This window comes from Sphingomonas edaphi (assembly GCF_003583725.1).
In the GTDB taxonomy this organism is placed as follows: Bacteria; Pseudomonadota; Alphaproteobacteria; order Sphingomonadales; family Sphingomonadaceae; genus Sphingomicrobium; species Sphingomicrobium edaphi.
In genome coordinates this window covers 1-112760 of the sequence record NZ_QXTF01000001.1, presented here as the reverse complement: position 1 = coordinate 112760, position 112760 = coordinate 1, and the positions used below count along the sequence as shown (strand labels likewise).

General features: G+C 60.4%; 111 protein-coding genes and 5 tRNA genes (1 of these 116 running past the window's edge). 46 read left to right on the top strand and 70 right to left on the bottom strand.

Annotated elements, in window-relative coordinates; all coding sequences use genetic code 11:
* Positions 1-1949, bottom strand: partial view of a potassium transporter Kup gene (locus tag D3M59_RS00560; RefSeq protein WP_119530508.1) — the 5' portion only. Its footprint begins 1 nt before the window's first position; the window shows 1949 of its 1950 coding nt (coding positions 1-1949); the start codon lies at positions 1947-1949; the stop codon is cut by the window's left edge — 2 of its three bases fall inside, at positions 1-2.
* Positions 1950-2074: 125 nt separating this feature from the next.
* Between D3M59_RS00560 and ald the strand changes: the two genes are divergently transcribed.
* Positions 2075-3175: an alanine dehydrogenase gene (gene ald / locus D3M59_RS00555; protein ID WP_119530506.1), complete on the top strand. Its 1101-nt coding sequence runs from the start codon at positions 2075-2077 to the stop codon at positions 3173-3175.
* On the opposite strand, the gene D3M59_RS00550 is transcribed toward ald, so the two are convergent.
* The 9 genes from D3M59_RS00550 to D3M59_RS00515 form a co-directional block, all read right to left on the bottom strand.
* On the bottom strand, positions 3160-3804 hold the full coding sequence (locus tag D3M59_RS00550) for a tetratricopeptide repeat protein (RefSeq protein ID WP_158581909.1): 645 nt from the start codon (positions 3802-3804) through the stop codon (positions 3160-3162). The two genes, ald and D3M59_RS00550, sit on opposite strands and share 16 nt — an antisense overlap.
* Entirely contained in the window at positions 3804-4208 is a 405-nt protein-coding gene (locus tag D3M59_RS00545) for a cytochrome c-type biogenesis protein (RefSeq protein WP_119530500.1), read from the bottom strand. Before D3M59_RS00545 ends, D3M59_RS00550 begins: the two co-directional genes overlap by 1 nt.
* Positions 4205-4732, bottom strand: a complete 528-nt coding sequence (locus tag D3M59_RS00540) for a DsbE family thiol:disulfide interchange protein (protein ID WP_119530497.1) — start codon at positions 4730-4732, stop codon at positions 4205-4207. The genes D3M59_RS00545 and D3M59_RS00540 overlap by 4 nt, the downstream gene beginning before the upstream one ends.
* Positions 4729-6651 (bottom strand): heme lyase CcmF/NrfE family subunit, encoded by a 1923-nt coding sequence (locus tag D3M59_RS00535; RefSeq protein WP_119530495.1) that lies wholly within the window; start codon positions 6649-6651, stop codon positions 4729-4731. The genes D3M59_RS00540 and D3M59_RS00535 overlap by 4 nt, the downstream gene beginning before the upstream one ends.
* The gene (gene ccmE / locus D3M59_RS00530; protein WP_199662388.1) at positions 6648-7067 is read right to left on the bottom strand and encodes a cytochrome c maturation protein CcmE; all 420 of its coding nucleotides are present in this window, start codon (positions 7065-7067) and stop codon (positions 6648-6650) included. The genes D3M59_RS00535 and ccmE overlap by 4 nt, the downstream gene beginning before the upstream one ends.
* Before the next feature lie 2 nt (positions 7068-7069).
* Positions 7070-7201 carry a hypothetical protein gene (locus D3M59_RS12295; protein WP_267896907.1) on the bottom strand — a complete coding sequence of 44 codons (132 nt, stop codon included), beginning with the start codon at positions 7199-7201 and terminating at the stop codon, positions 7070-7072.
* A complete protein-coding gene (gene ccmC / locus D3M59_RS00525; protein WP_119530490.1) occupies positions 7198-7917 on the bottom strand; it encodes a heme ABC transporter permease CcmC in 720 nt (239 codons plus the stop codon). Before ccmC ends, D3M59_RS12295 begins: the two co-directional genes overlap by 4 nt.
* Before the next feature lie 44 nt (positions 7918-7961).
* Positions 7962-9011, bottom strand: a complete 1050-nt coding sequence (locus tag D3M59_RS00520) for a Leu/Phe/Val dehydrogenase (protein ID WP_119530487.1) — start codon at positions 9009-9011, stop codon at positions 7962-7964.
* A gap of 34 nt (positions 9012-9045) precedes the next feature.
* Positions 9046-9122: transfer RNA gene (locus tag D3M59_RS00515), tRNA-His, on the bottom strand.
* An 81-nt stretch (positions 9123-9203) separates the two neighbouring features.
* Here D3M59_RS00515 and D3M59_RS00510 point away from each other — a divergent pair.
* Together D3M59_RS00510 and D3M59_RS00505 are read left to right on the top strand one after the other, a co-directional pair.
* On the top strand, positions 9204-9641 hold the full coding sequence (locus D3M59_RS00510; protein WP_119530485.1) for an HIT family protein: 438 nt from the start codon (positions 9204-9206) through the stop codon (positions 9639-9641).
* A 77-nt stretch (positions 9642-9718) separates the two neighbouring features.
* Positions 9719-10435: a Crp/Fnr family transcriptional regulator gene (locus D3M59_RS00505; protein ID WP_119530482.1), complete on the top strand. Its 717-nt coding sequence runs from the start codon at positions 9719-9721 to the stop codon at positions 10433-10435.
* 49 nt (positions 10436-10484) lie between these two features.
* Here the strand turns inward: D3M59_RS00505 and D3M59_RS00500 are convergent.
* The 12 genes from D3M59_RS00500 to D3M59_RS00445 all read right to left on the bottom strand — a co-directional run bounded on the left by D3M59_RS00500 (position 10485) and on the right by D3M59_RS00445 (position 24202).
* Positions 10485-10559 (bottom strand) — tRNA-Val (locus tag D3M59_RS00500).
* A gap of 72 nt (positions 10560-10631) precedes the next feature.
* A complete protein-coding gene (locus D3M59_RS00495; protein ID WP_119530479.1) occupies positions 10632-10904 on the bottom strand; it encodes an HU family DNA-binding protein in 273 nt (90 codons plus the stop codon).
* An 89-nt stretch (positions 10905-10993) separates the two neighbouring features.
* A complete protein-coding gene (gene lon, locus D3M59_RS00490) occupies positions 10994-13393 on the bottom strand; it encodes an endopeptidase La (RefSeq protein ID WP_119530476.1) in 2400 nt (799 codons plus the stop codon).
* Positions 13394-13419: 26 nt separating this feature from the next.
* A complete protein-coding gene (locus D3M59_RS00485; RefSeq protein WP_147416671.1) occupies positions 13420-13950 on the bottom strand; it encodes a hypothetical protein in 531 nt (176 codons plus the stop codon).
* Between the two features lie 3 nt (positions 13951-13953).
* Positions 13954-15234 carry an ATP-dependent Clp protease ATP-binding subunit ClpX gene (gene clpX, locus D3M59_RS00480; RefSeq protein ID WP_119530471.1) on the bottom strand — a complete coding sequence of 427 codons (1281 nt, stop codon included), beginning with the start codon at positions 15232-15234 and terminating at the stop codon, positions 13954-13956.
* 160 nt (positions 15235-15394) lie between these two features.
* The gene (locus D3M59_RS00475) at positions 15395-16411 is read right to left on the bottom strand and encodes an inorganic phosphate transporter (RefSeq protein WP_119530468.1); all 1017 of its coding nucleotides are present in this window, start codon (positions 16409-16411) and stop codon (positions 15395-15397) included.
* Between the two features lie 15 nt (positions 16412-16426).
* Positions 16427-17551 carry a DUF47 family protein gene (locus D3M59_RS00470; RefSeq protein WP_199662386.1) on the bottom strand — a complete coding sequence of 375 codons (1125 nt, stop codon included), beginning with the start codon at positions 17549-17551 and terminating at the stop codon, positions 16427-16429.
* 100 nt (positions 17552-17651) lie between these two features.
* Entirely contained in the window at positions 17652-18305 is a 654-nt protein-coding gene (clpP, locus tag D3M59_RS00465; RefSeq protein ID WP_119530465.1) for an ATP-dependent Clp endopeptidase proteolytic subunit ClpP, read from the bottom strand.
* Between the two features lie 146 nt (positions 18306-18451).
* A complete protein-coding gene (locus D3M59_RS00460; protein WP_119530463.1) occupies positions 18452-21322 on the bottom strand; it encodes a TonB-dependent receptor in 2871 nt (956 codons plus the stop codon).
* A 120-nt stretch (positions 21323-21442) separates the two neighbouring features.
* A complete protein-coding gene (locus D3M59_RS00455) occupies positions 21443-22378 on the bottom strand; it encodes a glycosyltransferase family 2 protein (RefSeq protein WP_233543085.1) in 936 nt (311 codons plus the stop codon).
* Positions 22379-22473: 95 nt separating this feature from the next.
* Positions 22474-24030 (bottom strand): trigger factor, encoded by a 1557-nt coding sequence (gene tig, locus D3M59_RS00450; RefSeq protein WP_119530460.1) that lies wholly within the window; start codon positions 24028-24030, stop codon positions 22474-22476.
* 87 nt (positions 24031-24117) lie between these two features.
* A tRNA-Leu gene (locus D3M59_RS00445) sits at positions 24118-24202 on the bottom strand.
* 117 nt (positions 24203-24319) lie between these two features.
* On the opposite strand from D3M59_RS00445, the gene D3M59_RS11995 reads away from it, so the two are divergent.
* Positions 24320-24490, top strand: coding sequence for a hypothetical protein (locus D3M59_RS11995; protein WP_158581908.1), 171 nt, complete (start codon positions 24320-24322; stop codon positions 24488-24490).
* A gap of 119 nt (positions 24491-24609) precedes the next feature.
* Here the strand turns inward: D3M59_RS11995 and D3M59_RS00440 are convergent, their stop codons facing one another.
* From D3M59_RS00440 to D3M59_RS00405, 8 genes are all read right to left on the bottom strand, one after another.
* Positions 24610-25239 (bottom strand): hypothetical protein, encoded by a 630-nt coding sequence (locus D3M59_RS00440; RefSeq protein ID WP_119530457.1) that lies wholly within the window; start codon positions 25237-25239, stop codon positions 24610-24612.
* Positions 25240-25250: 11 nt separating this feature from the next.
* A complete protein-coding gene (locus D3M59_RS00435; RefSeq protein WP_119530454.1) occupies positions 25251-26474 on the bottom strand; it encodes a M48 family metalloprotease in 1224 nt (407 codons plus the stop codon).
* Positions 26471-27244 (bottom strand): hypothetical protein, encoded by a 774-nt coding sequence (locus tag D3M59_RS00430; protein ID WP_147416670.1) that lies wholly within the window; start codon positions 27242-27244, stop codon positions 26471-26473. Before D3M59_RS00430 ends, D3M59_RS00435 begins: the two co-directional genes overlap by 4 nt.
* A gap of 77 nt (positions 27245-27321) precedes the next feature.
* Positions 27322-28947, bottom strand: a complete 1626-nt coding sequence (locus D3M59_RS00425) for an alkaline phosphatase family protein (RefSeq protein WP_119530450.1) — start codon at positions 28945-28947, stop codon at positions 27322-27324.
* Between the two features lie 23 nt (positions 28948-28970).
* Positions 28971-30434: an Asp-tRNA(Asn)/Glu-tRNA(Gln) amidotransferase subunit GatB gene (gene gatB, locus D3M59_RS00420; RefSeq protein WP_119532779.1), complete on the bottom strand. Its 1464-nt coding sequence runs from the start codon at positions 30432-30434 to the stop codon at positions 28971-28973.
* On the bottom strand, positions 30431-31912 hold the full coding sequence (gene gatA / locus D3M59_RS00415; RefSeq protein ID WP_119530448.1) for an Asp-tRNA(Asn)/Glu-tRNA(Gln) amidotransferase subunit GatA: 1482 nt from the start codon (positions 31910-31912) through the stop codon (positions 30431-30433). The genes gatB and gatA overlap by 4 nt, the downstream gene beginning before the upstream one ends.
* The gene (gene gatC, locus D3M59_RS00410; protein WP_119530446.1) at positions 31912-32199 is read right to left on the bottom strand and encodes an Asp-tRNA(Asn)/Glu-tRNA(Gln) amidotransferase subunit GatC; all 288 of its coding nucleotides are present in this window, start codon (positions 32197-32199) and stop codon (positions 31912-31914) included. The genes gatA and gatC overlap by 1 nt, the downstream gene beginning before the upstream one ends.
* 32 nt (positions 32200-32231) lie before the next feature.
* Positions 32232-33971 carry a DUF4153 domain-containing protein gene (locus D3M59_RS00405; RefSeq protein ID WP_119530444.1) on the bottom strand — a complete coding sequence of 580 codons (1740 nt, stop codon included), beginning with the start codon at positions 33969-33971 and terminating at the stop codon, positions 32232-32234.
* Positions 33972-34220: 249 nt separating this feature from the next.
* Between D3M59_RS00405 and D3M59_RS00400 the strand changes: the two genes are divergently transcribed.
* Genes D3M59_RS00400 through D3M59_RS00385 form a run of 5 tightly spaced genes read left to right on the top strand, consistent with a single transcriptional unit; the run spans position 34221 to position 37232 of the window.
* Complete coding sequence (locus D3M59_RS00400) at positions 34221-34424, top strand: cold-shock protein (protein WP_119530442.1); 204 nt, start codon at positions 34221-34223, stop codon at positions 34422-34424.
* A gap of 56 nt (positions 34425-34480) precedes the next feature.
* A complete protein-coding gene (locus D3M59_RS11925; RefSeq protein ID WP_147416668.1) occupies positions 34481-34687 on the top strand; it encodes a hypothetical protein in 207 nt (68 codons plus the stop codon).
* A gap of 59 nt (positions 34688-34746) precedes the next feature.
* Positions 34747-35856, top strand: coding sequence for a DUF3089 domain-containing protein (locus D3M59_RS00395; protein ID WP_119530440.1), 1110 nt, complete (start codon positions 34747-34749; stop codon positions 35854-35856).
* Positions 35853-36323 carry a Holliday junction resolvase RuvX gene (gene ruvX / locus D3M59_RS00390; RefSeq protein WP_119532777.1) on the top strand — a complete coding sequence of 157 codons (471 nt, stop codon included), beginning with the start codon at positions 35853-35855 and terminating at the stop codon, positions 36321-36323. Before D3M59_RS00395 ends, ruvX begins: the two co-directional genes overlap by 4 nt.
* Before the next feature lie 12 nt (positions 36324-36335).
* Complete coding sequence (locus D3M59_RS00385; RefSeq protein WP_119530438.1) at positions 36336-37232, top strand: aspartate carbamoyltransferase catalytic subunit; 897 nt, start codon at positions 36336-36338, stop codon at positions 37230-37232.
* Between the two features lie 3 nt (positions 37233-37235).
* Here the strand turns inward: D3M59_RS00385 and D3M59_RS00380 are convergent, their stop codons facing one another.
* From D3M59_RS00380 to D3M59_RS00370, 3 genes are read right to left on the bottom strand one after another with little or no spacing between them, the layout of a single operon-like run.
* Positions 37236-38630 (bottom strand): SPOR domain-containing protein, encoded by a 1395-nt coding sequence (locus D3M59_RS00380; protein ID WP_158581907.1) that lies wholly within the window; start codon positions 38628-38630, stop codon positions 37236-37238.
* A 25-nt stretch (positions 38631-38655) separates the two neighbouring features.
* Positions 38656-39330 (bottom strand): hypothetical protein, encoded by a 675-nt coding sequence (locus D3M59_RS00375; protein ID WP_119530434.1) that lies wholly within the window; start codon positions 39328-39330, stop codon positions 38656-38658.
* A gap of 12 nt (positions 39331-39342) precedes the next feature.
* Positions 39343-40068: a ParA family protein gene (locus D3M59_RS00370; RefSeq protein WP_119530432.1), complete on the bottom strand. Its 726-nt coding sequence runs from the start codon at positions 40066-40068 to the stop codon at positions 39343-39345.
* Between the two features lie 141 nt (positions 40069-40209).
* Here D3M59_RS00370 and D3M59_RS00365 point away from each other — a divergent pair, with 141 nt between their 5' ends.
* A complete protein-coding gene (locus tag D3M59_RS00365; RefSeq protein ID WP_119530430.1) occupies positions 40210-41112 on the top strand; it encodes an SPOR domain-containing protein in 903 nt (300 codons plus the stop codon).
* Here the strand turns inward: D3M59_RS00365 and serB are convergent.
* Positions 41109-41975, bottom strand: a complete 867-nt coding sequence (gene serB, locus D3M59_RS00360; protein WP_199662321.1) for a phosphoserine phosphatase SerB — start codon at positions 41973-41975, stop codon at positions 41109-41111. The two genes, D3M59_RS00365 and serB, sit on opposite strands and share 4 nt — an antisense overlap.
* Between serB and miaA the strand changes: the two genes are divergently transcribed.
* Entirely contained in the window at positions 41968-42897 is a 930-nt protein-coding gene (miaA, locus tag D3M59_RS00355; RefSeq protein WP_119530426.1) for a tRNA (adenosine(37)-N6)-dimethylallyltransferase MiaA, read from the top strand. The two genes, serB and miaA, sit on opposite strands and share 8 nt — an antisense overlap.
* A 9-nt stretch (positions 42898-42906) precedes the next feature.
* Positions 42907-43872 carry a ketol-acid reductoisomerase gene (gene ilvC, locus D3M59_RS00350; protein WP_119530424.1) on the top strand — a complete coding sequence of 322 codons (966 nt, stop codon included), beginning with the start codon at positions 42907-42909 and terminating at the stop codon, positions 43870-43872.
* Here the strand turns inward: ilvC and D3M59_RS11990 are convergent.
* The 4 genes from D3M59_RS11990 to mutL form a co-directional block, all read right to left on the bottom strand.
* Complete coding sequence (locus D3M59_RS11990) at positions 43869-44042, bottom strand: hypothetical protein (protein ID WP_158581906.1); 174 nt, start codon at positions 44040-44042, stop codon at positions 43869-43871. The genes ilvC and D3M59_RS11990 overlap by 4 nt on opposite strands.
* Before the next feature lie 115 nt (positions 44043-44157).
* Positions 44158-44724, bottom strand: a complete 567-nt coding sequence (locus D3M59_RS00340; protein ID WP_119530420.1) for a porin family protein — start codon at positions 44722-44724, stop codon at positions 44158-44160.
* Between the two features lie 260 nt (positions 44725-44984).
* Positions 44985-45539, bottom strand: coding sequence for a porin family protein (locus D3M59_RS00335; protein ID WP_119532775.1), 555 nt, complete (start codon positions 45537-45539; stop codon positions 44985-44987).
* Between the two features lie 256 nt (positions 45540-45795).
* The gene (mutL, locus tag D3M59_RS00330; RefSeq protein ID WP_119530418.1) at positions 45796-47568 is read right to left on the bottom strand and encodes a DNA mismatch repair endonuclease MutL; all 1773 of its coding nucleotides are present in this window, start codon (positions 47566-47568) and stop codon (positions 45796-45798) included.
* Positions 47569-47720: 152 nt separating this feature from the next.
* Between mutL and D3M59_RS00325 the strand changes: the two genes are divergently transcribed.
* The 6 genes from D3M59_RS00325 to D3M59_RS00300 all read left to right on the top strand — a co-directional run bounded on the left by D3M59_RS00325 (position 47721) and on the right by D3M59_RS00300 (position 53383).
* Positions 47721-48764 (top strand): rod shape-determining protein, encoded by a 1044-nt coding sequence (locus D3M59_RS00325; protein ID WP_119530416.1) that lies wholly within the window; start codon positions 47721-47723, stop codon positions 48762-48764.
* Positions 48765-48772: 8 nt separating this feature from the next.
* Complete coding sequence (mreC, locus tag D3M59_RS00320; RefSeq protein WP_119530414.1) at positions 48773-49657, top strand: rod shape-determining protein MreC; 885 nt, start codon at positions 48773-48775, stop codon at positions 49655-49657.
* On the top strand, positions 49657-50184 hold the full coding sequence (gene mreD / locus D3M59_RS00315) for a rod shape-determining protein MreD (RefSeq protein WP_119530413.1): 528 nt from the start codon (positions 49657-49659) through the stop codon (positions 50182-50184). The genes mreC and mreD overlap by 1 nt, the downstream gene beginning before the upstream one ends.
* A complete protein-coding gene (gene mrdA, locus D3M59_RS00310) occupies positions 50181-52100 on the top strand; it encodes a penicillin-binding protein 2 (RefSeq protein WP_119532773.1) in 1920 nt (639 codons plus the stop codon). Before mreD ends, mrdA begins: the two co-directional genes overlap by 4 nt.
* Positions 52097-53209, top strand: coding sequence for a rod shape-determining protein RodA (gene rodA / locus D3M59_RS00305; RefSeq protein WP_119530411.1), 1113 nt, complete (start codon positions 52097-52099; stop codon positions 53207-53209). Before mrdA ends, rodA begins: the two co-directional genes overlap by 4 nt.
* Before the next feature lie 98 nt (positions 53210-53307).
* Positions 53308-53383, top strand: a tRNA-Lys gene (locus tag D3M59_RS00300).
* A 16-nt stretch (positions 53384-53399) separates the two neighbouring features.
* On the opposite strand, the gene D3M59_RS00295 is transcribed toward D3M59_RS00300, so the two are convergent.
* From D3M59_RS00295 to acs, 3 genes are all read right to left on the bottom strand, one after another.
* Positions 53400-55676 (bottom strand): AfsR/SARP family transcriptional regulator, encoded by a 2277-nt coding sequence (locus tag D3M59_RS00295; protein ID WP_147416667.1) that lies wholly within the window; start codon positions 55674-55676, stop codon positions 53400-53402.
* 147 nt (positions 55677-55823) lie between these two features.
* On the bottom strand, positions 55824-56180 hold the full coding sequence (locus tag D3M59_RS00290) for a UrcA family protein (RefSeq protein WP_119530407.1): 357 nt from the start codon (positions 56178-56180) through the stop codon (positions 55824-55826).
* Between the two features lie 134 nt (positions 56181-56314).
* On the bottom strand, positions 56315-58249 hold the full coding sequence (gene acs, locus D3M59_RS00285; protein ID WP_119530405.1) for an acetate--CoA ligase: 1935 nt from the start codon (positions 58247-58249) through the stop codon (positions 56315-56317).
* 93 nt (positions 58250-58342) lie between these two features.
* Between acs and D3M59_RS00280 the strand changes: the two genes are divergently transcribed.
* Both D3M59_RS00280 and D3M59_RS00275 read left to right on the top strand, forming a co-directional pair.
* A complete protein-coding gene (locus tag D3M59_RS00280) occupies positions 58343-59344 on the top strand; it encodes a GDP-mannose 4,6-dehydratase (RefSeq protein WP_119532771.1) in 1002 nt (333 codons plus the stop codon).
* 8 nt (positions 59345-59352) lie between these two features.
* The gene (locus D3M59_RS00275; RefSeq protein WP_119530403.1) at positions 59353-60306 is read left to right on the top strand and encodes an NAD(P)H-dependent flavin oxidoreductase; all 954 of its coding nucleotides are present in this window, start codon (positions 59353-59355) and stop codon (positions 60304-60306) included.
* Here the strand turns inward: D3M59_RS00275 and D3M59_RS00270 are convergent.
* From D3M59_RS00270 to D3M59_RS00255, 4 genes are all read right to left on the bottom strand, one after another.
* The gene (locus D3M59_RS00270) at positions 60303-60734 is read right to left on the bottom strand and encodes an acyl-CoA thioesterase (RefSeq protein ID WP_119530401.1); all 432 of its coding nucleotides are present in this window, start codon (positions 60732-60734) and stop codon (positions 60303-60305) included. The two genes, D3M59_RS00275 and D3M59_RS00270, sit on opposite strands and share 4 nt — an antisense overlap.
* Entirely contained in the window at positions 60731-61876 is a 1146-nt protein-coding gene (locus D3M59_RS00265) for an iron-containing alcohol dehydrogenase (RefSeq protein WP_119530399.1), read from the bottom strand. The genes D3M59_RS00270 and D3M59_RS00265 overlap by 4 nt, the downstream gene beginning before the upstream one ends.
* Positions 61877-61897: 21 nt before the next feature.
* A complete protein-coding gene (locus D3M59_RS00260; RefSeq protein ID WP_119530397.1) occupies positions 61898-62389 on the bottom strand; it encodes a DUF1465 family protein in 492 nt (163 codons plus the stop codon).
* A 99-nt stretch (positions 62390-62488) separates the two neighbouring features.
* Complete coding sequence (locus D3M59_RS00255; protein WP_119530395.1) at positions 62489-62686, bottom strand: YdcH family protein; 198 nt, start codon at positions 62684-62686, stop codon at positions 62489-62491.
* A gap of 165 nt (positions 62687-62851) precedes the next feature.
* Here D3M59_RS00255 and D3M59_RS00250 point away from each other — a divergent pair, with 165 nt between their 5' ends.
* Complete coding sequence (locus D3M59_RS00250; RefSeq protein WP_119530393.1) at positions 62852-63007, top strand: YdcH family protein; 156 nt, start codon at positions 62852-62854, stop codon at positions 63005-63007.
* Positions 63008-63076: 69 nt separating this feature from the next.
* On the opposite strand, the gene dksA is transcribed toward D3M59_RS00250, so the two are convergent.
* Positions 63077-63541, bottom strand: a complete 465-nt coding sequence (gene dksA, locus D3M59_RS00245; RefSeq protein WP_119530391.1) for an RNA polymerase-binding protein DksA — start codon at positions 63539-63541, stop codon at positions 63077-63079.
* Between the two features lie 242 nt (positions 63542-63783).
* On the opposite strand from dksA, the gene surE reads away from it, so the two are divergent.
* The gene (gene surE, locus D3M59_RS00240; protein ID WP_119530389.1) at positions 63784-64548 is read left to right on the top strand and encodes a 5'/3'-nucleotidase SurE; all 765 of its coding nucleotides are present in this window, start codon (positions 63784-63786) and stop codon (positions 64546-64548) included.
* Between the two features lie 77 nt (positions 64549-64625).
* Here surE and D3M59_RS00235 read toward each other — a convergent pair whose 3' ends face one another.
* A complete protein-coding gene (locus D3M59_RS00235) occupies positions 64626-65243 on the bottom strand; it encodes a response regulator (protein WP_119530387.1) in 618 nt (205 codons plus the stop codon).
* On the bottom strand, positions 65240-66862 hold the full coding sequence (locus D3M59_RS00230) for a sensor histidine kinase (RefSeq protein WP_119530385.1): 1623 nt from the start codon (positions 66860-66862) through the stop codon (positions 65240-65242). Before D3M59_RS00230 ends, D3M59_RS00235 begins: the two co-directional genes overlap by 4 nt.
* Before the next feature lie 353 nt (positions 66863-67215).
* Between D3M59_RS00230 and D3M59_RS00225 the strand changes: the two genes are divergently transcribed.
* The 4 genes from D3M59_RS00225 (at position 67216) to D3M59_RS00210 (ending at position 70436) form a co-directional block, all read left to right on the top strand.
* On the top strand, positions 67216-67509 hold the full coding sequence (locus tag D3M59_RS00225) for a PspC domain-containing protein (RefSeq protein WP_119530383.1): 294 nt from the start codon (positions 67216-67218) through the stop codon (positions 67507-67509).
* Positions 67510-67699: 190 nt separating this feature from the next.
* The gene (locus D3M59_RS00220) at positions 67700-68368 is read left to right on the top strand and encodes a DUF6975 family protein (protein WP_119530381.1); all 669 of its coding nucleotides are present in this window, start codon (positions 67700-67702) and stop codon (positions 68366-68368) included.
* A 52-nt stretch (positions 68369-68420) separates the two neighbouring features.
* Entirely contained in the window at positions 68421-69263 is an 843-nt protein-coding gene (locus D3M59_RS00215) for an AAA family ATPase (protein ID WP_119530379.1), read from the top strand.
* 3 nt (positions 69264-69266) lie between these two features.
* Entirely contained in the window at positions 69267-70436 is a 1170-nt protein-coding gene (locus tag D3M59_RS00210) for a cystathionine beta-lyase (protein ID WP_119530377.1), read from the top strand.
* A 116-nt stretch (positions 70437-70552) separates the two neighbouring features.
* Here D3M59_RS00210 and D3M59_RS00205 read toward each other — a convergent pair whose 3' ends face one another.
* Positions 70553-71950 carry a methyl-accepting chemotaxis protein gene (locus D3M59_RS00205; RefSeq protein ID WP_119530375.1) on the bottom strand — a complete coding sequence of 466 codons (1398 nt, stop codon included), beginning with the start codon at positions 71948-71950 and terminating at the stop codon, positions 70553-70555.
* 113 nt (positions 71951-72063) lie between these two features.
* Between D3M59_RS00205 and D3M59_RS00200 the strand changes: the two genes are divergently transcribed.
* Together D3M59_RS00200 and D3M59_RS00195 are read left to right on the top strand one after the other, a co-directional pair.
* On the top strand, positions 72064-73242 hold the full coding sequence (locus D3M59_RS00200; protein ID WP_119532769.1) for a vWA domain-containing protein: 1179 nt from the start codon (positions 72064-72066) through the stop codon (positions 73240-73242).
* Positions 73239-74426 (top strand): sulfotransferase family protein, encoded by a 1188-nt coding sequence (locus D3M59_RS00195; RefSeq protein ID WP_119530373.1) that lies wholly within the window; start codon positions 73239-73241, stop codon positions 74424-74426. Before D3M59_RS00200 ends, D3M59_RS00195 begins: the two co-directional genes overlap by 4 nt.
* Here D3M59_RS00195 and D3M59_RS00190 read toward each other — a convergent pair.
* Both D3M59_RS00190 and D3M59_RS00185 read right to left on the bottom strand, forming a co-directional pair.
* Positions 74395-75594, bottom strand: a complete 1200-nt coding sequence (locus tag D3M59_RS00190) for an exo-beta-N-acetylmuramidase NamZ family protein (RefSeq protein ID WP_119530371.1) — start codon at positions 75592-75594, stop codon at positions 74395-74397. The genes D3M59_RS00195 and D3M59_RS00190 overlap by 32 nt on opposite strands.
* Positions 75591-76112 carry a DOMON-like domain-containing protein gene (locus D3M59_RS00185; protein ID WP_119530369.1) on the bottom strand — a complete coding sequence of 174 codons (522 nt, stop codon included), beginning with the start codon at positions 76110-76112 and terminating at the stop codon, positions 75591-75593. Before D3M59_RS00185 ends, D3M59_RS00190 begins: the two co-directional genes overlap by 4 nt.
* 81 nt (positions 76113-76193) lie before the next feature.
* Between D3M59_RS00185 and tyrS the strand changes: the two genes are divergently transcribed.
* Positions 76194-77417 carry a tyrosine--tRNA ligase gene (gene tyrS, locus D3M59_RS00180; RefSeq protein WP_119532767.1) on the top strand — a complete coding sequence of 408 codons (1224 nt, stop codon included), beginning with the start codon at positions 76194-76196 and terminating at the stop codon, positions 77415-77417.
* Here the strand turns inward: tyrS and recG are convergent.
* The gene (gene recG / locus D3M59_RS00175; protein WP_119532765.1) at positions 77414-79471 is read right to left on the bottom strand and encodes an ATP-dependent DNA helicase RecG; all 2058 of its coding nucleotides are present in this window, start codon (positions 79469-79471) and stop codon (positions 77414-77416) included. The genes tyrS and recG overlap by 4 nt on opposite strands.
* Before the next feature lie 102 nt (positions 79472-79573).
* Here recG and D3M59_RS00170 point away from each other — a divergent pair, with 102 nt between their 5' ends.
* On the top strand, positions 79574-79834 hold the full coding sequence (locus D3M59_RS00170) for a succinate dehydrogenase assembly factor 2 (RefSeq protein WP_119530367.1): 261 nt from the start codon (positions 79574-79576) through the stop codon (positions 79832-79834).
* Positions 79831-83331: a transcription-repair coupling factor gene (mfd, locus tag D3M59_RS00165; RefSeq protein ID WP_233543084.1), complete on the top strand. Its 3501-nt coding sequence runs from the start codon at positions 79831-79833 to the stop codon at positions 83329-83331. The genes D3M59_RS00170 and mfd overlap by 4 nt, the downstream gene beginning before the upstream one ends.
* On the opposite strand, the gene D3M59_RS00160 is transcribed toward mfd, so the two are convergent.
* The gene (locus tag D3M59_RS00160) at positions 83328-84092 is read right to left on the bottom strand and encodes an EAL domain-containing protein (RefSeq protein WP_158581905.1); all 765 of its coding nucleotides are present in this window, start codon (positions 84090-84092) and stop codon (positions 83328-83330) included. The genes mfd and D3M59_RS00160 overlap by 4 nt on opposite strands.
* A gap of 160 nt (positions 84093-84252) precedes the next feature.
* Between D3M59_RS00160 and D3M59_RS00155 the strand changes: the two genes are divergently transcribed.
* The 7 genes from D3M59_RS00155 to D3M59_RS00125 all read left to right on the top strand — a co-directional run bounded on the left by D3M59_RS00155 (position 84253) and on the right by D3M59_RS00125 (position 89295).
* A complete protein-coding gene (locus D3M59_RS00155) occupies positions 84253-85080 on the top strand; it encodes an NAD kinase (RefSeq protein ID WP_119532763.1) in 828 nt (275 codons plus the stop codon).
* Positions 85081-85135: 55 nt separating this feature from the next.
* Positions 85136-85210: transfer RNA gene (locus tag D3M59_RS00150), tRNA-Asn, on the top strand.
* 141 nt (positions 85211-85351) lie between these two features.
* Positions 85352-86197 carry a HupA family protein gene (locus tag D3M59_RS00145; RefSeq protein ID WP_147416666.1) on the top strand — a complete coding sequence of 282 codons (846 nt, stop codon included), beginning with the start codon at positions 85352-85354 and terminating at the stop codon, positions 86195-86197.
* Positions 86198-86339: 142 nt separating this feature from the next.
* Positions 86340-86837: a PilZ domain-containing protein gene (locus D3M59_RS12400; protein ID WP_147416665.1), complete on the top strand. Its 498-nt coding sequence runs from the start codon at positions 86340-86342 to the stop codon at positions 86835-86837.
* A gap of 84 nt (positions 86838-86921) precedes the next feature.
* Positions 86922-88193, top strand: a complete 1272-nt coding sequence (locus D3M59_RS00135; protein WP_119530357.1) for a SulP family inorganic anion transporter — start codon at positions 86922-86924, stop codon at positions 88191-88193.
* Positions 88194-88294: 101 nt separating this feature from the next.
* A complete protein-coding gene (locus D3M59_RS00130) occupies positions 88295-88711 on the top strand; it encodes an ester cyclase (protein WP_119530355.1) in 417 nt (138 codons plus the stop codon).
* Entirely contained in the window at positions 88711-89295 is a 585-nt protein-coding gene (locus tag D3M59_RS00125) for a TetR/AcrR family transcriptional regulator (RefSeq protein WP_119530353.1), read from the top strand. The genes D3M59_RS00130 and D3M59_RS00125 overlap by 1 nt, the downstream gene beginning before the upstream one ends.
* A 133-nt stretch (positions 89296-89428) precedes the next feature.
* On the opposite strand, the gene D3M59_RS00120 is transcribed toward D3M59_RS00125, so the two are convergent.
* Entirely contained in the window at positions 89429-89929 is a 501-nt protein-coding gene (locus D3M59_RS00120) for a pyridoxamine 5'-phosphate oxidase family protein (protein WP_119530351.1), read from the bottom strand.
* 246 nt (positions 89930-90175) lie between these two features.
* Between D3M59_RS00120 and D3M59_RS00115 the strand changes: the two genes are divergently transcribed.
* The 3 genes from D3M59_RS00115 to D3M59_RS00110 all read left to right on the top strand — a co-directional run bounded on the left by D3M59_RS00115 (position 90176) and on the right by D3M59_RS00110 (position 91697).
* The gene (locus D3M59_RS00115; RefSeq protein WP_147416664.1) at positions 90176-90577 is read left to right on the top strand and encodes a c-type cytochrome; all 402 of its coding nucleotides are present in this window, start codon (positions 90176-90178) and stop codon (positions 90575-90577) included.
* Positions 90578-90802: 225 nt separating this feature from the next.
* Complete coding sequence (locus tag D3M59_RS11985; RefSeq protein WP_158581903.1) at positions 90803-90970, top strand: hypothetical protein; 168 nt, start codon at positions 90803-90805, stop codon at positions 90968-90970.
* 94 nt (positions 90971-91064) lie between these two features.
* Entirely contained in the window at positions 91065-91697 is a 633-nt protein-coding gene (locus D3M59_RS00110; protein WP_119530347.1) for a YfgM family protein, read from the top strand.
* 35 nt (positions 91698-91732) lie between these two features.
* On the opposite strand, the gene D3M59_RS00105 is transcribed toward D3M59_RS00110, so the two are convergent.
* The 4 genes from D3M59_RS00105 to otsB are packed head-to-tail and all read right to left on the bottom strand — an operon-like array spanning position 91733 to position 96018.
* The gene (locus tag D3M59_RS00105) at positions 91733-92101 is read right to left on the bottom strand and encodes a YidH family protein (RefSeq protein WP_119530345.1); all 369 of its coding nucleotides are present in this window, start codon (positions 92099-92101) and stop codon (positions 91733-91735) included.
* Positions 92085-93503: an alpha,alpha-trehalose-phosphate synthase (UDP-forming) gene (locus tag D3M59_RS00100; protein WP_119530343.1), complete on the bottom strand. Its 1419-nt coding sequence runs from the start codon at positions 93501-93503 to the stop codon at positions 92085-92087. The genes D3M59_RS00105 and D3M59_RS00100 overlap by 17 nt, the downstream gene beginning before the upstream one ends.
* Positions 93500-95281, bottom strand: a complete 1782-nt coding sequence (locus D3M59_RS00095; protein WP_119530341.1) for a glycoside hydrolase family 15 protein — start codon at positions 95279-95281, stop codon at positions 93500-93502. Before D3M59_RS00095 ends, D3M59_RS00100 begins: the two co-directional genes overlap by 4 nt.
* Complete coding sequence (gene otsB, locus D3M59_RS00090; protein ID WP_119530339.1) at positions 95278-96018, bottom strand: trehalose-phosphatase; 741 nt, start codon at positions 96016-96018, stop codon at positions 95278-95280. Before otsB ends, D3M59_RS00095 begins: the two co-directional genes overlap by 4 nt.
* Before the next feature lie 245 nt (positions 96019-96263).
* Between otsB and D3M59_RS00085 the strand changes: the two genes are divergently transcribed.
* Positions 96264-96614: a YbaN family protein gene (locus D3M59_RS00085; protein WP_119530337.1), complete on the top strand. Its 351-nt coding sequence runs from the start codon at positions 96264-96266 to the stop codon at positions 96612-96614.
* A gap of 280 nt (positions 96615-96894) precedes the next feature.
* On the opposite strand, the gene D3M59_RS00080 is transcribed toward D3M59_RS00085, so the two are convergent.
* The 3 genes from D3M59_RS00080 to D3M59_RS00070 all read right to left on the bottom strand — a co-directional run bounded on the left by D3M59_RS00080 (position 96895) and on the right by D3M59_RS00070 (position 98371).
* A complete protein-coding gene (locus tag D3M59_RS00080; protein ID WP_119530335.1) occupies positions 96895-97155 on the bottom strand; it encodes a hypothetical protein in 261 nt (86 codons plus the stop codon).
* Positions 97156-97275: 120 nt separating this feature from the next.
* Positions 97276-97977, bottom strand: a complete 702-nt coding sequence (locus tag D3M59_RS00075; protein WP_233543083.1) for an RES family NAD+ phosphorylase — start codon at positions 97975-97977, stop codon at positions 97276-97278.
* A 1-nt stretch (position 97978) separates the two neighbouring features.
* The gene (locus D3M59_RS00070) at positions 97979-98371 is read right to left on the bottom strand and encodes an antitoxin Xre/MbcA/ParS toxin-binding domain-containing protein (protein ID WP_119530334.1); all 393 of its coding nucleotides are present in this window, start codon (positions 98369-98371) and stop codon (positions 97979-97981) included.
* A gap of 207 nt (positions 98372-98578) precedes the next feature.
* Here D3M59_RS00070 and D3M59_RS00065 point away from each other — a divergent pair, with 207 nt between their 5' ends.
* Positions 98579-99346: a VIT1/CCC1 transporter family protein gene (locus tag D3M59_RS00065; protein WP_119530332.1), complete on the top strand. Its 768-nt coding sequence runs from the start codon at positions 98579-98581 to the stop codon at positions 99344-99346.
* A 385-nt stretch (positions 99347-99731) separates the two neighbouring features.
* Here D3M59_RS00065 and D3M59_RS00060 read toward each other — a convergent pair whose 3' ends face one another.
* The 7 genes from D3M59_RS00060 to D3M59_RS00030 all read right to left on the bottom strand — a co-directional run bounded on the left by D3M59_RS00060 (position 99732) and on the right by D3M59_RS00030 (position 105276).
* On the bottom strand, positions 99732-101414 hold the full coding sequence (locus D3M59_RS00060) for a SulP family inorganic anion transporter (RefSeq protein WP_233543082.1): 1683 nt from the start codon (positions 101412-101414) through the stop codon (positions 99732-99734).
* A 69-nt stretch (positions 101415-101483) separates the two neighbouring features.
* On the bottom strand, positions 101484-102710 hold the full coding sequence (locus D3M59_RS00055) for an NAD(P)/FAD-dependent oxidoreductase (RefSeq protein WP_119530328.1): 1227 nt from the start codon (positions 102708-102710) through the stop codon (positions 101484-101486).
* Positions 102703-103128, bottom strand: a complete 426-nt coding sequence (locus tag D3M59_RS00050; protein ID WP_158581902.1) for a TIGR01244 family sulfur transferase — start codon at positions 103126-103128, stop codon at positions 102703-102705. The genes D3M59_RS00055 and D3M59_RS00050 overlap by 8 nt, the downstream gene beginning before the upstream one ends.
* Positions 103125-103577, bottom strand: coding sequence for a YeeE/YedE family protein (locus tag D3M59_RS00045; RefSeq protein WP_119530326.1), 453 nt, complete (start codon positions 103575-103577; stop codon positions 103125-103127). The genes D3M59_RS00050 and D3M59_RS00045 overlap by 4 nt, the downstream gene beginning before the upstream one ends.
* Positions 103574-104014, bottom strand: a complete 441-nt coding sequence (locus D3M59_RS00040; protein ID WP_119530324.1) for a YeeE/YedE family protein — start codon at positions 104012-104014, stop codon at positions 103574-103576. Before D3M59_RS00040 ends, D3M59_RS00045 begins: the two co-directional genes overlap by 4 nt.
* The gene (locus D3M59_RS00035; protein WP_119532757.1) at positions 104014-104940 is read right to left on the bottom strand and encodes an MBL fold metallo-hydrolase; all 927 of its coding nucleotides are present in this window, start codon (positions 104938-104940) and stop codon (positions 104014-104016) included. The genes D3M59_RS00040 and D3M59_RS00035 overlap by 1 nt, the downstream gene beginning before the upstream one ends.
* Positions 104941-104946: 6 nt before the next feature.
* Positions 104947-105276, bottom strand: a complete 330-nt coding sequence (locus D3M59_RS00030; RefSeq protein ID WP_119530322.1) for an ArsR/SmtB family transcription factor — start codon at positions 105274-105276, stop codon at positions 104947-104949.
* A gap of 98 nt (positions 105277-105374) precedes the next feature.
* Here D3M59_RS00030 and D3M59_RS00025 point away from each other — a divergent pair, with 98 nt between their 5' ends.
* The gene (locus D3M59_RS00025; RefSeq protein ID WP_199662319.1) at positions 105375-106613 is read left to right on the top strand and encodes an MFS transporter; all 1239 of its coding nucleotides are present in this window, start codon (positions 105375-105377) and stop codon (positions 106611-106613) included.
* A 130-nt stretch (positions 106614-106743) separates the two neighbouring features.
* On the opposite strand, the gene D3M59_RS00020 is transcribed toward D3M59_RS00025, so the two are convergent.
* Positions 106744-107922, bottom strand: coding sequence for a sensor domain-containing diguanylate cyclase (locus D3M59_RS00020; RefSeq protein WP_158581901.1), 1179 nt, complete (start codon positions 107920-107922; stop codon positions 106744-106746).
* Between the two features lie 675 nt (positions 107923-108597).
* Here D3M59_RS00020 and D3M59_RS00015 point away from each other — a divergent pair.
* The gene (locus tag D3M59_RS00015; RefSeq protein WP_233543081.1) at positions 108598-108876 is read left to right on the top strand and encodes a DUF1294 domain-containing protein; all 279 of its coding nucleotides are present in this window, start codon (positions 108598-108600) and stop codon (positions 108874-108876) included.
* 142 nt (positions 108877-109018) lie between these two features.
* Positions 109019-110026, top strand: a complete 1008-nt coding sequence (locus tag D3M59_RS00010; protein WP_119530316.1) for an LLM class flavin-dependent oxidoreductase — start codon at positions 109019-109021, stop codon at positions 110024-110026.
* A 13-nt stretch (positions 110027-110039) separates the two neighbouring features.
* Here D3M59_RS00010 and D3M59_RS00005 read toward each other — a convergent pair.
* Positions 110040-112760: beta strand repeat-containing protein (locus D3M59_RS00005; RefSeq protein WP_199662317.1), on the bottom strand; the 2721-nt coding region annotated here is incomplete at its 5' end.

Below are 112760 nucleotides of genomic sequence, written 5' to 3'. Positions count from 1 at the left end.
CAAATTTCGACCTGCGATCCTAGTTCGACCACGCGGTTCGTGGGCAACTTGAAGAATTCCATCGCGCTTTCCGCGTTACGGAGCATCCAGGAGAACAGCTTTTCGCGCCAAATTGCCATTCCGGGCCGGGCCGACGCGATCAACGTCTGCCGCGCCAGGAAGAAGCTGGTGTCCATCATCTTGCAGACCGTACCGATTCCCTTGACCTTCGCCAGCGCTGCCGGAACGTCGATTTCCTCCATGAAGCCGTATCGCAGGATGACACGGAAAAAGCCCGAACCGTAATCCTTCGTCTCGATCCGGCGATCGCCGATGACGAACGGCACGTCCTCGATCCGGACGGTCAGCAACATCACCCGCTCGTGCAGCACCTTGTTGTGCTTCAGGTTATGCAGCAGCGCGTGCGGGACGCCGGTCATGGACGTCGTCATGAACACGGCAGTGCCTGGTACGCGGGTAGCGCTCGACGCGGCGGACTTGATGAACACCTCGATCGGCAGGCTCGCCTCGGCCATCCGGTCGATCATCAGCTTGCGGCCTTTGGCCCAGGTGGTGAGCAGCGTGAAGGCGATGGCACCGATCAGCAATGGGAACCAGCCACCGTCCGGCACCTTCAACAGGTTCGCGCCGAAATAGAGGATGTCGATCGTGAAGAAGATGAAGAGCAGCGGAATTGCCTTCCAAGCGGGCCATTTCCACAAGCTGAAGAGGACAACCGAAATCAATACGCCGTCGATAAGCATCGCGCCTGTCACCGCGATGCCATAGGCGGCCGCGAGGTTGGACGACGAGCCGAACATCACGACCAGCAGGATGACCATCACCATCAGGGCCCAGTTGACCACCGGGATGTAGATCTGTCCTGCCGCATGCTCGCTAGTGTGAGTGATCCGCAGGCGCGGGATAAAGCCCAGCTGGATCGCCTGCTGCGTGACCGAAAATGCGCCCGAGATGACCGCCTGGCTGGCGATGATGGTTGCCAGTGTCGCCAGAATGACAAGCGGGAGACGGAGCGTTTCCGGTGCAAGAAAGAAGAATGGGTTCTTGACCGTCTCGAGTGCTTCGGCGGGGGTTTGCGATAGCAACATCGCTCCCTGCCCCATGTAATTGATCAGCAGCGCGGGCATGACAAAGAACAGCCAGCTGAACTTGATCGGACGTCGGCCAAAGTGGCCCATGTCGGCGTAAAGCGCCTCCGCGCCGGTTACGGCTAGCACCACGCTGCCCATGGCGATGAAGGCGGGAAGCGGCTCGGCGAAGTAGAACTTGAAGGCATTAAGCGGGTTGAGCATCTCCAAGAACACCGCCGGATGCTTCACGATATGCACGCCGCCGAGCACGGCCAGCGTCGCAAAGTAAACCAACATGATCGGACCGAACAGCAAGCCAACTTTGGCGGTCCCGCGCGACTGGATGGCGAACAGGCCGACGAGGATCCCGATAGCGGTTGGCACGACGTAGGGTGCGAAACCGGCCTGAACCGTGGTGAGACCTTCTACTGCCGAAAGAACGGAGATGGCCGGCGTGATCATGCTGTCGCCGTAGAAAAGCGCCGTCGCGAAGACGCCGAGCATCACGATGCCCATCGTCCACTTCTTTTTTTCGCCTTGGGCAGCGGAACGGTTGATCAGCGCCAGCAGGGCTAGGCTGCCGCCTTCCCCTTTATTGTCGGCCCGCATGATGATGGTGACATATTTCAGTGCCACTATGATTAGCATCGACCAGAAGATCAGGCTGAGCACACCGTAGATGTGCAGCGCATCGGGGCGGAGCGTGTGATGACCCGCAAACGTCTCGCGGAAAGCATAGATCGGGGACGTGCCGATGTCGCCGAACACGATCCCGATCGCGCCGACCATGAGCTTCGACAACGACCCGTGCGCATGCCCATGGGGCGGTTGCTGGCCATCAACAGGGATTTCGGCACTTCCCGCGGCGGAAACATTCATTCTTGCAACACCCTTACGGCGCTCTCCGGCGCGGCGGGCCGCCCTAGCACCGGCAAAAAGGCGCTGCAATCGCGCGACTGCCGGTCTATAGGGCCGCCACTTTCCCAATTTGGAGCGAACGTATCATGCGCGTCGGAGTGCCGAAGGAAATCAAGAATCACGAGTATCGAGTCGGCCTGACGCCCGCTTCGGTGGCGGAACTGGTCGCCCATGGTCACGAGCTGTTTGTCGAAACGAACGCCGGCATGGGCATCGATTTTTCCGATAAGGCCTATGAGAAGGCCGGAGCAACGATCCTGCCAACCGCCGCCGATGTCTTCGAAAAGGCGGAGATGATCGTAAAGGTGAAGGAACCGCAGGCGAGCGAAATCGCCATGCTGCGGCCCCACCACCTCCTGTTCACTTACCTTCATCTGGCGCCAGATCCCGATCAGACTATGGGTCTGATGAAGTCGGGCGCGACGTGCATCGCTTATGAAACCGTCACGTCGAACTCCGGCGCTCTCCCGCTCCTCAAACCGATGAGCGAAGTTGCAGGCCGAATGTCGATCCAGGTCGGCGCGCACTACCTTGAAAAGGAACAGGGCGGACGCGGCGTCCTGCTCGGCGGCGTACCGGGCGTGGCCCCCGCTAAGGTAGCAATCCTCGGTGGCGGCGTTGCTGGAATTAACGCAGCGCAAATGGCCACCGGCCAGCGCGCCGATGTGACCATCTACGACATAAACAACGACCGTCTGGCCGAGCTCGACATGCACTTTGGTAGCCAGATCAAAACTGCTTTTGCGTCGAAGGCGGCGATCGCGCAGGCCGTGCAGGAAGCCGAACTCGTCATCGGTGCGGTACTCGTTCCAGGCGCCGCGGCCCCGAAACTGGTCACGCGCGAAATGCTGAAGACGATGAAGCGCGGCAGCGTTCTCGTCGATATTGCCATCGACCAGGGCGGCTGCTTCGAAACGTCGAAGGCAACGACCCATGACGACCCCGTTTACGAGGTCGACGGTGTTATCCACTATTGCGTGGCCAATATGCCGGGCGCGGTCGCCCGTACCTCAACGTTTGCGCTCAATAATGCGACGCTTCCGTTTGCGCTGAAGCTGGCGAACCTCGGCGCGGAGAAGGCGATGGCTGCCGATCCGCACCTGGCGAATGGCCTCAACGTGTCGGGCGGCAAGATTCGCAACCAGCCAGTCGCGGAAGCGCTCGGACTTCCCTACGAACCCGCCTGATTTGACTTGGGGGGCGCTGTCATTGACGGCGCCCCCTGCTCTACCAGCAGCAATCCGTTTTCGACGATCGGCCGCCAGCTGACATTCGCGGGCGCATTGGCCAAGACTTCACGCCAGATTCGTACGGCTTCGGCCGAGTTGCCGGACCTGGCTTCTGCTAGTCCTAGGAAGAAGAGCGGTGCGGGATGGCCAGGCGCCAGTTCGGCCGATCGCGCAAAAGCGAAGCGCGCCCCCGGGCTGAGCGTTCGACTATGGTCAGCAAGCGCGTTGCCGAGGCCCAGCCACAGCTTATAGTCACCTGGATGACGCTTTACCTGCGTCTGCAACAGCTTCGCCGCGTCCTCCGTGCGGCCTCGTGACGCGAGCGCGTCGGCAATATTGAGCCACGTGTCGGCATAGTCGAACTGCCCGGTCAGCGCGTGCCGCGCCCCGGTCAGTGGCATGGGGGCTGCTCGCTCGGCTGCCGCACGCGGGCTGCCGCCAAGGTCCGGTCTCCCCTGCAGCGCATAGCCTGCGCAGCCGAACAGGATAGCCGCGGCCGATAGGGTCAGCACGGGTCCTCGAACTTTGAGTAGCCAAAGAAGCGCCACCAGCAAGGCAGCCAGCAGCACAAGCCAGACAAAGCCCATCAGTCGCGCCTCCGGAAACGATGGCGCAGCAAATAGGCGCCGGCAGCAATCAGGAGGATCGGCGCAGCCCATAGCGGCCAGGTCATCGGTTCTACCGGAGGGCGGTAGCTCACCCAATCGCCATAGCGCTGGACTAGCCAGTCACGGACTTCATCCGGCCGTTCGCCCGCTGCAATTCTTTGCCGGACCAAGGCTCGCATGTCGCCAGCCATTTCGGCGTCGCTGTCTGCAATCGACTGACCTTGGCATACGAGGCAGCGCAGTTCCTCCATTAAGGCCTTTGCGGCTTTTTCCTGTCGCGGATCGGCAAGCTGCTCGTTGGCATATCGGGCGGGAGGCAGATCACTGTCCGCGCGCGCCGGCCCCGCCATCATAAGGAGCAGTATGAGCGCCCGGTACTTCATCGAGCTTGCTCCCAGCGCTGACGAAGCTCGGCGAGATCCGATGCCTCGATCGGGCCCATATGCTGGTATCGGATGATGCCGCGGCCATCGACGATGAATGTTTCAGGTACGCCCGACGATCCCAATGCCAGCTGTACCTGGCTTTCAGGATCGCTTCCAATTCGTTCGAACGGGTTGCCATGGCGCTTGAGGAAGTTCGCGACGTCTACAGGCTTGTCCCGCACCGCGATGGCATCAATCGGCACGCCCTGGCGCTGTAGTTCAAGTAGTAAGGGCGCCTCCGCAATGCACGGCACGCACCAGCTTGCGAAGACATTGACCAAGCGCGGCTTTCCGCTGGCGAAGTCGCGCGAAGACAGCCCTTTCACGCCTTCTACTGCCGACTGCAATTCGAAAGGCGGCAGCGGCTGCCCGGTTAAACGCGATGGTATTTTTTCGTCGTTGGGCACTGCCAAACGCCAGCTTACCGCTCCGACAAACAGAAGTAGGACTAGCAGCGGGATGAAACGGGAGGCGCTCTTCATGCGAACGCGTCCTCTCCCCGGCGACGCGGTCTCCGCTCACGGAAGAATCGGCCAATCAGCGCCAGCGCGCCACCAAGCGCGATAAGGCAGCCCCCGAACCAGATTAGCGTCACGAAGGGTTTCCACCACAGCCGCAACTGCCAGCGCCCTTCCCCATCCTGTTCGCCAAGGACTGCGTAAATTTGCCCGTTCCAACTGGTGTCGATCGCCGCTTCGTTCGTCGTTGTTGGTGGCTCGGCAAAGAATCGGCTTTGCGGATTGAGAACCACAACGCCTGATCCCCGCGATGCCCTCAATTCTGCCTCCAGTGCAGTCCAATTGGGGCCCGCTACGGGCGTAATGTCACGAAACTCCACGAGCCAAGGACCCACTTCGATCTTGTCGCCCGGACGGGCGGCCGCGAGTCGTTCGCGAGTGAATGCGCTATCTGACGCCATTCCGATCATCGAGACCGCAACGCCAAGGTGAGCGAGGCACATTCCCCACACAGCAAGCGGGGTCCGGCGAAGCGAACGGTTCAGGAGCGGCTGGAGGCTGGCGGGCACCAGTGTGGCCCCCAGTGTCAGGCCAAGGCGCGGAAGCAGGCCGATGCCGGGCGCCAACACGATCGTTGCCATAAGGACGCCGCTGCCGACAACCAGCCCGGGCGCTATCCGTGGCAGAACCGGCGCCGCATCCCTCCGCCACCGAAGTTGGGGCGCGATCACCATCAACGCAGCAAGCAGGAGCGCTAAAGGACTTGCGACAGCATCGAAGTAAGGCGGCCCAACCGACAGCTTTTCGCCTGACAGCGCTTCCGCCAATAACGGATAAAGGGTGCCGACGAACACAATGCCGAGGATTACCGAAAGCAGCAGGTTGTTCGCGACAAGTCCGCCTTCGCGGCTCACGGGTTCAAACGGTGCGCCTTCCTTCACTGTCGCGATACGGAATGCGAACAAGGTGAGCGCGCCGCCGATGTAGATCGTCAGCAGGGCAAGGATGAAGCTACCTCTCGTGGGGTCGACCGCGAACGAGTGTACTGATGTCAGGATTCCCGAGCGTACCAGAAACGTTCCGACCATCGACATCGAAAAGGCTACGAGCGCCAGCATCATTGTCCAGGCACGAAGGCCGCCGCGCGCCGCCAGCACATTCACACTATGCAATAGAGCAGTTGCAGCGAGCCATGGCATCAGCGAGGCATTTTCCACGGGGTCCCAGAACCACCAGCCGCCCCAGCCCAGCTCATAATAAGCCCAGTAGCTACCAGCGGTGATGCCAAGCGTCAGCATGACCCAGGCGGCCAAGACCCACGGGCGCATCGCGCGGGCGATCGCCGGTCCCACATTGCGGCGGACAAGGCCACCAACTGCGATACTAAACGCAACCGACAGGCCGACATAGCCGAGGTAGAGAGTCGGCGGGTGGAAAGCGAGGCCCGGATCCTGGAGCAGCGGATTAAGACCACGTCCGTCTACCGGCGCAGGACTAAGGCGCTCGAACGGGTTGGATGCGAACAGCAGAAAGGCGAAGAAGCCAAGAGCGAGCATCGCCTGGGCGCCCAAGGTCGCCCCGAGAGTGCGTCGGTCGAGCCGACGCTCGAATAAGGCCAGAATCGCTCCGGCGAGCGCCAGGACCATGACCCACAGCAGCATGGATCCTTCATGATTTCCCCAAGTGCCGGAGAACTTATAGAGCCACGGTTTCTGGCTGTGGCTGTTCTCCGCCACGAGAAGGACGCTCATGTCACTCCTCAGGAAGAGCAGAACCAGGCTGGCGAATGCCAGCACCGTCAATATGCCCTGCCCGATCGCAACGGCCCGAATGCTGGACAATTGCCTGCCGGGCGTTCCGCCTAGACCGGCAGCGAGCCCCAGTTGCAAAGCCGCGAGCGCCGCCGCAAGCCAAAGGCTGGCCAGTCCGGCTTCCGCAATCACCGAGCGGCGACTTCGTTGGCCATTTGCGGCGGCATATAACGCTCGTCATGCTTTGCCAGGATGTGGTCGGCGACAAATAGCCCGCTTGGCTGCAAACGGCCTTCGGCAACCACGCCACTACCCTCTCGAAAAAGGTCGGGGGTGATCCCCCGGTATGCGACCGGCGTCACAGCCTTGCCGTCGCTGACGTCAAACCGGATCGAAACGCCGTCACGCTCGCGGACCAGCGAGCCTTCGACGACCATTCCCCCCAACCGCATAGCGGTGTCAGGCTCTGCCTTTCCGGCAGCAATGTCGGACGGCGTCACGAAATATGCCGCGCGATCTTGCAGCCCCCACATCGCGAGCAGGACGGCGCCAAGCACGGCCGCAACTGCGAGAGTGACCAGCACAAGGCGCTGATGCTTTGGCCGCACCATCATCGCCGGCGCCTTACGGCATCTGCAGCGCGTTCTGCTCGCCGCATCGTGACAAAGGCGAAGGCGAGCAACCCGGCGACGCCCAGCCCGACGACGGCATATGCCGCGATGACGAAGGACCACTGGTTCATTCGGCTGCGCTCCGGCGAAGACGAGCCTCGAGCTTTGTGCGGGCAAGGTCTGCCCGCATCAACATCAACGAGACCGCGGCAAAGACCGCCGTGAAACCCAGCATGGTCAGCGGCAACGGCCAAAGGATTTCCGGCGCAATCGTCGATCCTCCGGCGACGCTGATTGACTGCCCTTGGTGAAGCGTGCGCCACCACAGCACCGAATAATGGATGATCGGCAGGTTGATCGCTCCGACCAACCCGAAAATTGCGGCCATGCGCCCCTCGCCGCCTCGCTCACGCTCCGCCGAGGCCAGAGCGATGTATCCGAGATAGAGGAAAAAAAGGATCAGCATTGACGTTAGCCGGCCGTCCCATTCCCACCAGGTTCCCCAAGTCGGCCGACCCCAAATGGAACCGGTGGCAAGGCATAGAGCGGCAAAGGTCGCGCCGGCCGGTGCCAGTGCGCGCCCCGCCACTGCTGCCAATGGATGGCGCCAGACGATTTGGCTGATCGACGCGGCGGCTATCGATGCCCAACCCGCCATGCCGAGCCAGGCGGACGGAACGTGAATGTAAAGGATGCGGACCGTCTCGCCCTGCAGATAATCGGGGGGAGTGAAAACCAAGCCCCCGATCACGCCGGCAAGCAACAGCACCAGGCCAATGCCCAGCAGCCAGCCAGTAGCGGGCCGGGCAATCTTCAGGAAACGGGCTGGGTTGGCGTAACCGTGCATGGCGAATGGCCAATGGCCCTAGCGAACCCCTGCCCGCGCTTCAATCAGCCGCGGCCAATCAGTTTTTGCGCCATGGCGTCGGCGACGGCAGCAGGATCGCGGCCGCTGCTCGCGCTTTCAGTCCAAATCTGCTCGAGACGACCCGGAATCGCTTCGATGCGCGAACGGACCAGCTCCGGCCCTCCGTCGTTCAGATACTCGGTCGACACGTTGATGATGCCGCCGGCATTGATGACGTAGTCGGGGGCGTAGAGAATTCCTCGTGCGTGAAGGCGGGCGCCGTCGCCGGGCGCAGCAAGCTGGTTGTTCGCACCGCCCGCAACGATCGGAGTGCGGAGCGCGGCGATCGATTCCTCTGTGAGGATCGCGCCAAGCGCGCACGGGCTGACGACGTCGGCCTCCAATGACAGGACATCCGCCGGCGAAACAATGGTGCCGCCCGTTTCCGCGGCAAGTTTCTCAACCCGCCCGACGTCAACGTCGGCAATCGAGAGCCTCGCGCCCTCCTGGGCCGCCAACCGCGCAACGCCGCCAGCAACGCTGCCGGCGCCCTGCATGGCAATGTGCAGGCCGTTGAGGCTGTCCTTGCCCAAGGCGCGCTTCACAGCCGCCTTGATGCCGAGAAACACGCCGAGCGACGTGTGCGGGCCTGGGTCGCCGCCGACCTCTCCCCCTTCGACCGGCAAGCCGGCGATATATTTTGTCTCGGTGGAGATCTTCGTAATGTCGGCGACCGAGATCCCGACGTCTTCGGCGGTCACATATTTGCCGCCCAGTGATTGCACCGCGCGGCCGAAGGCTGACAGCATCTCTGGCGACTTAGTCCGGTCTTTATCGGCGAGGATGACGGCCTTTCCGCCACCCAAAGGCAGTCCAGCCATAGCGTTCTTGTAGCTCATCCCCCGCGACAGTCGCAGCGCGTCTGTCAGAGCGTCCGCGTCATCGGCGTAATGCCAAAAGCGCGTGCCGCCGGCGGCAGGCCCGAGATGGGTCGAATGCATCGCGATGATGGCGCGCAGCCCGCTCTTTTCGTCGGTAACGAAATGCAGCGCTTCATGCGCGTCGAAATCGGGGTAGCCCCAAGGGGTGTTCATGGATCGCCTAACTGCCTGTCTGGCTAAGGAAAAATGGGGCGACCGACGGGACTTGAACCCGCGACCCTCGGTACCACAAACCGATGCTCTAACCAACTGAGCTACGATCGCCACAAAACGCCTTGATGGGGCGCGGTGGCTCCTTAAGGTTGCCGGTCCAGCTTGGCAAGCGACCCGAACACAAGGTGCCCCATGTCGAATGAAACGATGGCGAAATTCGGATACCCGAACACGCTGGTCAGGGAATATGAGCATTGGGTCGTTCTACTCCGCCCGCAACAAGTGACATTGGGCTCGCTGGTATTGGCCGCCAAGAGCGACGCAACTGCATTCGGCCAATTGCCTCCTGGGGCCCACACAGAGTTGTCGACAATCACCGCAGACATCGAAGCCATGCTTACTCGCGAGATTTCGTACGAGCGCATCAACTATCTAATGTTGATGATGGTCGACCCGCATGTTCACTTCCACGTCTTCCCCCGCTACGAAACGCGGCGTACGTTCGCCGGAGAAGAATTCGTCGACGCTGGCTGGCCTGGGCCGCCTGATCTCAAGTCCGGCCGAGAATTGCGACCGGCAGTATTCGAACAATTACGTAGCCAACTCTCCGTTAACGCGAATCAGGGTTAATAACCTTGGTTTGTGGACTGGATTAATTGCTTGCGGAACCGGCGAGCGGGGCGCATTCCGGTTACGGGGAGAATGGAATGACGATTCGACGGACACGCCCATCGGGCGATTCCGGCGTGAGCCTGCGCGACCGCCTCATCCAGGCTGGACTGGAAGAGCAGTACGCGGACATGCTGGTGCAAATGCCTCACAAAGTTGTACAGGTTGAACCGCGACGGCCGTTTCGCGAGCCCGGAGTGGCCCGAGACGAAGTGATGTTCGTCCGGTCCGGCATTTTATCGAAATTCAAGACTGATGGCAGCGGCCGGAGACAGATCGTCGCCCTACGCTTTCCGGGTGACGGAATCCTGCCGCGGGAAGGCGCGGCGGACTACGGCATCCAGGCGATCGTTAAAAGCGAAGTGATGGTCGGCCGGGCGGAAGACTTCAACGAACTGGTCGAGGAGAATCCAGAACTGGCTCGCTTCTTCTGGAAGCTGATTCAGCGTCACAATTCCATCGGCTATGAATGGCTGGTCAATACCGGTCGCCGCGATTCCACCGCTCGTGTCGCCCACCTGCTATGCGAGACTGCAGAACGGAGCGGTATCGACGTTCGTCACGACGCAATGGTGAACCCGTTCACCCAGCAACAGATTGCTGACATCACTGGACAGACTTCGGTCAACGTGAACCGGGTGTTTGCTGACCTCGAACGGCAAGGCCTCATTAAGCGTCGTGGACGTGAAATCCAGTTTACAGACTGGAGTGAACTTCGCCGGGTGGCCAGCTTCCAGCCGGGGTACCTGCAATAAGGAAAGTGCCTTGAACGAGCGGTCCGTAGTGACCTGCTCGTTCCAGGCATGGTGGGCGCGACAGGGATTGAACCTGTGACCCCACCCGTGTGAAGGGTGTGCTCTACCGCTGAGCTACGCGCCCATGCCTGAACGGTCGGGCGCCATTAGGCGAGCGCATCGACCCTGTCCAGCCTGTTGCCGGACCTTTCAAATCTTATTGAACTGCGTCCTTCAGCACCTTGCCAGGACGAAATTTGGGCTGCGAGGTCGCCTTGATCTGCATCGGTTCCCCGGTGCGCGGATTGCGGCCCGTGGAAGCTTTGCGGCGCGTCACGGAGAAATTTCCGAAACCCACCAGCCGAACTTCGTCACCACGCTTCAAGGTCGACGTAATGACCTCCAGCATGGTCTCAACCGCGCGGCTTGCGTCGTTTCGCGAAAGTCCGGCGCGATCGGCAACATGGCCGATGAGTTCCTGCTTATTCATTCTCCAAAGCTCCCGATTGAGCGCCGCGGGGACTCGCGGTCATGGAAGGTCAACATTTAAGGCAAGTTCCCGCCCGTAAGTCAAAACAGTTAGTGGCGGACTGTCGCGCCCTCACCCCCGACTGGCGGATGAACTATCGGATCAGTGGCCTGTTCATCGGCATCGGTCCATTCGATTGGGCACATCGGTTGCGCGAGAGCACGCGCGAGAACCTCGTCGACATGGGCAACCGGAATGATTTCCAGTGCTTCCTTCACGGATGCCGGAATCTCGGCCAGGTCCTTTTCGTTATCGGCCGGGATTAGCACCGTCTCGATTCCGCCGCGCAGCGCAGCAAGGAGCTTTTCCTTCAGTCCACCAATCGGCAGAACCCGTCCACGAAGAGTAACTTCACCCGTCATCGCGACATCCCGTCGAACCGGAATACCCGTCAGCGTCGAGATCATCGCCGTGACCATGCCAATGCCGGCGGACGGTCCGTCCTTAGGCACTGCGCCTTCGGGCAAGTGGACGTGAATGTCCTTCCGGGCGAAGATTGACGGCTTCACGCCATAGCTGGGCGAGCGGGCCTTCACGAAGCTCATCGCGGTAGCGATGGATTCGGTCATGACTTCGCCAAGCTTGCCGGTGGTCTTGATTTGACCCTTGCCGGGCACCGTCACCGCTTCGATCGTCAGCAGTTCACCGCCAACCTCGGTCCAAGCAAGCCCAGTAACCGCGCCAATCTGGTCTTCTTCCTCGCCAACGCCATAGCGATAGCGACGAACGCCGAGGAATTCACCGGCATTTTCAGCGGTTAGAGAGACTTTTTCAGTTTTATTCTCAAGAATTTGGCGGAGCGATTTACGCGCGACCTTGGCCAGTTCCCGCTCAAGCGTGCGAACACCCGCCTCCCGCGTAAAATGGCGAATGACAGCGCGGAGTCCGTCGTCGGTAAACTCCAACTCACCATCTTTCAGGCCGTGCGCTTCAATCTGCTTCGGAATGAGATGGCGCTTAGCGATCTCGACCTTCTCGTCTTCCGTATACCCCTCAAGCCGGATGATCTCCATTCGATCAAGCAGCGGTTGCGGCATGTCGAGGGAGTTCGCCGTCGTGACAAACATGACGTCGGACAGGTCGTAGTCGAGCTCCAGGTAATGGTCCTGGAACTTGCTGTTTTGTTCAGGGTCGAGGACTTCAAGCAGCGCCGAAGCTGGGTCGCCTCGAAAATCCTGTCCGAGCTTGTCGATTTCGTCGAGCAGGAACAGCGGATTGCTCGTTCCTGCCTTCTTCAGGTTGGAGATGATCTTGCCAGGCAGCGAGCCGATGTAGGTTCGGCGATGTCCCCGAATTTCCGCTTCATCCCGAACGCCGCCCAGTGACTGGCGCACAAACTCGCGACCCGTCGCCTTGGCAATGGAGCGCCCAAGCGAGGTCTTGCCGACGCCCGGCGGTCCGACAAGGCACAGGATCGGCCCCTTCAGCCGGTTGGTGCGGGCTTGCACCGCCAGATATTCGACGATCCGATCTTTGACCTTCTCGAGACCGTAATGGTCTTCGTCCAGCACCGCCTGCGCTTCGGCAATGTCCCGCTTCAGGCGCGACTTTTTCCCCCATGGGAGGCCGAGCAGGACATCGAGGTAATTGCGGGCAACAGTGGCTTCGGCACTCATAGGTGCCATGGCGCGAAGCTTCTTCAACTCGGCGTTCGCCCGGGTGCGCGCTTCCTTGCTAAGGCGTGTCTTGCGAATCTTAGCGGCCAACTCGTTGAGCTCGTCGCCGCCCTCTTCTCCCTCGCCCAGCTCGCGCTGGATCGCCTTAAGCTGCTCGTTGAGATAATATTCGCGCTGCGTCTTCTCCATCTGGCGCTTTACGCGACTGCGGATCTTCTTTTCGACCTGCAGGACACCCAGTTCGCCTTCCATGAAGGCAAACACCATCTCCAACCGACGTGCGGGATTGAGTTCTCCCAACAACGCCTGCTTGTCGCTGACTTTGATCGACAAGTTGGACGCCACCGCGTCGGCCAGAATCGACGGCTCTTCGATTTCTCCGAGCTGCATCGAAGTTTCCGCCGGCAGCCTTTTGTTGAGCTTGGCGTAGTTTTCGAACTGGTCGATTACCGACCGCATGAGCGCCTGCGCCTCGGTCGCGTCGGCCTCTTCCTCGTCGACTAGCTCGACTTCGGCCTTCTGGTAGCCGTCGCCTTCGAGAAGGCTCACCAGCCGCGCGCGCTTTGCGCCTTCCACAAGTACGCGGACCGTTCCGTCGGGGAGCTTTAGCAACTGCATTGCCGTGGCAATAACGCCTAGGTCATAGACGGCATCGCGGTCGGGATCATCCTCGCCCGGATCGAGCTGTGCGACCAGGAAGAGTTCCTTGTCCTCGGCCATCGCGGCCTCGAGCGCGGCAACGGATTTTTCCCGGCCGACGAACAGCGGGACGATGCGATGCGGAAAAACGACGATGTCGCGAAGGGGCAAAACGGGAAGCGTACGAATTGTCATACCCGTTATATGGGCAGCGGTGGCGCCTAGCGCAACGCCGGACTGACGTATCCTGCTAGCATCAACGCCGGTCCAAGGTTCTGTAGCGCGTGCGTGGCGGTCACGACTCCGACCGCAATCCAGAACCCGCGTTGGCGCCAGACGACAAATAGCGTCGAGAAAATGAGGAAGGGCCACCAAATGGCGAAGCCCCAGCTCAGCGCGCCTAGCGAATGCGCAACGCCCCAAAGGAGCGCGCTAGTTATGACGGCAGCTGCCGGCTTCAGGAAGCGTTGCAGCAGCACCAGGATGCCGCCCATGATTAGTGTTTCGAGGAGTGGCGAAAACACGACCAGCAGGAAAATGGCGTACATGCCGCTCAGCCCAGCAAAATCGGGCTTAGCCATGTCCGGGGCGACGCTGCTGATGATGAGAGCCAGCACGATGCTGCCGGCCAGGCTGAGGAGCCAGCCGGTCAGGATCGCCAACCAGGCCCGGCGCGGTTCGCGCACCGGAGCTGGGAGGAATCTTAGAAAACTATCGTCGAGGAGCCGGGCGGGCGCGGTGACGCTCGCCACCGGTTAAGCCGCGTCGCCGCCAGAAGATGCCGTCTTGTCCTTTTTGGCATAGACGCGGACCGGGTCCTTGCGACCGTCGATCACGTCCTTGTCGACATGCACTTCGTCGACGCCTTCCATGGATGGCAGGTCGAACATGGTATCGAGCAAGATGCCTTCGAGGATCGACCGGAGGCCACGGGCGCCGGTCTTTCGCTCGATCGCCTTCTTGGCGACTGCGTGCAGTGCCTCGTCGGAGAATTCCAGCTCCACATCCTCCATGTCGAACAGCTTCTGGTACTGTTTCACCAAGGCATTCTTCGGCTCGATTAAAATCTTGACCAGCGCTTCCTCGTCAAGGTCTTCCAGCGTGGCGATGACTGGCAGTCGGCCGATGAACTCGGGAATCAGGCCGAATTTCAGCAGATCTTCCGGCTCCGTTGATTTCAGCGTTTCGCCCGTGCGCTTTTCCTCCGGCGCGGCGACATAAGCGCCGAAACCGATCGATTTGCCCTGTAGGCGGTCGCCGATGATCTTCTCGAGGCCCGCGAAAGCGCCGCCGCAAATGAACAGGATATTGGTCGTGTCGACCTGCAGGAATTCCTGCTGTGGATGCTTGCGGCCACCCTGCGGCGGAACCGAGGCAGTTGTGCCTTCCATGAGCTTCAGTAGAGCCTGCTGCACGCCCTCGCCTGACACGTCGCGGGTGATCGAGGGATTGTCCGACTTGCGCGAAATCTTGTCGATTTCGTCAATGTAAACGATCCCGCGTTGGGCCTTTTCGACATTATAGTCGCTGGCCTGCAGCAGCTTCAGGATGATGTTCTCGACGTCCTCGCCGACATAGCCGGCCTCGGTCAGCGTCGTCGCATCGGCCATGGTGAAAGGTACATCGAGGATGCGCGCCAACGTCTGAGCTAGCAGAGTCTTGCCGCAGCCGGTCGGGCCGATCAGCAGGATATTGGATTTGGCGAGCTCGACGTCGGCGCCCGTCTTGGCGCCGTGGTTGAGTCGCTTGTAATGGTTGTGGACAGCCACCGACAGGACGCGCTTCGCCCGAGATTGGCCAATGACATAATCGTCAAGAACCTTGAAGATCTCCGAAGGAGTCGGAACGCCGTCGCGAGTCTTGACCAGCGCGGACTTGGTCTCTTCGCGAATAATGTCGTTGCAGAGCTCGACACACTCGTCGCAGATGAAGACGGTCGGGCCCGCAATCAGCTTGCGTACCTCATGCTGCGACTTGCCGCAGAAGCTGCAGTAAAGCGTGCTCTTGCTATCGCCGCCGCCGGAAAGCTTAGTCATTTAGGTCCCTTGTCCTCGTCACTCAGCCGCACCGCGGCCGGCCGGTCATGCTAAACCGGTTTATCGCACAATCAAACTGGCAGATGCGTTAACGCGCGTCCCCGCCCCAAGTACCTGTCCCAGATATGGAATGTCGCAACCGTCCCGGCAAGGGGAAAGGTCAGGCGAACAAGGTCGTTAGCCAGTAGAAGAAGGCTGCGACGAGCCCGGACGCAGGAATGGTGATGAGCCACGCCATGACGACATTCTGCGCTACTCCCCACCGGACCGCCGACGCGCGGCGGGCCACGCCGGCACCTATGATGCTTCCGGTGATGGTATGCGTCGTCGAAACAGGAATGCCCATCGCGCTCGCGGAAAACAGGATTGCGGATCCACCGAGCGACGCCGAGAAGCCCTGGTGCTGCGACAGCTTGGTGATGCGGCTGCCCATCGTCTCGATGATCCGCCAACCGCCCATCAATGTGCCAAGACCGATGGCAATATAGCAACTGATCGCGACCCAGTGAGGCACTTCGAAGTCGCCGGTGAGGTAACCGGTCGAATAGAGGAGAACAGTGATGATCCCCATCGTTTTCTGAGCATCGTTCAGGCCGTGGCTTAGCGAATAGGCAGCTGACGAAACCAGGTGGAGCGACCGAAAGGTCCGTTCGGCCTTTTTGGCACTGGATCGGGCAAGCAGCCAACTCGACCCAAGCATGATCGACATCGCCAATAGCATGCCAAGGGTCGGCGAAAGGACAATCGCGACCAATGTCTTGTTAAGACCGGTCCATTGCACGCCCGTAAGGCCCGCATGGGCGACGCCTGCTCCAACGATGCCACCCACTAATGCGTGACTGGACGAGGACGGAATGCCCTTGAGCCAAGTGACCACGTTCCAGAACATGGCGCCGACTAGCGCGCCGAAGACAACCGATGGTGTAACCAAGTCTTTATCGATCAGCCCCTTGCCGATGGTATCCGCGACTGCATGCAATTGCGGCCAGGCCAGCGTCAGGAAATAGGCCGCAAAATTGAAAAAGGCGGCGAAGGCGACGGCCTGAACCGGGCCCAGCAGTTTGGTCGCCACCACCGTCGCGATCGAATTGGCCGCGTCGTGCAGGCCATTCAGGAAGTCGAACGCGAGCGCCAAGATGATCAGCCCGACGAGTAGCGGCAGTGCAAGTTCATGCATGGCGAGCGCCGTAGCCTAGCTGTGGTCGATCACGATGCCGTCGATGACGTTCGCGACGTCCTCGAATGCATCGACGATCCGCTCGAGATGCTTGAAGATCTCGCGCTGCACGATGAACTGGATGGCGTCTCCGTTCCGATGCGCCTGAAACGCCTTTTTCAGACCCGCAGAATGGATTTCGTCGGCATGGCCCTCCATCCGCACCAAACGCTCGGTGAGCTCGTGCAGGCGGCCGCCATTCGCACCGACCTCGCGAAGCAACGGCATCGCTTCCGCTACCAGGCGGGCACAGTCGACGATGATTGCCGCCATGTCCTTCATTTCCTGGTCGAAATCCCGGACCTCATAGAGCTGGATTGCAGACGCAGCAGCCTGCATTTCGTCGATCGCGTCGTCCATCGAACCGATCAGCGCGGTAATCGCGCTGCGATCGAACGGCGTCAGGAAGGTCTCACGGACGGTTTTGAGTACCTCACGAATGATCTGGTCGGCATCATGCTCGCGTTCAAAGACCTCGCGGGCATTCTCGGCTATGGCAGGGCCACCCTGCACCAACCTACCCGTGGCATCGGCAGCCGCGACCAATGCTACAGCGTGCGCTTCGAACAGTTCGAAGAAGCCACCGGTCTTCGGCAGCAAGCGTTGGAACCAGGCGAACATAGGACCTACCTTCGATTTTTGGGCAACGGCATGAAGTACGCCCGTTCGGCGTGCCGCCTTGTTGAATTCACTGGCACCGAATGACCGGATAAGATCGCGCAGGTCTGGCTCGTCGACGGCATTTGCAGCCTCTGCCAATGGAAACCAGCGGCGCTCGCGCTGCTTTCGTTCTTTCCAGTCGTCGAGTTCCTGGCTGACCGCGAGCGGAAATACGTCGACGTCGGCCATGAGCGACGCGCCACTCCCCTTTCGCTTGCGATAGCGGAAGCTGCCAATCGGCGTCGGGCAAACGGCCCCGCGAACACCGGCTTCTTCTTCGGCCTCCAGTGCAGCAGCTGCGTGCGGCGCGATGTTGCTGCCGAAATTGCCCTTGGGGATCACCCAGCGTTTCGATTCGCGGGATGTCACGAGCAGAATCTGCACCGGAGCATCGAGCTCCTGGCCAAGGTTACGATAAGGCAAGGCGGCAATTTGTCGGATGGTTCGGGCTTTCCTTGGACGGCAAGAAAATCCCCGCCGCGAACATCGCGACGGGGACTAGTGCGGCACCTTGCGGACCGCAAGAAAAATGACAGTTTGGTTACGCCGGAGTGATGTCGGCGGCACCCGTCGTGTCGCCCTCGCTCGCGTCGGGTCGGCGGTCGAAAACTTCGTCGATCAGGCCGTATGCCTTCGCTTCGTCGGCCTCCAGGAACTTGTCGCGGTCCATTGCCTTCTCGATCTCTTCGATCGGCTGACCAGTGTATTTGGCATAAAGCGAATTTAGACGGGTCCGCATCCGAAGGATTTCGCGGGCCTGAATTTCAATGTCCGACGCCATTCCCTGCGCACCGCCCGACGGCTGATGGATCATGATCCGGCTGTTGGTAAGCGCGACCCGCATGCCAGGCTCGCCGGCCGCGAGCAGGAAGCTGCCCATCGAGGCGGCTTGGCCAATGCAGACCGTGCCCACCTTCGGACGGATGTACTGCATCGTGTCATGTATCGCGAGGCCGGCCGTCACCACGCCGCCCGGCGAGTTGATGTACATGAAGATGTCCTTCTTCGGGTTTTCGGACTCGAGGAAGAGAAGCTGGGCGGTGATGAGCGAGGCCATATGGTCCTCGATAGGGCCGGTGATGAAGACGATCCGTTCGCGAAGCAGCCGCGAGTAGATGTCGAAGCTGCGTTCGCCGCGGTTCGATTGCTCGATAACGATGGGAACGAGACCGGAAACGATGTCCTGATGATCCATAGGAAACGGGTAATCCTTGCGTTGCGTCCCACCCTACATCGTCAGGTTCGCGCCAATGTTCAAGCGCCGCGGGCCGGTTCTATGGAAAAGGGCGACCAGCGCATGGCTGGCCGCCCTTCCCCCGTTCGGCGGTAATCAGGACCGCCTTACATCTTCACGGTCGCACGGGCGTAGAGGTAGCGGCCCGGGACGTCGTAGGTGCCAGGATCGTAGTTGTTCAGGCCGCAGGTGACGCAGCCCGGCGGATCCTTGTCGAACAGGTTGTTCACGCCCAGCGCGAAGCCGAAATTGTCGGCGAACGCAGGAGCGGTGAACCGCAGCTGCACGTCGGTGTAGAATCGCGAGTTCAACTTGTTATCGGCCTGCGACTCCCGGACGCTCTTGATATAGCGGCCAGTCAGCGTGAGCCCGACATTCTGTCCTGCCCAATCGATGATGCCGATCGCCTTGTGCTTCGGGAAGGCCTGGTCGGGGCTGCCCTGCTCGGTGCCTTCCCGGCTGATCTTGGCCGTTCCGTCCGCAGTCGGGACGATGACGTCATAGTTGAACAGGAAAGTGTTATTCAGCGTCAGCCCAAGCGTTCCCCAGCTCGCCGGTGCGGTGCGATAGGCGATGTTGAGGTCCAGTCCTTCGGTGTTGATGCCGTTGACGTTGTCGAGAATGCCGGAGATCTGGGCGATCTGCCCGGTGGCCGTACGCGTCACCGCGGCGCAGGCAATCGGGTCGAGGGTGGCTACGCAGCGGGCGAGGATGTCGCCGGCCGCAGCAAATATCGCATCCTTGATCTTGATGTTGTAGTAGTTCGCCTCAATCGAGAAGCGCGGCAGGAAGCCCGGGCTGTAGACTGCGCCGAAGTTCCAACCCTTCGACTTTTCGGGTTTCAAATTCTCGTTGCCGCTGGTCAGCACCGACAGCTGCGGGTTGTTTTGCTGGTAGCCAACCGGCACGCCAAGAGTAGCGCAGTTGGTCGCAATCTGACCCGTCGGATTCTGGTCGGCCGAGCAAGGATCGTTCAATTCCTGATCGAAGCGAGACGGCGTTCCGAACAGTTCGCCAATGGTCGGCGCGCGGAACCCCTCCGAATAAGAGCCCCGAAGCCGCAGATCCGAGACCGGCTTCCAGTTGATGCCGCCCTTGAACGTCGCGGTCGAGCCCGACCGACTGTAATCGGAGTAGCGGGCTGCGCCGTTCAGCTCTAGCAGCTCGAAGAACGGCCGGTCGGCGAGCAGCGGGGCATTCACTTCCCCATAGAACTCATCGACGTTGTAGCCGCCTCTCGTCGGAAGCGCAGGAATGTCCGATCCCAGGCCTGCTGCGACCGTGGGATCCGGATCGAACCGGCCCTTATAGTCGCGATGTTCATATCCGAGCGCGATGCCAAGATCGCCCCCCGGAAGCGTCGCGATGCTGCCCGACACGTTGGCGCTGAAGCCCCACAGCTTCTGCTGGCTGCGGTCTCTTTGCGTGAAACTGACGAAGTCCAGCATTTCCTGCGTGATCGAGCCCGCACCGCCGAAGATGTTGAAGGGCACGCAGGCGCCGGTGCAGTCGGCGTCGGGGCCAAGTGCAAGCGCCAGGTTAGCGGCGTTGATATTGCCCAACACCGTCTGCTTTGCCTTGTTGCGGCCGTAGAGACCGTTGACGTCCCAGAACCATTCGCGGCCCATCAAGCCGAACTTACCGTCCAGCGTAGCGGTGCCGTACAAAGTCTTCACTGTCTGGTTGTACCGGCGCGGACCGCCTTCGACGACGCGGCGACCGATAAAGGCATAGTTGGCAGTGTTGCCATTGGGCGTGCCGTCGAGGTTGAACCCGGACTCCAGCGTCACGCCGAACGGATTAAACTGGTTGGTACTATCGATCGAAATTCGATCAAGCAGGTTCCCGTTGCCTGCATCAGGGCCGACGAACAGTGGCAGCGGCGCTGCCTGGTTCTTCGACTTGCGGCGATTCCAGACCAGCTTCGCACGAAGGTTTAAGTCTGCGCCGAGCTCCTGCTTCACATTGGCGAACGCCCCCATGCGCTCAAGCGGGGTCAGGATGAAGTTGTACGGCGCGAAGTTGAATCGGTCTGCATTGGTGAAGGCACGGTAGTCCGCGGGCGTCGGCGTCACGCCTGGCGGCAGCGCATTGATCAGCGTGATGTCTTCTCGAGGATCAACCGACGGGAAAACGATCACCCGTCCGTTCAGCGTACCGGAACTGCAGCCGCCTGCCGGATCGTCGCAGGTGGTCAGAAACGGGTTTGGAAAACGCGAAATGGCGCGATCACGTGAGCTGATTGGGCTCTGCTTCACATAGTTGCCGCCGACGACAATTTGAGTGGCGCCATCGCCGCCATTGCCCCAGCTCAGTTGGTAATTTTGCGAGAAGCCGTCGCCGTCGTCGTATCCGCCCAGTTGCGCCGATGCGATCAGTCCCTTCTGCCGGGTCTTGGTGATGATGTTGACTACGCCCGCGATGGCGTCGGAGCCATAAATCGCGGACGCGCCGTCCTGCAGGACCTCGACGCGCTCGATCATGCTTTCCGGGATGGCGTTGAGATCGACCGAGCCGGGGACGCCGCTCGCGGAGCTTGCATTGACGAACCTCAGGCCGTCGACGAGCACCAGCGTCCGCTTGGAACCCAGGTACCGAAGATCGATCTCGGCCGCGCCGGCGCCGACCCCGCCGCCGTCAGGCGGATTGCCGAAGTTGCCGGAGTTGTTGAACTTGCCGTTAAGGCCGCCGCCCGCACTGGGAAGGCGCTGCAGGACGTCATTGACCGAATTCAGGCCGGTCTTGGCGATATCCTCCTGGTCCACGAAGGTGATGGGCTGTTCCTGGCTTAGCGGGTCGCGGCGGATGCGCGATCCGGTAACGACAATCTCGCCGCCGGATGTCGGTTCGCTCGCGGTGCTAGACGGGGTTTCGGCAGCTTCGGGCGGCGGCAAGTTGCTTTGTGCCGCTGCCGCGCTTCCGATGACCAACGCAAGAACGCCTGCTCCTGACCGGAGCGCATGTCCAAAACGGCCCATCAATTATCTCCCTGTTAAGCGAAGACCAATTAAAGTCTTTCACTGCAACGGAAGAGTAACAAACAAGTGCGTTCGTCGAACAGCATTGTTCGTCGGTTCGACGAACGATTGGGTGATTAGTTACTTTTCTGCCACAGGCGCTGGATGGGCAAGATAAGCAAGGCGGCGAACTTCGCGGCGCCCGCGGGTTACGGTGTCCAGAATCAATCCTGCGAAAAAGCACAGCACCCCAATGATCGACAGGCCGGTTGCGAGGATCGCGGTCGGGAAACGCGGCACGAGCCCAGTGTCGAGATAGGTGATCACCAACGGGATCGCGAGGATGATCGCTGTGAGCCAGAAGAGCGCGCCGATGCTCCCATAGAACAGCACGGGCCGCTCGACCCGATAGAGGGTGCCGATGGTCTTCAGAATGCGCCAACCGTCGCGATAGGTAGAAAGCTTGGACGCTGAACCTTCGGGCCGTGCGCCATATGCCGTTTCGACCTCGCCGACTGGCATCCGCAGTTCGAGCGCATGGACGCTCATTTCGGTCTCAATCTCGAACCCGGCAGACAGGACCGGGAAGCTTTTCACGAACCGGCGCGAAAACACCCGGTAACCGGAAAAGATGTCGGTGAAGCTGCGCCCGAACAAGCTCGAAAGCAATCCGGTGAACAGTCGGTTGCCCAGCACGTGACCGCCACGATAGGCCTCGGCGACCTCGTGCTGGCGGGTTCCGACAACCATGTCATACTGCTCGTCCACCAGCATACGCACCATCTCGGGCGCGGCCTTGGGATCGTAAGTCAGGTCGCCATCCGCCATGACGTAAACATCGGCGTCCACATCGGCGAACATCCGCCGAACGACGTTGCCCTTGCCCTGTTGACGCTCGGTGCGGACGACCGCGCCTGCAGCACGGGCCAACTCCGCCGTCCGGTCGCGGCTATTATTGTCGTAAACGTAGATCGTCGCGCCAGGCAGGGAGGCGCGGAAGCCGGCGATCGTCTGCGTAATCGCCGCTTCCTCGTTATAGCAAGGAAGCACGACGGCGATGCGCAGGCTGTCATTCACGGCTGTTCCCCCACCCCTGCGGTCCAGGCGCTCTGAAGCGCCACCCCTCTTCACTTACGAAGAAGGGCGGCGCTTCGGCAAGCTTGGCTTAAGGCTTACTTCGCCTTCTTGGCGGGAGCTTTCTTCGGCTCGGCCTTCTTGGCTTCAGTCTTTTCAGCCTTCGGAGCAGCAGCCTTCTTGGCGGGTGCCTTTTCAGCCTTGGCCGGTTCGGCCTTCTTAGGCTCCGCATTGGCCTTCTTCGCGGCCGGCTTCTTGGCAGCAGTCTTCTTGGCTGGCTTGGCTTCCGCATGGTCGTGGCCGCAGCCCGGACCGTGGACGTGGCCTTCTTCGCTCTCAAGGTCAGCTTCAAGCTCGCTGCGCGTCACGCTACGCTCGCTGATTTCGGCTTTGCCGAACAGAAAATCGACGACCTTGTCTTCGTACAGCGGGGCGCGCAGTTGGGCTGCGGCCATTGGGTTCTGCTGAACGTAACGCACAAAGGCCTCGCGGTCCTTCGGCTGATACTGCGCTGCGGCCTGACCGATCAGGCGGTTCATTTCCTGCTGGGTCACGTCGATGCCGTTAGCGGCGCCGATTTCCGACAGGAGCAGGCCAAGGCGAACGCGGCGGACCGCGATGTTCCGATACTCTTCGGCGTCGCCTTCGATTTCCTTGAGCGCGGCTTCCGGATCGGCCTCGTGGCTCGCTTCGTGGCGAAGCTGGGCCATGATGTTGTCATACTCGGCGTCGACCATCGACGGCGGTACCTCGAAGTCATGGTCGGCGGCGAGCTGGTCGAGCAGGCGCCGCTTCATGTGGGTGCGCGTCAGGCCGTTCAGTTCCTGCTGCTGCTGGTCGCGGAGCAGGCCCTTGAGCTGCTCAAGGTCGTTAAGGCCGAGCTGCTTGGCGAACTCGTCGTCCAACTTGGTCTCGCCCGCGGTCTTCACCGCCGTCACCTTGATGTCGAAAGTCGCCGGCTGACCCTTCAGGTTTTCGGCGCCGTAATCGGCCGGGAAGGTGACGTTGAGCTGCTTTTCGTCACCGGCTTTGAGACCAACCATCTGGTCCTCGAAGCCCGGGATCAACTGGCCCGAACCCAAGACGACGGCCATGCCTTCGCCCGTGCCGCCATCGAACGCGACGCCGTCGACTTTGCCGACAAAGTCAATAACGACCTGATCACCTTCGGCTGCCTTGTAGCCCTTCTTCGCGTCTTCATAGCGAGCCTGCGACGCGGCGAGCTGCTTCAGCTGCTCGTCGACCGCCTTCTCGTCGGTCTCGACAGTCAGGCGCTCGAGCTTCAGGCTGTCGATCTTCGGGGCGGGAACGTCAGGCAGGGTTTCCAGGCGAACCCGGACTTCGGCGTCCTTGCCGGTCTCATAGCCCTCGTCCAGCTCAACTTCCGGCTGCATCGCCGGGCGAATCTTCTTCTCCGCCATCAGCTGCTGCACGCTGTCCTGCACTGCAGTGTTCAGCGCGTCACGCATCAACGCCTCGCCGTGCATCTTGCGGATCAGGTTCGGCGGCACCTTGCCGGGACGGAAGCCAGGCATGCGCACCGTCGGCGCAATGCGCTTGATCTCGCCGTCGACGCGCGCGTCGATGTCCTTGGCCGGAATAGTGAGGGTGTAGGCCCGCTTCAGGCCTTCGTTTTCCGTCTCGACGGTCTTCATGGTCACAGCTTCGGTCCTGCTTTCAAAAACTTTTCTAGGCGCTCATTCCGCATGTCGCCTGCCGGTTGGACAGGCTCCATGACGGAATGGTGCGGGCGAAGGGACTCGAACCCCCACATCTTGCGATACTGGAACCTAAATCCAGCGCGTCTACCAATTCCGCCACGCCCGCGCGGACGCCATTCAAGGTGCGCGGCCTATACCAAGGATCGGCGCGGGAGCAAGAGCGACGGGATGAGCAACTTCGGCAGCGCGGCGAGGTTATGTCATTCGAAGGAGAATTAAGTCGATGCAGCAGGATCCGAACCCCACTGCCCCGCCGCCCGAAACGCCGGCCCATCCCAGCGAACCGGCCCCGCCAAGTCAGCCCGCCCAGCCAACCATCCCGCCCGCCGAAGCGCCCAGCCTTCCCGGGGATGTCGATATTCCTGCGCCGGGTGCGCCAGAGCCGGGCAGCTAAGTATGGCAAGCCGCCCGCCCCGTCCGGGCACAACGCCGCCGACCGAGGAGCCAGGGCAAGTACCGCCGCTGCCCGGCGAGCCCGAGCCGCCACCTCCGCCTGATCCGGTCCTGCGCTAGTTAGCGAATCCTGCGCGCCGACCGGACGATCGCCTCGAAGTCGGGCAGCGAGGCATCAAAGTAATGAGATTTGGTCGCGTCCAGGAGGACCAGATATAGTCGGCCGTTGATGATCGCACCCACCGCCCGGCCGCGGCGGCGCACTTCGTCTCCGTCCAAATGTTCGAAGTCATATTGGAAGCCGCTCGCACCGAGATATGAGCGCGGGACCAAGCTCGTCGTTTTGAAATCGACCGTTCCGCCGCGAACCCTGAACAGGCTTTCGATCATCGCGGCGACTTCCGGGGCGGTCATGTTCGACCGGAATTTCGGCACTTGTCGGTCATCCCGGCTGCGCTGCCTCACAACGGCTTTCCCGTCCTTCATCCCCGTCACGAAGCTGATGGTGTCGAGGTAGGGTCCGTTCTGGGTCCAGTCCTCGACCGTGGAGATGTCGTCGAACAGGGTGGTGGATTGCTTATTCCACTCGCGCGGCGGCGTGACGGCAATTGATCCGTTACCCACCCGCACTTCCTTGGCGCGAACGAGCGAATAGCCTCCACCAAACCCGTATCCGCCCCCCTCGAGCGAGCTACAGGCGGCTAGCGACATTGCGGAAAATGACACGAGGACTGCCGATCCGAAACGCATGGATTTCCTCTTCAACTGACCATCATCTGGCGAACGAATGGCGCGTCCGGCGCGTTCGGCGCCATTCGCAAATAGCGGGCAAAGGCCGCATTGGCCTCAGACCGTCGTCCCTGCTTCATCAACATGATCCCATGCCAGCGCCACGCATCCGCCGGCGCATCGGCATAGAGCGTTGCCGCGGCATAACCCTGAGCGGCCCGGACATGGTCGTCCCTGCGATTGCGCAGCCGCCATATTTCACCCTCGTGAAATCGTAGCAGACCGTTCCACCCATCCTTGGCCAGCGTCTCAACGACATATTGGCTGGCGCCGGGATCGTTGAGCTTGACCTGGTCGTCCAGCAAGGTTGGCCGGATCGCCGCCAGCTTCGCCAGATAACGGTCCCGGTGGGCTTCGTATTGGCGGCCGGCGTGCCGTACTTCCGCTGCGGATAGCTTCAAATCCGCCATGCGCGACTCCGGCGCCGGATGGGTAGAAAAAAGAGAGAAATCACGGTCGCGCCTCTTGCGGCGATATTTCGCCGACAAGTCGAGTTCGCCGATCAACTGCTCCCACGTCTCGCTCATGGCCATCGGGTCATAGCCCGCCTCGGCCAGCAACCTGACGCCCATTGCGTCGGCTTCCGCTTCCAGCGTCCGGTTATATTTGAGCAGCGATAGGATCGTGCCGAATTGCGCCAGGCGGACGAGGTCGCCCGCATACACCCCCGCTGCCCCGCCTGCGACGCCGGCGCCCATGGCCAGGAAGCTGAAGACGTCGGTTTTGCGCTTCGTGTCCCGCCACTGGCGAAGCTGGTGTTTCCGCAAGAAATGCGCACTTTCGTGCGCAATCACTCCGGCAAGCTGCGCCTCGTTACGCATGCGCAGCAGGAGGCCGGTGAACACGACCGAAAAGCCAGTCGGAAACATCACGGCGTTGAACTCGGGAATCCGTGCGAGGTAGATGCGCATGTCCCGCGCTGCCGGTCCGCCAACGTTGCCGATCAAGTCGCGAAGATAGGCCGTCAGCGCCGGATCCTGCACGAGCAGGTTGGACCCGGCGACCTCCTCCTCGACCCGTTCCATCAACTGCCACAGGCCCTTTTCGTCCTGATCGACTGCCCGATATCCCGGACCGATCAACGGAACCATGTCCTTGGGCAGGACCCGCGCCTCCGCTGTTCCGGTCACCAGTCCTGCCGCGGCAAGAGCGCCTGCCCCGGTCATCAGGTCACGGCGCGAAACCAGAACGGTCATTGCGCGGCCTTCTGCCGGCGACGGACCTCACGTCCCGGCTTCATCCGATCCAGTAGCCGCTCGACCATCTGCGCGGCGCCCGCATCGGTGCGGATATCGCCCATCTTGATGCCCGCGACCTGGCTTTCCGCGCTCAGAACATTAAACCAGACCACCTTGCCCGTTCGAAGGTCGACCAGGCTGGCGTAGGCGAATTGACCTGCCCCGCCCATTGTCGGCGCACAAAAGCCAACCAAGCACCCCGCGATGCCCAGAACCTGTAGCGCGACCCGCCCGTCGGAAGCGAAACTGTCCTCGGCGTGCAGGAACAGTGCATAATCGTATCCAGTGCGCTGCCCCAGCGCCACGGCATCCCCGCCCAGCGTCCAATCGAGACCCTTGCGCCGCTTGGTCGGCAGGTAAGCGCCCGAATAGCGATGAAGCGCGATCGAGCTCCCAACCGCGTAGTGGAGTCGCTCCAATTCGGCGACCTGCTCCGCGCTAACGCCAGCTATCCCATCGCGCTTTTCTAGGACCATGACGTTGCCGCCCCTCCCTGCTTGCTGGGCCTTCAGCGCCGTGAGCAATTTCGCGCGCGCGGTTTCGGTCCAGTCCGCGCGCGGCTCGACCATTCCGCCGGTGGTAACCGACCCGACCGAAACGTCCGGCCGCATGACAAGCAGCTTGTAATCCCCCTGCGGAGGAGTGAACTCGACGTCTGCATACTGGCGCGTCTGGACGCAGCCGCCCAGCGCCAGTCCAGCCACGAGCGCGATACCCAACCGGCGCACTACATTCTCCCCCGAAGCAACGACTTCGATGGCTATGACTGACGCGCCTTCAGGAAAAAGGCAAGCGTTTCAATCGGCTAGCGAACGGGGCAGGTAACGCCTTGGATGTTGTCGACGCATTCACCGTCGATCTTCGATGCATCGACCGGCAATCCGATCGTTGCTGCCAGCGTCGGCATGATGTCCGCCGTCTCGATCGCGTCATCGCGATTGGAAGCTGCCATCCCCGCGCGCCAGAACAGGATCGGCACCCGCCGGTCATAATCCCATGGGCTGCCGTGCGTTGAAACATAGGACTTAGTGTCGGCGATCGGCGTCACGTCCGGTTTTAGAAGCACGACGAAATCGCCCGAGCGCTCGTCATCGAACGACGCACGCGCGCGCTCGATCAAACTCCACTTGTCAGGCGACCCGGTCGGACTCTTCGCAGCGCGCAGTTCCTCATGAGTAAACACCGCTTCAACCAGTGGATGCGCCCGATAGGCTGCAACGGCTGCCGCCTTGGCCTTCGCCCGCTCCCCCGCGCTCAGCGAGCGGTCCAAATACATGTCCCCGAACGCCCCATCGCCATACAGCACCGGTCCTTTCAGCCCAAGCTTGGCTCCAAGCGTCTTCCCCATCTCCTTGCCGTAGAGATCACTCGGAACACGCACCGCTCCCGGCACGCCATTCAACCGCTTGCGCTCCGGAATGTCCTGCCCGCCATGGTCGGAAGTCAGCATCACGAGGTAATCGATGCCCTTGCTGTCCAGCAGCCGGAAGAAATCGCCCAGGTCGCGGTCAAGCGAGAACATCTGCAGGCAGGTTTCGGCGCCCCCCGTGCCATAACTGTGGCCGACGAAATCGGTCGCGGACAGGCCGACTGAGATGATGTCTGTCGATGGCCCGCGCCCCAGTTGCATCTCCTCGATCAGTGACGCGGCAAGTGCCAGCGTCGCCCCGTCGAACTCTGGGCTAGCTCGGAATGACCGCGCGTCGCCCGCCTTGCGCGCAAAAGCGCCGCCGCCGACCGGTGCCCCGCCGCCCTCGATGGGCACAATCCGCGCCTTTTGCTGGCAAAGCGCCGGCATCTGCAGCGCTGGACGATCCTGCGCGATTGCCTGCGCGACGGCGGTGCGGGTGGCAATCACTGATCGCGGCACCGCCACGCCCTTAAGGTCGGTAACGAACGTCTTCCCGTCCCAATACCAGCGCTGGTCGAGTGCTCGTCCACCCATCATGATTGCCGAGCGATCTTTGCCGGCGACTGCGACATTGCGTGAGCCAGGCCGCGCCGCCTTCAGTAGATCGCCCAGGGTAGGCACGCGCAGGTGATAGGGGCTGACCGTATAGGCGGTCGAGCTGCTGCCCTGCACGCGCTCGTCCTCGGCGCAATAGACGCCCTTGTCACTGCGCTGTTGGCTAAGGTCGAACCAATAATTGGCAATGATTCCGGTACGCGAGGGGCGCGATCCAGTCATGATCGTTGAGTGGCCCGGGCAGGTCTCGCTGGCGTTATGTCCCTGGTACCCGTTGCGAAACGCCGTCCCGCGCGCCAAGCGGCCGATGCCGCCAAACAGCTGCGGCCGATATTCGTCGAACAGGTCCGACGAAAGCTGGTCGACCGAGATGGCGACGACCAGCTTGGGCGGTGGGGCTGACTGAGCGAACGATGGGCTAACGCCAACAGTCGTGGCCGCGAGAGCCAACAGAAATTTACGCATCAAACCTCCTCGCGCCCGCAGGATCAGTCCAGCTTGGCCCTCAACCGTTCATTCACAACGCCCGGGTTGGCCTTGCCCTGCATCGCCTTCATTGTCTGGCCAACGAAAAAGCCAAACAACTGCTGCTTGCCGCCCTTATATTCCGCGACCTTATCGGCATTGGCCGCCAGGATCTTGTCGATCTCTGCGTCGATCGCGCCCGTGTCGCTCGTCTGCTTCAGGCCTTCTCGCTCGACGATCGCGGACGCACCGTCGCCGCTTTCAATCATCTTTTCGAAGACCGTCTTGGCGATCGATCCGCTGATCGTTCCGTCGGCAACAAGGCCAAGCAATTCGGCTGCATGGGTCGCACTGACAGGGCTGTCCTCGATCGACTTACCCAAGCGATTGAGTGCCCCGAAAAGTTCGGCAACCACCCAATTTGCCGCCTGCTTGGGTTCAGCGCCTGCATCCAGTAGTGAGTCGAACCAGCGCGCCGTCTCGACCTCGGCCGTCAGCACGCTCGCATTATAAGCGGTGATGCCGAGGGCCTCGAACCGCTTGCGCTTGGCATCCGGCAGCTCCGGCAGCGACGCCCGGCATTCCTCGAGGAAGCTGTCCTCAAGCTCCAGCGGCAACAGGTCGGGATCGGGGAAGTAGCGATAGTCGTGTGCATCTTCCTTGGACCGCAATGTCCGTGTGACATTCTTGTCGGGGTCGTAAAGACGCGTCTCCTGCGCTACCTGGCCGCCTTCCTCAATGAGGTCCACCTGGCGCCGCGCCTCATGCTCGATCACCGCCATGACAAAGCGCACCGAGTTGACGTTCTTCGTCTCGGTGCGGGTACCAAATTCCTCGCCGGGTTTCCGCACGCTGACGTTGACGTCGGCGCGCATCGAGCCTTCCTCCATGTTGCCGTCGCATGAGCCGACATAGCGGAGAATTGCTCTGAGCTTCCGGAGATATGCCCCTGCTTCCGCTGGAGAACGCATGTCTGGCTTGGAAACGATTTCCATCAGCGCCACGCCTGAGCGGTTGAGATCGACGTAGCTCATCGTCGGATGCTGGTCGTGCATCAGCTTGCCCGCGTCCTGCTCGACGTGAATCCGCTCGATGCCGATCGTCTTGGCGCTCGCCTCATCTTTTTCGTCAAGAAGGACGGTGATCTGCCCCTCACCCACCAACGGGTGGTACAGCTGGCTGATCTGGTAACCCTGCGGAAGGTCGGCGTAAAAGTAGTTCTTCCGGTCGAAACGCGACCATTTGTTGATTTGCGCGTCGATCGCCATCCCTGTGCGAACTGCCTGGCGGATGCACTCCCGGTTTGGAACCGGCAGCATGCCCGGCATCGCCGCATCGACCAGCGATACCTGCGTATTTGGCTCCGCGCCGAAGGCCGTCGCTGCGCCGGAAAAGAGCTTGGCGTTGCTGACTACCTGCGCATGAACTTCCAGGCCAATCACGACCTCCCAATCGCCGGTGGCGCCCTGGATACGATAGTCGCTCACCACCACTTCTCCGCACGATGGGTAAATCCGGCCCGTTCTTCGATCGCCAGCGCGGCGTTGAGGATGCCCTGCTCGTCCAGTTCACGACCGATCAGGTGCAGGCCTAGCGGCAGACCCTGACTGTCCAGCCCGCCCGGAACCGACATCGCCGGAAGGCCTGCCAAACTCGCCGGAACGGCGAACACGTCGTTCAGATACATCGCGAGCGGATCCGACATCTTCTCATTCAGCCCGAACGCTGCCGACGGCGCTGTTGGGGTCAGGATGAAGTCGCATTCACCGAACGCTTGGGCGAAGTCGCGCTTGATCAGCGTCCGCACCTTCTGCGCCTTGGTAAAATAGGCGTCGTAGAAGCCGGCTGACAGCACATAGGTGCCGATCATGATCCGCCGCTTCACTTCTGCGCCAAACCCCGCCGAGCGGGTCGCTGCATACATTGCGTCGAGGTTGCCGCCCTCCGGCGATTCCCTCAGGCCGTAACGGACGCCGTCATAACGGGCGAGATTGGACGAGGCTTCGGCCGGCGCGATGATGTAATAGGTGGGCAGCGCATATTTCGTATGCGGCAGGCTGATCTTGACCGGCTCGGCTCCGGCATCGCGCAGCCACTCCACGCCCTTGTCCCACAGCGCGTCGATTTCCTCGGGCACGCCGTCAATCCGATACTCTACCGGAATGCCGACCTTCTTGCCCTTGAGGTCGCTCGACAACCCTGCTTCCCACTGTGGCACCGGAAGGTCGAGGCTAGTCGCATCCTTGGGGTCGAACCCGCACATATTCTCAAGCAGGATGGCGCAATCGCGCACGTCGCGGGCCATTGGCCCTGCCTGGTCGAGCGAGCTTGCGAAGGCAACAATGCCCCAGCGGCTGCAGCGACCATAGGTTGGCTTGATGCCGGTGATGCCGGTGAAGGCTGCTGGCTGGCGGATTGATCCGCCCGTATCCGTGCCGGTCACGCCCGGTGCCATACCTGCGGCGACGGCGGCAGAGGAACCGCCCGAGCTTCCGCCCGGCGTAAGCGCGGCATTGCTGCCGTCATTGCGCTTCCATGGGCTGATCACGGGACCATAGGCGCTGGTCTCGTTGGACGATCCCATGGCGAACTCGTCCATGTTGAGCTTGCCCAGCATGCCCGCGCCCGCCGCCTTGAGCTTGCCCGAAACCGTGCTCTCGTACGGCGGCTTGAAGCCCTTGAGGATGTTCGAGCCCGAAGTGGAATCCACTCCTTCCGTCGCGAACAGGTCCTTGATGCCCAGCGGAATGCCCGACAGCGGTTTCAGATCGCTCGACTGACGCGCCTGGTCGGCTGCGTCGGCCGCGGCCAGCGCATTCTCCGGCGTTTCGACTGTGTAGACGTTCAGCGCGCGTCCGGCTTCCACCGCGGCGTTGAACTCCTCGGCGATTTCACGCGCTGAAAATTCGCCCGCACGGAACCCGTCGCGGAGCTGGGCGATGGTCTTGATATTAAGCTCGCCCACTATTCGATCACCTTCGGAACCGCAAAGAAGCCGTGCTGCGCGTCGGGCGCATTCTTAAGCACCGCATCGCGGCAATCGCCATCGTTGACGACGTCGTTGCGGAGGCGAAGATGATTGTCGATGACGGCGGTCAGCGGTTCGACCCCGTCGGTATCGACTTCGCCAAGCTGCTCGACCCAGCCAAGGATATTGTTGAATTCGGGCACCATCGCCTCGACCTCGGCATCGCTCATGGCAATGCGGGCCAATTTGGCGACATGCCGCACCTGATCTGCGTTCACGGACATGAGCGCGCGGCTAGCAGGGCGCCGCGCGCCCTTCAACGGCTTATTCGGACCCCCTGCCCGACCGGCCTCTCGTCGACATAGACCTGCCGGATGGCAACGTCCCTGATTTCGATCTTCGCTTTGCCAAGGTCGACGTCCTTCATCGCCGGCGTGTCCGTCGCCACGATCTCCACAACATCAGGCGTCTTAACGGCACCCGCACTTGAAGGCAGCGAGACGGCGAGATCGATGATTGATGCGGATAGATAGCGCTCATCAGCGTAGGTTCGCAAAAGCACTAGCTTGTCGGGGGCAAGCCGAATTAGCGCGCATTGCTGGCGTTCGCTGCAATCGCCAAGTGCCGAAACCCGCCGTTTGAGTTCATCGCTCCACCTGATGTCGGGTGACAGCAACCGCACTTTCTTTTCGATATCCGCCTGACGCTCCACGATTTCCGTTTCACGCGACAGATCCCATCGATTTTTCGTTTTGAGCGCCGTTCCCGCCAATTGGCGTTGCTTGGCTTCGCCAGCTCTGGCGATTTCCTTCAACCGCTCCCGCCCCTCTGGCCCGAAATCGAACGCCATGGCCGTCCAGTCAAATTCCTCCGCCTTGACCTGTCCGCTATTCAGCCTAGCCAGCTGCGACCTTGCACTGATCGCCCCGAAATCGACGATCGGCAGGGCAAGGAAGAAGGCCAGCCCGCACAGGCCGATCGCCAGCTTGGTCTGGAGGGGCCGCAATTTGTCGTCGTAACCGAGACGCCCCTTGCCGGCCGCCCACCACGCCGCAAGCCCATAGGCCACAGCGATCCCGACAGCCACGACGCCCCACATTCGCTCGGGGGTCCAGCCATATTGCCCGATCCGTTGGCCCATCGACACCATGGCAAGGATCGCCAGCGGCAAGACGGTCAGCACCAGCGCGAGCGCCGTATACTGCAACCAGCGGTTGCTGCTGCGCTCTTCGCGACCGTCGCCGATCACCGCATTGGCCAGCAGGATTGCGCCCGCTCCCGACAATAGAAGCAATGGCGTGGCTGGAATGTCGGAATCCCATAGGCCCGATAACCCCTTGAACGGCAACGATAGCAGGAATGCCGCCAGCGCGACCGCCAGCACCGGCGCAAGGACTGAGAACACCACCATCACCAGCTTCTGCAGCGTCGCCACCAGTGCATCGCGCTCGCGCAGCAGGCCGACAGCCGCTCCGAACGCGAAGCCGGCAAGCGTCCAGCCGAACCATTCCTCTTTCAGCAGGTCTTTAAGCGCGTCGATCCCGATCACGTCGAACAACGAAGCGATCAGCCAGGCGAGGAGGAACGTTACGCCGGTAAACGCAAGGCTGGCCGCGCCAATGACCGCGTCGGTCCATGCATGCCGGTGCAGCCGGGCGTAGGGGAACCGCCAAGCCGCTTCGTCGCGGATCGTCTGGAACAAGGGCGCAGCGACCAGCACTGCCAATATTCCCGACAGGAACGGGAACTCCATGATTTCGCCTTGGAGATTGTACTGGGAGGTGAACCAGCCAACGAGCGCAATCACCACGCCCCAGCAGAGCGCGAACCCGGCCGACCAGGTCCAGCGTCGAAGCTCAACGGTGAGCAAGAAGGCGATCGTCGCAACGACCGTGAAGGCGGTGGCCGCCTGCTTCCACACGGGAAAGGTTTGGTTATAGCCCGTGTGGCCGTCGGTCAGGAGGTGAATGACAAGTCCGCCCACGGCTCCAATAGCCGCCATGATCCACGGCCGCGAGGGCCATGCGCGGTCCTCGCTATCGAATCGCTCGGCCATTCTTTTACCCCCCTATTTGTCACCCCGAACTGTCGCTCCGCTCGTTGCTGGAATGGAGCGGCGTAGAGGCGAAAATGCCACGGCACGGTCTGCGTTTTTGCAAAATTGTCAGTAACCGGCTATCAGGGCGGTGCTACCAGTCGCTTGACGCGGGTCTTTTGGCGCTTGGCGCCTTATCTCCTTCCTCTTCGCCTCTCTAGCTGCAAGCGGATCGAATGGCGAACCGCCCGAATGGGAAAGACCCAAATAATGCAAGGTACTGTAAAATTCTTCAACGACGCCAAGGGCTTCGGTTTCATTACTCCGGACGGCGGCGGCAACGATGCGTTCGTTCACGTCACCGCTCTTGAAGCGGGCGGCCTGCGCACCCTGCGCGAAGGCCAGCAGGTCACTTACGACCTGGCTCCTGACCGTCGTGGCCGCGAAAGCGCGACCAACGTCAAGGAAGTCTAGTTTCGGGGCAGGCCCGGCTCTCGGGGGAGAGCCGGGTCGACACTCAAGGAGTATCCATGACCTCGAACTCTACCCACTTCTACCAGTTGCAGGCCGAACAGGCGCGCGACAAAGCGCGCTCCGAGCCACTTAAGAACGTCCGCGAAAACCTCGACCGCTGTGCAGCGGCATGGGATGTCCTCGCCGCTCGCTCGATGCGCTCGGACGAACTCCGTGCGAAGGAAGCGGAACGAAAGCTGCAGGAACCGTTCCTTCCTCGGTAAGGCTTAACCGGTGTGCGGCGCTTGCGCCCTCCCCGGCCTTTTCCTAACGCGCTTGGCCTATGTGTGCCCGCCGTTTTCTGATTTTCATCTTCATCCTCGTCCTTCTCGCCGTTGCCGGGGCGTTTGCCCTATTCCAGTTCGGCGACCGCGTTCTCATCCGCCAGGCAACACCGCAGGGCCATTTTCAGGAACCGCCTACCGTTTCCGGACCTGACTATTCCAAGGATGCCAGCTGGATCACCAAGCCGGGTCTTTCCAACGATTCATCGCGGTGGGTGCCCGAAGGCGTCGTCTCGACCCGGTCGCCCCAGCCGGCGGCCACCTTCTACATACACCCTACAACCTATCTCGAACGCGACCGCTGGAATGCTCCGCTCGATGCGGGGGGCGAGCCGTCACGGCGGGCGCAGCTGTTCGTGGAGAGCCAGTCCAGTGCGTTCAACGCGATCTCGGATATCTGGGCGCCGCGCTACCGGCAGGCCGCGTTCGGAGCCTTCCTTTTGACCAGTGAGGACGCCCACAAAGCCCTCAACTTGGCCTACCGCGATGTGCGCTCCGCGTTCGATGCCTTTCTTGCCGCCCAGCCGGCCGACCGGCCAATCATTCTTGCCGGCCATAGCCAGGGGTCACTGCACCTCCTTCACCTCCTCGCTGACCGCAAGGATGCGCTGAAGGACCGATTGGTTGCGGCCTATGTCGGCGGCTGGCCTGTTTCGGTTGCCGCGGACCTTCCGGCCACGGGTCTCCAGCCCTGCAATACCCCGGGCCAGGCGGGCTGTGTGCTGAGCTGGCAAAGCTTCCGCGACCCGGCAAACCCGACATTGGTCCTCAATGCTTGGGTAGGCACACCCGGTCTGACGGGTGCAAAGCGTAAGCGAGCGGACATGCTCTGCGTCAATCCGCTGACCGGGACGCAGGGCGCGAGGGCAGCCTCCGGTGCGAACCTCGGCACGCTCGTTCCCGATGGCGAGTTCGCCAAGGCGACCCTTACGCCCTCCATCGTTGGCGCGCATTGCTCGAAGGGGTTCCTGCTGATCGACGGCGATGTACCCGACCTCGGCCCCTATGTGCTGCCTGGCAACAATTACCACGTGTACGACTATGCGCTTTTCTGGGGCTCGATCCGTGCGGATGCTGAGCGGAGGCTGGCCACTTGGCGTACCCGCTGATTGCCACCACTGCCGCGGAATTCGCCGCTTCCGTTCCGCACGGCCGGCTGCTGGGTCTCGACGTCGGGACCAAGACCATTGGCCTTGCGACCTGCGATTCCGGCTGGAGCTTCGCGACTCCTGCCGGCACGATCCGCCGGACGAAGTTCACGGCGGACATGGAAGCGCTGAAGGCGTCTATCTCGAAGCATGGCATCGCCGGCTTGGTCGTCGGCCTGCCACTCAATCTCGACGGCACAGACTCTCCTCGCACACAGTCGGTCCGCGCATTTGCCCGGAACCTTCATCCCCTCGCCCTCCCCTTGCTGCTGTGGGACGAGCGCTGGTCGACGGTCGCCGTCGAACGGGCGATGATTGAAGCCGACATCAGCCGTGCCAAAAGGGCGGAGAAGGTCGACGCGCACGCCGCTGCCCATATCCTCCAAGGTGCGATCGACGCGCTGGTCAATCTGCCGCCCGCAGGTTAGTGGGCGGCTTTAATGCACCTGCTTTCCATTGATAGTCTCAGCGACGACCAAATCGCGACCATCCTCGACGAAGGCGAGCGATGGTTTTCCTATAATCGGCAGCCCCGGCGCAACGACCACCGGCTCGACGGACTGACAATCGTCAACGCTTTCTTCGAAAATTCGACGCGAACGCTGCTCAGCTTCGAAATCGCCGCCAACCGCCTCGGCGCGCAGGTCGTGACGATGCAGGTCGAGCACAGTTCCATCAAGAAGGGTGAGACGCTGGAGGATACGGCCCGCACGCTCAACGCAATGCGGCCCGACATACTTGTAATCCGCCATAGTGTTAGTGGCGCTCCCGCCAGCGTTGCAGCGATTATGGATTGCCCGGTTATCAACGCCGGTGACGGCGTCGGTGAACATCCAACCCAAGCACTGCTCGACGCAGCCACGATTCGACAGCATTTCGGACGTATCGAAGGCCTGAAAATCGCCGTCTGCGGGGACTTGAAGCACAGCCGCGTCGCTCGCTCCAACGCGCTGCTGTTGAAGCGCCTCGGTGCCGACCTGCGCATGGCTGGCCCCGAATCCCTAATCCCTTCCTCGATGGAAGCCATGCAGATCGATGAAGCGGTCGAGGGCGCCGATGTCGTGATGATGCTGCGCGTCCAGCGCGAACGGCTTGAGGAAGACCTAGGCGACGCTCCAGGAGAATATCTGTCGCGCTACGGCCTCACCGAAGATCGATTTGCTCAAACCGCAGAAGGTGCGGTCGTCATGCATCCGGGCCCAATCAACCGTGGTGTCGAGATCGAAGGGTCGCTTGCTGACCACCCTACCCGTTCGCTGATCGTCCGGCAGGTGGAGATGGGCGTTGCGGTCAGGATGGCTTGCCTCGACCTCCTGACCGCGTCGCGTTTGAACTAGCGTTTAGCGCGAAGCGAACCGTACCGGCGTGTCGTTCGACACGGCGCGGACGAAGCAGGCACGACCCTGGCGCTTCAGCAACGAGCAAAGCTGGATGGCATCGCGATCGCTGGCGAATCCCTTCACCGACAGGCGGTAGACAGTGCCCTTGCCGCTGTCGAAGCGAGCGCTGACGGGCGTGTAACCACGCAGAGACGAGAACTTGGCGCTGGCGTTGTTCCAGGCAAGCTCGATACGATCGCGCGAGGAGTAAGCTCCCAACTGGACGACAGCGCGGCTTTTAGCCTGCTTCGCTTTAGGGAGCGCGGCTCGACGGATGGACGGCAGCGAGTCCGAGAGGCGGACGGCGGCCGGCGATAGCGCCGGGCGGGCCTGACGAATCGGTGATGCCGGAGCAGCGGCGTAATCGGCGACCGGCGGAGCGGTTTCAGCAGCAGCGGCCATCGCGACCGGCAAGGCAACGGGTTCAACTGACGGTGTGGGGTTCGTGACAGCTGCGACCGGCGCCTCATAGACCGTCGCCGGCTGTGCTTCGGCAACCATGACCGGCGCTTCATAGACCGGCGCGGGCTGCACCGCGGCAACCAAGGCCTGCTGAGGCTGCGGCGTCACAGGTTCTGCTGCGGCCTGGCGAACATTTTCAACTTTATTCAGCGCAAGGCGCACCGGCTGGCCTGGATCGCTGGCGACAGGACGAATGCCGATGAAGGCAGCGACCTGGTCGGACTGCCGGGCGGGCTTGGCGAGCGCCATCCACTGCTGGATGCGACCGTCGAGCTGATCCGCCGGGACGTCCTGGCTGGCCACGACACGAGCCTGGTCCCAGTTACCGGCGAAGGCGTAGGCGAGCGCGAGGTTCTGGCGAACCGTGGCGTCAGCACCGATCGCACGGGCTGCCGGCTCCAGTATCGAAATCGCCGACTGCGGATCGCCCGCAAGAGCCAGGGCAAGACCGGTATCGGCGGCATCGAGCAAACCTTGCGCGGCGGCAAGCAATGCCTTGGCGTCTTCCGTCTTGCCCTGTGAAATCTGGACTAGCGCCAGCTTCAACACCACCTGCGGCTGCGTACCGACAAGGGTCAACGAGTCGCGATAGGCTGCTTCCGCCGACGCGAACCGGCCCGAAGCGAGGTAGCAGTTGCCCAGCAGTGCACGAAAGCCGGCGTCGTTCGGGCTGCGTTCGACAGCCCGCTCGGCGAGCGAAACGGCGTTCTGGAGATCGTTCGACGTCAGGGCGACCTGGGCACGGGTGGCAAGCGCAATGTTGGACGAGTCGACCTTACCACCAAAAATCGAGGCGCTCTTCGTGCCCGACGACCCGGGTCCCGCGCAGGCCGTCACAACGGCCATCAACGATGCGGCGGTCAGTGCGGCGCCAAGGCGCTTCGGGTTGGTCATGACTTCGTCCCCTACTTTCGTTCGTTCAGGCCCGCTTCGCTCGCGGGGCCCGTTCGGCCATCGATTCCAGTTCAGGCATCGCACCGAGCAGTTGGTCCAGCGCATCGGTCACGAGCTGCTGAGCCGACCGGCCGTCGACGGCGCAGGCAAGGCGCAGCTTCAGGTGTCGCGCCGGATCCAGACGAAGCGTGAATGCCGCCTTGCCTTTGCTGCCCGGGGCAGCGCGTGGCTTGCGCGGACGGACTGGCGCCGTAGCGCGGACCGGGATTGGCATTGCGACAATCGGCGCCGGTTCTTTGGCGACCGGTGCTTGCAATGCTTCTTCTGCCTCGGGATCATAGATCTCGGCGGTCTCGTCGACATATTCGCCGTCTTCGTCCTCGCCATCCTCGTCATGGGCGGCAAAGCGCTCGGCGATTTCCGCTTGCTGGTCGTGGACCGGCGAAGCGATCGGCGTCAGGGCCGAAATCGGATTACGCAGAGGCTGTTCGGGCAGTTCATCGCCGAATGCATCATGTTCGTCATCGCGAACTGGTGCGAGCGCCGGCTTGGGCGGTTCAAAGCCCATGTCGTTCCAGCCCAGATCTTCCAGGCCGCTGCCGCCTTGGCCGAAGCCTTGGGGGCGCATTGCGGGCCGTGCAGCACCCTTGCGAGCCAAAAGACCCGAAGAGAGCGATGCGAATGCCTTGGGTTCTCCCATCGCGTTCACTCCTTACTGGCCAACAACGCGGCGGCCGAAGCCACCGACGGGACGCGGCGAGGCAGCGACACCGATGCCGGGGGCGGCATTCGGGGCTGCGAACACGGTGCGACGGAAATTCTTTTCGAGGCGGTCGGAAATATAATCCCAAAGCTCGACAACTTCGCGAGCCGAGCGACCCTTGGGGTCGACCTCCATCACCGTACGTCCGTCGATCATCGAAGCTGCGAAATCGGTGCGATGGTGAAGCGTAACTGGGGCGACCGTGCCATGCTGCGAGAGTGCAACTGCGGCTTCATAAGTGATCTTGGCTTTAGGCGTCGCGGCGTTGACGACGAAGATCAGCGGCTTGCCGGCGCGATCACACAGGTCGACGGTGGCCCCGACGGCACGAAGGTCATGCGGCGACGGGCGAGTCGGGATGACGATAAGTTCTGCAACGGCGATAACCGACTGGATCGCCATGGTTATGGCCGGCGGCGTGTCGATCACGGCGAGGCGGAAGCCCTGCTGGCGAAGCACTTCCAGGTCCGATGCGAGGCGCGCAACAGTTGTCTGCGCGAAGGCCGGCATATCTTCCTGTCGTTCATTCCACCAGTCGGCGAGCGAACCTTGCGGATCGATGTCGATAAGGCAGACGGGACCAGCGCCCGCCAGTTGCGCTTGCACCGCTAGGTGACCGGACAAGGTCGTCTTGCCCGACCCGCCCTTCTGCGATGCCATTGCCAGAACGCGCATTCTATTCCCCTCGCCAAATGACGGTCATTCGATGCTCACCTGACAGCAAAGGCCCTAAAAACTGGTTAATATTGGCCCGACCTTGTTCGCCGCCCGAGAGAGGAGCTAGGGTTAAGGAAACCTCGACCCGGGACTGGATTAATGCGAACCTTGTTGCTTGCCCTGACGATTAGCGCCGCCGCGATCCCGGCCACGGCCCAGGACGTTAAATCCGGCATCGATGCTTGGCAGAAGGGCGACGCGGCGGGCGCCGTGGCAATCTGGCGACCCCTGGCAGAGCAAGGGGATGCCGACGCGGCGTTTAATATTGGGCAGTCGTATCGTCTCGGTAAAGGCGTGCCCCTGGATCTGGCCCAAGCGCAAAGCTGGCTCGAGCGGGCGGCCCGCAAAGGCCATAACGACGCAGCCGCAACGCTGGGCCTTTTGCTCTTTCAAAACGGCAATCGGGTAACCGCGATGAGGTGGCTAAGGCAGGCTGCGGAGGCAGGCGAGCCGCGTGCGCTACTGCTGATCGGGACCGCGCTTTACAATGGCGACGGCATCGCATCTGACCCCGTCACTGCCTATGCCTACGTCAGCCGGTCCGCAGCTCAGGGGTTGGCGCAGGCCAAGGCGACCTTGGCTGACATGGACCAGATCATGCCACTTGATCAGAGGCAAAAGGGCTTGGCGCTGGCGAAAAAGCTCGCCGCCGTCCGGACATCCGACATCGCGGGCGCCCAACCAAAGGCTCTTACTAAGCCAAAAGCTCCTGCCAAGTCGACGCCGAGCAAGGTGGCGGTAGCGCTTGCGCCGCCAATCGCTCCCGTTCCTGCTGCAGCCAGTGGCGCATGGCGTATCCAGCTAGGTGCTTTCAGCCAGCGGTCGTCCGCGCAGTCGCTTTTTTCAAAGATGTCGACCAAGCTGGGCGGACTGCAGCCTTATTATATTCCAGCCGGAGCCGTGGTCCGGTTGCAGGCTGGACCATTCAGGACCCGCGCCGACGCTTCCGCAGCCTGCGCCCGCCTTGCGCCTCAGCCCTGCTTCGCGGTCGTGGCGCGCTAGTCCTCAATCCAACGTGCGCGGTTGATTCCTTGTGCCCAAAGCAAGGCATCAAGTCCGTGGTGTTCGAGGCAGGCGTCTGCCACCTCCGCAAGGACCGGTTTAGCGTGGTAGGCAATGCCCAGTCCGGCGGCCATAACCATCAGCGCGTCATTGGCTCCATCGCCAATTGCCATCGTCTCATCCGGTCGCAGCTCGAGTTCTTCACAGGCTCGAACCAAGACCTCCTGCTTCACGTGTGAATCCACGATCCGGCCGGAAGTTGAACCCGTCAGCTTTCCAGCCGCGACTTCAAGCACATTTGCTTCGAACCGATCGAAACCGACCTTCCGGGCAATCGGTTCGACAAAGGCTGTAAATCCGCCCGAGACGAGGATGGTGGTTGCGCCAAGCGCGCTCATCGTCCTGACAAGTGTTTCGGCGCCGGGATTAGGGCGGATGCGCTCGGCAAGGCATTGCGCGATGGTTTCGAACTCCAGCCCCTCAAGCAAGGCAACCCGTTCTGCAAGTGCACCAGCAAAGTCCAGTTCGCCACGCATTGCACGTTCGGTAATGTCTGCCACTTGAGGCTTCACGCCGGCATAGTCGGCCAACTCATCGATACATTCCTGGCCGATTATCGTTGAATCCATGTCCGCGACGAGTAGTCGCTTTTGACGTGGCCCCGAGGTGTGGACGATAACGTCCGCCCCTTCCCACCCTTCCAGAACCTGTCTCAGTTCCTGCGGAGGCAACGGGCTTTCAAAGTCTGCCGCATCCCCTCGGTCGATCCATCGGGTGAACTCGGCCGAATGAATGCGAGCAAGGGCTGCCTCTAACAGTCTTTCGTCGAGCCGTCCGGCTGCTATCAGCGTGGCAATGGTCACGGAAAAGCCTCCCGTCGTCGTCATTGCCGGTCCGACCGCCAGCGGCAAGTCAGCGCTAGCACTCGCGCTTGCCGAACGCAGCGGCGGCGTCATTATCAACGCCGACAGTGCACAGATTTACCGCGACCTTCCGATCCTGTCCGCGGCGCCATCGGCAGACGATCTTCGGCGAGCGGAACACCGGCTTTACGGCATTCGCGACGGGGCCGTCCCCTGTTCCGCCGCAGATTGGGCTGCGCTGGCGACAGCTGAAATCGATAAGCTTCACGTTGAAGGGCGACTGCCCATCCTGGTTGGCGGGACCGGCTTGTACCTTCGTACTTTGCTCGAAGGGATCGCGCCCGTTCCTGAGATCGAGCCCGATGTTCGAGCTCAGGTGCGCTCTGCAAGCGTTTCGGAAAACCTGGCCGCGCTCACGCCACTCGATCCGGTAGCGGCGGCCACGCTCAATCCCGGCGACACGACCCGCATCGCGCGTGCGCTCGAGGTCGTGAAATCTACGGGACGCACCCTTTCCGAGTGGCAGCAGTACAAGGAAGGCGGCATTGCCGACGGGGTCGCGGTCAGCCCGCTGTTGCTGTTACCGCCAAGGCCATGGCTGACGGATCGCTGCGATCGCCGGTTTAGCGACATGGTCCGGAGCGGCGCGATCGACGAAGTTCGGACGTTGCTCAAGCGCGGACTGGATCCGCAACTCCCCGTCATGCGGGCTATTGGCGTGCCGGAGCTATCGGCACTGTGCGATGGTTCTCTTACTGAAGAACAGGCAATTGCGGCCGGACAACTGGCGACGCGCCGTTATGCGAAGCGGCAATATACATGGTTCGCCAATCAGCCTCCTCCTGACTGGCCACGGTTCAGCGATCCATTGGACGGTGATGCTGTTGAGCGTGCGCTGGCGCTGCTTCTGATGTCGGAGTAGGCCAAGTCGATGGACCGTAAGCTCGACGCTGACATCGACTCCGCACCGCTTGCCGGATTACGCGTCGCGATCATCGGCTATGGCAATCAAGGTCGCGCGCAAGCGCTAAACCTTCGCGATAGCGGCGTCGACGTCGTCGTAGGATTGCGCGAAGCGTCATCCACTCGGAATAAAACTGCATCCGACGGCATAGCAACCGCGCCTCTGATAGACGCGGTGAGCGCCGCTGATGTGGCAATGCTGCTGGCCCCCGACGAAACTCTCGCCGCGATCTACCGTGAGATTGAGCCCGGTTTGAAAGAGGGATGCGCCCTTGGTTTCAGCCACGGCCTGGCGATCCGCTTCGGCTTCATCGTTCCGCGATCTGATCTGAGCGTTTTCATGGTCGCGCCCAAAGGGCCAGGGACCGCTCTTCGATCCCTTTACGAAGTGGGTGAAGGCATGGTCGCGCTTTATGCCGTCGCCCAGGATCCCAAAGGCGATACTGAAATGCTCGCGTTGGCTTACGGAAAGGCGATTGGCTGCGGGCGCGCCGGAATGCTCGCTTCCAGTTTTGCCGAAGAATGCGAAGCGGACCTGTTCAATGAGCAGGCAGTGGTTTGGGGCGCAGTTCCTGAGATCCTCATTGCCGGTTTCGACACGCTGGTGGAGGCGGGCGTCAGCGAGGAAGTGGCTTACATGGAATGTGTCGGCGAACTGAAGCTTCTAGCAGAACTGATCGAAGCGCGTGGCATCGCGGGCATGCGTGAAGCGATTAGCAATACTGCCGAATTGGGTGCGGTCATGGGCGGACGGCGGATTGTCGATGACGTTGTCCGCAGCCGGATGAGCGCCATCCTGGAAGAAATTAGGTCAGGCCAGTTTGCAAACGCGCTCAAGGACGAGGAAGCGTCTGGCTACCCCCTTCTTCGGGAGAGCCGGGAGACGGCTCGCACTCTTCGTGTCGAAAGTGGCCGGAAACGGCTGCAGGACTAGTCCTGCCCCTCGAGTTGCTCTGGAGACCGGTCGCCAATCGAAGCGCGTTCAGTATAAACACGCTGCAGCCGAAGGTGGGATTCCCGCGCCTTGGGATTGGTTGCCGACAATGCCTGCTCCGCCTCTTCGGCGGCTCGTCGGGCAAAATAGCCCTTGTCCTGTTCGCTCATCGCCATTCTCCCCGAGGACAGCAATAGCAGATTTCTGCGGAATTGTCTCAGCTGAAAGCGCATGAAAAAGGGGCGCCCGACGAAGCGGGCGCCCCTTCCACGTTCAGACAATCGCTTAGAAGCGGGTGCCTACGGTCAGCGCGAACTGATGACGGCTCAGGTCGGCTTCATAGTTGGAATAGCGATATTCGCCGCCAACATAGGCCTTGCCGCTCAGCGTGAACTGCGCGCCGGCACCGAGGCGGAAACCGTCAGCGTTCTCGCCTTCGGACTCGCCATCCAGCTCCGCCTTGAAGCGTGCGTTGGTATAACCGCCCTTGAGGTACACGTTCGCCGACTGGCTGACCGGGAACGTCGCGCGAAGACCAGCGTAGAGGTCGCGAGCAGCGCTCAGCGAACCGGTGTCTTCGTCGCCTTCCTTGGCGGTCGAGTCAGTAGCTTCAAGATCTGCACCCAGCGAAACGCCGCCCACGGCGAAGTCGTAGCCAAGGCCGAGACCGTAAAGAACACCCGAATCCTTGACGGTTTCATCCACGCCAAAATCTTCGAGGTCGATACGGATTGCGTCATAACCCACGAGGGCTTCGACGCGCGCGCCGGTTGGCACTGCAACCTGTGCAGCGGCCGGAGTGGCAATGAAAGCCGCGGCCGAAACGCCAAGCAGCGAAACAAACTTTTTCACTTGTATACTCCCACATATAGCAACCCCGAGCACGGCGGCAGCCGTCTCGGGGCGGTGGGCGCATATTGCGGTACTGCGTTTTAGGCAATCAATTCTTCTGCAAACCGACAGAATGCGGGATTTTCAACTAAAAGTCGGCCACTCAACTTTTAGACAGAAGTAACGCTGCAAAATTTAGTAAATAACTGTAAACACGTCGAAATATGAAAGTGGGGCGACCACCGAAGCGGCCGCCCACCCTGTCATGCTACCTGCTAGCTTTAGAAGCGGGTGCCGACCGTCATCGCGACCTGGTGGCGCTTGAGACCGTCTTCATAGTCGGAGAAACGATACTCGCCGCCGACATAGCTCTTGCCAGCAAGCGCGAACTGCGCGCCCGCGCCGAGGCGGTAGCCTTCGAAATTCTCGGCATAGCTATCGACACCGTCTGACGCCTTGAAGCGAGCATTGGTGTAGCCGCCCTTGGCGTAGACGTTGGCGGTCGGGCTGATTGCGAAGTTGACGCGGCCGCCCGCGTAAAGATCGCGGCCGGCCTTCACCGAAGCTACGTCGCTATCACCGACTTTTTGCGTGGAATCGGTGGCTTCGACGTCGGCACCAATCGAAACAGCAGACGAAAGGGGAACGTCGTAGCCGGCGCCAATGCCGTACAGAACGCCGCCATCTTCCTCGCCAAGTGCCTTGACGGAGTCATAGCCGACGAGCGCTTCGACGCGCGCACCGGCTGGGGCGCCGACTGGCGCAGCCTGGGCGAAGGCCGGCGTGGCAGCCAGGATAGCAGCCGAAGCAGCGGTCGCGGTAAGGATCTTTTTCACAAAACACTCCATTGTTGCGCCCTCCTCCCGGAAGAAAAAGGGCAAGCGGGTTCATCGCCGGAATCGCCCGAAATCCGGACAATTCCGCCAATTTCCTGTTGATGCCGGTGGAACGGCAGCCCCCATGCGCTCATCGTCAGCGGCGACTGACCGCCGGATGAACGGACCCGCTAAATGGTTCGCCCCAGCGAATGGTTCCGCTTAAATTTCAGAGGCTTTCGCTGCGAAAAAAATTTCAGCGCGGCGTTCACACGACTTATCGCCGCCCGAACAGCTTCTCGATATCGGCATGGGCGAGCTTTACCCAAGTCGGGCGGCCGTGGTTGCATTGGCCGGAGTGCGGTGTGACTTCCATCTCACGAAGCAGCGCATTCATTTCAGATACCGACAAGGTACGCCCTGCCCGGACCGAACCATGACACGCCATGGTTGCCGCGACGTGGTCGAGCCGGTCCCTGATCGTCAGCGATGTGCCGAGTTCGGAAAGCTCTGCCGCTACGTCCCGAACTAAACCGGTAACGTCCGTCTTGCCGAGCGCCGCAGGGATGGCGCGAACCAGGATAGCCGTCGGTCCGAACCGCTCTAGATCCAGGCCGAGTTCGCCAAGCTCCGACGCCGCCGCTTCCAATCGGTCGCAATCTGGCTCTTCCAGCTCGATCACATCTGGCATCAGCAATGACTGTCTGGCAACGCTTCCACCTTCCGAAGCGCGACGCATCCGCTCAAGGACAAGCCGCTCATGGGCCGCATGCTGGTCGACGATGACAAGACCGTCTTCCGCCTCCGCCACGATGTAGGTCGATGCAACCTGCCCACGTGCCACGCCAAGCGGAAAGGATGGCACTGGCTCCACGGCCGCTTCGGCCCGTGCCGCCGGTAGGGTGCGGTAGTCGAGCGTCCGGTCCAATACGCGTGCGCTATGCTCGCTGGTCGCGGCGCGTTGGTCGAATAGCCCGCCATGATCGACCGCGCGCGGCGCATGTATCGTCGGCGTTGGTTCGACCTGCCATGCAACGGGCTGCGCGAATTGCTCGCGCGCCGCGCTGCGATGGCCTGCCTCGTCGAGTGCCGCCCGGAGCCCGCCAACAATCAGTCCTCGCACCGCGGCGGGGTCTCGGAAACGAACCTCGGTCTTGGCCGGATGGACGTTGATATCCACTTCAGATGCCGGCAGTTCGACAAACAGCGCCGCAACCGGGTGACGATCGCGTGCCAACAAATCTCGATAGGCGGCACGAAGCGCACCGACGAGGAGGCGGTCTTTCACCGGCCGCGAATTGACGAATAGATACTGATGGTCGGCCATGCCGCGATTGAACGTTGGCAAGCTGATGACGCCCGTGAGGCGTAAACCGTCCCGAACACAATCGATGCCGAGACCGTGACGCTCGAGATCGCGGTCGAGCAGTGCTGCTACGCGAGTGGGTCCGTCGGACTTTTGTACAGCCAGGTTCCGACGGCCATCGTGGTCCAAGCTGAATGTCACGTCGGGCCGAGCCAGCGCGAGGCGCTTCACCGCGTCAAGGCAGGCTGAATATTCGGCTCGAGGCGAGCGAAGGAATTTGCGCCGGGCAGGTACCTTGTCGAATAACCCCTCAACCCGGACCCGGGTACCCGGTGGCAAAGCAGCCGGCCCCTCGCCTGCCCGCTCGCCATGATCAACCATGATACGCCATCCATCCATACCGAGCGGACGGCTTTCGATCGTCAGCCGCGCCACGCTCGCGATGGAAGGAAGCGCTTCGCCCCGGAAGCCAAAGCTCGTTACTTCGTCGATATGATCGTCCGGGAGTTTCGAGGTTGCATGACGCTCAAGGGCCAGCGCCATATCGGCAGGGCCCATTCCGCACCCGTCGTCGGTCACCTCGACAAGGTCGAGCCCACCAGCTGCCAGCCGAATCGCGACCGTTTGGGCACCCGCATCCAGCGCATTTTCGACCAGTTCCTTGAGAGCGCTGGCCGGCCGCTCCACGACCTCGCCGGCCGCGATGCGATTGATGAGCTCGGAGGGCAGCCTTCTTATTGACATGAAAGCAGTCCTAGCCCAATCGGATGCATGCCTTGAAGCACGGAATTTTCACCAAAATTCATGCTGCTTTCACAAGGACTTGAATAATGGGCGGTGAATCGAGCCGGCTGGGTGGCGGCTCTTTCCAAAACGGATAGCGAGACGGGGAAAGCATGTTCTGGACGCGTTGGTTCAAATGGATGTCGCACGACATGGCAATCGACCTCGGGACGGCGAATACGCTCGTCTACGTGCGGGGTCGGGGCATCGTGCTGAATGAGCCGTCGGTGGTTGCCATCGAAACGATCAACGGCGTCAAGAAGGTCAAGGCTGTCGGCGACGACGCCAAGCTGATGATGGGCAAGACCCCGGACCAGATCGAGGCGATCCGCCCGCTCCGCGACGGCGTCATTGCGGACATCGATGTCGCCGAGCAGATGATCAAGCACTTCATCCATAAGGTGCACGGCGGCAAGATGCGCGCCTGGCGCTTTCCGGAAATCGTCATTTGCGTGCCGTCGGGCTCGACCAGCGTCGAGCGCCGCGCAATCCGTGACGCCGCGTCCAATGCCGGAGCATCGCAGGTTTACCTGATCGAGGAACCGATGGCAGCAGCGATCGGCGCCGACATGCCGGTGACGCAGCCGATCGGATCTATGGTCGTGGACATCGGCGGCGGCACGACCGAAGTCGCCGTGCTTTCCTTGCGAGGCTTGGCCTACACCACATCGGTACGTGTCGGCGGCGACAAGATGGACGAAGCGATTTCCTCTTATGTCCGCCGCAACCATAATCTGCTGATCGGGGAAGCCACGGCCGAACGGATCAAGAAGGAAGTTGGTATTGCCAAGCCGCCGGTCGACGGTATCGGCACCACGGTCCACATCAAGGGCCGCGACCTCGTGAATGGCGTTCCCAAAGAGATCAGCATCAACCAGGGCCAGATCGCGGAAGCGCTGTCGGAGCCGGTCGGAACGATCGTAGAGGGCGTCCGGATCGCCCTGGAGAACACGGCACCCGAACTGGCAGCCGACATTTGCGACCAGGGCATCGTCCTGACTGGCGGCGGCGCGCTGCTGCAGGGACTGGACGAAGTGCTCCGCGACGAAACGGGTCTGCCGGTCACCGTGGCCGAGGATCCGCTGACCTGCGTCGCGCTCGGAACCGGCCGCGCGCTCGAGGAAGAGCAGTTCCGCGGCGTCCTTCAGACGGCTTGAGCTAAGCTGTGGCGGCCTCGGCGGGACCGCGCCCGGGCTGGTCCAGGCGTGCGCAGTACAGCCTGTTCTTCAGTTTCCTGGCGGTTGTCGGGGGGCTGTTGGCTGGCCTGATCATGCTTATCCTGTCGCTGGTGGCCCCGCAAAGCTATGCGGTTGTTCGCGGTGCGGCTCTTGACGTTACTGCACCGATCTCCGGCGCCCTGAGCGAAGTAACCACTACCGTCACCGGCTTGGTCGGCGGCGCGGGTGATTATTGGAACGCGGCCAACCAGAATGGCCAGTTGAAGCGTGAACGGGCAGCCTTGATGCGCCGCATGGTTGAAGCGCGCGCCATCCTGGAGGAAAATCAGCAGCTCAAGGCCGCGCTTCAGCTTCGCGAGCGGACCGAACAGGCGGTCGCGGCGGGCCGCGTTGTCGGCTCGTCGTTCGAGAGTCCACGCCGCTTCGCCGTGATTTCGGTCGGCAGTTCCGACGGCGTGAAAATCGGCATGCCGGTACGCGCGCCCGAAGGCCTGATTGGTCGCGTGATCGAAAGCGGAATGCTCGCAAGCCGTGTCTTGCTGGTGACGGATCGGGCCAACATCGTGCCCGCCCGTATTCTCCGTGGTGGCCAGCCTGTCATTTCGACCGGGCGCGGAGACGGCACGATTGACGTCCGCCCACTTGAGGTCGGGAAAAACCCGTTCAAACCGGGCGACGTTATCATCACATCGGGAACCGGTGGGCTATATCCTCCCCTCGTGCCGATCGCGAAAGTCATCCGGCTCGACGATGACGGCGCGATTGCTGTTCCGATCGCCGATCCGGCACGCGTGAGTTTTGCAATCGTTGTACCGCCATACGAGCCGGCCGCACTGGAGGTCGCGTCCCGTCCCGATAGCGGAACGCTCTGATGGTCCGGTCCGCGCTTGGCCATAAGACAGCACAGATTGGTCGAGGGCCCCGGCTTGGCGCTGACTATGTACCTGCAGCAACGGTCGTCTTGGGGTCCCTAATCGCGGTCCTGCCGATCGTATCCGCGCGGGGTTGGTGGCCCGACGCGGGATTGCTGATGCTGATTGGTTGGCGGCTGCTTCGCGCTGACGCCTGGCCGGCATGGTGGGCCGCACCGCTGGGATTCGCCAACGATTTGATTACGGGAACTCCCATCGGGCTATCTGTGGCCGTTTGGTCGGCGGTTATGATCGCCATGGACGTCCTCGACCGGCGGACCATGTGGCGCGACTATTGGATCGAGTGGGCGATCGCCTGCGTTATCGTTGGGCTGGCCGAATTTGCGCAATGGCGCATCGCAGCAATCATGGGGGCATCCGTTCCGCTCAGCATGTCGGCAGGCCCCTCCATTCTCGTCTCGGTACTCTGCTTTCCGATTGCCGCTTACATCGCGGCCCGCCTTGATCGGTGGAGGCTTGGGCGATGAAAGCAAAGCGCTTCACCGCAGCCCATCAATCGATCACCTTTTCACGACGCATGATGCTTGTCGGAGGAGCACAGGCGGCGTTCGGTGCGGCACTGCTTGCCCGTCTCGGCTATCTGTCAGTTGCCCAGAACGAGCATTATCAGCTCTTGTCCGAAAGTAATCGGGTCCAGCTGATCATTGTTCCTCCTCGGCGGGGCTGGCTGGTTGATCGCGCTGGCAAGCCAATCGCCATCAACCGTTCCGATTTTCGCGTCGATATCATCCCCGACCAGTTGGACCGTCCCACCGAGACGCTTCGCACCCTAACGCAAATCCTCAAGCTTACACCTGATGACGTCGACCGGATCATCAAGGAATTGAAGGACGCCAAGGGTTTCCGACCTGTCCAGATCGCCGAAAACGTCCCTTACGATCAGTATGCCGCAGTTACGGTCAGGCTACCCGAATTGCCGGGCGTCCAGCCGATGCGTGGCTTTTCTCGCTATTATCCGACCGGTCCTGCAGTTGGGCATCTTGTCGGCTATGTCGGAGCGGCCTCCGCGAAGGAATATGAGGCGGAGAAGAACCCACTACTCGTGACGCCAGGTTTCAAGATCGGCAAGGAAGGTCTTGAAAAGACACTGGAACAGAAGCTTCGCGGCCAGCCTGGCGGGCAGCGGGTAGAACTGACCGCGCGCGGCAAGCTCGTCCGTGAGCTCGAGCCCAAGCCAGACCGGTCGGGTCAGACCATCCAGCTCGCAATCGATGCGGGTCTCCAGGAATTTGCTGCCCGGCGCCTCGGAGAGGAATCCGGCAGCTGCACGATCCTCGACTGCCTGACCGGCGACATATTGTGCATGGCCTCGATGCCGTCATACGACCCGAACAGCTTTTCCGACGGCATCGGCCAGACCGAATGGAAAATGCTGTCGCAGGACGAACGTCGTCCGCTGAACAACAAGATCCTCTCCTCGCTCTACCCCCCGGGATCGACGATCAAGCCGATGAACGGGGTGGCCTTGCTGGCCCACGGGATTGACCCTGACGAAATCGTTCACTGTCCCGGCGGTTACCGGCTCGGCAATCGGTTCTTCCGCTGCCTCGGCCGACATGGCGCGGTGAACATGCGGCGAGCCATCGCCAAAAGCTGCAACACCTACTTCTACGCTATGGGCAACCGCGTGGGCTATGACGCTATCGCCCCCTTTGCCAAACGACTGGGATTGGGCGAAAAGTTCGACCTGCCGGTATCTAGCCAAAGCTATGGGACCGTTCCCAATAGCGAATGGAAACGCAAGCGGTACGAAGACAACAAGCGTCTCATCGACCGGCCCGACTGGACATCGTCGGACACGCTCAATGCGTCGATTGGCCAAGGTTATCTGATCGTCAATCCGCTCCAACTGGCGGTCATGGCATCGCGTATCGCATCCGGTCGCGCCCTCGCGCCGCAATTGATCGGCCGTCATACCAAGCCGGGTGACCCGATGGACATCTCGAAGGAGCATTTGGACGTCGTGCGTGGCGGCATGTGGGAGGTCGTTAACGGCGACGGCACTGCGGGTGCGAGCCGCCTGCCCCTGCCCGGCATAGAAATGTGCGGCAAAACCGGAACAGCGCAGGTCCGAAAGATCCTCGGATCACAGCGCGGCCAAGGCGGCGACTGGAAATACCGCGACCATGGCCTGTTCGTGTTCTTCGCTCCTTATGACGACCCGCGATACGCTGGTTCCGTCGTCATTGAACATGGGATGGGCGGATCGCGTGCAGCCGCGCCGGTAGCCAAGGACGTGCTGACCTATCTGTTCGACCAGGAGAAGGCTTGGGCCGCTCTCCACGCGTTGGAACAGAACTGGGGTGGGGCTTTGGCCGAGCGGACCGCGCGCCGCCAATCCCAGTTCGAAGCACTGAGCAAGCAAGGTGCGACGACGGCATGATTAGTTCCGCCATCATTCCCCAACCGCTCGCCCGGCTTCCATGGCGTCTCATCTGGCTGGTGGCGCTCATCTGCAGCATTGGCATCATCACGCTGTTTTCGGCCGCGGGTGGGAGCTGGTCGCCATGGGCCCTCAAGCAGGGTCTCATTATCCTCGCGTTCTTCGGTCTCGCGATCGGGGTCAGCACGATCCCCGAAAACTGGATCAAGCAGATGATTTTCCCCGCCTATGTGGCAATCCTGATCATGCTGATCGTGGTTGAAATGGTCGGTTTCGTCGGCAAGGGCGCACAGCGCTGGATCGACCTAGGCTTTATCCGGCTCCAGCCATCGGAATTCATGAAGCCCGCGGTCGTGCTGGTCCTAGCTCGATTTTACGACCTCCTGCCGGTCTCGGACGTGCGGCGCTGGCGGGGTTTGTGGCCGGCTGCCCTCCTTGTGCTTGTCCCTTGGGCCTTGATCCTAGTGCAGCCGGATCTTGGTACCGCGACCATGGTACTCGTGGGCGGTGTGACTGTCATGTTCGTCGCCGGCCTGCCAATGTGGTATTTCATATCGGCGGGCGCAGCGCTCGCAGCCGCGCTGCCGGTCGTCTACGCGCTGATGCACGACTACCAGCGACGGCGTGTGCTCATTTTCCTTGAACCCGAGGCTGATCCGCTGGGCGCTGGCTACCACATCAGCCAGTCCAAGATCGCCATTGGATCGGGCGGCATATGGGGCAAGGGCTATCTGAACGGCAGCCAGAGCCACCTGGACTATCTTCCCGAAGGGCACACGGATTTCGTGTTCGCCACCTTCGTCGAGGAATGGGGTCTTATCGGCGGCATTCTCCTGATCGTCGCTTTTGCGATGGTGGTGCGCTGGGGAATGAATGTCAGCCGTAAGTCGCGTTCCCGGTTCAATCAGTTAGCGGCGGCCGGCCTTTCCACGACGATCTTTTTCTATTTCACGGTCAACCTGATGATGGTCATGGGCATGGCGCCCGTCGTCGGCATTCCCCTGCCCCTTGTCAGCTACGGCGGCTCGGCAGTGATGACGGTCATGATCTGCCTAGGGTTGCTGATGGGGATGGAGCGCCAGGCGCGAACTCGATCGACACTGGCGTAATTTTCTTCGGCAAAGGCAGTTGCCAGCCCGCCCCATGGCTGTTAGAGGCCCGCCCGCGCCCCCGCTTCAAGCGGCTCCGCGCATTGCCTGACAGGCATGGACGCATAGCTCAGTTGGTAGAGCAGCTGACTCTTAATCAGCGGGTCCTAGGTTCGAGCCCTAGTGCGTCCACCATTCCTTCGGATAACAATTACGCGGCTTTGGTCTTTGCGAAATCAGCGCAGCGATAGCGTAGGCCGCGCTCAGAGCAAAAGTCAGGCCATTCGCCGCTAGCTATCCAATATTGCATAAGACCGATCCGCCGGGCCACCTGCATCATTCGGGGATCGCGGCGGATGTCCTGCAATGCGGGTCGAAATAGAACATAGGACATGTCTGCCAGCCTGTCCTTCGGCGTTCTCTGGAGCCAATTGAATACATCGTCGACCTGCCCGAATTCGGCCAAAGCCTGGATGGCATAAGCGGTCTTACCTTCCGGTTCGCCTAGGCTTGGCCTACCCAATGACGCCTTGAGCGCCTTTATTGAGGCTGCAGTCGGATTCAAGCGGGCAGCAAGGTAGGCATCAATGCTCGCACCTTTCGTGTCGTCCATGAGCCGCCGAGCCTCGCGCGGATCGCCGTAGCGCAAATGAAAGGCAAACTGAGCATCCCGAAGCGCGGCGGTTCCCGCCCACTTCTCACTCGCGTTTGCCAACTCGCGACGCGCCGCTTCGATCTGCCCAGCCCACGCCAGATGTTCGATAAGGTTTCGAGAAACAGCGGGGGACAATGGGTCAAGTTCGGCTGCCCTGCGCGCAGCCACGACGGCTTCCGCCATCCGTCCCACCGATGCAAGCGCGCCCGACTCTTCCAGCCAAATTTGCGAATTGTCGGGGACTCGCTGTTTGAGCTTTGTGATCAGTTTCAACGCTTCGCCGTACGCGCCGGGCGGCAGCAGTTCGAGTTGCGCCAAACTGATCTGAGGCAATGCTGGCACCTCCGTTCGAGCAGTGGCGAGGTCGCGCTCCAACTGCCGGCGAGCAAGGGTCAGATCTGAGCTTTTGCTTCTCGCAATCTGCATATTCCATGTGTCGGCCAGCAAAAGCAGTGCCCACGCTGGCGTGAATGCAGGCCGCCTGTTCAGGATCTCGCGCATCGTTCCGGCGACTTCCCGAGGATCGGCTTCACCCATCTCTGCGGAAGCAGCACAACCCGTCAGGAAGAGGCGAAGCGAGTCCGGGGGCAGCCCGCCGTTCTCCCTTGCGTCGAGAGTGCAACCGAGTACCCGGCCTGCCGTCAGCGAAACCTGCTGCCTGAGATCGCCCTCCAACCCTCTCCTGAACTGAAATTCCCGGGCCCAGAGGACGCTCTCACTTTTTCCATCAACCAGTAGGAGATTGGCCTTGATATTGGCGCCATTAACGTTCTCGCTAGCCCGGAAAATATAAGACGGACGTGGTTCGCCGGCCGGGGATTCCGTGAGCCGCCAGCGACCCGACCCCACTTCGGCCAACGTTCCGAGCTTGACGAGTAGATCGCGGGACAGCTGTTGCGAGTGCGGACTATTGTCAGAGGCCGCCACGGCCACGACCGGTAGGCTTGTCATTCCCAAACTGCGCAACGCCGCGAACATGCCAGCGATGGCCACAATAATCAGCCCAACAAGGATGATCACCTTATTCGTCCTACGGGCGGTGTTGGCGGGCTTCTGGTCAAACGGCTCGGCAGCATGAATTGGCGCCACATCTTGGACTTCGACGCCAGAAGACACCAAGCCCAACGGATCTTGGGTCAACTCGGCAAGCAGCCTGTCGCGTAAGGCTCCTGTTTCAGTCGCCGGTCGCACACCTAAATCACGTTCAAGCACCTCAGCCAGATCTCGGTATCTTTTTTCGATGCCAGCGGCGTGCCCAGCCTGGAATTCCGCCTGCATCGCGAGTCTGGCTCCATCCTCATTGTAGGGATCGAGCCGGGCCATATCGTCCAATATTGAAAAGGCTGCGCTTCCCTTGCCGCACGCGAGCAGCCGAGCGCACTCGTCCCTTAGACTATTCCAGATATTGGCTGTGCGTTGCCGACGCTCTTCTTCAAGCCACTCGTCGAAAGCGGAACTGATGTGATTTAGGTCGGCGTAAAAGTCTTCCTGCCCTACCTCGCCGGTCATCTGGATTGCATCATGCGCGACCCAGACGTGATCGCGATCTGATCCAAGAAGCCCGGGAGCACTTGAGCGAATCTCGAAGAGGGATTGCCGCAAGCTGGAACGTGCCTGGGATTCTCCCCGGTCTCCCCACAGCAGTTCAGTCAATTTTTCGCGCGGGATTCGGGCGCCGGCGTGAACGGCAAGATACACCAATATCGCCCGGGCTTTGCGCCCACGTGGGGTCCGATCGACGCCCATTTCATCGATGATTGCGAAACTGCCGACACAGTTCAGCCGCCAGCGCGGACGCTGTTTGGACTCGACCAATTTAAGTAGGCGGGACAAGATTTCCCCCTTCCTGCATCCAGGAACGGCCGCAGGTTAACTCGACTCGATTTTATCATAGTTTAATATAGGCCGCCAATCGGAGACGCCGATGAAGGGGCGCCGAATGACGCCCCTTCCCGTTGCTTATCGCTTGCGCTCAAGCAGCTACATGCGCGTTATGACGATGGTATTGGCGGCGAATGCCGACCCCCAAGACCCCTTCTCCAGAATGTCGTTCATTTGAAGAAGACCACCAGCACGGGCCTGCTTGAAGCAGCCGAGAGCATCGAGCTCTTCTTCGAGCGGCATGCGCGAATGATTATATTCGCACACATCCGCAGCAGCGCGGCCAATGCGGTGTTTTAGCCGGGACTGGCCCGACGTGGACGCCAAGTTCAGGTCAGCGAAGCTAACCCGTATCGTTGGCAGGTTTTCAGGATTTGCCCGGACAACGACCGGTTGCGCCGAAAGCGAACTGCCGACGAACAGTGCAGCCGCAGAAATCAATGCTAGCTTTGACATGACTCACTCCGCTCTATCCGTCTCACCCCGAGTAGCGAGCCGGTTCTCGCGGCTGTCCGAAACGCGCGTTAGTTTGCGCGCCAAAGCATCGTTAAATCTGCGTTAAATGCGACGTTAAGGAATTATAGCCGAGCTCATTGCCGACCCTCGATCAACCGGTCGACGACCGCGGGATCTGCCAAAGTCGACGTGTCGCCAAGGGTAGAAACATCACCTTCAGCGATTTTGCGAAGGATTCTCCGCATAATTTTGCCCGACCGCGTCTTGGGGAGCGCCGGGGCAAACTGGATTGCGTCCGGCGTTGCGATGGGTCCGATTTCGTGCCGAACCCATTTGATCAACTGCGACCTCAAGGCTTCATCCGGCTCCACGCCGACGTTGACGGTCACATAGGCGTAGATGCCCTGTCCCTTAATTTCGTGCGGCATTCCAACGACCGCAGCTTCAGCGACATTCTCATGAGCGACCAAGGCGCTTTCGATCTCAGCTGTGCCCATCCGGTGTCCCGAGACGTTAATGACATCGTCGATTCGGCCGGTGATCCAGTAATATCCATCCTGGTCCCGGCGGCAGCCGTCGCCAGTGAAGTACATGCCGGGGAAAGTGGTGAAGTACGTCTGGAAGAAGCGCTCGTGATCGCCCCAAACGGTCCGCATCTGTCCCGGCCAGCTGTCGGTAATGGCAAGGCATCCGTCGCCCGCGCCCTCGATTGGTGTCCCGTCGCTTTCCAGCAGGACCGGCCTGACCCCGAACATCGGCAGAGTCGCGCTGCCGGGCTTCAGCGGTACAGCTCCGGGCATAGGCGCGATCATGGCCCCGCCCGTTTCTGTCTGCCACCAGGTGTCGACGATCGGGCAGCGCCCCTCCCCGATCACCCGATGATACCATTCCCAAGCTTCGGGATTGATCGGCTCACCGACGGTGCCCAGTAGTTTGAGCGACGCGCGCGAGGTTGCTTTTACAGGCTCATCGCCTTCACGCATCAGCGCCCGCAAAGCGGTCGGCGCGGTGTAGAAGATTTCGACCCGATATTTATCGATGATCTGCCAGAATCGGCTATGGTCGGGCCAGTTGGGCACGCCTTCGAACATCACTTGCGTCGCCCCGTTAGCGAGTGGCCCGTAGACGATGTAGCTATGCCCCGTGACCCACCCGATATCGGCTGCGCACCAGTAGACCTGACCCGGACGGTAATCGAAGACGTATTGATGTGTCATCGACGTCCACACGCCGTAGCCGCCCGTCGAATGAAGCACCCCCTTGGGCTTGCCGGTGGATCCTGACGTATAGAGGATGAAAAGCGGATCCTCCGCGCCCATCTCTTCTGGTGGGCAGTGATTGCTTGCGTCGCGAACTGCGTCATCCCAGTCGACATCGCGTCCATCGACCATGGGCACTTCCGCCCCGGTCCGACGGTAGACAATCACTTTCTCGACCGAACTGCAGTGTTTCAGAGCCTCGTCGACATTCGTCTTGAGCGGAGTGGCCCGCCCGCCGCGCAGTCCCTCATCGGCTGTCACTACCAGGCTGGAATCGCAATCTTGAATGCGCCCGGCCAGCGCCTCGGGCGAAAAGCCGCCGAAGACCACGGAGTGAATGGCTCCGATCCGCGCGCAGGCCAGCATGGCGACGGCGGCCTCGGGCACCATGGGCATGTAGATGGTGACCCGACTTCCCCGCCCCGCCCCATTGGCCTTCAGCGCGTTAGCAAAGCGGCAGACCATTTCATGAAGTTGACGATAGCTGATCTGGCGGTTGGCCTCGGAGGGATCGTCCGGCTCCCAGATGATCGCGATTGTATCGCCTCGCTCGGCGAGATGGCGGTCGAGACAATTGGCGCTGAGGTTTAACGTGCCGTCAGCGAACCAGCGGATTCCGAAATCCTGCTCGTGGAAGCTGGTTTCCTTGACGGTCGTGAAAGGCCGGATCCAGTCGAGCCGCTGCGCCTCGCGTCGCCAGAAGCTGTCCGGATTCTCGACCGACTCGCGATACAGCGCGGTGTAATCATCCGCTTTCACCAGCGCATTTTCGGCCCATTGGCGGGGAACCGGGTAAACCGCATGAGTCATCGGGACCGTCTCCTTCTTCAGTTCAGCTTAGCTGCCGTAGCGTCGCTGCAAAGCCCCTCGCTTCATGAAGTTGGCTCGGCTAGCAGGCATCGCATGACCGTTCTTGTTACTGGCGCCGCCGGATTTATTGGTTCGTCGACCGCCCACGCCCTGCTCCAGCGCGGCGAAGAGGTCATAGGGATCGACAATCTCAACGATTATTACGATCCGGCGCTAAAGCGGGCCCGTGTCCAGAAGCTTCGCGACGGGTTCGGCAATGCCTTCAACTTCGAACAGGTCGATTTCGGCGATGAGCAAGCGCTGAGGGAATTCGCGAGGCCCCATCGCTTCGATCGCATCATTCACCTCGGTGCGCAGGCTGGCGTGCGCTATTCGCTCGTCAATCCGCAGGCATATGTCCGCTCCAACCTGATGGGGCAGATCAACATGCTGGAGTTGGCGCGGCACCGCGAGGTCGAGCATTTCCTCTATGCCAGCTCATCGTCCGTCTACGGAGGCAACGAGACGCTTCCGTTCCGTGTCGAAGACCGGGTCGATCATCCCATCTCGCTTTACGCCGCGACGAAGAAGGCGGACGAGTTGATGGGCGAGAGCTACTCACACCTGTTCCGCCTGCCGATGACGGGTCTGCGGTTCTTCACGGTCTATGGTCCCTGGGGCCGGCCCGACATGGCGATGTGGATTTTCACGAAAGCGCTTTTTGAAGGCCGCCCCCTGACGATCTTCAACAATGGCCAGATGAAGCGCGACTTCACCTACATTGACGACATCGTCCGCGGCGTGATCGCCTGTTTGGATGGTGCGCCTGCTGACGACGGCGAGGTAAAGGCAGGCGGCAGCAAAAGCCCCCACTCCGTCTACAATATCGGCAATCACCGTTCCGAAGACTTGATGCGGATGGTCAATTTGCTCGAGCAGGCCACCGGCCGCACCGCAGAGATGGATTTTCAACCCATGCAGCCCGGCGATGTCCGCGATACGTTCGCCGACATCAGCGCCATACAGCGCGACCATGGCTTCGAACCGTCCACGAGTATTGACGAAGGAATTCCGCGCTTCGTCGAGTGGTTCAAGGCGTATCACCGTATCGACTAGGAGCGAGCATGCCCGTCCCAGCCATTTTTGACCGCCTTCGACTGCCGGTAATCGGCGCGCCCCTGTTCATCGTGTCCAATCCAGACCTGGTCATTGCTCAATGCAAGGCCGGGATCGTCGGCAGCTTTCCGGCCCTGAACGCACGGCCACAAAGCCAACTTGACGAATGGATTCACCGGATCACGGAAGAACTCGCCGCCTATGACCGCGAGCATCCGGAAGCGCCATCGGCTCCCTTTGCCGTGAACCAGATCGTACACCGGTCCAACGACCGCTTCGAACAGGATATGGAGACCTGCGCGAAATGGAAGGTGCCGATCGTCATCACGTCGCTGGGCGCCCGGGAAGAGCTTAATCATGCGGTCCATGCCTGGGGCGGGATTACGCTTCACGACATCATCGACGACCGCTTCGCCCGCAAGGCGATCGAAAAAGGTGCGGACGGTCTAATCGCGGTAGCCGCTGGGGCCGGCGGGCACGCGGGACGATGGTCGCCGTTCGCGCTGGTCCAGGAAATCCGCAAATGGTTCGACGGACCGCTGGCCCTTTCCGGCGCCATCGCAACGGGCGGAGCGGTGCTTGCCGCCAAGGCGATGGGCGCGGACTTTGCCTATATCGGCTCCCCATTCATTGCGACGCCCGAAGCCCGGGCGACCGACGAATATAAGCGAGGCATCTGCGAGAGCGGCGCGGCCGATATCGTCAGTTCCGCCTTGTTTACTGGGATCAACGGCAACTATCTGCGCGCATCCATCTTGGCCGCCGGCCTCGATCCCGACAATTTGCCACAGCCGGGCCCCGACGCGATGAACTTCCAGTCGGCATCAGGCGCGAAGGCCTGGCGGGACATTTGGGGTTCCGGCCAAGGCATTGGTGTCGTCGACCAGGTGCGGCCGACTGCCGACCTCGTTGCGAGGCTGGCCCGCGAGTATGAACAAGCGCGGGCGCGCATCTGCGCCTAGGTCAGTGCCTGTAGTTTGTGCCGCCAGCCTTCCGGCATCGTCGCGGACCGGCGGCTATCACGACCGACATAGACGTGGGTAAACTGCCCCTGCGCGGCCGGAGCGTTCGATCCTTGCGCGAAAACCCCGATCCGATAGGTCACGCTGGAGTTCCCAAGGCGCTCGACCGCGATGCCGACGTCGACATCGCCAGGGAAGGAAAGCGGAGCAAAGTATGAGCAGCCCGTCTGGACGACGAGGCCGATCAGATCCCCGCCCTCAATGTCCAGCAACCCCTCACGGACCAGCCAGCGGTTCACGGCCGTGTCGAACCACTCATAATAGACGGTATTGTTCACGTGGCCGTAGACGTCATTGTCCGCCCAACGTGTCGTGATCGTCGTGAAATCCCGATAGCTGTCGCGACGGGCAGGCTCGGGCCGGCTCACCAGGCGGCCTCATAAAGGCGGCGCGCGTCCATTTCGTCGATCGGGCAAGGATTGTTCACCAGTAGGCGCTGCTGCTTCATCGCCTCGCTCGCCAGCATCGGAATGTCGCTGGCCGGAATGCCATGGTCACGGAGCCGAGGGGCAAGCCCGCTGTCGGTTACCATCCGGTCCAGGCGATCGATCAGCGCTGCGCATTTCGCCTGGCTTCCCTGCCCCGCACAATCCGGTGCGACGATCTCTGCCAGCTCTGCATAATGGTCACGGGCAACCTCGGCATTATGCTGCAGGACCACGCGGAGCATCAGCGCATTAGACAGCCCGTGCGGAAGGTGATGGAGCCCGCCGAGTGGATAAGCCAGTGCATGAACGCCCGCGACAGGAGCATTGGAGAAGGCAAGGCCGGCAAGGTGCGCGCCGAGCAGCATGGCCGAGCGTGCAGCAACATTGGCCGGCTGCTCACACGCTGTCAGCAAATTCGCAGAGAGTAGCCGGAGCGCTTCACGAGCGTACATGTCGCTGATCGGGTTCTTCAGCCGTGCAGAGGTGAACGCCTCTACCGCATGGACGATCGCATCAATTCCCGTCGCCGCTGTGAGCGCCCGGGGCATGCCAATCGTCAGTGACGCGTCGAGCGCTGCCCAGTCAGCGATGAGCGCCGCCGAATTGACGCCCCGCTTCTCCCCGCCTTCGCAAGTGATAACGGCAACCGGTGTTGCTTCGCTGCCCGTCCCAGCCGTCGTCGGAACCAGCGCCAGTGGCAGGTGCCGGCCATTGGCGAGCCCGACGCCCCATATGGCATCGAGATCGTCGCCGGAGCCCAAAAGATATGCAGCCAGCTTGGCAACATCCATCGGACTGCCACCACCGAAGCCGACGACATGGGTGGCGCCCCATTCGCGGCCTGCGCGGACCGCTGCCAAGAGTGTATCCTTCGATGGGTCGGCCTCGACAGCATCAAACAGGATAAGCTCGCGTCCACCTTCTTCGAGTGCAGATCGGCATCGGTCGGTCAGGCCGAGCTTCATAACCTCCCGGTCAGTGACGAACAGGCAAGGACCGGACGGCAGCACATCCGCAAGGCGTAAAGCTGACCCCTCGCCGGAAACGAGGCGCGGACCGGGATTGAAAGTGAAATCCTGCATAGCGGTCGACAGCCTAGGCCGTCAGCCGTTGCGGTTCCAGATCAAGTCGCGTTCGAGACGACCCATCAGGGCGCGGGCGGGGCTTTGCGCGGGCTCTTCCAGGATTTGGCCATCGTCCAATCGCTTGACCCGCGAGTAAAGATCGGCGCTGGCATTGATCAAGCGCTGCGCAGATTCTGGTAGCTGCTCGATCACGGCGGGATCGCTATCGGCCGCATTGCCGAGGCGGCGCTCGGGCCGTCGGCCGTCGGCCGCGCGAATTTCCCCAGTCTCGACCGCGCGGTGCGTGAGCAGCCACGCGACGATGTGCATGATCCGCGTGGTCACTTTAAGTGACTCGCAGGCAAACCCTACTCGGGCAAACGGTTCAAGCGTCTGCCGGTCATCGCGGCCTTCCTCGTCGAAATAGGCGCGCGCCTCGTCGGCGAGAAGCATTGCCTCGGTATACAGAGCGTCGATCAGCCGTGGGGTGATCCGTGCTTCGGGTGCAGCTTCGTCGTTTGATTCGCTCATTGCACTCACGATTTGCCATTTTGGAGAGAAACAGGAAACGCTGGACGGGGGCTTAAGGCAACGAGGCGGTTAGGCCTGTCCCGCGTGGGGACGAATTTCTCAGGCGATGATGTCCGGAATGATGCGGTCGGACAGCTGCTGGATCTCGTCCTTCAGCACAAGCTTGCGCTTTTTCATTCGCGCCAGTTCGAGCTGGTCACAGTTGCTGGAGACCCGGGCGAGCTCGATCTCGCTGTCGAGCCGCCGGTGCTCTGCCTTCAGTATCGCCAGCACTTCAAGCGGATCGTCGTCGTTCATCGTCTTGCCTTACCGGAAGCCCGCACTGTCGTCACTGGCCAGAACGTCATCGACGGGCCGCTTAGCGAATCCGTCGAGCCGAAGCGGATCGATAGCGACAAATGGCGCGTTTCGTGATTTATTCACATTCCTGTCACGCGTCAGCCAACGAAAGGAAATTGACCGATGGACAAAGCCCACGTCGAGGCGATCTCATCCAAGCATGCCGCGCTCCACGCGCAAATCGATGCCGAAGAGGCTAGAGTTCACCCCGACGATGATTTGTTGGCGCGATTGAAAAAGGAAAAACTTAGACTGAAGGACGCGATGGTCGGCCATTAGAGGCGCATCGAAAAAGGCCGGCAGCTCCATCGAGCGGCCGGCCTCTTCATTTTTCAAAGGTATGTCGGATCAGTCGTCGCGGGAAACGCGTTCGATCCGCTCGTGCTTTTCCTGGGCTTCCAGCGTCATCGTTGCGATGGGGCGGGCCTCCAGACGGGCAAGCGAGATAGGATCGCCGGTCACGTCGCAATAGCCATATTCACCATCATAAAGGCGGCGGATCGCAGCATCGATCTTGGAAATTAGCTTGCGCTGCCGGTCGCGAGTACGAAGCTCAATCGACCAATCCGTTTCGCTCGAGGCCCGATCGGCGATATCCGGCTCGCGAAGAGAGTCGACCTGAAGCTGGGCCATCGTCGCCCGGCTTTCCTCGACGATAGACTCTTTCCAGTCTCTTAGTTTCTGCAGGAAATACGCCCGCTGCTGAGCGCACATGAATTCTTCATCTTCTGAAGGCCGATAGTCTTCAGGCAAGATGATTTGGTCGAATTGTTCGAAACCAGTTCCGTACAGGTCTACAAGAGCGGTAGCCATCAAACCCTCCCCGACACAAGCGCCTACCGCTGCCGAGACCGGGCCACCGGTACGGCCGGAGGCAAATACACTGGACTTTCCTGATACTTAGCTCAGGTCAGCCCGTATCCCCATGGCGCTCATAATTAAGCCCGCCTCCCTTAACAAGAACTGACCGAACAATTCTTAATTTAACTCAGGATTGTTGCCGAAGGGACGCAGGTGGTTGTAGCGGGCAGCGGCAAATCGCATAGCTTTCCCCCATGCGCATTCTCGTAACGAATGATGACGGAATTCATGCCCCGGGTTTCGCCGTACTGGAGGCAATCGCCGCAAGGCTCTCAGACGACATCTGGGCGGTTGCCCCTGCCGAAGAACAGTCGGGAGCCGGCCATTCACTGACCCTTTCCCGGCCCATCCGGATGCGCCGCCATGGCGATCGGCGCTACTCGGTTAGCGGGACGCCGACCGACGCCGTGATGATGGCGCTGGCGCACATTATGAAGGACAATCCGCCTGACCTAATCCTGTCAGGCGTCAATCGCGGTGCGAACCTGGCGGAAGACGTCACTTATTCGGGCACAGTTTCCGCGGCGATGGAAGGCGCACTCGCCGGCGTTAGGTCGATTGCACTCAGCCAAGTTTATGCTCGCGAAGGAATGGGCGACACCGTCCCCTTTGCCGCAGCGGACGCATGGGCAAATAGGGTTTTGCGACCTCTGATCGATGCGCCTATGCCGCCCGCTACGTTGGTCAACGTGAATTTCCCCGCCCTGCCGCCTGAAGAGGTGAAGGGGATCCGGGTTTGCCGGCAGGGTATTCGGGACTACGGTCGCCTGCGAATTATTGAGCGGACGGACCCTCGCGGATATCGCTATTATTGGTTCGGCCTAGCACCCACGGTTGAGACGCCGGGTCACCAGACGGACCTTGAGGTTGTAGCGGACGGCTATGTCGCGGTGACGCCGCTATATCTCGATCTCACCCATGATCCGCTACTCACGGAACTTAAGGATCGCTTCGAATAATACGATCGCAGCCTTAGCCGAGCCAGCTCGGCTAGCCGCTCCAGCAAAGCGCTGGCCGACTGAAGCCGCCACCTGCCTCATAGAAATTCGTCGGCGCGAATTGCGAGCTCAGTCCGGCTGGTGACGCCGAGTTTTTCAAACACTCCGTGAAGATACGCCTTGATCGTGCCTTCCTTGACGCCAATCCGCTCTGCAATCTCGCGATTGCGCAGGCCTTCTCGGACAAAGCCAAGGATCTGCAGTTCGCGATGAGTGAGTTGCAAATGGCGGCCCTTCCCTTTGTCCGAGGCGAAAGATTGGACCCGGTCTGCAATTTCGGGGTCCAGCCATGTCCGGCCATGACGAACATGATCGAGGCAATCGAGCAAATAGGCAGGGTCGGAGTTTTTCAGAACGATACCGCAAACCTCGAGGGCTCGCGCTTCCAGCAGGGACGCGTCATCGATCGCTGCCGTCAGGAGAATGACGCGTGTGTTCCGGCCGTCCGCCTGGATCCTTCGAAGAACTGACATCCCATCTCCGCCTGGCATCTGCAGGTCCAGCAACAGGATATCGGGCGCCAATTCGGCGGTCTGAGCCAAGGCCGCCTCGCCTGTCGTCGCAACTCCGACAATTTCGAAGTCCGTATTTCGCAGGAGCACTTCTAGTGCGGTTCGGATCATCGGATGATCGTCAGCAAGAAGAACACGGTTCATCGCTTTGCTCCAATTGGCAAAGTTACCGAAAGGAGCGTTACGCCCATCCCCCGGGAAATATCGAGATCGCCGCCCGCTGCAATGACACGCTCCCGCAGCGACTGGGGCAACTCAACATAATCGCCGCGCTTTGGATATGGCTTCCCATCGTTGGTCAGGCCAACGCGCAGCTGCGAACGTTCCGCGCTCAATTCGATGGACATGGACTTGGTGTCGGCGTGGCGGACCGCATTGGCAACTGCCTCCCGCACAATCTGCTGCAGATCGAGATAAAGACGTGCGGGGATCATGACATTCCGGTGCTGCGCCGACACCTCGAGCGCGATGCCCCAGTGTCGTGCAAGCCTAGTTGCGAGGCCCTTGATGTCTTTCGCGAGGTCGGTAGACGAAACTTCGGAGGCGCCGCGCAGGGCGGTGATGAAGCTCCTTAGTTCGTTTTGTTCCTGGAGCATCAATTGCTTGAGCTCACTCAGGTCGCCGCCGATGTCTCTGCCTGCAGACAAAGAGCGGGTCATCGCTTCAAGTCTGAAGCCGGCGCCCGCTAAAAACTGTACAACACTGTCGTGAAGATCGCGGGCAATCGCGAGCCTTGAACGGGACTCAGCGCTTTCCTGTGCTGCAACGAGCAAGGCGTGTCGCTGAAAGTGAGCTGCAACTCGCAGGGAAATTTGCTCGCCAAGATCGAGGTCGTCCACTGACAGGTTGGGAATACCCTCCAGAAAAATAGTGCCGTTGCCACTCCCCGCGGAGACCGGGATCGCCATCCCTTCGGACAATCCGAGGTGCGCCGCTTTCGCGAGCTTAACGATGTCGGCGGGATCAACGAGATGCAGGCTTCTCTCTTCATCCCGACTAAGCGCGCGATCTTTGCGTAAATCATAGAGGAACGGCGTGGTCACCGAGATGGGAGGCGAATCTATCTGCACCGTTTTCGAAGGAACGGCTGGCTGATCGTGCCGAGCCAGGATGCTGGGCTCGCCTTCTTCGTTCCATATGAATCGTCCGCGGCTAGCTTGGACAGTTAACATCGCTGCTTCGAGTGCGGAATCGACTGGCGATAGGTCCAGCGACGGGTCAGCCAGTTGCTGGTCGTCCCAACCGGCAAGGCGGCGAGACCACTGATTGATGCCGAACCACATCAGAATGAGCGACAGAATGACCAGGTGGACTGTCCGGATCACGCTTCGCTGCAATTCTATTGGGTCATTGTCCGTGACATTTGCGATGCCAGACGTCAGCCCGAGAAGGGTCACGAGGATCGCGGTAAGCGCCGTTTCGCGCCATCCCCATCGGATCGCGGCGGAGAGCAAAAGGAACATGAAGAAGGTGAAATATGGACTCGTATATCCTTGCGTCAGGACGACCAGCGCTGTGAACACCAGAATGTCGAATGCGTGGGCCGGACCTGCAAGCCGCGCGTCCAGCCACCAGTTCTTCCAGGTGGCAACAACCAGGACACATGCTGCCGCGACATAGAGGCTGATTAAACCATAGGTCGCTGCCGGAGCGTGGGCCGGCTGGCTTAAATCGATGAGAATGACGACGAGATAGGATGTAGCGAGTAACAGGCGGCCTAGCGCGATTACCCGCCCCGACGGATGTTGAAGCCCTCTCCCCACAATCGTTGCTTCTATCCCAAAGCCGGCGCTCCGCACAGCCCGGCCCGCTGATTGGCAGCCCCAACTTTCGATAACTGGTTTGGCTCAATCAAAAGCTTATGTTGAGTCGCTCAGTCCCCGGGGAGCGTTGCCATCGATTTGCGCTCCCCACCCCCCAGCTTTGGATAGTCGCGCTCGCCACGTTGGCGATATTCCCCACTTGCTGGTGGGCTATTTTCCCAACTAGCTGTTCCTTGATGCTCCAGCCAGTGTTCAACTCATTGAACTGACGGGATTTTACGAAACTGGCACAGCACTTGCTCTTGGTTTCCCCAGGAGCGGCAGGAGCGCCGCAGCATCACAGGGAACCGACAATGCCGACCGCAAAGACCAATCTCGTCCTCCGCAACGACACCATCCTCGGCGTGTGTGAGGCAATCGGCCAGGACTTCGGCTTTCACCCCAACTGGCTGCGCCTCGCCTTTGCCAGCCTGTTTTACTGGTTCCCGCTGGGCGTCGTAGGCACATATCTGGGCTTGGGACTGATCGTTGCTGCTACTCGCTGGTTCTCGCCGGATACGAGCGAAGCGGCGCCGGCTCAGCTGAACGTCCCTCCGGTCATAACGGAAACCAGCGAAACGGAAGATACGGTCGCGCTCGCCGCCTGAGTGTGAAAAAAAATGGGCCGCCGGGAATTTTCCCCACCCCAGCGGCCCAAATTGTCCCGTTTCGAGCCAGAATTTAACTTCACTCACCAAAATATGAAGCTCGTCTAAACCCCGTCTTTACGCCCTTGGGTTAGAAGCTGGCCTTACGGTTCTCGCAGAAACCGAAAAGAAGGACAGGAGATTCCCGGAAATGGCGATCAATCAGGCAGTAGACCGCTCGGCGATCACCGCTGCCGAAGCGCAACTGGCGCGCGTCGCGAACCAGGGCTCTGCCGAGCATGCCTATCGCTTGACCCTTCTATCGGCGAACGGTCCTAATTCAGCGCGCGACCTCGCGGATGCCGTTCATCTGTTTTGCTCAGTTTATGGCCGCCACCCCGGCTTGATCGAGCTCGCCCTTCATAACTGCCCGGCCGGTCCCGTTCGCGACTGGCTTCGCGAAGCATCGGACGCCTATGAGCGCGAACGCCTTTATCTCGTGCGTTTGACCGCAGCAGTCGGCCCCCTTCCCTCGACTCCTGGAGCATCTGAAACAGAGGCCGCCCTCGTCGCGCAGCGACATGCCATCGAAACGCTGGCCAAGTCGGAACGTCGCGGTTGCGCGCTGGGTGCTGCAACCGCCTTGATGAGCGATTGGCCCTCAATTCGCGCATTGCTCGACAGGGCGGCCGATCGCATGGGTATGCAACGGCCGGCGATGGTCCTGCCCGATGAGGATTCGATCATCCGCGTCGTCTCCGATGGCACGGATGGCATGGCCAGTGAACGCGCACTTGCCTTTGGCGGCGAGCAACTACTGCTCCAGAACCGCGGCCTGTTTGACCTGCTCGAGGCCCGCGCCGCCGCGCGGATCGACTAGGCGCTTCCACCCCCCACTTGCCCCGCGACGCGCCGCCTCATAGGGCAAGGCTATGCGTTTCGAAGGCACCCCCGAATATGTCGCAACCGATGATCTCAAGGTTGCCGTCAATGCCGCCGTCCAGTTGCGGCGCCCTTTGCTCGTCAAGGGAGAACCAGGGACGGGGAAAACCGTACTTGCCCACGAGATCGCGGCCGCGCTCGGCGCGCCGCTGATTGAATGGCACATCAAGTCGACCACGCGCGCCGTCCAGGGCCTCTACGAATATGACGCCGTCGCTCGCCTTCGGGACGGTCAACTCGGCGATCCGCGCGTCCACGAGATTTCGAACTACATCAAACGCGGGAAGTTGTGGGAGGCCTTCACGTCTCCCCAATTGCCTGTCCTTCTGATCGACGAGATCGACAAGGCGGACATCGAATTTCCGAACGACCTCCTCCAGGAGCTCGATCGCATGGAGTTTCATGTCTACGAGACTGGCGAGACAGTAAAAGCCGTAGACCGGCCCGTGGTCGTTATTACGTCGAACAACGAGAAAGAATTGCCGGACGCGTTCCTGCGCCGCTGCTTCTTTCATTATATTCGTTTTCCTGACCGCGACACGATGGCCCAGATCGTTGAAGTGCATTTTCCCGGCATCCAGAAGATGCTGGTCAGCCGTGCGCTCGACATGTTCTACGAGGTCCGCGACGTTCCTGGCATCAAGAAGAAGCCCTCCACCAGCGAACTGCTCGACTGGCTGAAGTTGCTGCTGCACGAGGATATGCCGCTCGAAACGCTGCAGGAACGCGATCCCACAAAGGCGATCCCTCCTCTGCACGGCGCGCTCCTAAAGAACGAGCAGGACGTCATGCTGTTCGAGCGGCTGGCGTTCATGGCGCGCCGAAAGGCCTGACACATGACCGGGCGCGATAAAGAAAAGCGCCGGGCCACGCGGCTGATCCATCCGACCGATTACGCATCGGGCGATTTTTCCTCGCTCGCGGTCCCGACCTATCGCGGATCGACGACGGTCTTTCCCTCGATGTCTGCGGTCGACCGTCCAACTGAGGATCAGTATCGGTACGGAATATACGGCACCCCGACAGCGCGCGAACTTGCTCTACGTATCGCGGCTATCGAGGGGGCGGACCAGACCATCCTGGCTCCCAGCGGTCTAGCGGCCGTCTCATTAGCGTTACTGGCCTTCTGCAAATCGGGCGGCCACCTCCTCGTTCCAGCCAGCGCGTACGGGCCCACCCGTGAACTGGCGGACGGGCTGCTAAAGGATTTAGGGATCGAAACCGAGATTTACGATCCGATGGCCGGCAGCGAGATCGCCAACCTGATCCGCGAAGACACTCAGCTAATCTGGTGCGAAAGCCCCGGCTCCATCACGATGGAATTCCAGGACGTTGCGGCAATCTGCGCCGCTGCCAAGGCACGCAAAGTCCCGGTAGCCATCGACAATACCTACGGCGCCGGCGTGCTGTTTGACGCCTTCGCAGCCGGCGTCGATGTGAGCGTCCAGGCGCTGACCAAATATCAGGGCGGCCACAGCGATCTGTTGATGGGCTCGGTTTCTACCCAGGGCGAAGACGCGAGCCGCCGAGTGAAGCGTGCCGCGGACCAGCTCGGCATGTCCGTGTCGCCCGATGATTGCTCGCTCGTCCTTCGCGGACTGAAGACATTTGACCTTCGACTTCGACACTTGGGTGAGTCCGCTCGCACTGTAGCGGACTGGCTTGCCACTCAGGATGCCGTATCCGCCGTGCTGCACCCGGCGCATCGAGATTGTCCCGGGCACGACCTTTGGAAGCGCGACTGGTCAGGCTCGGCGAGCCTGTTCTCGATCATCTTCGGGCGCTGGAATCGCGATCAGGTCGTCCGGTTCGTCGAAGCGCTCGAGCTCTTCAAGATCGGCTACAGCTGGGGCGGCGCGAACAGCCTCGTCATGACCTATCACGGCCTCCGGAGGCCAACGCCCGAGACTGGCCCGCTGTTGGTACGCCTCAATGTCGGGCTTGAAGATCCGCAGGATCTCATCGACGACCTTGAACAGGCAATGGCCAAGGCTGCGACCCGATAGCCGGTTTCGACTAATCAAAGGCTGGCTGCAGGTTCATCGCCGACTTTGGCAGTCCTCCCGGACAGCCGGCAGCTTGGTAGCCGGCTTCGGCGGTCCCCCGGACCGCCTGCAGGCGGCTATTCGTCCCGGTAAGCCAACTCGAAATTGCCCCATCGGCGGCCCTTGAAGGACAGCGGCACGAAGACGTTCTTCACCGGGAAATACTTATCGCCGAGCTCCATGCGGTAGGTTGCGAGCATCGCGGGCTTGTCGCTTTCGCACGCTTTCCGGGTTGTCTCGTCCATGAAAATCCGGCGGTTACGACAATGTTCGTCGTTCCAGACGGGATCCGGGCCAGGCTTGTGGCAACGCTCGCTAAGGTGCGTCGGCAGGTAACCGTCGAGGTTGGTGATTGCCGATCCGATAATCCGCGGATCGCGCGCCTTGTAGCGATCCAGAAGCGGCCGGACGTAGATGTCGGCAAAGTCCGCGAAGCCGTTGTTGTACTGCGGCGGATTGGTGCCTTCAACGAGCACATAATTTCGGTCTAGCACCGCCTCCAGCGTGATCTCGCCGCGATCGATGCCCTGCTCTACCGACGTCATGATCGCACGCATTGCATCCTGAGCAAGCAAGATCATCGGCGTGTCGTCGATTTCGGCGCCCGAATTTGCCAGCGTATCGAGCATATTGTTCGACAGCATTTCGAGGTGGCTCAGGCGCTTATGTGCCTTGATGAGCTGACCGCCATTCTCACGGGCATCGCCCGCGAAATCACTCAAGCCAGCCTTCACCCTATCGACGCTCGTCTGGATCAGGCTGGTGGAATGCGCGATGCCCTCGGTCTGGCGGTCAACCATCGACACAATCTCGGTAACTTCGCGGACCGTGTCGCTGATCTGACCAAAGCCGGCCTGGGCTGCACGGCTACGATCGACACCCGTCTTGATCTCTGATGTCACCGCGCCTGCTTCACGAGTGAGTTCGCCGATCGTGGAAGCAATCTGGCTTGTCGCTGCGCGCGTGTCGTGCGCGAGCTTCTTCACCTCGGCTGCAACCACTGCGAAGCTGCGGCCGGCATCGCCTGCACGAGCAGCCTCGATGGTGGCATTAAGCGCGAGCATGTTGGTTTTGCGTGCGATGGTTTCGATCGTGGAGGAGACGGTCTGCACCTGGTTCATGGCCGTCGCAAAGCCGGCCATGCGCTCGCCAAGCTGAACAACCAGCTCGGTCAATCCCTTGAACCCTGCAATCGTGCCTTCGATGGCCTCGCGGCCTGCCTCTAGCTTGGCTTTGGCTTGTTCGGAAAGGAGGCGCGCTTCGTCGGTGGAATCGCTGACCCGCGCCTGGTCGCTGAGGAGCCGTGTTGTCACCTCTTCGAGTCCGTCGAGCATTTTCATATGCTCGTTGATGCGTTCCGCTACCCCTTCGACGTAGCCGGCAACGTCGCTGCACTCGATAGAGAGCGAGCCGCAATCGCGCGCAACGGCACGGATCGCGTTTTCGGTGATTTCTTCAATGCCAAGCGTGGCCATCGGTCGCAATTCCCCACAAGCGAGTTGGAGATTGGCTTAGCCGTCATTCCCTAAGGGCGGGTTAACCACGGCCCCGCATGGCGCCGCGGCCCGAGCCGCGTTATGGCAGTGGCATGTTCATCGGTTTCGTCGAAGCATTGCGCCGCGGAGGCATTCCCGCTTCGCTGAAGGAGCATCTCCTTCTCCTTGAAGCGTTGGACGCCGATGTGGTTGGCTGGGATCCCGAGGAATTTTATTATCTCGCCCGCGCCACCTTTGTTCACGACGAAAGCCAGCTTGACCGTTTCGACCGGATTTTCGCGCAGGTGTTCAAAGGGATTGTCGCCCAAGGTGAGGATGTCCGGGCCGAGATCCCCGAAGAATGGTTAAAGGCCGTCGCCGAGCTTTACCTGACGCCGGAGCAGATGGAGGCGATCAAATCCCTGGGCAGCTGGGACGAGATCATGGAGGCGTTGAAGCAGCGCTTGGCGGAGCAGGAAGGTCGCCACCAGGGCGGCAACAAGTGGATCGGAACTGGCGGCACCTCTCCCTTTGGTCACGGCGGTTACAATCCTGAAGGTATACGGATTGGCGGTCCCGGGCGGCACGGCCGCGCAATCAAGGTCTGGGAAAAGCGCGAGTTCAAGGATCTCGACGGAAACCAGGAGCTCGGCACGCGCAACATCAAGGTGGCCCTGCGCCGTCTGCGACGCTTTGCGCGCGAAGGCGCGGCAGACGAGCTCGACTTGGATGGTACGATAGACGGAACGGCGCGGCGTGGCTGGCTAGACGTGCACATGCGCCCGGAACGCCACAATGCGGTGAAACTGCTGCTGTTTCTCGACATCGGCGGATCGATGGATGGCCATGTAAAGGTTGCCGAGGAGCTGTTTTCGGCCTGTCGGTCAGAGTTCAAGCACCTTGAACACTTTTACTTCCACAATTGCATCTACGAAGGTGTGTGGAAGGACAACCGCCGTCGTCACGTGGAGAAGACTCCCACGCTGGATGTCATCCACAAATTTGGCCGTGATCATAAGCTGGTTATCGTCGGCGACGCCGCAATGAGCCCGTACGAAATCACTCATGCCGGTGGTTCAATTGAGCATTTCAACGAGGAGGCAGGCGCCGTTTGGTTAAAGCGGCTGACCGACGCCTATGCATCGGCGGCGTGGATTAACCCGACGCCGGAAGCCTATTGGGGACACTCCGCCTCGACGGCGATCCTGAAGCGCCTGATGAACGAGCGCATGTACCCATTGACCGTCGACGGGCTGGAAGACGCGATGCGCGAGCTGAGCCGGAAGCGTTGAGCGACCGCCTACCGAACGTTGAGCGCGCCAACCGCTATCTTTCGGCGGCCTGGAAGGCTGGCATTCTGACCGAGCCATTGATCGATGCCGCTGCACTGGAAAGCGCTGCCCGTGGGAAGCGGGATCGATCGGCATTCGGAAGTGACGGAAGCTGGCGAGAGCCCTTCCACCGGCTGGTCGCTGCGCTGCACGAGGAGGCAGACCTAAATCCCCTTGGCCGGACGATGGCACATAGCCAGATCGTTCACTTGCTGAGAGCGCGAATTGCAGCGTCGCGGCTACTGGCTGAAACACCACAAGCCGCCCAAGCACCTATGCCGCCGCCGATCATCATCGTCGGGCAGATGCGATCCGGCACGACAAGAGTGCAGCGGCTTCTCTCCTTTGACCATCGGTTCGCACACACCAAAGCGTTTGAAACCCTGACCCCCTTTCCATCGCCTGGCCGCCACGTTCGCGCCCACACGGTCCTTACTGCCATCAAGCTGCTCAACCCTGAGACACTGAGAATTCACCCCACCTACCCTCAAGCCCCCGACGAAGAGTTTGGATTTCTAGCCTATGGCTTCGGCCCCGCTCAGTTCGAGGCACAATGGCAAATCCCCAGCTTTTCGCGTTGGTGGGAAAGCGCCGACAAGTCGGGCCTATACCGCGACTTTGACCGGCTCGTGCGAATTAACCGCTCGGCGCGGGGCGAAAACCCCGCCAAAAGCCATATCTTCAAGCTACCGCAGTTCTGCGAGGACCTTCCCGCCATCCTGCAGACCTATCCGGGCGCAAAGTTGATCGTACTTGGCCGCGACACCGATGAGGTCGTGGCTTCCTCGGCCTCGCTTGTCTGGAACCACATGCGGATCCAGTCGAACTCAGTCGACAAACACTGGGTTGGCCAGGAATGGCTGCGCAAAACCAGGCTGCGACAGACATTGCTGGAAGACTTCCTATCCAATCGACCGGACGTTCCCGTCATTCATGTCGATTATGAGAGGATGAATCGCGGCTGGCTCGGGGAAATGGAGCGAATTTATGCCTTCCTCGAACGCGATTTGCCCCCTGCCCTCGTTCATAAAATGGAGCGCTGGCTGCAGTCCTCGCGCAACCACCTGGGGCACCGTTACAGTCTCGAGGAATTCGGGCTGGCGCCAAGGAAGGTCAGTAAAGCAGAAATGGCGCTCGTTGGCTGATCCACGCCTGCTCGTCAGGCACCGTCACCTTGTCGAGATCGCCAGCTTGCGCTCCCTCATCATCGACCCATTCGCGTAACAGCGGCGAGCCGTTGATCACGTCGATCGGAAGCTTCCCGAAGGCATATTCATACGGGAAATCCCTCCACAAATCATAATCTGGGAACAGCTTGCGGATTGCCTTGAAAGCCAGCGCCTGCAGCCTCCAGGGCTTGAAAGCATCATGGCCATAGGTATCGCCCTCCGCATGAATATGGACACCGCTGCAGAGCTGGCCGACATGCTTGTGGAAGGTCGGCTCGAACCAGATGTCACGCATGATGCATCCATCCAGCCATTGTGGGGCGGTTTCCCGCATCACCGAAATGACAGCACGAGCGTCGATGTCGGGAGCACCAAATAACTCGAGCGGGCGTGTAGTCCCCCGCCCTTCGCTGAGCGTCGCTCCCTCAAGCATCACGGTCCCAGCATAGCAGCGGGCCATGTTGAGGTTGGGCGCATTGGGTGACGGATTTACCCAGATGCGATCGGTTGGCCATCCGAACCCCGGGCCATCATCTGGCCTATACCCTTCCATCTCGATGACCCGATAGTCGACGTCGAGCTTGAAGTGGTCGATGAACCAGTGCCCAAGCTCGCCAAGGGTCAGGCCGTGGCGCATCGGGATAGGGCCAGCCCCTACAAAACTCTCCCAGCCCTCACGCAGCGTCAGGCCTTCGACCGGCCGACCTGCCGGATTGGGCCGGTCCAGCACCCACACCGTCTTCCCATGCTCGGCTGCCGCCTCGAGCATGTAGAGGAGCGTCGTGATGAACGTGTAAATTCGGCAACCCAGGTCCTGGAGATCGATTAGTACGACGTCGAAGGTCGACGTCATCTGGCCGGTCGGACGGCGAACCTCGCCATACAGGCTGAATACGGGAATTTCATGAACTGGATCGATGAAATCCGGGCTCTCGATCATGTTGTCCTGCTTGTCGCCTCGCAGGCCATGTTGAGGGCCGAACGCGGCACTAAGCCGGATTTCTTTGAATGAACCCAAGGCATCGAGGCTGTGCGTGAGGTCGCGGGTTACCGAGGCCGGATGCGCGACTAGCGCGACGCGCTTGCCTTCCAGCGGCGCTCGAAGCGTCGGGTCCGACAGCAGCCGCTCAATACCAAGTTTCATTCCGCACTCACTCCATCAAACAACAGTGACCGCACTGCGGCGGCATGAAAATCGGGCTTTCCCGGCGCAAACCCTGTCGCCCAGTAGCGCAGTTGGCCATCCGTTTCTTCGATGACAGCGGTCAGGCCAACATTCGCGGGCAAGGGAAGATCGCCCTTGATTTTAGCGCGCAACGTCAGGCCGTTTGCTTCGCGCTGCGTCTCAACAGTGACGCCGACGTTCGCTGGGCGCATGCCGTCACGATATCCATCGAAATCATAAGCGGCCCAGGCGCCCGACGGTGCGAAATTATACTCTTGGTAGCCGCCTTCGCCTGCGGTCACGAAAAGCTCGAAGCAGGTCGTCTTCCACAATCCGTCGGTATGGACGGGCGCAGCCGGCGGGGGGACCACCAGCCTGTCCGGGTCGCCACGAGCGCGAAAAGTAGCCGTGGCACCGTCATCGGTCCGAACGAGTTCCGCCTCAACCCAGTCGATAGCGCCGGGCGGCGTGTCGGGATGGCGGACCAGGACAGGCATTGCCGCTGCTATTGCGTGCCGCCCCGGCTCGCGCAAGCATGGTATTGGGGAAGCTGCGACGCCCTGCTAATGCCGCGCGCCATGACGTTCCATTCTTCCCTTCTCAAGCTGCTCGACGAGCGCGGTTACATCCACCAGGCGACCGATGCAGCGGCACTCGATGCCCTCGCCGTGAAGGGGCCCGTTACCGGCTACATCGGTTTTGATGCGACCGCTCCTTCCCTGCATGTTGGGAGCCTCGTGCAGATCATGATGCTTCGCCGCATGCAGCAGGCCGGACACCGTCCCATCGTCCTTATGGGCGGTGGAACGACCAAGGTTGGCGATCCAAGCGGTAAGGATGAAAGCCGCAAGCTGCTGACGGAAGAGGATATCAAGGCAAACATCGCTTCGATCCGGCGTGTGTTCGAACATTATCTGACCTTTGGCGACGGACCGACCGATGCGATCATGGTCGATAATGACGAGTGGCTGAGTGAGCTTGGCTATCTTGAACTGCTTCGCACCGTGGGTCCTCACTTCACCATCAACCGAATGATGACGTTCGATTCGGTTAAACTTCGCCTCGAGCGCGAACAGCCGCTGACCTTCCTCGAGTTCAACTACATGATCCTTCAGGCCTATGACTTCCGCGAGTTGTCGCGGCGTCTCGGATGTCGCTTGCAACTTGGTGGATCAGACCAATGGGGCAATATCGTCAACGGCATCGAGCTTACGCGCCGGATGGATGGCACCGAGGTCTTCGGCGTGACGACCCCGCTGATCACGACGGCCGACGGTGCAAAGATGGGCAAGACCGCTAATGGCGCGGTCTGGCTCAATGCCGACCAGCTTCCCGCTTATGACTATTGGCAGTTCTGGCGGAACTGCGCCGACGCCGACGTGGTGAAGTTTCTAAAGCTCTTCACTGACTTGCCGCTGGACCGCATCAATGAGCTCGCCAAACTGGAAGGCCAGGCGGTCAACGAGGCGAAAATCGTCCTGGCGAACGAGGCAACCGCGATGCTGCACGGCCCGGCCGCGGCGGAAGCGGCCGCCGAAACTGCGCGCCGGACGTTCGAAGAAGGCGCCGTTGGCGGTGACTTGCCAACTTTGAAGGTCGAAGGCGGTAAGATCGGCATTGTCCAGGCACTCACGGGCTTAGGCTTTGCGGCGTCCAATGGTGAAGCCCGCCGCAAGATTGCCGAAGGAGCCGTCAAGCTGAACGGAGAAACCGTGATCGATCCGCAGATGGAGGCCGCTGTCGGCACCGACGCGATCAAGCTCAGCCTCGGCAAGAAGAAGCACGGGTTGCTCGTCGCCTAGCCGGACCGCAGCAAGCCCACCGCCGAATCCCGTTCAAACAGATAAAGGCACAGGCGGGCCGCCTGTCCTCTTTCGCTGGCCAATCCCCCGTCGCGATCGAGAAGTAGCCGCGCGTCCCCTTGGGCAATTGGTGCAAGCTCCGCGACATCCTCTGGCGATGCGACCCTGAACGCCTGCTCGCCGGACTGGCGGGTGCCAAGGATTTCCCCTGGGCCGCGGAGCTTCAAATCCTCCTCCGCGATGCGAAACCCATCGTTCGTTTCGCGCATCAGGGCGAGGCGCGCCCTACCCGTCTCGCTCAGGTTCTGACCACGGAGCAGGATACAGCGGCTCGCCCCGCTACCTCGTCCGACGCGGCCGCGTAGCTGATGTAGCTGCGCAAGACCGAACCGCTCTGCGCCTTCAACGATGATCAGCGTGGCATTGGGTACGTCGACACCGACTTCGATGACGGTCGTTGCGACCAGGACGCCGAGTTCGCCTGAGGAGAATGACGTCATGACGGCATCTTTCTCAGGGCCCTTCATCCGTCCGTGGACCAAGCCAACTCGCCCTAAACCGAAGCGCTCACGCAGCAACGCCGCTCGGTCCTCAGCAGCGGCGGCATCAACGGTCTCGCTTTCCTCGACCAACGGGCAAACCCAGTAAGCTTGGCCACCCGCCGCGAGGTGACGACCTAGCCCCTCGATCACGTCAGCAAGCTTGCTGTCGCTAATCACTAGTGTCTCGATCGGTGTGCGGCCGGGCGGCATCTCATCGATGCGGCTAACATCCATTTCACCGTAGTGGGTGAGTGTCAGCGTTCGCGGGATGGGCGTCGCGGTCATCGCCAGCAGGTGCGGAGGATGCACTGCTTTTTCGGCGAGGAGCAGACGCTGCGAGACGCCAAAGCGATGCTGTTCATCGATGATGATCAGGCCAAGCCGCTTGTAGCCCACATGCTGCTGGAAGATTGCGTGCGTGCCGACGAGGATATTGATGCTTCCGTCAGCGAGGCCCATCAAAACGGACTCCCGCGCTCGGCCCTTCTCGCGACCGGTAAGGATTGCGACCGTCACCCCAAGCGCCTGGCACTGGCGCTGCAGAGTGCTGAAATGCTGGCGGGCGAGAATTTCCGTCGGAGCGAGCATGGCTGCCTGCGCGCCTGCCTCCACCGCTTCCAGCATTGCCAAGAGAGCAACGAGAGTCTTGCCGGAACCGACGTCGCCCTGGAGCAGCCTAAGCATCGGGCGGTCCTGGGCCATGTCCCCGCGAATTTCGCCAATTACACGCTGCTGCGCATTCGTGAGCCGGTACGGCAACTGGAGCTGTCCGCTCAGCCGACCATCGCCTTGCAAGGGCACGCCCTTTTTTCGCCTGGCAACTTGGCGGAGCAGCATCAGGGCGAGCTGGTTCGCAAAAATTTCATCATATGCCAGCCGCTTGCGCGCCGACATGGCGTCCGGGTCTGAATGCGCTTCGGCAAGCGCTGCCCGCCAATCCCGCCAATGGTTTTGCGCCAGAAGTGATGACTCGACCCATTCAGGCAGGTCGGGCGTCCGCTCGAGCGCTGCCAGCACCAACTCGCGCATTCGCTTGTTGGAAATGCCCTCAGTCAGTCCGTATACCGGTTCGCGCAGAGCGACTTCGCCAGCCTTTGAAGGTTCCAGGACCTCAGGATGGACGATCTGCCATTCCTGCCCCCAGGCATCCAGCTTGCCGACGATGGTCTTCTTTTCTCCCAGCGGAAGCTGCTTCTTCGCCCATGCAGGATTGTTGAAGAACGTGAGCGTGATTGCGTTGCCATCGCTGTCGGACGCGAAGATCCGAAGCGGCGCCCGCCCAGCACCTGCCCTCACCTCGAACGGGACGACATCGAGCACCACGATCCGGCCAAGCATTGCCTGGTTTACGGCGGGGGCCCGCACGCGTTCGATCGTACCCGTGGGCAAGTGATAGATCAGGTCGACGGCCCGGGTGAGGTCGAGTCGTGCGAGAGCCTTCGCAATTCCCGGTCCGACGCCCTTCAGCGTCTCAACTTCCGCGAACAATGGGTTGAGCAATTCGGGCCGCATCGGAAGCGACCCTAGCGCGGCGTTGCGCAACTGCCTACATGGCCCGAATGGACCCGCGGCGAAATTCGCCGGCGGGCTTTTCGCGCGTGGAGTGACGAGACGATGGAAGATGTTTTGCGGGCGCTCAAGTATCGCGCCTGGCACCGCGGCACGCGCGAGGCCGACATGATGATCGGCGGCTTTTTCGATGCTCACCATGCAAGCTGGGGACAGCACGAGCGCGCCCTGTTTGCTGCGCTTTTGACTGAGACCGACGTCGACATAATGGCATGGGCGATCGGAACGCAGGACGTTCCCGAGCGCTATCAGGGTCCAATGATGGACGCCTTTCAGAAGCTCGACTTTATCAAGGTCGCCAAGTGAGCGACCCTCTTTCCCGGATCCTGAAGGCCGACAAGCCGCAAACCCTGGCCGGCGTTCCAACGGGGTTCCTGCCGTGGCTCTCGGCCGACCTCGCTCGCGCGGCCCACGGTACTGGCAAGGGCGGCCGCGCGGTCATCATCGCTGCAGACGAGGCCGCCATGCGTGCGCTGGCCGATACCGTCCCGGTTTTTGCGCCTGAAGTCGAAGTTCTCACGCTGCCGGCGTGGGACTGCCTGCCCTATGACCGAGCCAGCCCCGCGCTTCGGGTGATGGCGGAGCGCCTCGCCACGCTCCAGTCGCTGCAGGCCACCCGGAACGGTCCGCAACTGCTGATCGCAACCGAGAATGCCGTGACGCAGCGCTTGCTCACTCCGTTTCGTATTCGCCAGTTGACCCGCCGCCTCGCCGAAGGGGAGCGGATCGAACGGGACCGCCTGGTCCAGCTGCTTGTGGCGAACGGATACCAGCGCACTGACGCAGTTCATGACGCCGGCGAATTCGCCGTCAGGGGATCGATTGTCGACCTTTTCCCTGCTGGACAGCCAAGCGCGATCCGGCTCGATTTCTTCGGCGACGAGATCGAGACTATGCGCCGCTTCGATCCGGCCGACCAGCGCACGATCGGGCAGGCCGAAGCCTTTACCCTCATGCCCGCAAGCGAAGCGCTTCTGGACGAGGAAAGCATCAAGCGGTTCCGAGCACGCTATCGCGAGCAGTTTGGCGCCAACGCTACGGGCGATCCGCTTTACCAGGCAGTCAGCGAAGGGCGCCGGCTTGCAGGGATGGAGCATTGGCTGCCGCTCTTCGAAGACAAGCTGTCGAGCCTGTTCGATCACCTCGGCGACGACGACGTCATTGTTCGCGACGCCAACAGTGACAGCGCTCTTGAGTCCCGAACCGAGGCCATCCAGGACTATTTCAGCAACCGGGAACGGGCGATGGTGGCCGAACCTGGCAGCTACCGTCCGCTTGCCCCGACAGCGCTATACCTGTCCCAAAAGGAATGGCGCGACGCGGTTGAGGACCGCCCCATTCACCTCGCCACGCCCTTTTCGCAGCCCGAAAGCGCGACCGTCGTTCCCTTCGATGTGGAGGGACCGCGCGATTTCGCGCCGGAGCGTGCCCAGAACGCCAATGTTTACGAGGCCGTCGTCAAGCACATCGGCAAGCTACGCAAAGACAAGAAAAAGATCGTTCTTGCCAGCTACTCTACGGGAGCCCGCGAGCGCCTTTCGGGACTGCTCGAAGATCATGGGCTGAAAGGCCTTAAGCTCGCGTCGAGTTGGCAGGAAGCCTTGGGAAGCCGGTCGGAAGCGTCACTGATCGTTCTGCCGCTCGACCATGGTTTCAGCGCACCGGACGTCGCTGTCCTGACAGAGCAGGACATGCTTGGCGATCGGCTCGTCCGCCGCAAGAAGCGCCGCAAGAGCGCGGACGCGTTCCTTGCCGAGCTAGCCGCGCTGACGCCCGGAGATCTCGTCGTCCATGCCGAGCATGGGATCGGGCGCTACGAGGGTCTTTCGTCCGTGATGGTCGGCAAAGCGCCTCACGACTGCGTCGCGCTGTCCTATTCGGGCGGGGATAAGCTCTACGTCCCCGTCGAGAATATCGATGTGCTCTCGCGCTACGGGAGCGACAGCGACAAGGCCTCTCTCGACAAGCTTGGCGGAGAAGCCTGGCAGCGCCGCAAAGCGCGAATGAAGGAGCGGATCCGCGAAATTGCGGGCGAGCTCATCAAGATTGCCGCAATCCGCGCTACACGCCCAGGTCAGGTCGCGGCGACCGATGCGACGACCTATGCGCAGTTCGTCGACCGCTTCCCTTACGAGGAGACAGACGACCAGGATCGCGCGATCGGCGATGTCTTGGAGGATCTCGAAAGCGGCAAGCCGATGGACCGGCTAGTTTGCGGCGATGTGGGCTTTGGAAAGACCGAGGTCGCGCTTCGCGCGGCGTTCGTGGCCGCCATGGCCGGATTCCAGGTGGCGGTCATCGCTCCGACGACCCTCCTCGCCCGCCAGCATTTCTCCAATTTCACAGATCGCTTCAAAGGCTTTCCAATCGAGGTCCGGCGGTTGTCTAGGCTGGTTTCGGCCGGTGAGGCGAAGGAGACCAAGGAGGGTCTTGAAAAAGGTACCGTCGACATTGTCATCGGCACCCATGCGCTCCTTGGAAAAACGGTCAAATTCAAGAAGCTCGGCCTCGTCATTGTCGACGAGGAACAGCATTTCGGCGTGACGCACAAAGAGCGGCTGAAGGCCCTCCGCGAAGATGTCCATGTGCTGACACTGACCGCGACACCGATCCCGCGGACGCTGCAGATGGCCATGTCGGGCCTGCGTGAACTCAGCGTGATCCAGACCCCGCCGATCGATCGCCTTGCCGTTCGCACCTACGTCGCACCCTGGGACCCGGTTGTAATCCGCGAAGCGCTGCTTCGCGAACATTACCGTGGCGGTCAAAGCTTCCTCGTTGCGCCTAGAATTGCCGACCTGCCTGACCTCGAGGAATGGCTGCGTGAGGAAGTACCGGAGGTGAAGGCCGTTACGGCCCACGGCCAGATGAGCCCGTCCGAAGTCGAAGAGCGAATGAGCGCTTTCTACGACAAGAAATATGACGTGCTGCTGTCGACGACCATCGTCGAAAGCGGGCTCGACATTCCGTCGGCCAACACGCTTATCGTCCATCGCGCCGACCGCTTCGGGCTTGCCCAGCTCTATCAGCTGCGTGGCCGGGTCGGACGATCGAAGACCAGGGCCTACGCTTACCTGACGACCGAACCTGATCGCGCGCTGACCGAAACCGCCGATAAACGTCTGCAAGTCCTGGTCAATCTCGACAGCTTGGGCGCCGGTTTCCAACTGGCCAGTCATGATCTCGATATCCGCGGCGCCGGCAATTTGCTTGGCGACGAGCAGTCCGGACACATCAAGGAAGTCGGTTTCGAGCTCTACCAGTCGATGCTCGAGGATGCGATCCTCGAACAGAAGTCGGGCGTCAGTGAACGGCGCGAGGAGTTCACGCCGCAAATCAGCGTCGAAGCGCCGATCCTCATCCCGGAAACCTATGTGCCCGACCTTGACCTGCGGATGGGCCTCTACCGACGTCTAGGCGAGCTCGACGACCGGCAAGGCGTTGAAGCCTTTGCAGCCGAACTGATCGATCGGTTCGGCAAGCTTCCACAGGAAACTCAGAACCTTCTGCAAATCATTGAAACAAAGATTAATTGCCGCAAAGCCTGTGTTTCCAAGCTCGATGTTGGCGCCAAGGGCGCAGTCGTGACTTTTGTAGAAAGCGGTTTTCCGGATCTGGCAGGTCTTTTCGCCTACGTGGACCGTTTGAAGGGCGCAGCGAAACTCCGTCCCGACAGCAAGCTCGTCGTCAGCCGCGAATGGCCAACGGGCGAAGCACGGCTGAACGGCGCGCTGCAGATTTCGCGCGGGCTGATGCGGGTACTTGCTGCGAGTGAGCAGAAACAGGCTCTCGAACCCGCCTAAGCGGGGGTCAGTTCATTCGCTCCAACGAAACGCGCCAGTTCGAGCTCGTCGAGCGCCCCTGCACCGAGGAAGCCTTGATACAGGTCACAGCCCCAATCGGCTAGAATCTGGAGTTGCGCTGGGCTTTCAACGCCTTCGACGATGACCTTGAGGCCAAGATCACGCGCCATGCTGATCATCGCTTTTACGACGATCCGGTCCCGGCTGCCGCCGACGATATCGGCGATCATCGCCCGGTCGATCTTGATCGCGTCAATCGGCAAGGTCGTTAGATAGGCCAGGCTCGAATAGCCGGTTCCAAAGTCGTCGATGGCAATACGCACGCCGGCTGCGCGCAGGACATTCAGGCGCGCGGCGACCGCAGGGGGATTGGCGACAAGGCTGCTCTCAACGATTTCAACGGTGATCCGGCCTGGATCGATTCCCGCAGACTCAATCTCGGCGAGCAGCCATTGCTCATAGCCCGGACGGTCGAGATCGGACGGCAGCAGGTTTATTGAGAGGCGTAGAGAGGACAATGGCGCTACCCAAGCAGCCGCAGCACGCAAAGCCTTGCTCTGGATAGCGCGTGAAAGACGCTCAGAAAGACGGGCAGCGGAGGCCCTGGCGAACAATTGCTCGGGACCGTCAACTCCCTCCCAGCGCGCTAGCGCCTCTACTCCGTCGATGCGTCCAGAGGCGGGCTCAATTTGAGGCTGGAAGCGCAAGCCAATTCCGCCCGACCGAATGACTTTTTCAAGTTCGGTGTCACGCCGATACACGGCGGGCGCCAGACCTTTTCGATCCGACGCCCGCGCCCCCCGAAACCATTTCGAACGCCACGCTGTCATGACGGAGACTATGCCCATGTGATCGGCTCACCCAAGCGCGGCTTTTGCAGCGCTCCGTTTCGGGACAGTGGCGCTTCTCTGGCAAATCCTTATGCTTGGACTTGTGAACGTGGCCGGCTCAACTCCCCTGCCCTCCAAACGCGACCTCGCGGCGCGCGGCATCGGACTCGTGGCGTCAACGACCGAGGCAGCCAAGGCTGCCGAGCGACTGCTTCGAAAGCGCTACAGCTGGGCCAATGAAGACGACGCCGACACGCTTGTTGCGCTGGGCGGCGACGGTTTCATGCTCCAGACTCTCCATGCGATGCTGGAAGATGGGCAGCCGCGCCCAGTGTTCGGTATGAACCGCGGCACGTTTGGCTTCTTGATGAACGAGTGGCGCCTGGACCGCCTTCCAGAGCGTATCGAGGCTGCCAAACACATTACGGTGATGCCGCTCAGCATGGAAGCGACGACGATTCGGGGTGAGACCTGGACTCATCCCGCGATCAACGAAGTCTCTCTTTTAAGAGAAACTCGCCAGACCGCGAAAATCGAAATCTGCGTCAACGGCCGCGTAGTTATGCCGGAACTGGTTGCAGACGGCGTGCTGGTTGCGACCCCGGCAGGCTCAACAGCCTATAACCTATCGGCGCACGGCCCCATCCTTCCATTGCAGGCACGGTTGCTGGCCTTGACGTCGATCAGCCCCTTCCGTCCCCGGCGCTGGTCCGGTGCCATTCTCCCCGATGATGTCGCTATTCGGTTCCGCATTCTTGAGGCGGACAAGCGCCCCGTCTCGGCCGTCGCCGACCAGTTCGAGGTGCGAGATGTGGTCAGCGTTGACGTCACGCTGGACCGTTCCCAGTCTTTGACGCTGCTCTTCGATCCGGAGCATGCACTCGATGAGCGCATCGCGATGGAGCAATTTGCGAGTTGAGGCTTGCGAATCTCAATTCGCTGCGTCATAGGCCCGTTCGTCCGATGAGGACCGCTCCCCGATAGCTCAGCGGTAGAGTAGGTGACTGTTAATCACTTGGTCGTTGGTTCGAATCCAACTCGGGGAGCCATTTTCCAGCATCGCTAGCTAAACGCCTCGCAACAAGCGGGCTATGCGATCATGCGATCATCAGTAAATCATCGGCACTTCGTCATGGCTTCGCCTGGCGTATCTGCAGCACGCTTCTCCCCACTTCGCAGTGGAGGAAGATATGCGCGGCCAGGCTCTGACGATTTTGCTGTTGGCATCGGTGACGTTGCTGCCAGCGTGCGGTGGTGGGTCGAATGGATCAGCCGGCTTTTCCTCAACGCCGCCGCCGCCACCACCGCCGCCTCCGCCTCCGCCACCGCCTCCCGGCGCCATAGCGCCGTTTGGTGTGACGGCAGACACGACCTTCGCCACCGTTGGCGACGACATTGACATCCGTTGGGACGAGGTTTCCAAGTCCTATGAGATCAGGTTGTCGGACAGTGATTGGACGCGCCTCAACTACGGGGGTTCCTCGTCACAGGGCGAGCAGCATTTCCCCGCGTCCAACATTTACGGACTGACAGTCGCCAAGCCCTCCGCCTACCAGTACACCGCCGTAGCTACCCAGTTCGAGAATAGCTGGGGATATCCGCTACAAGCCATCGCCTTCGGGGTGCCAACGGCTGCAGGAGACGTGCCTATAACTGGTGCGGCGAATTACGATTTCTCGATCAGCGGCCGTAACGAGGGCAACGATTGGTCCTATATCGTCGGCGGGAATGGCCAGATGTCATTCGATTTTTCCGCTGGCACGCTCAGCGGTCACTTTGAGCCAACAATCAACAATTGGACCGAGGACACGCGGGCGCTCGGCCGGTACGATTTTGTGAATACCGTCTATGGCGTCGGAAGCACGACGTTTTCGGGCGAGCTGAAGCATGCGTCGTTACTTGAGTTGGGCCAGTTCGACGGTCGCTTTAATGGGCCTCAAGCATCCGAGCTGATGGCGCAATGGCGTGCGCCGTATATCAACCCGTGGACAGAGAGCGCCGGCCATATTGTCGGCTTCTGGATCGGCAAAAAGTGATTAGTTTGTTCTTCCGACGCAGTCGGAATAGCGCACCTCAACGCCGGTCATCTATTCCGGATCGGACTGAATAATAACGGTCTCGTGACCTAACCTAGGCCAATCCCTCTGTCGCGACATCGCCGTCGCGACGGAGTGCCTAGTGAAGCAGCGTGAACCCCGCCGTAGCGTCATGATCTCCGCGCGAATGAGGGAAGGCGACTGTTGGAGCGATGCCAACATTCTGAACGTCTCTTCCCGAGGCCTTCTGCTCCACTCGAGCAAACCCCCATCGAGGGGAGCCTATATTGAGGTTCGTCGGGGTAATTACGTTATCGTCGCTCGGGTGGTCTGGACGGAAGCCAATCGATTTGGCGTTCGGGCCCAGGACAAATTGTCGTTCGATTGCCTTGTCGCGGACAAACCGCAGGCGAAAAGACCTACCAACGACACCGGTGCGATGGTTGAACGCCGTGCCACCCCCCGTTCAGAGGCGCTTGAATGGCGGCACACGCAGTGCCGAGACCGATCGAGATCCATCCAGTTCGTCTGGTTCCTAGGATTTGGCGTTATTCTCTCCACCTTCGTGTACCAGGCCGTTGACGAAACGCTTTCGCAGCCAATGGCGATCCTAACCGGTCAGTTGCAGCCGAAAGGTTAGGCCCCAAGGTCTCTTATCGGCTGCTTCTCAACCTAAGTTGGTCCCCCTATTGAATGGCCAAACTCTGCCGCCTACCCAATCAAGGTGAAACCCAAGCTCTTCACAACGATGTCGAGCTATTCGCCGCGGCTTTTGGCACAGGACACGCTCGCGGGCGTCACTGTAGCGCTGGTGGCCCTGCCGCTCAGCATTGCCATCGCCATTGCGTCCGGCGCGGATCCTAAGGCGGGCCTTGTTACCGCCATCGTCGGCGGATTTTTGATTTCAATGCTGGGAGGCAGCCGGGTTCAGATCGGCGGCCCGACGGGCGCGTTTATCGTTGTCGTTTACGACGTAATTGCGCGGTTTGGCTTCGATGGTCTGTTGCTCGGGACCCTCATGGCGGGGATTATCCTAGTCATTGGCGGCTTGGTCAGGGCGGGACGATTTATCGCTCTTGTTCCGGAGCCGGTGATCGAAGGCTTTACCATAGGCATCGCGGTCATCATCGCCATTGGTCAGCTTAAAGACCTCCTTGGCCTTTCGTTCGGTCCAACCTCTGCCGATCTGATCGAGACCGTGCCGGCAATGTGGAACGCCCGCGGATCCTTCAGCCTATCAGCATTCACTGTCGGCATATTTAGTATCCTGGGGATTGCCGTTTTGCGGCGTCTTGCGCCGTGGTTTCCCGGCTCTCTCTTGGTCATTGCCATCGCTTCAGCGGCCGTTGCCATTTTCGCTGCCCCCGTCGAGACGATTCATTCCCGCTTCGGAGCGCTGCCCGCCGGTCTTTCGATACCCTCGTTTCCGCCGGTCAGTATCGAACTGATCAGCAATCTCCTTCCCTCGGCATTCGTGATCGCGTTTCTGGCCGGAGTAGAGTCCCTTCTATCGGCCATCGTCGCCGACCGGATGATCGGCGGAAGTCATCGCTCCAACGCGGAACTGCTCGCCCAGGGAGCCGCTAACATTGCGTCTCCACTATTCGGAGGCCTGCCAGCGACCGGCGCAATCGCCCGGACTGCAACGAATGTGCGCGCAGGCGGGAAAACACCGATTGCGGGTATCGTCCATGCACTCGCCATCTTGTTGTTCACGATCACCGCTTCCAGCCTGACTGCCTACCTCGCGATGCCTGCGCTTGCTGGTCTGCTGATTGTGACGGCGTGGACGATGAGTGAGCCGACACGTTGGCGGGAGCGCCTTAGTCTGCGCAAGTCCGACCGGGCCCTACTATTCCTGACCATGTTCCTAACGGTCGCCAGCGATTTAACCGTGGCGATAGCGGTCGGCACCGGCGTTGGCTTGGCTCTACGCATCTTGAGACGGGATGTTGAACCCGCTGACTGGACGCCTTCCGACCGTTCGAAACTATAGGCGGCGGCAACGGGTGCGTCCGCACGCGCGAACAAAACGATATATTAGTCTTGACATGAGACAGTCGTCTTATTTAGACGTGTCGCTCGAGGAGGTGCACCATGACCCTGACCCGCGAACTGATGGATCATAAACTCGACGAACATTTTGGCTTTGAAGCTCGTGACGACGTCGAGGGAGTTCTTTCGACCCTCACCGATGACGTCGAGCATGATGTTGTCGGATGGCCGACCGGCCCCAGTCACGGTCGAGATCAGGCCCGGGCCTTTTATGAGGCGACGTTTCCTGACTTGGCCGATGGCAAGGTGCAGTCCGTGCGCCGGCTCTATGGCGACGACTTCATGGTCGACGAGTCCATCTGGCGGGGCACTGCTCCAGGTCGCCCGTTTGGTTTGGAAGGCAAGGGTCGCCCGCTCGAATTCCGGCTTCTGCACATTCTCGAATTTACGTCCGATGGGCACATCAGGCGCGAGAATGTGTGGCTCGATATGGCATCAATCCAGAAACAGTTGTCGTAATGCCTCGGGACAATCAACGAAATCGAACGCGCAAGGACCTGCTTGAGGCGGCCCTTCGCCTTTCGGCCAACGGCGACAAGCCGTCACTCGAGCAAGTGGCAGAAGATGCGTCTGTTTCGCGCGCTACCGCCTATCGCTATTTCAAGAATGTCGATGAGCTGCTTCTGGAAGCTGCACTGCACATGGCGTTTCCCGATGCGAGTGAGATACTCGATCCGGAGGACGTCGATCCGGTCAGCCGGCTGAAGAGAGTTGATCACGCCGTCCAAGCCATGATCGAGGCCAACGAGCCATCGCTTAGACTGATGATGGCAAACTCGATCCAAAAAGCTGCAAACGCGGATGGGCTTCCTGCTCGACAAAACCGGCGCATGCCCTTGGTCGAAGCCGCTCTCGAACCAGCTGCCGGCAGCATCGATCGGAAGTCTCTTGAACGCCTGAAGGCGGGCCTGAGCTTAATCGTCGGTGCCGAAGCCACGATCGTTTTCAAGGACGTGCTGCAGCTCTCCGACAAGGAGGCGACTGAAGTCAGGCACTGGGTAATCGAGGCCCTTGTGGATCACGCGCACAAATCAGGCCGATGATAGAGCGCCGCGGCAAAAACAGTCGAAACGCGCAAAGCGAGACTCCTGCTGCTCGGGCAGCATATTGGAGCGTAGAATCCCTCGAGCAAAAATGGGTTGGCTAAGCCCGACCTGCAATCGACCCTCGAGAGGCTTAGGCCGGTGTTGGGCGCCATTTCTCGCCCTCTGATGGTTTGATCGCCGTTACGGTTCCGTCGGCCTGGACAGTGAGGGCTTCCGTATGACCAAGGGCAATGCTGTAATCGAGCACCGACACATGCTCGCATCGGGCCCGCATGAGCGCTGTTACGTTCGGGTCAGGGCGCTCAAAGCCCACGAGGTTGGGATGCCTATCGACGAGAAGACGCCAACCGCGCTCCCGCTCCTCCTCCCCCGTCATTTCGACCGCGTGGGCGCCCACATACACGGCCTTATGCGTGTTGAGTTCGACCGCTTCGCTGGCGACAGCAAATGAAATGCGGTCATCGTGACGAATGTTCGCGAATTTCTGGCTGTTTCGCAGGATCAGGAAATAGACGTTCCAACCATCATTTGCATATCCAACGATAGTCGTTTGCGGCCATCCATCTGGCCGCAAAGTGGAAACTGCCATTGTCCTGTGGGCGTTCAGAATTTCAATTGCCGGTTGCAGCATCGAAAGCCTCCTCTGCAGATCCCGGCGGACAGGCTAGCGCGCCGAACTCTACCACCTCCCCAACATATGTCCGCTCTCGCCAACCGCAAGCGCGGGCGGTCATGGTCTCCAATCAGGCGTCGCGTTCCTTAATACCACCGTCATGATTTGAATTGCTGGCACAGCGAGGTCTTCAACTCTTGCCTTTGGACCGGGCAACGTGACACGATCAGTCCCCTGGAGAGGGCGACGCGAGAGGGATCGAACGTGAAATTTGTGTATGCTGCCTGCTTCGCATTCGCCCTAGTTGCTTGTCAGGATGTCCCCCCGGCTCAATCGTCTCCCCGCACGAGCCGCTCCGATGCGGTCGAAAAGCGTGCCAAGATGCTATCGCCCTTGGCAGCTCAAGGCCGGGCACTGGCCGAGGAGTCCTGTTCTGCCTGCCATGCGATCGATACTGCAATCGCATCTCCGAATTCCAACGCACCTCTATTTCCAGTTATCGTCAACCAAGAAGGCGTGAGCTCAGAGACGCTTTCGTACTGGCTGCGCGGCGCCCACAACTACCCGAGCGAAATGGATTTCTATCTCGACGCGCAGAAAGTTGATGCGCTGGTCGCCTATATGCTCACGCTCCAGGACCCGAATTACGAGCGTCCTGTCGACTGAGAGCCGTAGCTGCAACGGTCGAGACTGCTCTTCCCTTTCACCCCCTAATTGCGCAGGCCATCCATCAGCCCACGGCACATTAAACGCCCGGGCTCAGGTGCGGATTCCCATGTTGGCAGGCAAATAACATCCGTTTGTAGAAGCGTGTCGGCGCAAACCTGCGCTTGCTGGTAGGGCTGATCCAGTAACGCGGGCACTCTCCGCAGTGTTTTTCCGGAGGCAAAGTTGTCCCAACAGAATCAGTCTTACCTGCCCATGTTCCTGATGATGTTGGGCATTATGCTCGGAGCCGGCCTCGGCGCGGCATTTGGGAACGTGGCGATCGGCATACCGGCGGGTCTCGCGATTGGCGGTCTCGCAGCCATGATCGTCCTAAAGATTCAGAAGCAATGAATTAAGCGTCTCTGGAATTGTCGCCCAGTTTGATCACAACTGCAGTCCAGAGGCTAGAAAGTAGCATTTAAACTTTTCGCGGTACGGCCGCTCCATGAAAAGCGATGACTGGTACCGAAACCACACCTGGAGCGATGACATCGAGGCTGCGTTCAATGCAAAACTTGCGCGCAGCAGGAGCCAGAAAGCTCAATACCTTCGGATCCAGGGGTCGATCCTGAAAGACGCCTTTCCGGCGGCAGCCATACAGTTGCTTCGCCGATGCGTTGAGGAAGGCGACGACTTCCACATCGCTCACGCCTATCTCGATATGGCTCACGCCCATTATGTCTCAGGCGACATCGAAGCTGCACTTCGGTCCCTCGAAGATGCCATGGATCAGCAGCGTCGGCAGCCGCTATTTCGAACAAGTGCACTGTATGACTACGGGATGCTTGTAGCATTACATGAGCGGGCGGAGCGCTACGACAGGGCCTTGAGTATATTGGAGGGCGCCAACGACGCACCTTTTGCCTCGATGGTGTTTCAGGCTGAAGCGGCACGTGCGCTGATATTCGCGGCCCGCGGACAAACGAGGGCAGCCGTCGCGGCCGCACGGCGAGCCCTTTCCGCGGAGGCCGAAGAGGTCGGATGGATACCCGGACATCCCGAAGTCGGCGTAATTTCGAACCACGACAACCCGCTGAGTAAGCGCCTGCGCGAGGTTGTCACGGCCGCGACTTCATAGGAAGCTGCGACGGTCCTTGGTGAACGGCAACAGCTTCAAGACGTCACTGTCCATATCGCCGCGATCAGGCCGAGTGAGCCCAGCGAGATGATGGCAGCAAATAAACGAAAATAGGTAGCTTTCGCCTTAACCACTGCATGTGCGTTCAGTCGACCGAGCACTTGGCATGCCCGCCTTTCCGCGAGCACGATGACGAGAAGTCCTAGAAGCAGAAATGCCGTGGCAACCAACCGCGGGAGCCAGAACGGCTCGATCGCTGAGAACAGCCCTTGAAAACCGACACCAATCCCGATGCAGCCAAGGCTCGTCCGCATCCAACTGCCGAAAGTGCGTTCATTGGACAGCAGCGTACGGTCTTCCGCTAACTCGTCCCGCGTCAACTCATCGCTATCTCTGGGCGACATTGCTGATTTCTAGCACCTCCGGCTCGGGCACTGGTTCGCCGAGCAGCGCCTGAGTGAACCGTTGCCGCCACCAAACTACATCTTCATTCTGGATATTTTCGAACATCGCCTTCCAGCGCCGTATCCGTTCCTCACGCGGCATGGCGAGTGCCGTGCGGATGGCGTCGGCTACCTCCTCAGCGCTATAGGGATTTACAAGCAGGGCATCTTTGAGCTGGACGGCCGCGCCTGCGAAGCGCGACAAGATCAATACGCCGGGATCGTCGGGATCCTGAGCAGCGACGAACTCCTTCGCCACGAGGTTCATTCCGTCCCTCAACGGAGTAACGAGTCCGATACGCGCCGCCCGGTAAACGCCGGCGAGAACGTCGCGCGGATAGCCGTGATTAACGTAGCGGATCGGCACCCAGTCAAGATCTGCATAAGCACCGTTCACACGGCCCGCGATCCCTTCGAGCGAGCCGCGAATGTCCTGGTACGCTTCCACGGTCCCTCGAGAGGGTGGCGCAATCTGCAGCAGAAACACTTCTTTTCGTTCATCAGGATTTTCTCGAAGGAAGCGTTCGTATCCCAGAAATCGAGCCTCGAGCCCTTTTGAATAATCCAATCGGTCCACACCGACGATCATCGCGCGGTTATTCGCACTGACTCGCATCTGCTCCAATGTTTTCTGCGCCTGCTCGCCACGGGCGAGAGAAGCGAATTCGCCGCAGTCGATCCCAATAGGACAAACAAGCAGACGAATTTCCTTGTCACCCAAGCGGAGAATACCGTCTTCGAACGTGCCCCCATTCTCAAAAATGACGAACTCCGCGAACGACTGCAGCCACTCGTCGGTGTGGAAGCCAATTACGTCGTAAGCAAACATCGTTGCGACAAGCTCGTTGGCTTCCGGCAGGGTCAGCAACAGGCGGCGCGGTGGCCAAGGGGTGTGAAGGAAGAAACCGATGCGATTCTTGCAGCCGCGTTTCCGCAGCTCGGCGCCGAGCGGGATCATGTGATAATCCTGCACCCAAATGGCGTCGTCCGGCTCGATTAGGGGAAGCACCGTGTCCGCGAACCGCTCGTTCGCGCGCTGATATCCTTCTGCGAACTCCCGCTCATACTCCGCCAGGTCGACGCGGTAATGAAATAACGGCCAGAGCGTCCGGTTGGCATAGCCGTCATAATATTCCTCGACGTCCTGCTCTTCGAGATCGACGGTCGCCGTCGTAACGCCATTCTGGCGCTGAAAATTAATTTGCCCGGTGAATTCATCGGTGATCTCGCCGGACCAACCGAACCACAGGCCGCGATATTCTCGCAAAGCCGCTGTTAATGCGACGGCGAGGCCCCCCTGTGACCCGGCGGCGCCACCGGTAATCGCCGCAACGCGATTGGAGACCACGACCAGCCTACTCATCGTATTGAACTCCATGGATTGCTTAAAAGCACGGCACAATTGATGATGCCGACCAGCGAGTATGTTTGCGGGTAGTTTCCCCACAATTCACCCGTTTCCGGGTCGATATCTTCAGACAAGAGGCCAGCAGCCGTACGCCTTGCCAGCATCTGCTCGAACAGATTGCGCGCATCGCTTTCGCGCCCGGTGGCTTGTAACGCCTCAATCAGCCAGAAGGTGCAGACGTTGAAGGCTGTTTCTGGCAGGCCAAAATCGTCTTCGGTATCGTATCGCAACATATAGGAACCGCGTCTCAAACCCCTTTCGACCGCCTTTAGGGTCCCCTGAAATCTCGGATCGTCCGGTTTGAAAAAGCGCAGGTCGAGCAATTGAATCAGGCTGGCGTCGAGATTGTCGCCCTCGAAAGTCGACGAGATGCGGCTGGTGTCATCACGCCAAGCAGCGTTTTCGATGCGATTACGTATCTTGCTTGCTCTGCCTGCCCAGAAATCTGCCCTCTCGACGAGGTTCATGGCAACGGCAGCGTGCGCCAGTCGGTCGCAAGCTGCCCATGACATCGCTGCTGAGTAGGTATGCACGTGCGTGCGCGTGCGGAGCTCCCACAGTCCGGCGTCGGGCTTATCATGAAGCTGCCAAGCACGTTCGCCGATCCTTTCAAGCGAGTGAAAGTCTTCAATCGTCGCGACGCGGAAAAGACGTTGATCGAAGAAAGCCTGGACATTGGAAAGAACGATTTGGCCGTACGCGTCGTGCTGCACTTGTTCGTATGCTTGGTTGCCTACGCGGACGGGAGGCATGCCCCGGTAACCCGGAAGCCCCTCTTCGATCCGTTCTTCAATGCCTATCTCGCCGGCGACGCCGTACAGTGGCTGAATGTGGCCGCCCTTGGAAGCGTCGACGATGTTTCGGAGATAGGAAAGATAGCCTTCAAGGACGTCCAAGGCGCCTAGGCGATTGAGTGCTTGAACGGTGTAATAGGCGTCGCGGATCCAGCAGTAGCGATAATCCCAGTTCCGTTGCGAGCCCGCATGCTCGGGGATAGACGTAGTGAGCGCCGCCACAATCGCGCCCGTCTCTTCATGCTGGCAGAGCTTGAGTGTGATGGCTGACCGAATGACGGCATCCTGCCACTCGAATGGCGTCGCGAGACCGCGGACCCATTCACGCCATTCTGAAGCCGTGTCCGCCAGCATCTGCTCGACCGTACGGGCGAGATTGCCATCAAAACTTTCGTCCGGACCCAGGAAAAAAGTCAGGGGCCTCTCAAGCCGAAAAACTTGCTCCGAGTTGACGATCCCCACAGCCGCGTCGGTCGTTAGGCGCATCGGGATGGCAGGCACTGGATAGCGCAAGTGGTTTGACCCGCCGGGGACCGGGCTAATCGATTTGCCCCAGTCCCCAGTCGGCCTCAGGCGTACTGCAATTCTCGGACTGCCATTTACGGGCCTTACGATCCGCGCGAACGCAACTGGCCGGTACGTTCGCCCCTGCCTCCGGTAGCGCGGGCAAAAATCGACGATCTCAATCGCGTTACCGGTCCCGTCAGTCTTGCGGGTAACCAAAATGGGCGTGTTTCTGAGATAGTACTGATCGACCGACTGACAGCCTTCCAGGTCAATCGCCCAAAGCCCCCGATCAGGATGCTCACCTCCGAGAAGGCTCGAAAACAGCGGGTCGCCATCCACCCGAGGCACGCAGCCCCAGACCAGTTCACCGGCGCGGTTGATCAACGCGCTGACCTGGCAATTCCCGATGGGCCAAAGGTCGAGCGACGTCATTTAAAATCCTCGCTAGCAGCTCGCAGCCAGTCATGAACCGCTTCTACGTTCTCAAGCAGGAAGCCAGCCGCAGTTTCGCGATATTCGCCGACCAGCACGCCTACGCCTCCCAACCGCTGCGCAGCGAGAAATCCGTGTTCGTCGGTCAGGTCGTCACCCAGGAAAACGGGCCGTGATCCGCGAAAGGGAGCTTCATCCATGAATTGTTCCAGCGCCGTACCCTTATCGCTACATGCGGGTTTTAGTTCGAGAACCATGCTTCCGGGCTGGATCGTAAAGCCCGTCGATATCGCTGTTCGTTGTGCCGCCTCGAAGCACTCGTCTTCCGCGTCGGGTGCAGCCCGATAATGAAGCGCAACACTCATTGGCTTTTCTTCGACGAGAATGCCGGGGCGATCGGCTGCGAAATCGCGAAGGAGTTCTATGGCTTGATTCAACTGTTTGCTCGGCGGACTGTCCTCGATAGCTGTTTTAGCACCGGCCCTTTCCAATCCATGGCTTCCGGCAACAGCCAAGTTCAAGGGTGCGAGGAACTCGCGAACGTCGGCAATGGACCGGCCTGTTAGGATGGCAAGCCGGCCATCGAGCAGGGTGTGCAAATGCGCCAACACCTCGATCAGTGATGGCTCCATCCGCACCGCTTCGGGCCGGTCAGCGAAGGTTACCAACGTGCCGTCAAAATCGAGGAACAGGCTTCCTTCTTTAAGTATGCTTGTTGGTGGGGGTGCGAGTGTCATCAATCCTCTTAACCGTGGAAAATGGCGCAGCAGGAAGGCCTCCACATGGACAAATCCGCGGAATTGCGGACTGCGCGAGCCCGACGCATCACAACTGCATGCTCTGAACGGTGAAAAGCTGTTGGAAGTTTCACGTCCGGCACGAAAAGCCGTTGCAGGTTTTCGCCCCAGCAAATGTCAGCCTATAGAAGCCTACTAAGCCGTGATGGCCTGATCCCAAAAATATCTCATCACACAAACAAACCATGCGTGCGATTTACTTCCTACTCGGGCTTTGCTCACTCGCATTGGGCGCGGTGGGTGTGGTGCTACCATTGCTTCCCACCGTCCCATTTATGATCCTTGCCGCTTTTTGTTTTGCCCGTAGTAGCCCGGCACTCGAGCAGCGCATCGTCGAGCACCCTGCTTTGAAACGGCACATAGTTGCCTGGCGAGAGAATCGAGCGATCAGCAAGCGTGGGAAATCAGCTGCACTGCTCGCCTTCGCATTCAGCGCTGTCGTCGGGACCCTGTTTCTCGCCCCTCCGATGTCCCTGGTCCCCATTCCCATCGGAATTATTGGCAGTTGGTGGATACTCAGCCATCCTACCGCGTAGATCGTTTATGGCGGCTACACACATTGGCGGCCCTTAGGTGCGAAGCGGTCGGGCTCTCGCGCTTTCGCGCAATGGAGGGAGCATGGTAGGTGCGTGATATGCGCACGCGACAAAGCGTCTGCCTCAAGAAGGCCAGTTATCGCTCGATCGAGGAAGCGCTCTTCGCAATACAGCGCTCTGGCTGGGATTTGCGCGTGTACCGTTGTGACCGCTGCCGGCTCATTCACCTCACGAGCCGGACGAAGGGCAAGCGTATTCCACGGCCGAAGGATTGAGCGCCTTACGAATTGTCGGAAGCCGAGAGCATATCCATGAGATTTCGCGCAGCCTCCCGATCGCTTTCCTCTTTAAAGGCTACGTCGAGATCGGGCGCCTCTCCGAGCATGAACAGCAAGGACCAAAGCGCGAACCGCCGGGATCGATCGGTTTCCAGGCCAAAATCGACCCGAAGCCGGTCGGTGCCGTCAACTTGGACGGCCGGTGATACTTCCGCCAGGTCGGCAGTACCGAAATAATGGTATAGCAGGCCGTCTAGGTTCATTTGTCCGCTCCTAGTCCTGTCGGTTCCCCTTGGTGAACTCGTGGGGACTATTTGGTCGCCAGACGCTCGGGCGCTACCCTGCCCATCGATTATGAGCTCATAGCCCTTCTCACTTAACGTCTACAGACCCGCAGGAACAAACTCTCGTTTTTCAAAAATGTTCGCAATGCGCTCGCCATCCCACTGATAGGCAAGATGCCGTTCCTGTCGGCAGTTGGAGATGAGGCGCGGACGAAAGACGGCCACGCACGTACCGCCTGCATCGCGAACGCTGTTGAAGATGATCCCGTCTGAGCCTTGGGAGCGGAGGCGACGGCCCAAGACCTGGGACGCGGAGTAATCCTCCGGATGATAGATTATTGGCGGCGCGCCGTCACGCACGTCATGGAGGTCGCCAGTGGCGCGAGCCATATAAACGCGCATATCCACGTCGATAGGCCGCCCAGCTTCAGTCGCGGACAGGAACTCTTCGCGGTGGTGCTTGGTCTCCGCAATGGCAGTGCCGATCGAAAGGCTGGCGTAAAAAGCTCCATAGGTTGAATCCGTGAAGCGCCCGCCGATAGGATTGAGGTGCGTGAATGCAGCCATAATAGGCGTCGAACCGGGCCCGACTACTCTGTCGTCGACCGGCACTAAACTGACGTCACCAGACTCTTGCCTGAGCCGTTCATTGGTGATTGCCTCGACTGCCAGCACCGCCTCGAGATCTTGCGGCTCGGTGATCCTGTCGAACAGCGATACTGGCGGGAAGCGCGACGGCACAATTCGATAAACGTCAGCATCGGTGGCCGCGATCGGCGGTTCATAATCCCCAATTTCCACGTCAGCCGCGTTGAGCGTCGAGATACTGGCGAACGACGTAAAGATCGCCGATGTTACCAGTGGTCATGCGGTCCAGGGCGCTACGACCACCAAACAATGGTGCCTTGTTAGGTAGACGCAGCCATTCGTCTGCGCGCCTGGTGTCGGGCAGTAATATGTTGATCGCCTTGAAGATGCCGAGGAGGTACGAAATGCGCTCGAGCGTGTCGCGGGATACCTTGGTCACCCGCCCTCCCTTCCAGGCCTGAAGGGTCGAGCGGCTACTGAGGCCCAGCAGCCTCATTTGCTCCAGTTCGCTGAGCTTCCAGGTCTTTGCCAAGTTGAAGAAGGTGCGCAGCGCTGGGTTGCCGAGTTCGGCAAGTCGTATCTCGCGGTTGACCTTTGCAACTGCCATCGCGGCCCTCCTGAAGTCTGTAATATACGCAACGGGGCGATATATGTCTAGACTATGAGCATTCTGCACGTTTTCGCGGCCATTTACTAACACATCTGGCCCACCTCGGCTGTCGTGCGCGGCGGTGAACACTCGTTTGTTGTCTTTGGCAGAAGGCTGCCGCGAGCCTCATTGCGGTTGAGGTCTAATTTGGGTCATGTTGGTGTCATGGCCATTCCAACCTCCGCACGGGACTTGGCGGCTGAACATAAGGCCGCCGCGATTAGGGAGAGGCTTGCCGCGCCGCGCGGAGAGAGCCCGCTGGGTGACTTCATCCTGGGTGGCGTTGATGGTGTCGTCACGACTTTCGCGGTCGTGGCAGGATGTGCTGGCGGCCAGCTCACCGGCACAATCGTCATAATATTGGGCCTCGCCAACCTAGTCGCGGACGGCTTCAGCATGGCAGTCAGCAACTACCTCGGGACAAAGAGCCGCCAAGACGAAATACGGGAGTTCCGCGCCGACGAGATTCGGCAAACCCAGATGTATCCCGAAGGCGAGCGGGAAGAGATAAGGCAAATCTTCGAGCTAAAGGGATTTCAGGGGAAGACCCTCAACCGGATCGTCGAGGTTATTACCAGTGACCGACGCATTTGGGTCGATACGATGATGGCAGAAGAACTTAAACTAAGTGATGGTTCTACCCGCCCGCTTCGCGCAGCACTAGCCACATTTGCCGCCTTCTCAATTTGCGGCTTTATTCCGCTGGTGCCTTTCATCCTTGGAACGAGTCACTTCGATATAAAATTCGGCGTGAGCGGTGCACTTGCTGCGTTGACCTTCGTTGCGTTGGGCGTCGGCAAAGGCCTAGTGCTCGGTTTGTCGCCTTGGAAAGCAGGACTGCAGACGCTGGGACTGGGGGGTGGCGCGGCAATTCTAGCGTATGGCGTGGGCGTAGCCGCGCATCTCCTATTTCAAGTTAGCCCTGCTCAATGATTAAGGCAAAACAGCGCAAGCAGACTCAATCAGCACGTTCGCGCGCAGCCTCTCGCCCTGATCGATCATCAACAGTATCCATTTGGTCCTCAAATGCTTCGGCCGTTCGAGGCTGCAGACGCCGCTGCGAATTTTAAGGATCAGCACAGCTATTACGGCAAGTTCGTTGGCGGCAGACTGCTCGGCGCCGGCGTCGCGGCAGAGCGCCGTTAGGACGTTGCCCTTGGGCGGGCTTCTCGGCCCGAAATAGCGCTGGAGAAACCGACCTTCGAAACCGGTCTTGTGCGAAGAAAAGTGTCGCGCTGACGCTGCTCCGCATCATTCTCACGGTTAAACGAGCCGCCGGGGGAGCGCTCAGCTATGCCACCGGCTCGTCGCTATATGCTCAATTCCCAGCAAGCTGCCGAAATGCTTCGTACTGAGAGAGAAACACCCGCCCAGTCAGCTGCTTCAGAAGATCCGATCGTTCGAGCCGGTCCATGACAGGCCCTTTTACCTCCGACAGGTGAAATTCTACGCCCGCGTCGCCCAGTCGATGATTAATCGCCTCAAGACTTTCAAGCGCGGAAGCATCGATTTCATTCACCGCTGAGCACATAAGGATGAAGTGCCGAAGCGACGGATCAGCAGCCACGAGCTCAAGCACTTTCTCTTCCAGCCAACGAGCATTGATAAAGGTCAGCCCCTCGTCCACGCGCAGCGTTATCACGCCAGGCTCAGTCTGCACCTTGTGACGAAGCACATTGCGGAAATGCTCGGTGCCGGGGACCAGCCCGACAATCGCGGCGTGCGGGCGCGAAGCACGCCACAGATAGAGCGCCAATGACACTCCTACCCCCGTGATGACGCCTGCCTCAACGCCCATCAAAAGGGTCACGAAGACGGTCCCTGCCATCGCAGCAAAGTCACTCTTCGAGTAGCGCCAAATTTCGCGGAACTGATCGAAATGGACCAAGCTTAGAACAGCTACGATGATGGTGGCTGCTAGAACTGCGATCGGGAGATAAAATAGGAGCGGCGTCAGGAATAGCGCGGCAGCGGCGATCCCCATGGCCGTGTAAGCTCCGGCAGCCGGAGTTTCTGCGCCGGCATCGAAGTTGACGACTGAACGCGCAAATCCGCCGGTGACGGGATATCCGCCCGTAAAGGCCGCCCCCAGATTTGAAGTCCCCAAGCCAATGAGTTCCTGGTCAGGATCAATCCGCTGGCGACGCTTCGCAGCCAAGGTCTGCGCTACCGACACAGACTCCACGAAGCCGATCACGCTGATCAGGACTGCGGGAACTAAGAGCGATTGCCATAGGCCTACGTCCAGGAGCGGAACCGTGAGCGGCGGGAGCCCTGTGGGAATAGCGCCGACGACCGCTACGCCGCGCTGATCGAGGTTGAATGCCACCACCGCTATAATGGCAACCGCAACCGCGAACACTGGCCCAGTTTTTGCCAGCAGATCTGCGTTCCGGGGTTTAAGCCCTGCCCGAAGCAATAGCGGCTTTAGCCCTTTTCGGACCCAAAAAAGGAACGCAAGGGAAGTGACACCGACGACCAAGGTAAGCGGATTTACAGCACCGACGTTCTCAGCCAGCGTCCGCAGCATTTCAGGCAGAGTTTCTCCCGAAGCCCGGATGCCGAGGATATGTTTCAACTGGCTAAGCGCGATGATGATTCCGGATGCCGTGATGAACCCTGAAACGACGGGATGCGAGAGCAGATTGGCAAGGAAGCCGAGCCTAAGGATCCCCATGCCGGTCAGGATCAGACCGGACAAAAGTGCTAGGATCAACGCAGCCGCGACGTATTCAGCCGATCCTTGGGCCGCGACCTGGCTTGCCGCCGTGGCCGTCATCAATGAAATGACGGCGACTGGACCCACCGCAAGGGTGCGGCTTGTCCCGAAAATTGCATATGCGATGAGAGGCGCGATCGACGCGTAAAGTCCAACTTGGGCCGGGAGGCCTGCAAGGAGCGCATATGCGAGGCTCTGCGGGATCAGCATGATCGTGACGATCACTGCCGCCACGAGATCGCTTACCAGCGTTGAACGGTCGTAGGACCGACCCCAGTCCAAAATCGGAAAATATGCGCTAATGGGCCTCATAATTAGACTCTCGCGAATGGAGTGAGATCAGCGGAACGATCAAGATCCGGTGACTTGCAAGGCTTTCGGAGATGCCAGCCATTCATGGCCCTTCAGCATCGCGTCCCAATAGATAGCGGGAAGCAAATCCTTCTTAAGATGCCACGCAAGGCGCGACGGCTTGGTGCCATCGATCAGCCACGACGGGAATGAGGGCTGGAGCACCCCGCCATAGCCGAATTCGGCAAGCAGGATCTTGCCCTTTTCGACCGTCAGTGGGCAGCTACCGTAGCCGTCGTAACCGGCGGTCGGCTCACGGCCATCGAGAATGGCAAGCGCATTGACCGCCGCGACCGGCGCCTGCTTGCGCACGGCGGCAGCAGTCTTGGCGTTGGGCATGCTTCCCGCGTCGCCCAGCGCCATGACATTCGGGAATCGCTTGTGGCGCAAGGTCATCTGGTCGACTTCGACGTAGCCTGCAGCATCAGCAATCTCGCTGTCGGCGACAACCTGGCAGCCTTTTTGCGGCGGCGTGACATGGAGCATGTCAAATTGGCGTACGGTCTCGCCGGCTTCGCTCTTGAACACGGCCGTCCTGCTTTCGCCATCTACCGCGACCAGGTTGCTGCCTAGCTGCACGTCTATGCCATATCGTTCGACCGTTTGTTCGAGCGCGGGCACATAGTCAGGCACGCCGAACAGCACGGCGCCGGCCGTGTGAAATTCGACGTCGATCTGGTCGAGGCGGAACTGCCGCTCCCATTCACTGCAAGACAGGTACATCGCCTTTTGCGGTGCGCCGGCGCATTTGATCGGCATCGGCGGCTGCGTGAAAATAGCGCGGCCCGTCTGAAGCAAGCGCACTAATTCCCACGTGTAGGGAGCGAGATCGATGCGATAGTTGGAGGTGACGCCATTTTTACCCAGCGTTGCGGCGAGGCCGGGGATGGAGTCGAAATCGAGCCGGTTCCCGGTGGCTACGATCAGCAACTTATATTGCAGTGTCCCACCTTCCGCGAGGCGAACCTGATTGGAGCGGGGTTCGAAGCCGGTCACGCTGGTTTGAAGCCAGGTAACCCCTGACGGGATTAGCGACGCAGTGGAGCGCCGCACCTGTTCCGGCGTAAAGATCCCGGCCCCGATCAGCGTGAAGCCCGGTTGGTAATAATGACTGTCGCGCGGTTCGATGATCGCAATGTCCAGCGACTTGTTCCGCTTTAGCAGGGAAGCGGCGACGGCAATCCCGCCCGCCCCTCCACCGACGATGACGATATCATGGTCAGGCATCGACGCCTCCGCTTAGTCGGTCTCGAAATGGCTCGAGATCAATTCCTTCGTCAGCGGCAATTTTGATGCGCTCATCAACCGTCAGACCGGCTTCATTTGCAAATGCCCACAACAGCGCCGAACGGGTCCCGGTCCTGCAAAATGCTGCAATTGGCTTTGGCAACGTCTCCAGAGCTTGGCGGAATCGCTCAATATCGTCCGCGCTGATATTGCTCGCCACGACCGGAATTTGAACCGCTTCTATCCCGAATTTTGCGGCTGCGGCTTTTAGCGCTGTCCAGCTGGGTTGATCGGGAGTCTCACCGTCCGGCCGATTGCCAATGATCGAACGGTAACCAGCAGCAGCGAGCGCTTCGATATCTGCGATTTCGGGCTGGCCGAGTACGGAGACATTTGGAGTTAGGATCTTTGGTTTCACCTTGCAGCCCTCTTGCTGGGCCGAAGCTTCGCTTCGGGGATTAGTGCGTGTGCTGCCATGCCCACAATCATGGCAATGACGAACGGCAAGACGGTGGTGGGTGCCAACGCGAGAGATGCAACAGCTGGCCCTGGGCATAAGCCGGCAATGCCCCAGCCGACACCGAACAACACGGAGCCCGCGATCAGCTTGCCGTCGAGGTCCGAACGATCGGGTAACGAAAACTTTTTGCCGAAGACGGGCACCTTCATTCGCCGCTGGATGCGCCACGCGATCGCCATCACGATCACTGCTCCGCCCATGACGAAAACCAGTGTGGGATCCCAACGACCAAAGACATCGAGGAAACCGCGTACCCGCTCCGGGTTGGTCATCCCCGACACGGTCAGACCGGCTCCGAAAAGCGTTCCCGAAATCAGTGGGGGCAGCAAACGGTTGGCAACGCTCATTGCATTCCTCCAATGAGATTCAGGATGAAGACGGTGGCCACGCCGGCTCCGATGAACGTTATCGTCGCAACGATTGAGCGCTGAGAAAATCGGCTGACACCGCACACGCCGTGGCCCGAGGTGCAACCACTTCCAAGGCGCGTGCCAAAGCCTACTAATAGTCCTGCAATTACGAGCACCGGCCAGGAGGCAAACTGGACTGGCTGCCAACCCCCAGCGAGCGCCACTATTGCCGCGCCGATGGGGAGCCCGACCAGGAAACTCCAGGCGCTCGTCATCGACATGTCGCCGGAGCCGATCTTCAATGCCCTTGCAGTGATCCCCGAGACACCTGCGATCCTACCCGCGCCAAGCAGCATCATCGCGGCAGCGAGACCGATGAGAATGCCGCCGGCCAAGCCGTGAAGCGGTTGTGCATATGGAAATGCTTCAAACATTACAGGACATCCAGCGGGAGTTTGAGATAGCGAACGCCGTTATCCTCTGGCGGAGGAAGTCGACCGCCACGGATGTTCACCTGCAGCGATGGCAGGATGAGTTTTGGCATGGCCAGCGTCGCGTCACGCTGGGTGCGCATCGCGACGAACTCGTCCTCACTTACGCCATCGTGGAGATGCACATTGCTTGTGCGCTCGGCGAGTACGGTCGTTTCCCAAACATACTGGTCGCGATTGGGCGCCTTGTAGTCGTGGCAAAGGAAAACCCGCGTTTCGTCGGGAAGCTTCATCAAGCGTCGGACCGAGCGATAAAGCATGCGGGCGTCCCCCCCAGGGAAGTCCGCGCGGGCCGAACCGTAGTCAGGCATGAACATGGTATCACCGGTGAACAGCGCGTCGCCTATAACATACGCCATGTCTGCAGGCGTGTGCCCTGGGACGTGCATCGCGGTCAGCGGAATTTCGCCAATCATCAACTCGTCGCCGTCCTCGAGGAGCTGGTCAAACTGGGAACCATCCCGCGCGAACTCAGTGCCTTCGTTGAAGATCTTCCCGAACACACCTTGGACGGTGAGTATTTCCCGCCCGATCGACATCTTGCCTCCGAGTTGCTCCTGGAGATACGGCGCGGCCGACAAGTGGTCGGCATGAGCATGTGTTTCGAGGATCCACTCTACGGTGAGACCCTGCTCACGCACATAATCGATAATCGCGTCAGCAGATTCGAAGCTGGTACGCCCCGAGGCCTGGTCGAAGTCCCAGACGCTGTCGATGATTGCGGCTTTCTTTGTGGCAGCGTCGCTCACGACATAGCTGATCGTGAAAGTAGGCTCATCGAAGAAGCCCTTGACCTGCGGTGCGCGCATCTGGCCAGCCAGCACTGCGTCGACCTGGGCTATTGCCTTTGCCAGGGCAGCATCGGTCATGGTCAATTACTCCTTTGAATCGCCGGCAAGCAGCGCCGGACAATAAATGGTATGAAGGGCGGAAAGCAGTTCGATGAGCTTTGGTTCGGCAATGCGGTAGTAAACCGACTGTGCCTCCTTGCGCGTGTCGACGAACCCCTCGAAGCGGAGGCGAGCAAGGTGCTGGGAGGCAGCCGACTGGCTCAATCCGACACGCTCAGTCAGCTCGCCGGCGGATAGCTCGCCAGCCTTGGCTAAGTAGCAAAGGAGCCGTAGCCTCCCCTCATGAGCGAGTGACTTCAGGACGGCTGATGCCTCGGCGGCCTGCGCAGCGAATTCATCGAGATCCTGTTTCATTGTTTGCCTTACTTATATCAGTTACTGCTAATTAAGCATTTCCTAATCTAGTGTCAAGACCTATAGACCCCGCGCTCATCGGGAAGGAACAGATGCTCATGACGGCAAGAGAGGCACCCAAGCTCGGCCTGGGCGCCAATCTCCCTCAATTTTCGCTGCTGGTGTTGGTGAACGCGTTTGTCGGCGGGATGGTCGGCATCGAGCGGAGCATCTTGCCTACGCTCGCCGAGGTAGAGTTCGACGTCGCGGGCCGTACAGCCATCCTGTCCTTCATTGCGGTGTTTGGCGTCACCAAGGCGCTGTCCAACTATCTAGCTGGCCGATTGGGCGATCGGTGGGGACGCAAACCCGTGCTTGTCGCGGGGTGGCTCATTGCGGCTCCGGTGCCATTTCTCCTAATGTGGGCGCCGACCTGGAACTGGATTATCGTCGCCAACGTCTTCCTGGGGATCAGCCAAGGTCTGACCTGGTCAACCGCAGTCATCATGAAAATCGATCTGGCCGGTCCTAGAAATCGCGGACTCGCCATGGGCCTCAATGAATTTGCCGGCTATTTCGCTGTCGCCGTTGCGGCTTGGGCAACTGGCTACATCGCAGCGACCTATGGCCTGCGTCCCCAGCCCTTTTACCTCGGCGTGGCCTTTCTAGCCGCGGGATTATTCCTTTCACTGTTTCTCGTGCGGGAAACCCACGCACATGTTCGTCATGAAGCAGTTTCTCCCGAAGGCGGGATGCACGCTGCGCTTGGCGAACGTGAAGTATTTGCCGTCACCACCTGGCAAGACAGTAACCTGTCCTCGGCAACACAGGCAGGACTGATCAACAACCTCAACGATGGCCTGGCATGGGGCTTGTTCCCCCTGGTTTTTGCAGCCGCCGGCCTGTCGCTAAGTGAAATAGGTCTGCTCGCCTCCATCTATCCTGGCGTGTGGGGTGTCTCTCAACTCATCACCGGCGGCCTCTCAGACCGGTTAGGCAGGAAGTGGCTGATCGCAGGCGGTATGTGGCTGCAAGCGGTCGGCATCGCTGTTACTGGGATGACGTCATCCTTTGGCGGCTTTGCGTCTGGCGCGGTCCTGCTCGGGCTCGGGACTGCCATGGTTTATCCGACGCTGCTCGCTGCAATCGGCGATGTTGCCCACCCAACATGGCGCGGTTCTGCGGTTGGAGTTTACCGTCTGTGGCGCGACATGGGTTATGCCTTTGGCGCTATCATTGCAGGCATAGTGGCTGACAGTTTCGGATTGACTGCAGCAGTATATGTCGTTGCCGCCCTCACCTTCCTTTCGGGCTTGGTCGTAGCTGGTCGCATGTCCGAAACCTTGCGACGTCCTTGATCCAATCCGATCTCGATTCTTCTTACATTCTACTTAGACTGACCAAGCGGTTCGCTATTTTCCGCGACTTCGAAAACATGGCCCCGGTTTGCGTCGTACATGACATCCTGCGCGTGGCCGAGGTCATGGATTACGCAGCTTCCGATAAGCGGCTCTCTGCAAGTTCAGTACGGTCACGTCCAAGCCGCTTGGCCTTGTAAAGTGCTCGGTCAGCAGCCTTGTAGAGCATAGTGAAGCTGTCACCAGTTTGACCCAATGCTAGGCCAGCGCTTGCCGTGGTCTTCAAGACGTTACCGTCTGAAGTCGTTTGAGCGGCTGCAACTGCTGTCCTTAGCGCCTCTGCCGCCTGTTCTGCCTTCGCTTTATCGCAACGGCCAAGGAGCACGCCAAATTCCTCTCCGCCAAGCCGGCCCACGACTGCGTCCAGCTCTAATCCAGCTTTGCTCAATTCGTCCGCTACGGCTTTGAGAAGTTCGTCGCCTGCGTGATGTCCGGATCGATCATTAATTCCCTTAAAGCCATCGAGGTCCAGGACCACCAATGCGGCCTGATTGGCTGTCAGCAAAATTCCGTCTGCGCGCCCAATGAAGCCCCGCCGATTCAGCAGCCCCGTTAGCGGATCAGTTTCTGCAAGCGCAGCAAGCTGAGTGCCGATCCGCAATGCCGCATCGCGCTCGTGACGAATGGCCCACATTCGAAGGCTGGTACCAATCGTCAAACCGAAGATTTGCAGCGAACAGGCGACGAGCACCAGATAGAGACCGCTCTCGTCTCCCGGATTAAGGCCACTGTCGGTGTAGGTACTCCAAAGCACCGCAGCCGTAGGAATACTGAATGATAGGGCGAAGTCGCGCGCAGCAGAGCTGCCCCGGCGCCAAGCGCACAAACATGCCCAAACGAGCGAAAATGCAGCGACGGCCACCACTATGTTTAGCGCGGTAGCTGCGGCTAGCAGCATCGCTGCCGGCACAATGGCCGCGAAACCACCGACGGCCATGACCAGAATGGCATTGGCTGCCAAGGCGCGCTGCCCCCAGCGCGGCAAAAATCGGCCTGAGACCGCATACATATAACCACCTGCACAGGCGATGGCGGCTGTCGAGCAAAGGGTCGCCGCTCGCGCGGCCATAGTGCCAGCGATTTGTGGAGCGATGAAAAGCGCGACTTGCGTCCACAGCGCCGCCCATCCTAGGACGCCCACCGCCCAGGCGGCATTCCAGAGGGGCTCGGCTCGGCGAACCGCAATTCCAATCAGAAAGTTCGCCAGGGCAGAAATGAGGAGCAGCGACAACCCAGCGCCAATCAGCATGGCCTCTACCGCGCTTGGAGGAGGCTCGAGTGCTCCAGTGCTTAGGTGGGCCTTGATCAGCCGATTGAGATGTGCGTCTTTGATTCCAATCGCGACGGACGACAAAGGGGCGGAGTGTTGCGGCGCCGCAAAAACAATCGAACCGCCTACCCTCCAATGGCTTCCATAATCACCTGCGCGAACTTCTCTCCGAAGCGATGATCCGTCTGCATATTGAAATAAGACGACCGCTCTTTCGAAACGGGACTGTTTTATGCTCACTGCCGAAACATGCGTTGGCGCTGGCGCGGTCATCCAAAGCCAATCGCCCTTCTCCACGACGCGGGCCGAAGAGCACTTGTTCGCAGGTTGATCGGTACTGGAAACAATCAGGGTGCAACTAGCCACGGCTTCATGGCCAGCCTTCCCCGTTGCGGGACTGACTATGGCAAACAGCGCCATGATCAGGATCAGTGAATGCGATACAAGCCTCACAAACATCCCCGCTACGCCAAATACTGCAACTACCGCGTCGTCGTCGGTCGCCTCTCTAGCGACGCGGTCCTAAGACCATGTAAACAATGATAGCCGACATCGAGCAACCTCGTTCCGCTCTGTGTTACCCACTTCCAGCAAAGGTGGGGATTTCGAGCCTCACGCTAAACCATTAGGTAACAGCGACGGATCAGAACACGCATGATGTGGAACGCTCTTCCTTTCGCCGTCACCGGTCTGATCCTGGTCAATCTTTGGACGATGCTGCGGTTTTGGCAGGACAAGCAGCGCGCGAAGGCCGGCGAGCCGAACTCCGGAAGCAGACCTGTTAGTGCTCGCCTTGATTGGCGGGGGTCGCCATGCGCCTTGCTGGCGCGCCGGATATTCCGTCATAAGACCAGAAAAGAGCCCTTGTCGACGATGCTGTTCGTCATCATTGTCTTGCAGATCGGCGCCGTAATCGGCCTGACGATCGCCTGAAATCAGTCAAGGGTGTCCGTCACATCGTGACCCTGCCATTTTTCGTTCCTGGGCGATATTCGGCCGCTGGCCCGTCGGAATGGCAAGGTCAATCTTGGCCTCGCGCTGTTGAATTGAAGAGCATTGGCACCACTTGGACCTGATGGTTCCAATTTCAGTCCTCGATCTGTCGCCAATCGCTGAAGGCAGTGATGCAGGCCAATCCCTACGCAATTCTGCCGATCTCGCCCGTCACGCCGAACGGCTAGGCTACAAGCGCTTCTGGATGGCCGAGCACCACTCGATGCCAGGCATTGCCAGCGCTGCAACTGCGGTGGCGCTTGCGTACGTAGGCTCTCAAACTTCAAAAATCCGGATCGGCGCCGGCGGCATTATGCTGCCCAATCACTCACCGCTGGTCATCGCCGAGCAGTTCGGGACGCTTGAGAGCCTATTTCCGGGCCGCGTTGATCTGGGCCTCGGGCGGGCGCCCGGCACGGATCAAGCAGCAGCATATGCGATGCGCCGCAACCTAACCTCGGATGCAAACCAGTTTCCTGACGATGTCGTGGAGTTGGCGCGGTATTTCCGCGGCGAGAATGGCCGGGTCCGCGCAATTCCCGGTGAAGGCCTGAGCATTCCACTCTGGATTCTTGGTTCCAGCCTGTTCGGCGCTCAACTCGCTGCCATGCTCGGCTTGCCGTTCGCGTTCGCATCGCACTTCGCACCGCAAATGATGTTGGAAGCTTGCAAGGTCTACAGGGAGCGGTTTGAGCCGTCGGACCAACTGGCCGCGCCCTACGTGATGCTGGGCTTCAACGCGATCGTCGCGGATAGCGACGAAGAGGCAGAACTGCTCGCAACATCAATCCAGCAGGCGTTCGTCGCGCTTCGAACGGGCAATCCCGGCAAGCTTCAGCCTCCCAAGGCTGGCTATTTGGATAGCCTACCGCTCGAAGCCCGTGCAGCGCTGCGAGCGACTCTGTCTGCATCTGCAATTGGCAACCCCCACACTGCTGGGCGGCAGCTTCAAGAGTTTATCCATCGTACCAACCCTGACGAGCTAATCGTCACCTCCCAAGTTTACGACCATGGGGCACGTCTCCGTTCTTATGAGCTCTTCATTGATATCGCTTCCAACCCCTTGTCTGCACAAGCGAATATCGGCTGATCTCAATACCGCCTTATGTCGGCGGCAGTACGTCCGGATGAGCCACCAGAAGCTCAGCATGCTGCATGTGAAGCGCCAACTGACCATACTCCGGTGCGGCCAGCCATGGGGCAGAAGCCAAGTGAGCTAGCGATGCGCTGCCACCCCCTGATCCGTCGGCATTGTGCTGCGATGTGACCACATCGAGAAGCGCATCGATTGCCGTGGCGTGGCTATCACCGGCGAACGCATCGGCGATCACCGCTGCTACCTGTCCATGAGGCTGTGCGCCTGACCCATGGACGGCTGCCGCCAGTAGTTCAGCTGATGGCATCGCGACCATCGCCATGGCTACCGGGGCCGATGAAACGTGGACCGCTTCGGACATCTCCATCGGTATGAAAGCCGCTTCCGCACGAACCGCAACCTCCGATCCAATCAGCGAGTGATTGGAGCCGGACGGCGTCGCTCCCATTTGCGATGGGTCGGGCATCGCCGGATAGAATGATGCAAGTCCATCGGCATGCAGTCCGCTGACATCGGAGGCTGCGTTGGATAAGCCCGTCCAATCTGCATGCGACCGCAAAATTAGCGTTTCCTGCAACTCGCCGCGGAAGGATCCATCCGCTTCGCTATCAGCCGGCTGGGCGTGAGCGGGCATCGAGGCCAGCCCAACGGCGGCGGCTGCAGCTGCCAAAATTGCAGTATTGCCGGCCGCCGGCGCGAGCCGAGGATCATTCGCCGCGAGCTGGTTTCCAGTAGCAAAGACAGCATCCGCCAACACTCCAGTCGAGCCGTCCGTCCTAGTGTAGCTCCCCGTGCCGACAACTTGCACATCGCCGTTGGCTGCCGAATAGGCGACGCCGTCACTGCTCAGTGAAATGCTAGCGATACTGTGCGCTGCGAGTGACTGCAATTCGCCCGCATCGACCTGACCGTCACTATCGGCGTCCTGCCATACGCCGAACTCGGCAAACTGGCTGTCTGCTGCTGAAAGTTGGCCATCTTGGTTGGTGTCGTAGGTAGCCAGTCCCTCGAGATCGCTGCCGGTAGTGGCAAAGACAATTTCATTAGACGAGATATGGCCGTCGCCGTTAGCGTCGCGGACTAGGATACCGTCGTTACCAGCAACCCATGCTGTGGAAACGGTTCCGTAGCCGTAGTCAAACACGGCACCACCGTCAGTTCCGGTGAAACTGACGAATCCGTCGCCGTCGAGGTCCAGCGCAATTGGTGGTGCGACTGGCGCGACAACGATATTGGTGATTACGCCACCATCGATGTAGCGGACCGTGGGAGAAACCCCTGTGTTTATGTTAGCGAGCGTAATCCAATTGTTGCCTCCGCCGTCAAGATCGACTTGCAGGAGGCCGGTGGTAGTTACTCGCAGATAGCCATCGTTGATGGGGTCAACTGCGCCCGGCACATTTAAGATCGCGGTAATATCGATAACGTCGGCGTTTCCGACGGAGCCGCTATAATCAACGATTGTGTCCACGGCGTTGAGTGGTGTTGTAAGCACGAAGACGTCGTTGCCTAAGCCGCCCGTAATGGTGTCGGCGCCCGCTCCCCCAACCAGCGTGTCATCGCCATCGGCGCCATTGATCACATCGTTCCCGCCGTCACCTCGTAGGATGTCGTTGCCCGAACTGCCGGTTAAGATGTCATTGAAAACCGTGCCGATGACACCTTCGATATTGCTGTACGTGTCACTGCCCAAGCCCGCGGCCGAGGCATTGAAAACTGTCGCTCCACCGCCCTGCACTAGTGTGAAGGTGATACCAGCGGTCCCATCACGAAAATCGATTAGGTCGCCGAGGCCTCCACCCCCGTTAAGGGTGTCGTTACCGCCACCGCCGCGCAGGATGTCGTTGTTCGCGCTACCGGTAAGCGTATCGCCTTGGGAGGTGCCGATGACCCCCTCCATATTCATGTATTTATCGTTGTTGCCCAACCCTCCGGTACCGTTGGCAATTGAGGTGAATACCGCACTCTGGACGAGCGTGAATGTTACAGCTGCCGTTCCATCAGAGAAATCGAGGAGATCTTCACTTCCTGCCCCACCATTCATCTCGTCATTATTGCCAAAGCCGCCACGCAAGATGTCATTACCGCTACCGCCATCGAGGACATCGTTGTTGTCACCGCCTATGAGCAAGTCATTGCCCGCGTTTCCAGTGAGGTTGTCCGCACCATCACCCCCCAGGAGTGTACTGACGCCCGTTCCGTCAGTCAGCGTGTCGGCGCCAGCTAACCCTTGGATGAAAGATGCTTGATAAGCTGGCACAGCAGTTAAGTTTAGTGAGTCTACACCACTGGTTGTCGTGATTATGTTGACAGTCACACTACCAGTGGTGGTCCCACCGGCGCCGTCGTCCGTTGAGTAGGTCAATGTCACTACCGTCGGTGTACCTACCGTCCCGCCTGCCGCTCCGGTCGTGAACGTGAAGGTTCCATTGGCATTGAGCACTACAGGGCTTGCAAGCAGGCCTGTAGTGACGACCACGTTAGTCAAAATAAGCGCAATGCCATCGACGTCGATGTCGTTTCCGAGCAAGACGTCATTGGATAGGGTGACCGTTGTGTTATTCGATACCCAGATGACGTCACTGTTGGCAATTGGCGCGATGTTATCGTCCGCACCCGTCAGATTGACGGTGTAGCTCTGGGTCACCAGCGGCCCGTCGCCATCGCTCACGCTCACCGTAAACACGTCGCTCGGCGTCTCGCCCGCATCCAGCGCCTCGATCGCCGC

Excerpts from the sequence above, each read along its gene's own strand:
- ald (WP_119530506.1), top strand. The coding sequence starts at position 2,075 with ATGCGCGTCGGAGTGCCGAAGGAAATCAAGAATCACGAGTATCGAGTC.
- D3M59_RS00550 (WP_158581909.1), bottom strand. The coding sequence starts at position 3,804 with ATGGGCTTTGTCTGGCTTGTGCTGCTGGCTGCCTTGCTGGTGGCGCTT.
- D3M59_RS00545 (WP_119530500.1), bottom strand. The coding sequence starts at position 4,208 with ATGAAGTACCGGGCGCTCATACTGCTCCTTATGATGGCGGGGCCGGCG.
- D3M59_RS00540 (WP_119530497.1), bottom strand. The coding sequence starts at position 4,732 with ATGAAGAGCGCCTCCCGTTTCATCCCGCTGCTAGTCCTACTTCTGTTT.
- D3M59_RS12295 (WP_267896907.1), bottom strand. The coding sequence starts at position 7,201 with ATGAACCAGTGGTCCTTCGTCATCGCGGCATATGCCGTCGTCGGGCTG.
- ccmC (WP_119530490.1), bottom strand. The coding sequence starts at position 7,917 with ATGCACGGTTACGCCAACCCAGCCCGTTTCCTGAAGATTGCCCGGCCC.
- D3M59_RS00520 (WP_119530487.1), bottom strand. The coding sequence starts at position 9,011 with ATGAACACCCCTTGGGGCTACCCCGATTTCGACGCGCATGAAGCGCTG.
- D3M59_RS00510 (WP_119530485.1), top strand. The coding sequence starts at position 9,204 with ATGTCGAATGAAACGATGGCGAAATTCGGATACCCGAACACGCTGGTC.
- D3M59_RS00505 (WP_119530482.1), top strand. The coding sequence starts at position 9,719 with ATGACGATTCGACGGACACGCCCATCGGGCGATTCCGGCGTGAGCCTG.
- D3M59_RS00495 (WP_119530479.1), bottom strand. The coding sequence starts at position 10,904 with ATGAATAAGCAGGAACTCATCGGCCATGTTGCCGATCGCGCCGGACTT.
- lon (WP_119530476.1), bottom strand. The coding sequence starts at position 13,393 with ATGACAATTCGTACGCTTCCCGTTTTGCCCCTTCGCGACATCGTCGTT.
- clpX (WP_119530471.1), bottom strand. The coding sequence starts at position 15,234 with ATGACTAAGCTTTCCGGCGGCGGCGATAGCAAGAGCACGCTTTACTGC.
- D3M59_RS00475 (WP_119530468.1), bottom strand. The coding sequence starts at position 16,411 with ATGCATGAACTTGCACTGCCGCTACTCGTCGGGCTGATCATCTTGGCG.
- clpP (WP_119530465.1), bottom strand. The coding sequence starts at position 18,305 with ATGGATCATCAGGACATCGTTTCCGGTCTCGTTCCCATCGTTATCGAG.
- D3M59_RS00460 (WP_119530463.1), bottom strand. The coding sequence starts at position 21,322 with ATGGGCCGTTTTGGACATGCGCTCCGGTCAGGAGCAGGCGTTCTTGCG.
- tig (WP_119530460.1), bottom strand. The coding sequence starts at position 24,030 with ATGAAGACCGTCGAGACGGAAAACGAAGGCCTGAAGCGGGCCTACACC.
- D3M59_RS11995 (WP_158581908.1), top strand. The coding sequence starts at position 24,320 with ATGCAGCAGGATCCGAACCCCACTGCCCCGCCGCCCGAAACGCCGGCC.
- D3M59_RS00440 (WP_119530457.1), bottom strand. The coding sequence starts at position 25,239 with ATGCGTTTCGGATCGGCAGTCCTCGTGTCATTTTCCGCAATGTCGCTA.
- D3M59_RS00435 (WP_119530454.1), bottom strand. The coding sequence starts at position 26,474 with ATGACCGTTCTGGTTTCGCGCCGTGACCTGATGACCGGGGCAGGCGCT.
- D3M59_RS00425 (WP_119530450.1), bottom strand. The coding sequence starts at position 28,947 with ATGCGTAAATTTCTGTTGGCTCTCGCGGCCACGACTGTTGGCGTTAGC.
- gatC (WP_119530446.1), bottom strand. The coding sequence starts at position 32,199 with ATGTCCGTGAACGCAGATCAGGTGCGGCATGTCGCCAAATTGGCCCGC.
- D3M59_RS00405 (WP_119530444.1), bottom strand. The coding sequence starts at position 33,971 with ATGGCCGAGCGATTCGATAGCGAGGACCGCGCATGGCCCTCGCGGCCG.
- D3M59_RS00400 (WP_119530442.1), top strand. The coding sequence starts at position 34,221 with ATGCAAGGTACTGTAAAATTCTTCAACGACGCCAAGGGCTTCGGTTTC.
- D3M59_RS11925 (WP_147416668.1), top strand. The coding sequence starts at position 34,481 with ATGACCTCGAACTCTACCCACTTCTACCAGTTGCAGGCCGAACAGGCG.
- D3M59_RS00395 (WP_119530440.1), top strand. The coding sequence starts at position 34,747 with ATGTGTGCCCGCCGTTTTCTGATTTTCATCTTCATCCTCGTCCTTCTC.
- D3M59_RS00385 (WP_119530438.1), top strand. The coding sequence starts at position 36,336 with ATGCACCTGCTTTCCATTGATAGTCTCAGCGACGACCAAATCGCGACC.
- D3M59_RS00380 (WP_158581907.1), bottom strand. The coding sequence starts at position 38,630 with ATGACCAACCCGAAGCGCCTTGGCGCCGCACTGACCGCCGCATCGTTG.
- D3M59_RS00375 (WP_119530434.1), bottom strand. The coding sequence starts at position 39,330 with ATGGGAGAACCCAAGGCATTCGCATCGCTCTCTTCGGGTCTTTTGGCT.
- D3M59_RS00370 (WP_119530432.1), bottom strand. The coding sequence starts at position 40,068 with ATGCGCGTTCTGGCAATGGCATCGCAGAAGGGCGGGTCGGGCAAGACG.
- D3M59_RS00365 (WP_119530430.1), top strand. The coding sequence starts at position 40,210 with ATGCGAACCTTGTTGCTTGCCCTGACGATTAGCGCCGCCGCGATCCCG.
- miaA (WP_119530426.1), top strand. The coding sequence starts at position 41,968 with ATGGTCACGGAAAAGCCTCCCGTCGTCGTCATTGCCGGTCCGACCGCC.
- ilvC (WP_119530424.1), top strand. The coding sequence starts at position 42,907 with ATGGACCGTAAGCTCGACGCTGACATCGACTCCGCACCGCTTGCCGGA.
- D3M59_RS11990 (WP_158581906.1), bottom strand. The coding sequence starts at position 44,042 with ATGAGCGAACAGGACAAGGGCTATTTTGCCCGACGAGCCGCCGAAGAG.
- mutL (WP_119530418.1), bottom strand. The coding sequence starts at position 47,568 with ATGTCAATAAGAAGGCTGCCCTCCGAGCTCATCAATCGCATCGCGGCC.
- D3M59_RS00325 (WP_119530416.1), top strand. The coding sequence starts at position 47,721 with ATGTTCTGGACGCGTTGGTTCAAATGGATGTCGCACGACATGGCAATC.
- mreD (WP_119530413.1), top strand. The coding sequence starts at position 49,657 with ATGGTCCGGTCCGCGCTTGGCCATAAGACAGCACAGATTGGTCGAGGG.
- mrdA (WP_119532773.1), top strand. The coding sequence starts at position 50,181 with ATGAAAGCAAAGCGCTTCACCGCAGCCCATCAATCGATCACCTTTTCA.
- rodA (WP_119530411.1), top strand. The coding sequence starts at position 52,097 with ATGATTAGTTCCGCCATCATTCCCCAACCGCTCGCCCGGCTTCCATGG.
- D3M59_RS00290 (WP_119530407.1), bottom strand. The coding sequence starts at position 56,180 with ATGTCAAAGCTAGCATTGATTTCTGCGGCTGCACTGTTCGTCGGCAGT.
- acs (WP_119530405.1), bottom strand. The coding sequence starts at position 58,249 with ATGACTCATGCGGTTTACCCGGTTCCCCGCCAATGGGCCGAAAATGCG.
- D3M59_RS00280 (WP_119532771.1), top strand. The coding sequence starts at position 58,343 with ATGACCGTTCTTGTTACTGGCGCCGCCGGATTTATTGGTTCGTCGACC.
- D3M59_RS00275 (WP_119530403.1), top strand. The coding sequence starts at position 59,353 with ATGCCCGTCCCAGCCATTTTTGACCGCCTTCGACTGCCGGTAATCGGC.
- D3M59_RS00265 (WP_119530399.1), bottom strand. The coding sequence starts at position 61,876 with ATGCAGGATTTCACTTTCAATCCCGGTCCGCGCCTCGTTTCCGGCGAG.
- D3M59_RS00260 (WP_119530397.1), bottom strand. The coding sequence starts at position 62,389 with ATGAGCGAATCAAACGACGAAGCTGCACCCGAAGCACGGATCACCCCA.
- D3M59_RS00255 (WP_119530395.1), bottom strand. The coding sequence starts at position 62,686 with ATGAACGACGACGATCCGCTTGAAGTGCTGGCGATACTGAAGGCAGAG.
- D3M59_RS00250 (WP_119530393.1), top strand. The coding sequence starts at position 62,852 with ATGGACAAAGCCCACGTCGAGGCGATCTCATCCAAGCATGCCGCGCTC.
- dksA (WP_119530391.1), bottom strand. The coding sequence starts at position 63,541 with ATGGCTACCGCTCTTGTAGACCTGTACGGAACTGGTTTCGAACAATTC.
- surE (WP_119530389.1), top strand. The coding sequence starts at position 63,784 with ATGCGCATTCTCGTAACGAATGATGACGGAATTCATGCCCCGGGTTTC.
- D3M59_RS00235 (WP_119530387.1), bottom strand. The coding sequence starts at position 65,243 with ATGAACCGTGTTCTTCTTGCTGACGATCATCCGATGATCCGAACCGCA.
- D3M59_RS00225 (WP_119530383.1), top strand. The coding sequence starts at position 67,216 with ATGCCGACCGCAAAGACCAATCTCGTCCTCCGCAACGACACCATCCTC.
- D3M59_RS00220 (WP_119530381.1), top strand. The coding sequence starts at position 67,700 with ATGGCGATCAATCAGGCAGTAGACCGCTCGGCGATCACCGCTGCCGAA.
- D3M59_RS00215 (WP_119530379.1), top strand. The coding sequence starts at position 68,421 with ATGCGTTTCGAAGGCACCCCCGAATATGTCGCAACCGATGATCTCAAG.
- D3M59_RS00210 (WP_119530377.1), top strand. The coding sequence starts at position 69,267 with ATGACCGGGCGCGATAAAGAAAAGCGCCGGGCCACGCGGCTGATCCAT.
- D3M59_RS00205 (WP_119530375.1), bottom strand. The coding sequence starts at position 71,950 with ATGGCCACGCTTGGCATTGAAGAAATCACCGAAAACGCGATCCGTGCC.
- D3M59_RS00200 (WP_119532769.1), top strand. The coding sequence starts at position 72,064 with ATGTTCATCGGTTTCGTCGAAGCATTGCGCCGCGGAGGCATTCCCGCT.
- D3M59_RS00190 (WP_119530371.1), bottom strand. The coding sequence starts at position 75,594 with ATGAAACTTGGTATTGAGCGGCTGCTGTCGGACCCGACGCTTCGAGCG.
- D3M59_RS00185 (WP_119530369.1), bottom strand. The coding sequence starts at position 76,112 with ATGCCTGTCCTGGTCCGCCATCCCGACACGCCGCCCGGCGCTATCGAC.
- tyrS (WP_119532767.1), top strand. The coding sequence starts at position 76,194 with ATGACGTTCCATTCTTCCCTTCTCAAGCTGCTCGACGAGCGCGGTTAC.
- recG (WP_119532765.1), bottom strand. The coding sequence starts at position 79,471 with ATGCGGCCCGAATTGCTCAACCCATTGTTCGCGGAAGTTGAGACGCTG.
- D3M59_RS00170 (WP_119530367.1), top strand. The coding sequence starts at position 79,574 with ATGGAAGATGTTTTGCGGGCGCTCAAGTATCGCGCCTGGCACCGCGGC.
- D3M59_RS00155 (WP_119532763.1), top strand. The coding sequence starts at position 84,253 with ATGCTTGGACTTGTGAACGTGGCCGGCTCAACTCCCCTGCCCTCCAAA.
- D3M59_RS00145 (WP_147416666.1), top strand. The coding sequence starts at position 85,352 with ATGCGCGGCCAGGCTCTGACGATTTTGCTGTTGGCATCGGTGACGTTG.
- D3M59_RS00130 (WP_119530355.1), top strand. The coding sequence starts at position 88,295 with ATGACCCTGACCCGCGAACTGATGGATCATAAACTCGACGAACATTTT.
- D3M59_RS00125 (WP_119530353.1), top strand. The coding sequence starts at position 88,711 with ATGCCTCGGGACAATCAACGAAATCGAACGCGCAAGGACCTGCTTGAG.
- D3M59_RS00120 (WP_119530351.1), bottom strand. The coding sequence starts at position 89,929 with ATGCTGCAACCGGCAATTGAAATTCTGAACGCCCACAGGACAATGGCA.
- D3M59_RS00110 (WP_119530347.1), top strand. The coding sequence starts at position 91,065 with ATGAAAAGCGATGACTGGTACCGAAACCACACCTGGAGCGATGACATC.
- D3M59_RS00105 (WP_119530345.1), bottom strand. The coding sequence starts at position 92,101 with ATGTCGCCCAGAGATAGCGATGAGTTGACGCGGGACGAGTTAGCGGAA.
- D3M59_RS00100 (WP_119530343.1), bottom strand. The coding sequence starts at position 93,503 with ATGAGTAGGCTGGTCGTGGTCTCCAATCGCGTTGCGGCGATTACCGGT.
- D3M59_RS00095 (WP_119530341.1), bottom strand. The coding sequence starts at position 95,281 with ATGACGTCGCTCGACCTTTGGCCCATCGGGAATTGCCAGGTCAGCGCG.
- otsB (WP_119530339.1), bottom strand. The coding sequence starts at position 96,018 with ATGACACTCGCACCCCCACCAACAAGCATACTTAAAGAAGGAAGCCTG.
- D3M59_RS00085 (WP_119530337.1), top strand. The coding sequence starts at position 96,264 with ATGCGTGCGATTTACTTCCTACTCGGGCTTTGCTCACTCGCATTGGGC.
- D3M59_RS00080 (WP_119530335.1), bottom strand. The coding sequence starts at position 97,155 with ATGAACCTAGACGGCCTGCTATACCATTATTTCGGTACTGCCGACCTG.
- D3M59_RS00070 (WP_119530334.1), bottom strand. The coding sequence starts at position 98,371 with ATGGCAGTTGCAAAGGTCAACCGCGAGATACGACTTGCCGAACTCGGC.
- D3M59_RS00065 (WP_119530332.1), top strand. The coding sequence starts at position 98,579 with ATGGCCATTCCAACCTCCGCACGGGACTTGGCGGCTGAACATAAGGCC.
- D3M59_RS00055 (WP_119530328.1), bottom strand. The coding sequence starts at position 102,710 with ATGCCTGACCATGATATCGTCATCGTCGGTGGAGGGGCGGGCGGGATT.
- D3M59_RS00045 (WP_119530326.1), bottom strand. The coding sequence starts at position 103,577 with ATGAGCGTTGCCAACCGTTTGCTGCCCCCACTGATTTCGGGAACGCTT.
- D3M59_RS00040 (WP_119530324.1), bottom strand. The coding sequence starts at position 104,014 with ATGTTTGAAGCATTTCCATATGCACAACCGCTTCACGGCTTGGCCGGC.
- D3M59_RS00035 (WP_119532757.1), bottom strand. The coding sequence starts at position 104,940 with ATGACCGATGCTGCCCTGGCAAAGGCAATAGCCCAGGTCGACGCAGTG.
- D3M59_RS00030 (WP_119530322.1), bottom strand. The coding sequence starts at position 105,276 with ATGAAACAGGATCTCGATGAATTCGCTGCGCAGGCCGCCGAGGCATCA.
- D3M59_RS00025 (WP_199662319.1), top strand. The coding sequence starts at position 105,375 with ATGACGGCAAGAGAGGCACCCAAGCTCGGCCTGGGCGCCAATCTCCCT.
- D3M59_RS00020 (WP_158581901.1), bottom strand. The coding sequence starts at position 107,922 with ATGCTGATTGGCGCTGGGTTGTCGCTGCTCCTCATTTCTGCCCTGGCG.
- D3M59_RS00015 (WP_233543081.1), top strand. The coding sequence starts at position 108,598 with ATGATGTGGAACGCTCTTCCTTTCGCCGTCACCGGTCTGATCCTGGTC.
- D3M59_RS00010 (WP_119530316.1), top strand. The coding sequence starts at position 109,019 with ATGGTTCCAATTTCAGTCCTCGATCTGTCGCCAATCGCTGAAGGCAGT.